Source organism: Hyphococcus sp. D3-15 (genome assembly GCF_055809375.1).
This window is the reverse complement of record NZ_CM147910.1, coordinates 2,796,977-2,910,636: the sequence shown is the minus strand read 5'-3', so window position 1 is coordinate 2,910,636 and position 113,660 is coordinate 2,796,977. Positions and strand designations below refer to the sequence as shown.

The window sequence follows — 113,660 nt, the reverse complement described above, 5'->3', positions numbered from 1 at the left end:
CGCCTCTTAAGGAAGCGCCAAAGAAAATCGGCGTCGGACGCCTGTTCGGCCCCGATCTCGCCCGCACTACGGCGATCCTCACCTTCGCTTATTTCGCCCATATCATGACGTTCTATTTCTACCTGAAATGGATCCCGAAAATTGTGGTGGACCTTGGTTTCGAACCGTCGCTCGCCGGCAGCGTTCTGGTTTGGGCCAATGTGGGCGGCGCCAGCGGCGCAATATTGCTCGGCGTTCTCGCCATGAAGTTCGGCATCCGCGCGCTGGTCATCGGCGCCATGCTGTTTGGCGGTGCGATGGTGACGCTGTTTGGTCAGGCGCCGGCGGACATTGCAAAACTGTCAATGATCGCTTGTGTCGCCGGGTTCTTCACCAATGCGGCGATTGTCGGACTTTACGCCATTTTCGCACACGCCTTCCCGACGGAAGTGCGCGCGGGCGGCACCGGCTTCGTCATCGGGGTTGGCCGCGGCGGCGCGGCGCTGGGGCCGATTATCGCCGGCTTCCTGTTCAAGAGCGGCTATGGCCTTGAACTTGTCGCGGTCTTCATGGCTGCCGGTTCTATCTTCGCAGCGCTGGCGCTCATCTTCCTTGGGCGGATCAAAAACCCCGAGACACAGTCCGCCTGACCGGCGACCGCGCCATGACCATCGACCTTCACATGTGGCCAACAGGAAATGGCTACAAGATCCTCATCATGCTTGAGGAGTGCGGTCTCGATTACGAGATCGCATGGGTCAATATTTTTGAGGGCGATCAGTTCAAGGAGGAGTTTCTAAAAATTTCTCCGAACAACAAAATGCCGGCGATTGTCGATCATGACAGCGCCGACGGCGCGCCGCTTTCGGTCTTCGAATCCGGCGCCATCCTGCAATATCTCGGCCGCAAATCAGGCAAGTTCTATCCGCAGAATGAACGCCGCCGCGTGGAAACCGAGCAATGGCTGTTTTGGCAGGTCGGCGGGCTCGGGCCGATGGCGGGGCAGGCGCATCATTTTGTCCACTACGCCAAAGAGAAAATCCCCTATGCGGTGGAGCGCTTTTCGAAAGAGACTAACCGCCTTTATGGGGTCATGGACAAGCGCCTGGCCGATCGCGAATTCCTCGCCGGTGATTACTCTATCGCGGATATGGCGGCGTTCCCCTGGGTGCGCCGCTATGCCTGGCAAGGAGTGGAACTCGCCGACTATCCCAATGTCAGCCGCTGGTACAAACGAATAGAAGCGCGGGATGCGGTGCAACGCGCTTTCGCAATCGGCGCGGAAATGGCGCCGCCGCTTGACTAGGCGTAGCGCAGCGTTATGGCGCTAGTCGTGAATGCGTCGCAGGAAGTCGATCAGCGTACGGATTTCCTGTTTTGAAAACCGGCGCTTCAGCCAGTCTTCATGTTCATGAACGGCGATCTTTGCTTCCGCCAGTGTTTTGACACCGGTCGGCGTCAGTCTCAGCGTTTGCTTTCGCCCGTCGCTGGTTGACTGGCCGCGGCGCAGCAATCTGCGTCCTTCCAGCCGGTTGATGATCGCCATGACGGTCGCCCGGTCCATGCGCAAGCGCTTGGCGAGATCTGTCTGAGCGATGCCCGGATGGTCATCCACAAGCCACAGGACGGAGACCTGCTTTTGCGTCATGTCCAGATCGGAGAACGTATCCATAAAGTGGCGGTACACCGCCGTATAGGCGAGGCGGATATGAAAGCCGACAATATCGTCGATCTCGCCGATGCCCGGTGCATCGGCTTCCTCATGCGGATCATTTTTTGATTGCACGTTTCTTGTTGTTTGACTGCGTTTTGTCACGCTTATGTCCCTTGGCTCCCTTTAGGCTACCATATACAATTCTTGCTGAGGAGAAAGCCATGGCCCATTTTCCTGATACACCGAGTTTTACAGGTTTCAATACCCCATCGCGAATTGAAGCGGATATCGCTGACCTCGACATAGAAGGCGAGGTTCCGGCCGAGATGCATGGGGCGTTCTATCGGGTCCAGCCTGATCCGCAATTCCCGCCGCGCCTGGGCGATGATATCGCCTTTAACGGCGACGGTATGATCACGCAGTTCCGCTTCCATAATGGCACAGTGAGCTTTCGCCAGCGCTGGGCGCAAACCGATAAATGGAAGCTCGAGAACGAGGCCGGCAAAGGGCTGTTCGGGGCCTACCGCAATCCTTTGTTTGACGATCCATCCGTAAAAGGAGAGATCCGCGGCACCGCAAACACCAATGCTTTCGTCTATGGCGGCAAGCTCTATGCGCTGAAGGAAGATCTGCCGGCGCTGGTGATGGACCCGGTGACGCTTGAAACGGAAGGCTACACCAAGTTCGGCGGCAAGATGACCGGCCAGACGTTTACGGCGCATCCGAAGATCGACCCGAAAACCGGCAATATGATAGCCTTTGGCTATGCCTCAAAAGGCATTTTGACGCTGGACATGACCTATTACGAGGTCAGCCCTGACGGTGAATTGCTGAACGAAATCTGGTTTGAAAATCCGTATTACGCGATGATGCATGATTTCGCGATTACGGAAGATTACGCGCTGTTTCATGTCGTGCCCTCTACCTCGAATTGGGAGCGGCTGGAAAAAGGCATGCCGCATTTCGGCTTTGACACCACGATGCCGGTCTATCTCGGCGTGTTGCCGCGTCGCAAAAGCGCCACCAAGGACGATATTCGCTGGTTCAAGACGGATAATTGCTTCGCGAGCCATGTGATGAACGCCTATCAGGAAGGCGACCGCATTCACTTCGATACGCCGCAGGCGAAGAACAATATGTTCCCGTTCTTCCCGGATGTGCATGGCGCGCCGTTTAATCCGATGGAAGCGTCAAGCTTCCTGACGCGCTGGACGGTGAACATGGCGTCGAACTCCGACGCATTTGAGAGCCAGATGCGGTTGACCGAAATGTTCGGGGAGTTTCCGCGCATTGATGACCGCTATGCGGGGCTCAAATACCGCCATGGCTGGATGCTGGTGGTGGATATGGCCAAGCCTTGCGAGTTAAAGGGCGGCAGCGCCGGCGGTTTCCTGATGAACACGCTGGGCAAGGTCGATCATGAGACCGGCGAGGAACAGAAGTGGTGGTGCGGGCCGGTTTCGACCCTGCAGGAGCCTTGCTTCATTCCGCGTTCGAAGGATGCGCCGGAAGGCGATGGCTGGATCGTGATGGTCTGCAACCGGCTGGAGGAACATCGCAGCGATCTGCTGGTGTTCGATGCGCTGGAGATTGAAAAGGGCCCAATCGCGACGGTGAAAATCCCGGTCCGGCTGCGTTTCGGCCTGCACGGCAATTGGGCCGATGCAGCAGACATCGGCATGGTCGCCTGATCGCGGCGATGATCAAACCGGAACTTGAATTCGTTTATGAGGCTGGCGGCGCGCTAGGCGATCCGATTCCGATTGGGGAAACGGTTGACGGGACGCGCCGCATCATTCCGATCTTCAAGGGGCCGGTAGAGGGCCCGCGAATCAAAGGCGAGTTGCTCGGCAATGCTGCGGACTGGCAATTGACCCGTCCGGACGGCGTGACCGTTGCTGATGCGACCTATGCGATGCAGACCGATGACGGCGTCGTCATCCAGATCCATAATCGCGGTCTGCGCCACGGACCACCCGAAGTGATGAAGCGGCTTGTCGCCGGTGAGGAAGTGGACCCGGCGGAATATTATTTCCGCACAATCCCCGAATTCATCGCGCCCATCGGCAAATATGACTGGCTCAACAAGTCGGTCTTTGTGTGCGCCGGGGCGCGTTATGCGAATGGCATCAAGCTCTGGGTCTGGCGGGTCCTTTAAACCGGCTCGCCTGCAGCGCGCGCCCGCTCCGTCAGCAACGCTTCGTCTTTCGGCATGCGCCAGATGAGCACTGCAATCAGGACGACGATGAGCGGACCGATCCAGTAGAGGTTCAAAATGGCCTCGCCCAGTTTGCCGCCATTCACGTCGCTCATCATGCCGACCGCATAAGGGCCCAGCCCCATGCCGGTGATGGTCATCATCAAGATGTAATAGCTCATCACCATGCCGCGCATGCGCGGAAGAGTGAGGTCCAGCAGGGACGCATAGATTGGCGGCAGCCACATGGTCAGCACCAGCGAATAGACGACGAACCACGCGTAAAACTCGCTCAGCGATTGCGCATTGAAAACGCCGATGGCGAGGAGGGGCGAGCCGACAAGCGCAAACAGCGTCACATACATGCGCCCGCCCTTGATGCGCTGATGCGCCCAGTCTGAAACCGGCCCTGCAATCAGGGGCCCGGCGATTCCGAGGATGGTGATAATCGGGCCGAATTGCGCGCCAATAACCGAGGCGGGTTTGTCGAAATGCTGGATGGCGTAGACCGCCGACCAGGACATGACGCCATAGTTCAAGACCGACTGTAACGCCGCTATGGCGATCACCAGTCCCATGGAGGGCTGTTTGACGATGACTTCGAAGGCGGGCTTGTCGCGCAGGAAAAGCGATTGCATCCAGCAAATGACGATATAGGCGCCGACTCCGGTGATCGCCCATTGCAGCGAATTGCCGGTCAGTTCAAACGATCCCAGTTTGAGGGCGACCGGGTTCACCGGGCGAAGGCCGTTTGTCCAACGGGTGAGAATGAATGCCAGCGCGATGATCGCGGCGCCGGCTGCGATGTTGATGATCCATAGTTTCGCGGGCGCTTTGCGGCGGGCGAATTCGACCCATGCGAGACCTGGCAGAATGCCGAGAAGCGTGTCGAGGCTGGCGCTGAACGGCGCCGGATCGGGCTTGGCGATGACGCCGTCCGCCGCGCCGCGCACAGGCTCGCGCACAAACAGCAGCAATGCGCTCAACACAAAGCCCGGCGCAGCGGCGACCAGAAACGCCGCCTGCCAGCCTCTTAACCCAAGCGGCGCGTCGCCATCCGCATAGGCCGCATCCCATCCATCGGCGACGGCGCCGCCAAGCATCAACGCGCCGCCGACGCCAAGCGCTACAGCGATGGACATGGCGGCGGTGATCGTGCCGCGCTGGCTCTTGGGAAAAATGTCGGAAAGGAGCGACATGCCGGCCGGTTGAGAACTCGCCTCGCCAATGCCGACGCCAAGGCGCGACAGGGCGAGCAGGCCAAAGCCATTCGCAAAGCCGGCAAGGCCGGTCATGATCGACCAGCCGAAAATGGAAATGCTCAGCAATTTTGTGCGCACCCAGCCATCGGCGAGCCGGCCGAGCGGCAGCGAGAATACGGAGTAAAAGAGCCCGAAGACGGCGCCGTAAAGAACGCCCATTTCAGCGTCGCCGATATTCAGGTCCGCTTTGATCTGCGGCGCCAGGATCGCAAGGATCTGCCGGTCGACCAGCGACATTGCCGTGGTCAGCATGACAATCGCCAGCGTTCCCCACGCGGCCCAGCCGCCAAGCTTCACCGTATTGGCGCTGGTTTCCGCGCCGCCGGTCTCATTCGCCGCCATGTCAGTTCCTTACCCGCAAAATATGCTTACAGCTTGAACGCGCGTTCCGCGTTGGTTTGCATCAGTTTCTTTTTCGCTTCCGCCGAGATGTCGAGAAGGTCATGAGTTCTTACTTCGTCAGCGACAAATTGGTATGGGTAGTCCATCGCATACATCACGCGATCTTCGCCCAGCACGTTCTGGCAGAATTTGATCGCAGGCTCCCAGGCCATGCCGCTTGTGGTGATGTAGACATTGGATTTCATATAGTCCGCGATGGACTTCTTCAGCGGCTTCATGCGTTCATATCGTTTCGAGCGCACGCCGGCCTGATGCATGTAGTCGAGCCGATAGAGCCAGTATGGCAATGCTTCGCCCATATGGCCGACAATGATCTGAAGATCGGGATAGCGGTCGAAAATGCCGATGGTGATCAGGCGCAGCAAATGCATGCCTGTTTCAACGCCAAAGCCGAATATAGCGCCGTCTAGTCCAGCCTCCAGCATCGGATCGATCATCGTATCCGGCGGCGTTGACGGATGGATGTAGAGCGGCTGGCCGGTTTCGACGAGCGCTTTGAAAATCGGGTCGAATTTCGGGTCATCGAGATATTCGCCCTGGGTGTGGCTGTTGACCATCACGCCCTTGAAGCCGAGCTTGGCGCCGCGATGAATTTCCTTCGCGCTCCATTCCGGGTCCTGCGGTGCAATGCTGGTCATGCCCACATAGCGGGTCGGGTGGCGCGCAATAGCGGCGGCGAGATAATCATTCGCCCGAGACACGATACCTTTCGCCTCTTCCGTCTCCATCGGCTGCACGCCCGGCGAGGTGAGGGACAGGATGGCGACATCGATGCCGGTTTCGTCCATATGGGCGATCCGCTTGTCGTCGAGGTCTAGCAGGCACTCCATGATATGCGTCGCCCGCTCTGACGGCGAGGTGGCGTAAAACCCCCAAAGCGAAACCATGCCCTTGTCGGCCGTTCCGTCTTTGACCATGCGCAAAAACACATCGATCTGTTCCTGCGTCGCGAAGGCTTCTTCGGTGGCGATGCGCAGATAACCGCGCTCGCCGCCGGTCTTGAGTTCATGAGTCATGCTTAACCTTCGTGAACAGCTTTGGTGACGAGGCAGGCCTCAAGGCCTTCCGGTCCGTCTTCATGTCCGTGTCCGGACCATTTGACGCCGCCGAAGGGCGCATCCGCGCCGCCGATCATCGGGGTGTTGATGCCCAGCATGCCGGTTTCAATCTCGTGAGCGAGACGTTTCTGACGCGCGGAATCCTGCGTCCACGCATAAGCGGCGAGGCCATAAGGCAATCGGTTAGCTTCGGTGATTGCGTCTTCTTCGGAGCGGAAAGAATTGCACAGCGCGACCGGACCGAATGGCTCGGTATTCATGATCTCAGCCTCGAGCGGCACATCGGAAAGCACGCTCGGCGCATAATAAAAGCCCTGATTGCCGATGCGTTCGCCGCCGGTCTGCAGCTTTGCGCCTTTCGACACCGCTTCGCCGATCAGTTTTTCCATGGCGTCCGGGCGGCGCGGATTGGCCATCGGCCCCATCTGCACGCCATCTTCAAGGCCATTTCCGACTTTCAAAGTTTTTGCGCGTTTGGTGAAGCCGGAAACGAAGTCGTCATAGATGTCCTCCTCGACCATGAACCGCGTCGGCGAGACGCAGACCTGTCCGGCGTTGCGGTATTTCTGCGGGACGACCGTGTCGAGCACCTTGTCGAGATCAACATCCTTGAACACCAGCACCGGTCCATGACCGCCGAGCTCCATCGTGGTGCGTTTCATGTCGTCGGCGGCGAGTTTCGCCAGATGTTTGCCGACAACGGTTGAGCCCGTGAAAGACAGTTTACGGATGATCGGCGAGGCCAGAAGATGACGCGAAACTTCATCGGGCACGCCGAATACAGCCTGCGCGACTTCCTTGGGCAAGCCCGCATCGAGCAGCGCCTGCAACACCGCGAGAGCGGATGCGGGCGTTTCTTCCGCCGACTTCATGATGACGGAGCATCCGGCGGCGATGGGCGCGCCAAGCTTGCGGCCCGGATTGCCGATCGGGAAGTTCCATGGCGCGAAAGCGGCGACCGGCCCGACAGGTTCCTTCGTGACTGTTGAGCGCATACCGGCCGGACGCACCAGCGTGCGGCCATAGATGCGCTGGCACTCGCCCGCATAGAAATTGAACAAGCCGACATTCATCATCACTTCGATGCGCGCTTCCGCGAATGGCTTGCCTTCTTCCATCGTTGCGACGCGGGCGATGTCGTCGGCGCGTTCGACCATCAGCCGGGCCGCGCCTTGCAGTACAGAGGCGCGCTCTTGCGGCGTTGAATTGCGCCAGATCTTGAAACCCTTATCCGCTGTCGCCAGCGCGCGGTCGAGATCGGCCGCGTTTGCCAGCGGCAACTCACCGAGCGTTTCTTCGGTGGCGGGGTTCACGACGCGATGGGTCCTGCGGTCGCCCGCCTGAACCCGTTCGCCGTCGATGATCATGTAAAGCTCGGGATAGGCGCTCATGAGGTCTGTTCTTTCTTTTCGCGGTCGATGTCGCCCTGCCAGCGCTCCGGTTTGATTTCCGCGCCCGTGACCGGGTGCTTGTTATGAAACGGAACGACCTTGTGGGTCGGCCAGAGCCAGACATCTTTGTTGATTTCGTCGGGTCCCATCGGATCTTCCGGGTAAGGCGTCGTCATGAAGGGAACATAGTTCGGTCTTGTATGGGCCCAGCCGGTTTCAAAATCTGCATGCCATTGCGGAACATAGTTCAGAATGTGGATGCGCCATACCCCGTCAATTTTCTTATAGGTGTTTTCGTAAAGGCCGCCTTCCCACCATTGACGGGTTTCACCGTAAGATTCGTGCCGTCCGGCCTGCATGGTGCAACGGAATCGGCCCAGCGCGGTGATGCCGTCTTCCTCGATATCGACAACATCCTGGTGTTGCGGGTGGTCGAGCAGGAAGCCGTCAATCGGGCCGTTATTGCCATGCACAAAATTCTTCTGAAAGCGTTCAATGTAAAGCCGCGCTGCGCCAGCCTTGCCTTTGAATATGCCGCCAAAGAAATGCACTTCACAATCTTCGGTGAACAGGTCGACGACCTCGCGGTAGAGGCACTTGTCGATGAAATAGCCATATAGGTGATGCAGTTTGCGTACGGCCTGTTCGTCTTCCGTCCGTGTGAGCCGGTCAGTCAATGCGGCTACCTGGGCTTCAAGTTTTGCGATGCGGTCTGTGTCGGTCACTGTGTCTTCCTGTTGATTTGGCGCGCCTAAGCGGTAATTGCTTTCCGTCAGTGAAATCGGGTCGAATATAGCTAAATCCGAATGACGTTATATGCCTATATGGTAGTCAGGTTACCACCATAGGTGAAGCGCGAGGCGTTGTTCTGGCGCTGAATGAGGAAGCGAAACAGCGACTGCTGCGGAATGAAGCAGGGAGCGGTTTCATGCAGGTTTTAAGGAGCTGATGATGCAGGATTTCGCAGGGCGGACCGCCTTTATCACTGGCGGCGCGAACGGCATCGGGCTCGGGCTCGCGCGCGCGCTGCTGGCTGAAGGCGCCAAGGTCGCCATCGCCGATATCCGTCAGGACGCTATCGATGCAGCGCTCGATATTCTGGATAATCAGCAGGCGATTGGATTGAAGCTGGACGTGGCTTCGCGGGACGCATTTGCGGCGGTCGCGGATGAAGCGGAAGACCGGCTGGGCCCGGTGTCCCTGTTGTTCAACAATGCGGGCATCAATCTTTTCCAGACCATCGACGAGAGTTCCTATGACGATTGGGACTGGGTGCTAGGGGTCAATTTGCAGGGCGTCATCAATGGCGTGCAAACCTTTGTGCCGCGCATGAAAGATCGCGGCAAAGGCGGCTATATCGTCAATACGGCGTCCATGGCGGCGTTTCTCGCCGGGCCGGTGCCAGGCATTTATAACTGTTCGAAATTCGCAGTGCGCGGCCTGTCTGAATCGTTGCGCTATTCGCTGGCGCCGACTGGCATTGGCGTGTCGATCATTTGTCCGGGCCTCGTAAAGAGCCATATTTATGCGAGCGACGAATTGCGCCCCGAAGCGCTCGGCGCGCGCGGCAAGCCGGTCGATGTGGAATTCAATGCGCAGCTTGCAAAAGTGCATGACGCCGGCATGGAGCCGGAAGAGGTCGCCGCGAAGACACTGGAAGCCATTCGCGCCAACAAGTTTTACATCTTTCCGCACCCGGAGTTTCGCGACGAGCTGCGCGAAATCTTCAATGAGATCATTGAAGACTATCCGGTTGGCGAAGCGCCGGCGGAGCGGATGGTTTTCGAGCGCGGGCGGCGGGAAAATTACCGCCGGTTCAGAGCCAGCTCGCGCGGGAAATGAGTATTTCCCGCTAACCCCAGCGATTGATTTCCGGTCCGGGCGCCCAGACTTTTTGCGGCGCGGCGGTCTTTGCTAGCCCAAGCGCGCGTGCGACGGACGGACGTTTTTCCACACGCGTCAGCCACGCTGCGCTCAGCGGCTTGCCTTCAAAGGCTTCCGGCACGATGTCGCGCATGCCGGAAACCCATGCATAGGTCTCCAGGTCGGCGACTGAAAATGCGCCCAGCAGCCAGTCTTTCCCATGGCCTAGCTGTGCCTCGATCTTTTCAACTGCGCCGATGATTTTCGCGCGGGAGTCCTCGAGCTTGTCATCGTCGAACGCGCCGGCCCTGATCTCGGACCAGCGGGTTTTAAGATCGTCACTCTTGATTGGGGCGATCATCGCGTCGAAAACGCCGTCATCCATTGCGGCCAGCGGCCCGGTAAGGGAAGCCTTCACGCCGAGATAGGCGGCGGCGGGCGCTGTGCGTTCGATTGTCTGGCGGCACCAAGTCATCATTTCCCAGCGGGCGAACGGGTCGGTCGGCGCGATAGGCGAATTTTTCGCGGAGTCATTCAGGAAGCAGGCGATGAACACCGAATCCGCCATGGGTTCGCCATCGGCGACAAGCACGGGGCCTTCGCCTTCAATGCTCATATCGACTTCAAGATTGCGCGGCGTGCCGGCGCTGTGGCGCTCGCCTTTTGCAAGGTCAATCGACTTGAGCGTCGCATCCTGTCCGGTTTCGAACAGCGCGGCCAGCACCGTAAGGGAAGGGCCGTTCGGTTCGCCATGATACAATGTCATCGCCATTATGAACGCTCCAGAATTGCTACGCGTTTCACCATATCTGTCTTGCCCATCGCCCAGGTTTCCTTCGTCGCAGGGCGCTCGTAAATCTTGCGCAGCCATTCGAGAATGTGCGGCGTTTTTTCATCGTTTGATAGTTCAGGTTGCGACAGCGGCAAGGCGTAAGCGAGGTTGAAGCCGTTTATGTCGGCGAGTGAATATTCGTCGCTGGCAAGCCATTTGCGTTTCGACAGGGCTTCTTCGAGCAGGCCGATGCCGACCGCAACGCGGCGTTGGGATTCCGCCATTTCCGCTTCGCTGAAGGTTCCGTAAATCGCCTTGCGCCAGGCGACACGGCGCTCGGGCAGGGGAATGCGGTCGATGGCGGCCTTTAGCAGTTCGGGGTCTTTGCCGCGCACCATGGGGCCGACGAAAACACTCCAGCCGATCATCGAGAAGGACGGCGCCAGCCACTGGTCCATGAATTTCATCCACCAGCGCGCGCGCCACTGACCTTTCGGATCCTTGGGCATAAGCGAGGGGCCGGGAAAAGCAGCGTCGACATATTCCATAATCGCGGTTGATTCCGTCAGCACGCGGTCGCCATGGGTCATCGCGGGGATTGTGCCTTGCGGATTGATGGCGAGATATTCGGGTTTGTGCTGATCGAAATTCAACAGGTCCAGATAGTGACTGTTGAAGTCGACGCCTTTCTCCATCAGCGTCAGCATGGGCTTGCCGGAGTTTGCATTCGGCTCCCAATGGTAAAGGGTGACGTCGCTCATAATTCTTCCCTTTGCGCGCGGCGGCTCATTTCGGCGCGGGGGCGTCCCGGCGCTTCGATAGAGCAGTCATAAACGATGGCCATGGGCCGAGATATGTCTTTTAGCGAAGTGAAAGCGGACGTCGCTGCGGCTCGCCATTATGCGGTGTTTCGCAAGGCGTCTGCTATGCGCATCATCCCGCCAATGCTGCGCCGCACATTGACCCGGCGCGCCTTGTCGCAAGCAGGTCCGACTTCGCAAATAGCGCAATTGCAGACGGCGTCTTGGATAGGCTGTCAGCGAAATCAACGCGGGAGATCAGGCATGACAGACCAGGCAGTGGAAGACTGGAACGGCGAAGTCGGAGAGCGGTGGCTTAAATATCTGGATCCGTTTGAGTCGATGATTTCACCGGTCAATGCGGCCCTGATGAAGGCGGCGGCGTTCAAGCCCGGTCAAAGCGTTGTCGAAATCGGCTGCGGCGGCGGCAAAAACGCCGTGGAGATCGCCAAGGCGGTTGCACCTTCCGGCGATTATCTTGGGGTCGATATCGCCGATATCCTCATCGATCATTCCACAAAAAGAGCGGCCGCCGCAGGGGCGCAAAACACATCGTTTTTATGCGCCGATGCGCAGTCCGCCAGTCTGGATGCGCCGCGCGATCGCGCCTTTTCAAGCTTCGGGATCATGTTTTTTGAAGATCCGGACAAGGCTTTTACAAACTTAAAAAAATGGGTGAAGCCCGGCGGCGATTTCGTGTTTTCCTGCTGGGGACCGCCGGACAAGAACCCATGGATCGGGATTGTCGGCGCCATTGCCGGAAAATATGTGGAAATGCCCGAGCGCGATCCGGGCGGGCCCGGTCCGTTCCGCATGGCTGATCCGGAAGCGACAAAAGCGTTGCTCGAAGGCGCCGGTTGGAAAGATGTCGAGTGCACGCTGTGGCGCGGTGAACAATTGCTCGGCGGCGAGGGCGCTACGCCGGAAAGCGCGGCGGATTTCGTTCTGGATGCGCTCGCGATTGGCGAACCGCTGGAGGCGGCCGGACCTGGCGTAAAGGAAAAAGCCCGCGCGGACATTATTGAGGCGGTGAAGCCGTTCCAGAAAAACGGCGCCATTCGTATGGAAGCCGCCTCCTGGATTGTTACGGCGAAAGCCTAGTCTTTCGGCAGGCGGAAAACATGTTCGGCGTTTTCCTGCATCAGCATTTTCTTGTGAGCGAGTGAGATATCCATCCGGTCATAAGCGGCGACTTCGTCCGACGATTGCTGATAGGGATAGTCCATCGCGTAAAGAACGCGATCAGGGCCCATGACCTCCATGCAGAACTTGATCGCCGGCTCCCACGCAACGCCGCTGGTGGTGATCCAGATATTGTTTTTGAAGTAATGGCTCATCGGATGTTTGAGCGTGACCGCCGGTTGCCCCCCGCGCAGGCCGGGCACGCCGTCTGCATTCGACTGCATCCAGTCAAAACGGTAAATATTGAGCGGCATACATTCGCCCATATGGCCGATGACAAGGCGCAATTTCGGATATTTGTCGAAGGCGCCAGACAGGATCAGTCCCATCGTGTGGTTCCACACATCATGGGGAAAGCCGCCAAGTGCGCCGGTCATGCCGCGCGCCACATATACCCTGTCGTCAAAGGGCGCTGTGGGATGAATGTAGAGCGCCGCGTCATTTTCCTCGAGCGCTGCGAGAATCGGATCACTCGCCGGCTCGTCAAGGAAATGCCCGCGAAAATGCGAATTCAGGACGGCGCCATTGAGCTTTAAATCTTTCATGGCGCGTTCGATTTCGCGAGCCGCTTTGTCTGGGGCCTGCGGCTGGAAGGCGGCGAGCGCAGAAAAGCGGTCGGGCCGTTTTACGCAGGCTTCTGCGGCAAGGTCGTTTGCACGGGCGGCGAGGCGGGTTCCCTCATCCGGCTCCAGCACTTGCGGGCCCGGCGCGGTCAGCAGCAGGAGCTGACGGTCAATGCCATATTCATCCATATGCGCGATGCGCAAATCGCCAAGGTCGCAGAGCATTTTCTGCAAGTCAGGCATTTTGGCGAACATGCCGCCCATGCGCAGCGCCGGATCGTCGGGCGCGTTGGGGCTGTTCAGCAGCTTCACCTGTGCTTCGACAAGCTCAGGCAGGGTCCAGGCCTCTTCCGTGGCGATGCGTTTATAGGGCGCATTGCGGTCGATATCGCCCGCCGCCGGGGCGAGGCCGATGCGTTTGCGAACGCCGCGCTCTCCGACCATATGGCCGCGCAAGCCTTTTTCACTGCCGTCCGGCAAAAGCTCGCCGCTCATTTACCTTTTGCTCCGAGCACCGGATGCGCGAAATGCATCGGCATATCCTGACGATAGGGCCATGTCTGGCGCTGTTCCGGCAGTAATTCATCCGGCCCAAGAGGGTTTTCAGGAAAGGTCTTCACTGCGGGCTGAAGATGGGCGACTGTGTGGGCCCAGCCTTTTTCATATTCGGCCTGCCACTGCACAACATAGTCCAGACGCTTGATTTTCCAGACGCCATCCTCGCGGACATAATCATTTTCATAAATGCCGGCTTCGTAGAATTGCTCAGGCAATCCTTCGGGGTGATAGTCGCGGCTTTCGTGATTGCCGCCCATCAACAAGGCGCGAAAGCGCGCCTTCGCCGTCTTGCGGTCATCGGCGACGGTGATGATGTCCTGCATCTGAAAATGATCAAGCAGGAAACCATATTCCGGACCGGGTTTGCCCTTGGTGAAGAAATTCTGAAACCAGGTTTTGTACAGACGCGCGACGCCTTCATGGCCTTTGTAAATGCCCGAGAGGAACAGGGCTTCGCCGTCTTTGGCGAAGAGCTGCACGACTTCGTCATACTGGCAAAAATCCATGTAGTAGCCATAGGCGAAATGGAGTTTGCGGATTTCATTGACGTCGTCCAGCGTATCGACCCGGTGCTGCAATGCAGCGATCGCCGCCTTCATGTCTTCCAGGTCGCTCATCATTTCCTCCTGATTATTGTTCCCGTCTATCAAGTGGATAACCTAAGGTGGGATTCAAACAACCATGAAGGCGCGAAATAGATGCACTGGCAGGGAAAAACGGCATTCATCACCGGCGGCGTTTCGGGCATAGGCTTTGGGATTGCGCGCGCATTTTCCAATGCGGGCATGCGGCTGGCGCTCAGCTACCGCAATGAGGATTATCGCGCGGAAGCAGAGAAATGGTTTGCAGATCAGAGGCGTGAGGCGCCGCTTTTTGTTAAGCTTGACGTCACCGATCGCGCGCGTTTTGCAGAGGCCGCCGAGGAAGTCGAAGCGCATTTCGGCAAGGTGCATGTGCTCGTCAACAATGCGGGCGTCAGCGTGTTCGGGCCGACGGATGAAGCCAGCTATGATGATTATGACTGGATCATGGGTGTTAATTTCGGCGGCAATGTGAACGGGCTTGTCAGCTTCATTCCCAAAATCAAATCCCATGGCGAGGGCGGGCATATCGTTAATGTGGCGAGCCTTGCGGCCTATATTTCGGGGCCGCAGGCAGGCATTTACACTGCAAGCAAATTCGCCGTCCGTGGGCTGACGGAATGTTTGCGCTACAATCTGGCGCCAGACAATATCGGCGTGTCGCTGGTCTGTCCCGGTCTCACCAACACCAATGCATGGGACTGTGCGCTGAAGCGCCCTGATAATTTCAAGCAAAGCGGTTTTGGCGAGGTGGACAAGGCGGAGCTTGAAAAATTTGGCGGCGCCTTTGAGCTTGGCATGGACCCGCTTGAGGTTGGCGAGAAAGTGTTGAAAGGCATGAGCGAAAATCGCGGGCTCATCCTTACTCATCCCGAGCACGGGCCGGATTTTCAGGAAATCTACGAGACGTCGATGGCGGCGCTGCCCGACGAACCGGCGCCGGCAGGCCGGCTTGAAATCGAGCGCCTGCGCCGCGAGGGCAATCGCGCTGCGGCCGCCGGCAAGAAGATCAGCCTTGACGATCTGACTTAGGCGGTCTGCGCGGCGGCGAGTTTTTCGTTCGACACCCACCAGCCATGCACCTGTGGGCGCAACCGATGCGGGATGGCGATTTTTGCAACCGGGCCTTTGTTCACCGCGCCGGCGTTCAACACCCATGCCTCATGCTCGAAATCCTGCTCGCCGGTTTGTCTGTCGACAATCAGAACCAGCCAGCCGGGATGGTCTGCATCGGATGAAGGGATGTGCACCGGTTCGCTGACCGCATGCCCGGGCGGCGGCGCAAGGACATCCATCTCGCGGGTTTCGGGATTGATGCCGATCAGCGCATTGAACATGGCGCCAACGGGACCGCCAAAAACCGGCGGACCTTTCAGTTCCGGGTTCATGCTGAGATACCAGCCGGTATTGTAGGGTCTGCCCTGATCGGCGTCGCGAATGCGGCAGAGATCGCCGGAGGGACCGAGTTGGGTCTCTTCGATCACGTCGCCATCTGGATCGAACGACCAGCGCATCAGCCCGCCTTTGATCTCCCATTGCGGCATATTAATGCCTGACGGGCGGCGAATGAAATCAAAAGCGTTTGTTTCCGTCAGATGCAAGTCGAGGTGGATGCGCCCGGCGGCGTCTTCAAAGCAGTTCATGAAATGAAACGCGGAGACGCCTTTCGGCCCCTTGATCCAGCGCATGTCTTTGACATCGCCATTGCGCGGCATCACGCCAACCCAGCTCTCTCTGTCCTGTTCATGCACCCAATGAACGCCGCCGGCCTTCAATCGCTCAATGTCGCATGTGGTCGGAAAGAGCGGAAAGACCGCGTGGTTTTTCGTAATGACAAAATCATGCATGAGCCCGCAATAGGGGGCGTCAAACCATTGCTCTCTGATGAGCTTGCCATGTTTGTCGGCGATGCAGTAGGCGACCTTTGTCGAGGCCAGCCCGTCCGCCTCATAGCCGAAAAAATACATTTCGCCGGTGTCGGGATCGACCCGGGCATGGGCGGTCATGGTCTCAGATTTTAAATCGCCGCCGAAATCGTAAGAACCGATCGTCTCAAGCGTGATCGGATCTACGCGGTAGGCGTGACCGTCCTCTTTCGCCATTAAAAGCTTGCCGCCATGCCAGATTGGCGTGGTATTGGACACGGTCCGGTCAACGCCCTTTACGGACGAATCATCCGTATAAGGATTGCGATAACGGCCGAAAAGCGCTTTTCCGGCTTTGACTTCAGCCTGGTAGCGGGCGGTCTGCACATAGCGCATGTCGAAAGCGACTGAACCGTCATCCTTGAACCAAAGGCGTGAGACCATGCCGTCGCCGGAAATCGCGGTGTCATCCGCAAAAATCGGCGGAAAGGCCGGGTCCGGCACGGCGCGAAAAAAGGCGCCGCGAATATCGGACGGAATATCGCCCTCAACCTTTAATTCCTGCAGGGAATATTCTTCACCCACCGGCTGGTTCAGGAACATAAAGTCAATCGTATTCGGAAAGTCGCTCAAATCCTGTCTCCCTGCGGCGGGCGCCTAGGCGTACCAGAAGGCGATCGCGCGCATTTCGATGCTGGCGCGCGGTTGTGTGTCAGGCGGGCAAAGCGGATTGTTGAAGGCGCTATGGGGCGTATGGTGCGGCCGTGACGGGTCACTATCATTCGTGACAAACACCAGCGCTTCATCGGGAGTCATCTCGGGGAACCAGACCCAACGGTGACGCGGGGATGCTTTCACCAGCAACGCCGTGAAGGACCAGTCCGGCTGGCCCTTCTGGTCGAAAATAGCATCCGCTTCAATCAGATCCTCCGGCGCCAGGCTGCGCGCATCGCAAATTGCTAGCGGCACGTCTTGCGGCGGCGGTGTCAGCACGCGCCAGATATTATAATGCGCCACGCGTTTCAGTTTCGCACCCTCGGGCGCCGAGGAATGAGTAAATTGCGCCGCAGTTTCATCATTGACGTCGATATGGATGAAGCGCGCCGGACGAGAATTGTTGAGCTTGCCGCTTTCGGTGGATTTTTCACCAAACCGAAGGACGCCCGGCGAGTTGACGACCGCTTTGTCTGCGCCGGTCAGGCTGACGATCAATTCTTCAATTTCGCGCTTGTGAACATCGTGAGACGCAGGGTCGCGAAAATCTTTTACATTGCTGCGGTGCGGCACAAGCGCAAAGCCTTCGCGATCAAGCGATGGAGGCGCTGCGCGGCCGTCAACAAACGTCACGATTTGCGGGTCCAGTTTTAAGACATCGCGCGAAGGATCATTGGCGTGAAACCGCGGCTTCGTCGCCATGGGCGCGGAATAGTTTATCTCGGCCTGAACGGTGTTGCTCATTCCTATAGTTTGACTTTGACCGGCGTGATTGAAAAGGCGCGAATCGCCACCGAGGGGGAGTTTTCACCAGTCGTTGTGATGCGCTTCGCCATGGGTGGCGATTGGCCCTATGTCTCAAAACACAGTCGGGCCGCAACGCTCAGCGCCGGCCCGGTTGCGGGAAGGTCATGCCGAACCGGGAAGGTGAGGTGGAGAATGCTTCACTGAAATGAGTCGTAAAGGACATAAGTCACATGAAAGACGTTAAGGGCAAAACCGCATTTATCACGGGCGGTGCAAGTGGAATTGGCCTGGGGATCGCCAAGGCGTTCTACAATGCCGGATCAAATCTCGTATTGGCGGATGTTCGCGACGACCTTCTTAAAACCGCTTCCGAGTTTTTTAACGATCCGGACCGTGTGCTCTGCATCAATCTCGATGTGACCGACCGCAAAGCCTATGCCGAGGCCGCAGAGGCGGCGGAGAAAAAATTCGGCAAGATTCACATGCTGTTCAACAATGCCGGCATGGGCGTTGGCGGCCCGCTGAAAAATCTCGGCTTTGACGACTGGGACTGGGGGCTGGGCGTAATGATTGGCGGCGTCATCAACGGCATTCAGATCGTGTTGCCCTATATCCGCAAACATGGCGAAGGCGGCCAGATCGTCAATACTGCGTCAAAGGCGGCGTTGGTGCCGGTAACGGCGTTTTCAATCTACGGTACGGCGAAGGCCGCGATGATCGGACTGTCTGAATCCATTCGCGGCGAACTGGCGCCAGACAATATCGGCGTTTCGGCGTTTTGCCCCGGGCCAGTGAAATCCAATATTGGTGAGACGGGCAAGATCCGCCCGGAAAAATTCAAGAAAGACACGGGGCTCATTGAAGCTGAACAACAGCTCGCCGCCCGCCCGATCTCCGATTTGTGGATGAGCGCAGAAGAATGCGGCGACCGCGTTCTGAAAGGGGTTTTGAACGATGACCTCTATATTCTCACCCACCCGGAATTCAAAAAGGGTGCGGAAGAGCATTTCAACGCGATCCTGAAGTCGTTCCCGGATGAGCCGATCAATGAGGAACGCGCAAAAGCAATCGCTTTCCTTTTGCACAATCCGATTTTTGACGAGATCAACCAGGCGTAAAGTGAGGCAGGGCCGGTGTGGCCCTGCCTATCAGTTAAATCCAAGCCTTGCGTCTTCATTGGCGCGCGCAATGATGTAAGCGCGCAAACTTTCCGCGCTCTCAGCGTCAAGCACGCTGGAGAACGACACCATGCCATTTGCGCTTAACGCGCCGCCAAGCACCACTTCGGCGAATTGCGCCTGATCTTGCGCGATCTCCGAGTAGCGCAAATCGGGCAGGACGCCGGCGCTATGGGCGGCGTCGCCATGACAAACGCCGCAATATTTTCCGTAAAGACGCGCGCCTTCTGCGACGGTCTCCGCCGAGGCTTGCAGCGGCGGCGGCGCAAGGTGACGCGCTTCCACGACCGGCTTGGGCGGCAGGCTGGCGGCGCCGTCGAGGGCGAACACCAGCAAGCGGCTGTTGTTTGACGTGGTGCTGCCGACTGCGCCGAGTTCGCCGGGAGCAAGCGCTTCAACGCCTCCCCAGCCTGCGAGAACGGCGACATATTGCTTGCCGCTGAGTTCAAAGGTCACCGGCGCCGCGACGATGCCGGTCTGCACATCGGTGGACCACAATTCCTCGCCGGTGCTTGCATCAAAGGCGGCGAAGTTTCCGCCTTTCGAGCCCTGAAAGACCAGTCCGCCTGCGGTCGTCACCGTGCCGCCATTGCCGGCGCCCGGATAGGGAACGCCCCAGACTTCCTTTTGGGCGACCGGGTCCCAGGCGACAAGGCGCTCGCCAAGCCCCGCTTTCGCGGCGGCTTTCACTTCCGGGATAGGCGGCAGAGCAGCAGCGGCGAAATCGACGCCATTATTAAAGCCGCGCGGCTCCGGCTTGTAGTTGGGGTCCGGAACATAAGGGAAGCCGCCAATATTGACAGGAATGTAAACCAGTCCGGTCTCCGGATTGTAGCTCATGGAATGCCAGCTATGAGCGCCGCCGGGGCCGGGGAGAACGACAAAGGGAACGCCCGTCTTGTCGAACCGCGCGTCGGGATTTTCAATCGGACGCCCAGTTTCAGGATCGATGCCGGTCGCCCAGTTCACCGGTGCGAAATTATTCGCCGAGATGAATTCGCCAGTCGCCGCGTCGAGCACATAGAAGAAACCGTTCTTTGGCGCCTGCATGACGACCTTGCGCGGGGCGCCGTCGATATTCAGCGTTGCGACAACGATTTGCTGCGTGGCGGTAAAGTCCCAGGTCTCGCCCGGCGTCGTCTGGAAGTGCCAGCGATAGTCGCCCGTGTCAGGGTCAAGAGCGACAATCGACGAAAGGAACAAATTGTCGCCGCCGCCGGGGCTGCGGAAAGACTGGTTCCAGGGCGATCCATTGCCGACGCCGATATAGAGAAGGTTCGTATCCGGATCATAGGCCATGGCGTCCCAGACGGTGCCGCCGCCGCCGAGCTTCCACCATTCGCCGTTCCAGGTTTGCGCGGCCATCGCCATGGCGGAATTTTCGTATCCTTTTCCCGGATCGCCGGGAACGGTGTAAAAGCGCCAGACCACGTCTCCGTCTTCGGCGTCGTAAGCGGTCACATAACCGCGCACGCCGAATTCGGCGCCGCCATTGCCGATAATGACCTTGCCGTTGATGACGCGCGGCGCGCCGGTGATGGTGTAAGGCTTGGCGCGGTCGATCGTGACCTTGCTCCAGACTTCCTTGCCGGTCGCTGCATCGAGTGCGACGAGCCGGCCGTCCAGCGTGCCGAGATAGAGCTTCCCGTTCCACGCGGCGAGGCCGCGATTGACGACGTCGCAACAGGCATGCACCGCCCATTCGCCCGGCACTTCCGGATCGTAAGACCACAGCGCTTCACCGGTAAGCGCGTCGAACGCCTTCACCTTTGACCAGGCGGTGGTGATATACATGACCCCGTCAATGACCAGCGGAGTCGCTTCTTGTCCGCGGTCGGTGTCTAGGTCCTGATACCAGGCGAGCTTCAACTCGCTCACATTGCCGGTGTTGATGCGGTTCAGCGGGCTGAAGCGCTGTTCGCTATAGGTGCGCCCGTGGGACATCCACTGACCGGGTTCGCTATCGGCGCCGAGCAGGCGGGCGGCGTTCACATTTGCGTGGCTGGCGGGGGCGGGGGCGGGCGTTTCGGTCGCCGCCGCCTCGGGCGCCGGGGCCTGTTTTTGCGATTCTCCGCAACCCGAGAGCAGCAATGTTATGCTTAACGTCGTGGCGCCAATAGCCAGCGCCGACCGTGAAAACAGTCGTATAAACATCAGGAAATCCTTCCATTATCCCGTGCTTTGGACGCTGATAACGCCCCGTTCCGCTAAAGGAAACGCCACCTAGGCCGAAGAAACCTGCCTTAAGCGGCGTTGTTGCGATGCAGCATGTTGGTGCGGTGCAGCAACGAATTTTGTCGCGCTGGGGCCAAATTTATGTTTGTCTTACATACAAAATTGCCGTGCCGTATAAATTGTGATACGACATAACAATAACAAAAAAGACCATTCGGGAGGAAATTGAAGATGCTGCATCTATCCACTCGGGATTTCGCCGGCGCGTCGAAAGTTACGCGCTGGAACGACATTGTCGCTGAGGTCTTCACACCGCTTGAAACGCGGCCGTTCTGTCCGGAAGAATTTGAAGGCGCAGTGGATAGCGTTCAGCTAGGTGATGTCTTTCTCGCGAAAGTTACAGCGAGCCCCGCTATAGTAACGCGAACTGCGCGGCACGCCGCATCCAGCCGCGAACGCCATTACTTCTTCCATCAACAGCTTGAAGGCGACATGCGCGTCGCACAGGACGGGCGTGAGGCGTTTTTGAAACAGGGCGATATGGTGCTGACCGACAGCGCTCTTCCGTATACGCTCGAATATCAAACGAATGCCTCGACGCTGGTGATGATTACTTCGCCGAACGAAGTGAAGCGTCGCTTGCCGGCGCCTGAGATCGCGCTCGGTCAGTGCATGAGCGGCTCCACCGGACTTTCCGCAACGCTCTCCGGCATGCTCTCCAGCGTTTGGGATCAGGTCAAGAACGGCATGGACACAGAAATCGGCGAGCGAATCGGCAACAACCTGCTCGACATGTTCGCGACGTCGTGCATGGAAACGTTCGGTTCGCGCATCGCAGACTCCGCTGTCGCCTCGGCGCGCCGCAGCCACATTCGCTGCTACATCGAATCAAATCTGAAAGATCCTGAGTTGACCGTCGCATCGATTGCGGCTGCCTTCCGGATTTCTCCGCGTTACCTGCATATGTTGTTCGCGGAAGAAGAAGAGACGATTTCAGGCTTTATTCGCCGCCGCCGTCTTGAGGAGTGCAAGAAGCGTCTTGCTGATCCGATGTGGCGTCACCGCTCGATCACGGAATTGGCTTACGCCTGGGGCTTTAACAACACGACCCATTTCGCGCGTGTGTTCCGCGAACGCTACGGCGTGTCCCCGCGCGAATATCGCAATGCGAGCATGGCCGAGAAGCAGCCGCTGCACTAGCCGCAGAAATCAGCCGTCATTGACGGCGATATCGATCAGTGATGCGCTGGGATTGGCGAAAGCCTTTTCCAGCGCTTCGCGTAATTGCGCTGCATTTTCCACGCGCTCGGCCGGCATGCCAAATCCTTTGGCGAGGCTGACAAAGTCGAGATCCGGCAAGTCTGTGCCGACTGAAGGCGTCTGCCAGCGCCGGGCAATGCCTTTCAGCGCCTCATATCCGCCATTGCTGAGAATGATATAGGTGACCGGGGCGCCTTCCTGCGCCGCCGACCACAGCGCCTGGATCGTGTAGAGCGACGAGCCGTCACCCAAAAGCGCAATGGTGCGCCGGTCCGGTTGCGCCAAGGCCAGGCCGACGGCGGCGCTGCAGGCGAAACCAAGTCCGCCGGATGCGGTGGCGAAAAAACTTCCCGGATGATCGATGCGAATCCGCGATTGCACCTCGCCGCGCGCGCTGGGCGCTTCTTCGGCGATCTGCGCGTCGGGGGGCGCAGCTCCTGAATGATGCTGATCGCGTGCGCCGTTGTCAGCAGATCTCCGGTAGGCGGCGTTGCGGCGGGGCGCGCTGTTCCCGAATATTTCGGGCGCGCCGCTGATTGCTCGGTCAGTTTACGCATCGCCGCCGCCACGTCGCCAATGATCGCCGACCCGCGCGGGGTATAGGAGGCGGTGTTCGGATCATTGGTGATCTGGAGAATGTCTTTATCGAAACCGCCCGCCAGCGGGTGTTCGAAATGATAGGTGAATGCCGGGCCGCCAATTACGATGACAAGATCATGCGCGGCGAGTGACTGTGCGATGCTGGTTTCGTCGGCGCGCAGGAACCCCGCAAATTGCGCATGAGTTTCCGGAAACGAACAGCGCGGCGACATCGGGCAGGTCCAGACCGGGCAGGCGAGTTTCTCGGCGAAGGCGATCGCTTCTGCCCAGCCGCCGCAACGGTCGATCTCTGGCCCGGCGACGATCACCGGATTTGCGCTTTTAGCGATTTTTTCGGCCGCCTCAGCAATCGCCGCCGCGCTTGCTTCGGGTGCGCCATGAAGCGCGAGCGTTGGAATATTTTCGCAAGGCGCCTCCCAGTCATCTACGGGAAGAGAGACGAAGACCGGGCCGCGCGGCGCCGACATGGCGATAGCATAGGCGCGGGCGAGGGCCTTTGGAACATCTTCCGCGCGCGCTGGCTCACACGCCCATTTCACATAAGGCTTGGGCATCAGCGTCGCGTCGCTTGCGCCGAGAAACGGTTCGGCAAGCAACAGGCTGCGCGCCTGTTGTCCGGCGGTTACGATCAGCGGCGTTTGATTTTTATAGGCGGTGACAAGCGAGCCCATGGCGTGCCCCAGGCCCGCAGCGGAATGCAGATTGACAATGGCGGCCTTGCCGCTCGCCTGCGCATAGCCGTCCGCCATTGAAAGCACTGCGGATTCCTGAAGTCCGAGCACATAGCGGAAGTCATCGGGCCAATCGCGATAAAGCGGCAGCTCCGTTGAGCCGGGATTGCCGAACATGACGGTCATGTCGGTCCGGCGCAGAAAATCGATGACGGCGTCTCTTACTGTGTTCATGGGATCAGTCTTCATGCTCTTTGAGGCGAACCGGGAACAGGAACAATGCGCCGACCGCCGCCGTGATTCCGATCACTGTCAAAACCGAACCGGCCTTAAGGCCCGTATCCAACAGGACGCCGCCAAGGATCGGGCCGACAATGCCGCCTGCGCGGCCCATGGCGATGGCGAGGCCGCATCCGGTTACGCGTAGTCTTACGGGGAAGGCCCGGGCGAGAAAGGCGTATAGCCCGACAATGCCGCCCATGATGAATATGCCGAGGATGAACGCAACGATGCGGAACTTGCCCGGATCATCAACGGTTGCGGCGAAAACGGCAAGCATGACGGAGGTGCCGACCATGGCGATGATCGCAAGCCGTTTGAGGCCGAGATAGGGGGCGGCTAACCCCATGGCGATACCTCCCAGAACGCCGCCAAGGCTGGTGATAGCGGAAGCCGCGATGGCGGTGGAGATCGGATAACCCGCATCCGTCATGATCACCGGCAGCCATCCGGTGAAAAAGTAGAACGCCATGATGTGCAGGAAATATGCAGTGATCAGCAAAATGGTGAGAAAGCGCAGATCCTTGCTGAACAATTCGCGCGGGTCTGCGGATTTTGGTTTCATATCCGCCGCATGCGCTTCCTGGACAGATTGATGGTCAAGCCGCTTCAAGGTCGCGTTGATTTTCTTGAGCGCATTCGGTCCGCCGCGCGACGCCAGATAGTCGATGGATTCAGGCAGGCCGAACCAGATGATCGGCAAAAAGGCGAGGGTGATCAGCCCGCCGGCGGTGAAGATTGTCCGCCAGCCGCCGATCTGAACCAGTTCCGCTGACATGAAGCCGCCGAGCAGGCCGCCAAGCGGATAGCCGATTGTCATGGCGCTCACGGCGAAGTCGCGGCGCTTTTCGTTTGAAAATTCCGCCGCCACTGCGGTTAGTGACGGGATCATGCCGCCAATGCCGATGCCGGTGAAGATGCGATAAGCGCTGAGCATGGCGATGGAGTCTGCGGTGGCGGTCAACAACATGCCTACCGCCATGATGGCGAGGCAAATCAGGATTACCGGCCTGCGGCCAATGCGATCCGCAACGGGCGCGAGAAAGATGGAGCCTACGGCCATGCCGATAACGCTTGCCGCGATAACGGCGCCGAGGGCCGAGCGGCTGATCGACCAGTCTTCAGAGATGCCGGGCGCTGCGAAGGTGACCGCCAGCACGTCGAAGCCGTCTATCGCATTCAACAGAACAAGAAGGATGATGATGAAGTACTGATACGCGCCCATGGGCTTGTCGTTCAGCACTTTTGATACGCCAGGATTTCCTGAGCCTGCAGATCCGGCCATTCACCGCCCCTTTGTATTTTTTCGTTGTTCTTGAAGCGTATGTTACGCGGCGCGGCTAGGAGGGCGCAACAATAGCCGTCGCCAGCGCGAAGTTTGTGCCGTTAAAAGCAAATCGGCGGCCCGAAGGCCGCCGATTGCAGAAAGCGTTGTGTTTAGCGCTTAGTTTGTGCTGCGCCATCCGTCCACATCCGCATAGGACGTGCGGGCGACTTCGGAATAAGGGACCGGGCTGACGGTCGCCTTGATCGCCGCTTGCGTGTGCGATTCCACGGTCGGCTTGGTAGTGCCGCCATTTTCTTCGCCCCAGACAAAGGTCACTTCCTTGCCTGGCTCTGCATATTTTGCGTCGAGGATCGCGAGCGTCAGCATGCAGCGTTCGTTTGAGCTGTAGCCGACCCATGTTGAAACGCCAGCGGTGGCGTCGCCGGACATCACCCGGTCAAACGGGTGCATGGAGTAAACCGCGGACGGGAATTCCATGAACTTTGCGCGTTCGCCTTTTTCAAGCTGCGAGCCGATGCACTTCATGACGTCCTGGCTGTCGAGCGCGAGCGTCACTTTCTGACGATGGTCTTGCTTGGCTTTTTCTTCCAGCGCTTCGCGGCCGATAAAGTCGTGGTCGAACTTCACGAAGGCGCCGTAGCTCAGGTCCCATGGCGTGAAGTAGTAATCTTCGATCTTGTCAGACACAAAGCTGCCGCCGATGGACGCATTCGCTTCATAGCTCGATCCCGGCAACCATTCGCGGTAGTCTTTCAAGCTGTCGCCGGAATAGACCGCAGGCAGCGGGGAAGGCACCCAGCCGGACTCCAGCGTGTTCGAAGAGTATGCGCGACCGCCCACAAGGCGAAGGCCGAAATCTTCACCGGCTTTGACCAGCGCCGAATGCACAGCTTGATAATCTTCCCACGGGCCATAGAGCTCAAAGCCCGGCTGGCCGGCCATGCCGTGACGCAACGCGCCGACTTTTTTGCCGGCGATGTCGATTGTCGTCATGTTGAAAAATTTGAGTTCCGGCGGCTTTTTGCCAAGCGCTTTTTCCATCGTCGCCATGGCGTTCGGGCCCTGGACCTGGAAGCGGTATGCTTTGCGGCGGCCGTCCGAGCGCATGGCGGTGCGTTCGTCGAGGTCGACCTTTACATCCCATTTTCCTTTTTCAGCCTGGTACATAATCCAGTTGAGCGTCGGAATGCGGCCGACGAGATTGAATTTGTTTTCAGCAAGGTAAAACAGAATGACGTCGCCAATGACATATCCGTCGGGTGTGCAGGGTACGAATTGTTTTGCTTTGTCGACGGTGAAATTCTTGAAGCTGTTGATGCCGAGATAGTTCAGCATCTTGAATGCATCAGGGCCCTCCACGGCGAGATCGGCCATGTGGTAGGACTGGTTGAAGAGGACGCAGGTTTCCTGCCACGCGCGCTGTTCGTCTCGCCAGTTTGTGTACTCGGGAGGAACGCCAGGATAAGCGTTCGGACCGGCCTGAGAGTTGCGCAGCATTTCAACCGGGTTTCCTGCCTTGTTGATTGCCGCTTCGAGATTTTTCGACGTCATTACGTCACGCTCCTTTTTATGATCTGACGAGATTAGCTTTGTGCGGATGTTATCGTATTTGTCGACCCATCACAGGCTAAGATGCGCGAGAAAAACCCATTGCCAGAGAAAGGTGTTATGGGGGGTAATATGATATGTTACATTAAGTATCTTTGGCGCCCGTCCAAGAGTTGAAGCAGTACAAGGGCGAGCTTGTTTTTATCGCCGTGACGGGCGAAACCCGCAGGAAAGTTTAGGGAGACTATGAATGTCTGATGCGATCGATTTTCACGCCAAAACCACGCCCGACAAAGTGGCGATTCTCGATCTGATTTCCGGTGAATCGATCAGCTATGCGACCGCGAATGAGCGGATAGCAAAACTCGCGGGCATGTTGCGCGAGCGGCTGGGCGACAAGCGCGGCGAGCGCATCATCATGCTTTCTCGCAACAGCGCGTTTATGTTGCTGGTGCATTACGCGTGCGCGCGCGCCGGACATATTTTCGTTCCTTTAAACTGGCGCCTCGCGCCGCCGGAAGTCGAAGTGCTGATCGGCGATGCGGCGCCGGCGGCGGTGTTCTGGCAGCCGGAGTTTGAACCGCTTGCAGCGCCAGCGATCGCCAGCGTTTCGAACGATTGCAGCTTCCGCATTGATGATGACGGCTCTGCGATTTTGTCCGGCGCCGATTCCGCTCCGGTCTATAAAGCCGTGAATTCGGACCTGCAGGCGCCGATAACATTGCTGTACACCTCCGGCACATCCGGGCGCGCCAAGGGCGTCATCATCAATTCGAATACGGCGCTTTATTCAAGCCTGAATTACGGGCTGTCGGCTGAGGTCTCTGAATCCTCCGTCTTTTTGTGCGACATGCCGTTATTTCATGTGGCGGGATTGATGGCCGCCTCGCGCACGCCTTTGTTTTATGGCGGCACAGTGCTGGTTTCTCAGAAATTCGACCCCATCATTACCGTCGATAATCTTCTCAATGAGGACTATGGCGTCACGCATTATTTCTGCGTCACGCAAATGGGCGCGATGATGCGGGCGAATAATCCGCCTGAGAAAATCCGGAAATTGTCGCGCCTTAAGGTCATTCAAACGGGCGGCGCGCCAAACCCGCCGGCGGCGGTGCGGCAATGGGCCGAAGACGGCGTTCGTCAGGTTGACGGTTTCGGCATGACCGAGATCGGGTCGGCCTTCAGCATGCCGCCGCAAGATCTCGAACGGATCAAGGCGAAGGCAGGCTCAGTTGGTTTTCCGGCCTTCTGCATGCGCGCCAAGATTATGGGCGCCGACGGGAGGGAAGCAAAAACCGGTGATGTCGGCGAGCTGTGGGTGATGGGCCCGAATGTGACTCCGGGATATTGGAACAGGCCGGAAGAAACCGAAGCTGCATTTCATGACGGATGGTTCAAGACAGGTGATTCTGCGCGCGTCGATGAAGACGGACATTTCTATATCGTTGATCGCACCAAAGACATGTTCATTTCCGGCGGCGAGAATGTGTTTCCGGTTGAAGTGGAAGCGGCGTTGGCGGAGATGCCTGCAATACTTGATTGCGCCGTCATCGGTGTTCCGGACGAACGTTGGGGCGAAGTCGGCGTCGCCTATATTTTGCTGCAGGGCAAGGGTGAAACGCTATCGGCGGAGGATGTGGTGGCGCATGTGAAATCGCGGCTCGCCACATTCAAAGCGCCGAAGTTTGTTGAATTTGTGAGCGAGCTGCCGCGCACCCCGTCGGGCAAAGTGCAAAAGCACAAATTGAAGGACCAGTGGCTGGCGGCGCGGTCTTAGCGGCTATTTCTCAGCGTCGAGCTGGGCTTGCGCTTCGGCGATGCGGGCGCGGCTTTGTTCATCTTCGGGAGCGTAGAAAACCATGCGCTGCCCAAGGGCGCCTTCGATGGCATAGGATGTGTGCCGCAAGTTCACCCGTCCGATGCCCTTGGCGTCGATGGAATGAGACGCTTCGAAACGGTCCATAATATCCGGGCTCTGCCAATACTCATCGAAAGACGGGCAAAGCTCGCGTGCTTGCGCTATCATTTGGTCAAAATAAGTACGGTCTTTTGCGCGGCTGTAATCCCAGCGCAATCGCGCCGTAAGGCGCCGCGCCATGCTTTGATATTCTTCCTGATCGTTGCGGTAGTCGTCCCCGTTAAGAAGTATCAGGAACAAGTTCCGCTCATTGGCGGGCAGCGCGCCATAGTCGCGCAACACTTTCGTGACCAGCTTATTCCATCCGATGACGGACCAATGCTCGTTCAACACGATTGCCGGCACTGAGATTGTATCGAGCAGGAGGCGCGTGCCTTTGCTGATTTCATTATGCAGGGCGGGGGTCAGGGGCGACGGGCGCCCTTGCGCGAGCTGGAACAGGAATTCGCGTTCCTTCTCATCAAGGCGCAAGACGACGCTCAAGTTTTCCAGCACTTCAGTGGAGGGGCGGATGTCGCGGCCCTGTTCAAACCAAGTGTACCAGGTGAGGCTGATGCCGGCGAGCGTCGCCACTTCTTCGCGCCGAAGGCCGGGAGTTCGCCGTCGGCCGGAGGCTGTGACCCCGAAATCCTCTGGGTTGAGCCGTTGCCGCGCATTTCGCAGAAAACGCGAAATTTCTTTCCGATCTGGTTCCATAACTATGATGGTATCCATAATAGTACTGCCTCGCGCCTGCGCGAGACCGCATCCACTTGCGACTTTAAACGAAATCGGATGAGGCATCGGTTCCGGCTAGGTGGATTTCCACTAGCCGCAAAGTGAGGCGCGCCGCGCCGGGCCGGCCTAATTTACACCCAAATGGTACGTTCGCGGGTGACGCCCGCGCTCAATGGAGAAATTCAGTGACAGACAAGGTGTTCATTACCTGCGCCGTGACGGGGTCATCGCCGCTTCCCGATCATCCGAATTTTCCGGTCACGGCGCGCCAGATCGCCGATCAGGGCCTGGCGGCCGCCGAAGCCGGCGCGTCGATCCTTCACATCCATGTGCGCGACCCGGAAACCGGCGGCATGTCCACAGAGCTTGAGCATTACCGTGAAGTGGCGCGTCTTATTCGCGAGAAAAACAATGAGGTGATTTTCAACATCACCACCGGGCCGGGCTGCACCTGGATGCAGAGCGATGAAGATCCCAAAATGCCGGCCAAGGAAGGCACATTGATGTTCACAGCGGAAAAGCGGCTGGAGCATATTCTCGATCTGAAACCGGAGATGTGCACGCTCGACATTTGCACCATGCAGCTTTGGGGCGGCGTCGCCATCAATCTCGATCCGATGATTACGCGCATGGGCGCGATGATCCAGGATGCCGGCGTGCTGCCGGAAATCGAATGCTTTGAAGCGGGCGATTTTGTTTTCGCCGATGATCTGATGGCGAAAGGCGCCATCCCTAAACATGCGCCTTATTCATTCGTCCTCGGAACAAAATACGGCTTGCCCGCGACGACGGAAGCGATGACCTATGCAAAGAACCAGCTCCCTCGCGATGCGCGCTGGACAGGGTTTGGCGTCAGCCGGCATTCCTACCCAATGGCGGCGCAAGCGATTTTGCTTGGCGGTAATGTGCGTTTCGGCTTTGAAGACACCATATATTTGCGCCGGGGCCGCAAGGCGGACGATAACGCCGAGCTTGTGAAGTGGGGCGTCGACATGATCGAAAAACTCGGTCGCGATGTGGCGAGCCCAGGTGAAACGCGCAAAATGCTCGGTCTTTCAGAGTAAGCGCCGCCAAAACACTACATTTAAAATTTTGAGGAGAAGACTGTGACGGATGTGAAGGGCAAAGTCGCTTTTATCACGGGCGGCGGTTCCGGCGTCGGGCTTGGGCAAGCGGAAGTGTTCGGCAAAGCGGGCTGCAAAGTCGCCATCGCCGATATTCGCGACGACCATCTTGCGGCTGCAGTGAAAAGCCTTGCTGAAAAAGGCGTTGAAGCGATGCCGGTCAAGCTCGACATCACCGACCGGGATGCCTATGCCCGCGCCGCCGATGAAGTCGAGGCGAAGCTCGGTCCGGTTCAACTGCTCTTCAATACGGCGGGCGTTTCCATTTTCGGTCCGCTGCAACAAGCGACCACCGAAGACTGGCAGTGGCAGTTGGACGTCAATCTGTGGGGCGTCATCAACGGCGTTCAGACATTCCTGCCGCGCATGCTGAAGCGCGGCGACGATTGCCACATTATCAACACCGCGTCGATGTCCGCATTCGTCGCGCTGCCCGGCACCGGCATTTATTGTACGGCGAAAATGGCGATCCGCGGGTTTTCGGAATGTCTCGCGATGGACCTGAAAGAAACCAGCGTGAAAATCTCCATGCTGTGCCCCGGCGCCGTTGATTCAAACATTCATGAAGCGGTGAAAACCAGACCGGCCCATCTTCAAAAGACAGGCTATTATGGCGAAGACCCCAATGTCATGGCGCATCTGAAAAAGGTCATCGAAGTCGGCATGAAGCCTGCGCGACTGGCTGAATATGTGCTCAAGGGAGTCAAAAAGGACGATCTCTATATTCTTCCCTATCCGGAGTTTCGCCAGACGCTGGAGGATATTCACGCCAGGGTGATGGCTGCGCTGGCGAAACCGGAAGACGACCCGGAATATGAAAAGCGCGTTTCCCACGGCGTTCCGGGAGGGGCCGACAAATAGCGCGTGGTGGCGGGCTATCACAAAAGCAACTGAAAACCATCTGCATTGAGAATATTGCCGCCGGGATAGGTGCGTTTTTGTGCGTTGGCGTTGCGCTTGTGTTCATTGCCATCGTGCATGACCGCCGCTAGCGTGACTGAAAAATCGAAACCACAACAGGCGAGGGACGTGTGGAACAAACGCAGACACCAAAACGGGGGGCGGCATACCAGATAGTTCTGGTCGGACTGCTCAGCTTGAATTTCGGCATCGTCTTCTTTGACCGTAACGCGCTCAATTTCTTGATGCCGTTTGTGCAGCCGGACCTGAACCTTAACAATACGCATGTGGGCATCTTGGCGGCGGCGCTGTCGCTGACCTGGGCGCTGGCCGGATATTTGGTGAGCGCGGCGTCAGACAAGGCGGGCAACCGGAAAGGGTTCCTGCTTGTCGCAATTGTCGCCTTTTCCCTGTGCTCGGTGCTTTCCGGGCTTGCAACGTCGTTCCTGTTGCTGTTTGGCGCGCGGCTGCTGATGGGCGTCGCCGAAGGACCGATCGCGCCCATTTCGCACGCGCTGGTCGTGCGCGAGGTCGATCCGCGCAATCGCGGCCTTGCAATGGGCATCATGCAGAATTTCGGCTCCAACTTTTTCGGATCCTTCGTGGCGCCCGTGGTGCTAGTCGCGATCGCCGCCGCGTGGGGCTGGCGCAGCGCGTTTTTCCTCGCGGGCGTGCCGGGCATTGTTACGGCCTTGCTGATCTGGAAATTTATCGACGAGCCGCCAGCGGCGAAAAAGGAAGAACGCGAAGCCAATCCGATGACGCTGAAGGAAGCCTTTTCGCACAAGAATATTGTCGTCTGTGCAATCGTTTCTGTGTTGCTGGTCTCCTATCTGGTCATCACCTGGGCCTTCATGCCGCTATATCTGACGCAGGAAAAAGGCGTCGAACCTCAGACCATGGGCTGGCTCATGGGAACGCTCGGCATTTCGGCGACGCTTGGCAGTTTTTTGATCGCCGGTCTTTCCGACCGGATCGGACGAAAACCGGTGCTTGTGGTGGTGCCGTTTCTGGGCGTCCTCTTGCCCTTGGGCGCGATGTTCTTTGACGGGTCGGCCTGGGCGCTTGCGGCGATTTTCTTTGTCGGTTGGGCGCTCAATGGATGCTTTCCCTTGTTCATGGCGACGGTGCCGTCCGAGACAATCAAGTCGGGCCACATTGCAACGGTGCTGGCGCTGGTGATGGCGACGGGCGAGGTTTTCGGCGGCGTGTTGTCGCCTTTCTTTGCCGGGGTGGCTGCTGATAAGTTTGGGCTGTCGGCGCCGCTTTGGATCATTTGCGGTTTCGCCGTCGCGGCTGGACTGGTCGCGATGTTCCTGACCGAGACCGCGCCGATCAAGCGCGCAAAGGCGGAAGCCGCCGCTGCGTGATCAGATTAAAGGAGTAAGGCTATGGCGAAAGTAGACGATGCGACGATGAAGGCGCCGCCATCCGGCGAGTTCAAGATTGTTGACGTGCCCGAGCCATTTAAAGAGCTCATCAAGCGGCGCGGCGTAGAAGGCACCTTTGTCGGCTCTGCGCTGGAAGAGAGCCCGTGGGTTCCGTTCGGAGAAAACGCGGCGATCCGTTATCTCGCTTTCGATGTGCGCAACAACTGGGTCGGCAACATTCTCTGGGTCAAGTCACCGGGCGTTGTCAGCACGCATAAGCATCGCGGGCAGGTGCTGATGGTCTGTCTGGAAGGAAGCTTTCGTTATCTCGAATATGACTGGGTGGCGAAGCCCGGCGCATTCATTCACGAAATGCCCGGCGAAGCGCATACGCTCGTTACCGACGACCCGAATGGCGTCAAGCTCTTTGGCTGGATGCAAGGCGCCAATGAGTTTTATGATGAGAATGGCGTATTGATCGACACGGTCGATGTCTGGTGGTTCCTCGATCACTATGAAAGCTATTGCGAGGAACACGGCATTCCGATCAACAAACAACTTTATATTTAGCGCGGGAAGAGGGAGTCACATTATGAGCAATATTGGATCGCTTTCGAAAACCGCAGCGAATTACAAAATCATCGAAGTGCCGGAAAAGCACAAAAAACGGGTCGACGCACATATCATTCCGGGCGGCTTTGTCGGTCATGAAGAAGTCGACAGTCCCTGGATTCCGTTTGGCGACAATGCCGCAATCCGCCATCTCGCATTTGATGTTCGTCAGAACTGGTATGGCAACATTCTCTGGATCAAGTCGCCGGGCGTCATCGGCACGCATAAGCATCGCGGGCAGGTGATCATGATGTGCCTTGAGGGCAGTGTCCGGTATCTGGAGTATGACTGGATCGCCCATCCGGGCGACTTCATTTCAGAAACACCGGGACAAGCCCATACGCTTGTCACTGAGCATCCGGACGGCGTGAAACTGTTTGGCTGGATGCAAGGCTCAAATGAATTTTACGACGACAAGGGCAATCATGTCGAAACCCTCGACGTGTGGTGGTTCATGAATCACTATGAGACCTATTGCCGTGAAAACGATTTGCCGATCAACGAACAGCTCTACCGCTAGGGCGGGAGCTTGGTCATAGGAAAGCGCCCTGACCGTTAAGGTCAGGGCGCTTTTTTTATTTCTGGTAGCGTTTGGCGTCCAGCTCCTGGCGCGCATCGCGATATTTCATCATCGCCGCATTGCGTTTCGCCTGGCCTTCCTTGTCGCTGTCAATCGGCGGCAGCGCATCAAGCGCCTGTTTGAAGATCATCTCCAGCATCGGCCGCGATTCCGGGTAGGGGATGATGTAGAATTGATCTTTTTCCATCGCATCTTTGACGTGACCTGCGAGTTCTTCAGGTTCCATGCCTTGCGAATAGATGTCGCGCAGCGCATTTAGCTCGTCCTGGTCCACAGCATAGCCGGAATTGGAAAGATGCGCCGGGCGCGTATCAACCGACTCCGCGATGTTGGAGCGTATATTTGCGGGGCACAGAACCGACACGCCAATGCCATAAGGCGTCAGCGCGTCTTTCATGGCCATGGTGATGCCATGCACCGCAAATTTCGATGCGGAATAAATGCCGGCGACGCTCGCCGCCACAAAGCAACCGAGTGAAGCGGTGTTGACGATGTAACCGCCCTTGCCGCGTTCAATCATGCGCGGCACGAAGGTCTGCATGCCGTTGACGACGCCGTTGAAATTAACGTCCATGATCCAGTCATAATCGTCATAGGTGGCTTTTTCCAGCGGACCGAAGATTGAAACGCCGGCGGTGTTGAACAGCAGGTCCACCGGTCCGAAGACTTTTTCCGTTTCGTCCGCCGCGGCGGCATATGCTTTACGGTCTGTGATGTCGAGTTCGATGCCATGGGCTTCGATCCCGCGCGCCTTGAGTTTTTCAAGCGCCTCATCAATCGCCTTGCGGCGTATGTCGGCGATGACGATGCGGCAGCCGGCGTCGCCGAAGACGCATGCTTGTCCGAAGCCGGCGCCGGAGGCGCCGCCGGTGATGAAGGCGGTCTTTCCCGCGAAATCCTTCATTGCTGTTTCCTTGTTTTTTAGTAGCCGACAGTGAAGCGCTTGCCTTGATGTTTCGGCGTTTCGGCCTCATCAATCATGGCGATGGCGTAGTCTTCATAGCTGATATGGCTTTTGCTATCTGCATCCTTGAGCACAACATCGTCGCCGAGGCGGAATTTGCCGGTGCGCTCGCCCGGTCCGATGACGATAGAAGGTGACAGGTAAGTCCAATCATCCGTTCCCGACGCAATAAGTTCGTTTTTCACTTTGCGCGCCGGTTCCGCTTCGATTTTGACTTCGGCGGGAAAGCCCGGCGTGTCGATGAGAGCGGGACCGCCGGGTTCGGCGCTGAGCGACGCCGCGCCGCCGACAATCAGCAATCGCGGCGCATCGGATTTGCGGAATGTCGCCAGCGCCTTGTTGTAGTCGAATCCGTTAAAGCGCAGCGAGAAGATCACCGCATCATGCCCGTTGAGCAGCTTCGCAGTGTCTTCACTGACAATGTCAGCCGCGGCAACGGTCAGGTTTTCATGCGCGGGCAGCGCTTTTTTGTTTCGCGCAAGCGCTGTGACCTGATGACCCCGCGACAGCGCCTCAGCGGTAAGCCTTTGGCCGACATTTCCCGTTGCGCCGACTATTGCGATTTTCATGTGTCCCTCCCATTGGGCTGCAAGATTGGGAAGGGAGCGTAAACACGGAGGCGGGAGCTTCGCCACCGCACGGGAAACAACTGTTTAACCGAGGGGCCGATATCGGGCGCCAGGCGCCGCCCATTCGGCTGTGCGCGAAAAGAAAAACCCTATGCGCATAGAGGCGCAAGCAGACCGTTCCAGAACTGTTGTGGCCGGCCAAACAACTGGCAAAGGAGGGCGGTTCCTTTATACTTTCAGCCACTTGCGGAAAGCCGCTTCGGCGCCGGCATGCGTCTGTGCGCGATCCGGACGGGAGCGGATTTTCTGTCGGTGGCGCCATAACAAGACAAACCGGCAGGGCTGTCACTTAGCCCATGACGGAGATGAAACGTTCGGGAAGGAACATTTTATGGACAGCGCTGTGGCAGCGGGTGAGGCGGAAGAGAATGCGCCGAAAATAAACGAAGCGGATTATCCGCCGCCGGCGCAGGCGTGGTACTGCGTCGCCATTCTCGCGCTTGCGGTCATGGTGAATTTCCTTGATCGCGGAATTCTCAACTTGCTGATCGAGCCGATCAAAGCCGATCTCGGCCTTTCCGACACGCAGATCAGTCTCATTGTCGGCGCCGCCTTCACGATCTTTTACGCCATTTTCGGCTGGCCGGTCGCAGTGTTGGTCGACCGGCTAAGCCGCAAGCACATGATGGCGGCGGGCATTGCTATATTTGGACTGATGACGACGTTATCCGGTCTTGCGTCAAATTTTTGGCATCTCTTCCTTGCGCGCGTCGGTATCGGTGTCGGGGAAACAACGAGCGGACCGTCGGCCTATTCGCTTCTTTCCGATTATTTTCCGCCGCACAAATTGCCGCGCGCAATCGCGGTGATGAATCTTGGCTTCGTCGCCGGCGTCGGTTTTTCCATGATCATTGGCGGCGTCATCATCAGCTTTGTCGGTACGAGCGGCGGCTATGATCTGCCTTTCGGCATGCATCTGCGCGGTTGGCAGGTTGTGCTTATCCTGGTCGGCATACCGGGCTTTATCGTTTCCGGACTGATGTTGACCGTAAAGGAGCCGAAGCGGCGCGGCGTTGTTCAGAAGGAATCGCGTCCAGCGGGGGAGGTTTTCGGTTTCGTTCTGCACCATTGGAAAGTTTACATTCCGCTCTTTGCAGGGCTCGCCCTCCGTTCGGTTCAGATGTTTGGTCTGCAGACCTGGGGTGCGCCGTTTTACGCCCGCACCTATGGCTGGTCGGGTGTGCAATACGCCTATGTAGCAGGCATAAGTTTGATGATCGCAATGCCGATCGGTCTGTTCGTGGGAAGCTGGCTTGCCGAACGCTGGTGGAAGAACAAGATCTGGGACGCCAATATTCGTATTACGGTTCTGTCGACGGCGGTCGCCGTTCCGTTGGCGATTATGCAGCCCTTGATGCCGTCCCCGTGGTTCGCGGCCGGTATTGGTTTCTTTGCCGCGCTGTTTGGCGGCATGGCGGCGCCGGTTGAAAACGCTGCGCTGCAAAGCGTCACACCAAACCATTTGCGCGGCCAGGTGACGTTCATGTTCCTGTTCATCATGAATGTTATCGGCATGATGATGGGACCGCTGATCGTCTCGACGTTTACGGATCTTGTCTTCTCGGAAGAAAATATCCGTTATTCACTGTTCCTGACGGCGCTCATCATGGGGCCGCCGGCGATATTCATTTTTTGGGCGGGCATGAAGCCGTATGGCCGGGCCATGGCGGCCGGGGGCGTGTTGCAGCCGCCGCCAGCGAAATCGTAGTCAGTTAAGTTAGGGAAGCACCAATGTCAGACGATAAAAAACTGAAGAAACTTGAGAAGCGGCTTGAGGCCGTCGAGCATGAACTCGGCGCGCTGCAAGACGTCAATGCAATCCGTAAAGTGCAATATGCCTACGGCTATTTCATCGACAAATCGCAATATAACGAGGTGGCGGATCTGTTCGCCAAGGACGGCGAAGTCTGGTTCCTCGGCGGAATCTATAAAGGCATTGAAGGCGTCAAGCGCCTCTATATTGAACGCTTTCGCAAGCAGTTCACCAACAACCACAATGGTCCGCGCTATGGCTGGCTTCTGGATCATCCGCAATTGCAGATGATCATCGATGTCGCCGATGACCGCAAAACGGCGAAAGTGCGCGGCCGCTCAATGATGCAGGCGGGCACCCATGAAAGCGCCGAGGGCGATCAGCGCCAATGGTGGGAAGGCGGCATCTATGAAAACGAGTATGTCCGTGAAGACGGCGTCTGGAAAATCTCCAGACTGGCCTATTTCCCGCACTGGCACGGCACCTTCGCTGAAGGCTGGGGCAAGACGCCGATCGACTTCATTCCGATGGCGACGGTTTGTTATCCGGAAGATCCTGTCGGTCCCGACGCGCTGATCGATCCTGCGCCGCGGCTTTGGCCCGCGACGGACATCGTGCCGTTCCACTATCCGCACCCGGTTACCGGCAAGCCTGTCGAGATCGACAACAGCCGCGCCCGCGAAGGCTATAAGGACTAAGCATGACCCCGCAGGACCGCCGCGCCATAGAATGGGAATGCACGCGTCTCATTCATCATTACGCCAACCTGACCGATGCGCATCAGTGGCAAGAGATTGTCGCGCTGTACACGGAAGACGGTTTGATGACGCGGCCGACTGCGCCGGACAGCCCGATCACGGGAAAGAAGGCGTTGCTTGACGCATTTCTTTCCCGGCCGGCCCGTGTCAGCCAGCATGTCTGCGCCAATATTGTCGTTACCGTAGAGAGCGAAACGGAAGCCTCCGCCTATAGCGTAATCCTGCTCTTTCCGGGCAAGGAAAGCGATGATGGCGGACTGCCGATCAAAAACCCCGACGGGCCGCTTGTGGGGTACTACAAGGACCGCTTCTCCCTGACAGATGCGGGGTGGCGGTTCAGCGAGCGGCGCGGCGCGCTAACCTTCAGGCCATAAGGATGGCGGCGTTTTTCAAACGGACGCTGCGGATTGAGTGGGGCTGGTGCGACCCGGCGGGGATCGTTTTTGCGCCGCGCTTTATCGATATGTTCAGCGAAAATGCGGTGCAGCTTTTCGAATTTGCAGGGTTGCCCAAAAAACGCGAAATGCGAAAGCAGATGGATGTCGCCGGCTATCCGCTGATCGATTTGCAGGCGCGTTTTCTGCGCCCCGCCGCTTATGGCGATGACGTTACGGTGGAAAGCGATGCGCCGGAGTTCGGGCGCAGCAGCTTCACCATTGCCCATCGCGTTTTGCTGGGGGATGCGGTCTGCGTTGAGGGAACTGAAAAGCGGGTTTGGACCGTTTATGATCAGACAGCGCCTGGCGGCATAAAATCAGCGCCGACGCCGGAGAGTGTGCGGCGACTGTTTGAACGCGCTTGAAGAAGGAAGATTGCGATCATGGACAGCGTTGACGCACAAATTACCTATGTAAAACCCACCTCCCTAATCAACCGGCGCTTTTGGGCACCGGGCGAGGAGGTGAACACTGGCGAATATGAACCCTATCCGGTCGTTATTCGAAATGCGCGCAAGGCGCCGCAACCCTTTACGCTGGATGAACACGGTTTCGCCATCGCCGACTATCCGACGCGGCTCGACGACTTTGAAAACAAGCAGCGCATCGACGAAGTCTATTTCCCCGAGATCAAAAACATCGCCAAGGAAATGACCGGCGCCGACCATGTCGCCGTTATGGGCGGACAGATCCGCTCAAGCGGCCAGACCGGTGCGATCATCCAGCCGCCGGCCGCGGAAGCGCATGTGGATTTCAACGAATTTTCTTCGCAGAAGATTGCGAAGGGCCTCTATGAAAAAACCGCGCCTGACGGGCCGGGATATGACCGGTTTATCCTGTTCAGCCTTTGGCGGGTGTTGAGCGATCCGCCGCAGGATTGGCCATTGGCCCTGTGTGAAGGCAAGAGTGTTGGTGACGGTGATAGTCTGTCGAATGTCAAAGTCGATGTTGACAAAATTCCGCCGCGCGAGGATTGGTTCAAGCCAATAGCCGGCGAAGAGGAAATGATCGCCGCAACAATTTTTTTCCATAGTCCGGCGCATCGCTGGTGGTATTTCCCGGATATGACTAAAGACGAGATCGTCTTCATCAAGTTTTACGATTCGGATCATTCCGGCGCCTGGCGAACCCCGCATACAGCGTTTGACAACTCAGACCGCATTGGCGCGAAGACGCGAAAGAGTTATGAAGTGCGCGGCGTCGCCTATTTTTCCAGTGAACGGAGTTAGTCATGAGCAGAATTGAAACCACCCATGTGGGCAGCCTTCCGCGCGGGCCCGAATTGGTCAAACCGCTCCTGGCGCGCGATCATGGCGAGGAATACGACGTAGAAGAGTTCGATCGCATCGTGCAGGAAGCCATTGACGACGCCGTGGCCAAGCAGGTGGCTGCGGGCGTCAGCGTGGTCAGCGATGGCGAACTCGGCAAGGTTGGCTATTCGACTTACATGACCGAGCGGCTGGAAGGGTTTGGCGGTCATTTCGATCGGAAGCCTGCGCGCGATCTCGCTGCGCATCCCGACCTGGCCAAAAAACTTGCCGCGATCATGGGCTCGCAGGAATTCACCCGCGCCGCATGCATCGCGCCGGTGAAGCTTAAAAATCTCGAGCCTGCGCATGAAGACATTCGCCGCTTCAAACATGCGCTTGAAAAAAACGGCAAAGGCGCGAGAGGGTTTATGAACGCCGCCTCGCCGGGGCTGATCACCGCGTTTCAGCCGAACCAGTATTACCCGACGCATGAAGCCTATCTCGCCGATCTCGCGGCGGCGATGCGGCCGGAATATCAGGCGATCATTGACGCCGGTTTCGATTTGCAGTTCGACTGCCCCGACCTCGCCATGTCGCGCCATACCGGCTATCAGGATGCAAGCGACGACGAATTTCGCAAGATCGCGCAGGCCAATGTGGAAGCGCTGAATGCGGCGACCGAAGGTCTGCCCGCCGACCGCATGCGCATGCATGTTTGCTGGGGCAATTATGAAGGGCCTCATGATTGCGACATCGCGCTGGAAAAGGTCATCGACATTATTTTGATGGCGCGGCCGTCGACCATTCTTTTTGAAGCGGCGAATCCGCGTCATGAGCATGAATGGACGGTATGGCGCGACGCCAAGCTGCCGGACGAGAAAAAACTCGCGCCGGGGCTGATCGACACTTGTTCAAATTATGTGGAGCACCCGCAACTGATCGCGCAGCGTCTGGCGCATTTTGTTTCTATCGTCGGAGAGGACCGCGTCCTTGCGAGCACCGATTGCGGTTTCGGCACCTTCGCCGGCTATGGCAAAATCGATCCGGAAGTGACCTGGAAAAAACTCCGCGCCCTGCGTGAAGGCGCGGATATCGCCGCAGCGGCCTAGTTGCGCGGCATCGATGTTGACGCGATTTCGGGGCCATATTCGTTGATCGTCGTACGGCGCATGTCGCGTTTGTATTTCTGATCTTCAAACGATGTCGCCCGGTGCAAGGTGCAGCGATTATCCCAGATGACGAGATCGCCATCTTCCCATTTATGGGCGTAGATGAAATGCGGCTGGGCGGCGAAGGCGTTGAGTTCATCGATAAGCGCCAGGCCTTCCGCATCGCCCATGCCGACAATGCGCGCCGCGTGAGCGCCGATGGCGAGTGCATTGCGGCCATTGGCGGATTTGCGCACCAGCGCATGTTGCGCCGCCGGCATCGCCTGTTTCATTTCTTCGGTTACGGCTGAAAACCCGCCCCGTTCGCGCGAATGCCAAAGGTTATGTTCCGCGACGAGATTTTCGACTTGTTGTTTTTTCTCATCGGGCAGCGCGTCATACACCGCTCGCGTATCGATAAACTGCGTGTCGCCGCCAACCGGCGGAATGACATGGGCGAGCAGCAGCGACCATTTGGTTGGCAGGCTGTTGAATGAACTGTCGGTGTGAAACAGTTCGTTGCCCTTGCTGTATTTGTGCCGGGTGGAGTCCTTGATGACGATCTCGCCATTGCTGTCGAGGTTGGACGCGTCATAAAGGCCGTGGCCAACGCGCGGCTTGAATCCGGTTTTGATCTTCAAATCAGGCGGCAATTCAAGCGGGCCGAATGACCGGCTGAATGCGATATGCTCCTCATCGCTCGCGGAGGAGCCGCGAATGCAGATGACCGCATATTCGGCCATCAGGTCCTCAACGGTTTTGACGGTCTCTTCATCCGGATTTACGGAAAGATCAATGCCCGTGACGATGGCGCCAAAAAGCGGGTGCGCTTGTTCAACGTTGATAGTCATCTCGTACTCCAGATCAAAGCCAGATCAATGAACGCCTTTGGGGCGCAGGCCGCCGGTCGTCACGCGCTCCATATAGCGATACTTGCCGGGATAATCGGCGATGGCGCTGTGATGGGCCGCCCAATTGTCCCAAACGAGAACTGTTTCATTCTCCCAGCGAACTCGGCCGGTAAACGCCATGGACGCAATATGATTGTGAAGGAACTCAAGAATGAGTTTGCTTTCTTTCTCCGAAAACCCTTTCAGGCGGCGCGTGTAAACGAGATTGAGGAACAGGTGCTTCAGCCCTGTCCGCGGATGCACGCAGACGATCGGATGTTCGACTTCCGCGTCGCCTTCCTCTGTATCCATCTGCTTCATCATCACGCGTTTCTGGTCCGCGCCGGTTCCGAACAAGGCTTTGGCGCTGTTGACCCCGATCAGGGTTTCGCAAAACGCCTGCATCGCCGGCGAGAGCGCTTCATAGGCAAGGTAAAGATTGGAAAAAGCCGTGTCCCCGCCAAAATCCGGCACGTCGATCGCATGCATCACGACCGATGTGGGCGGCGTTTTCATGAAGGTTGAATCATTGTGCAGCCCTTCGCCGACCACTCTGCGCGTGTCGTCCGCCAGGCGCTCGACGATTTGCACGTCAGGATAGCCTTCGACACTGAAAATATGGGGGATTTTCTGCAATGGACCGAGGCGTTGAGCGAAGTCCATGTGGTTTTCGCGCGTGAGGCCGGTCTGCTTGCGCAAATAGATAACAAGGTTTTCGGCGAAGGCGCGTTCCACTTCCCGCCATGTTTCATCGGGTATGGGTTTGGTCAGGTCGACGCCGCAAATTTCTGCGCCGACGGCGCCATTAATAGGTTTGACCTCAATAAGGGAGTAGCCGGCAGAGCGATCAAAATCGCGCCAGCTTTGATGGTTTGTTTTTGTCATGGCTCGCCGTTAATTCCTCCCAAGTCATGATAGTTTTGATTCAAACCATACGCTTTCTCTTGCAATCGATCCAGCTTTACGAAAGGATTTCGCTTCGCTTGAGACCTGCCCAATCGCTTAGAAAAGAAGTCAAAATCAGTCTCGGAGGAAATGATGACGGAGCCAGCGAACGCTGAACCGTTCCGGCCGCTGTACCGCAATTATGTGCTGTTTGTGCTGTTTCTCGGTTATGTCGTGAACGCATTGGACCGCGCGATCCTCGGTACGCTGATGCCAGCGATCAAAGAAGAATTCGCGCTGAGCTACACGCAGCTCGGTCTGTTGGGCGGACTGGCTTTTGCGCTTTTTTACGCGACCTGCGGCATTCCGATCGCGACGCTTGCTGATCGCACGAGCCGCAAATGGATTCTCACGGGTTCCATAGCGTTCTGGAGCGTCATGACAGCGGCGTGCGGTCTGGCGCGCAGCTTTCCGATGTTGCTTGCGGCGCGTGTGGGCACGGCGATTGGCGAAGCCGGGGGCTCGCCGCCGTCGCATTCGCTGATCTCGGATTATTTTTCACTGAAGAAGCGCGGCACAGCGCTTTCGATTTATGCGCTCGGCGTGCCGCTTGGCGGCATGATCGGGCTTTATCTCGGCGGTCACGGCAGCGACTGGTGGGGCTGGCGCACGACTTTTATTGTCGCGGGCATTCCCGGCATTATTGTCGCCTTGTTAATGGCGTTTACGGTGAAGGAGCCGAAGCGCACCACGGCGCCGTCATCCCAGTCGAAGAACCCGTTTCTTGCAGTTAAATATGTTCTGGGCCGTTCGGCGTTTTTGCATATGAGTCTGGCGGCCGCGATGCATGCCCTGGTCTGGTACGGCGCCGCCAGTTTCAACTCGATCTTTCTGGTTGAAAGCCACGGCTTGTCGACAAGCGAGATCGGGAGTTGGCTCGCGCTCTTCTCTCTGATCGGCGCCTTCGGCACATTTTTCGGCGGGTTTTTATCTGACAAGCTTTCTCAGCGTTACGGCGATGAGCGCTTTTACATGTGGGTGCCCGGTATTGCTGTCGTGCTTGGCGTGCCATTTCAGATTGCCGCATATCTGAGCGGGAATATGACCATCGTCTTGGCGTCCTTCGCAACCAGCGCATTTTTTGCGTCGGTGTTTTTTGGTCCTTCCTTCGCCATGGCGCAGGCGCTGGTCAGCCCGAGCAATCGCGCCCTCTCGGCGTCCTTGCTGCTCTTTATACAAACCATGATCGGGCTGGGCATTGGTCCGCTCATCGCCGGCATGCTGTCTGATGCGTTTGTTCCTTCTTTGGGAGACAGCGCCTTGCGCTATGCGCTGGTTGTGCTTGCGCTGTTCAACATCTGGTCCGGCGTGCATTATTATATCGGCTCGCGCACCGTGCGCGCTGACATTGCGGCGGCGAAGGCCGAGTAATCGGGCTTGCCTGGGTGTTGAATAGATGACGAACCGATTGAAAGTCCTGCTGACGCGTCGTTGGCCGAATGCTGTTGAACGCTATCTTGCCGAACGGTTTGATGTGGCGCTCAACGAAGGCGATCAGCCGATGGATGCCGCATCATTGTCATCAGCGTTTGACAAGTATGATGTGATTTGCCCCACGGTTTCTGACCGGATTGACGCTGGCGTGATCGGCGCGGCGGGGCGGCGGACGAAGCTGCTCGCCAATTTTGGCGTCGGCTTCGACCATATCGACATTGCAGCCTGCAAAGCCGCGGGGGTTGAGGTCGCAAATACGCCGGGCGTGCTGACCGATGCAACCGCGGATCTCGCCATGACGCTAATGCTCATGGCTGCGCGGCGGGCAGGCGAAGGCGAGCGTGAACTGCGCGCCGGCCAATGGGCTGGTTGGCGGCCGACCCACCTGTTGGGCCGTTCGGTGACCGGGAAGACCCTTGGCCTTGTCGGTTTCGGACGGATCGCGCAAGCGATGGCGCACCGTGCCTATCACGGCTTCGGCATGCGCATTGTTTATTTCTCGCGCAGCGCCGCGTCGGCAGGTGTTGAGCGCGCCCTTGAAGCCAAACGCGTCGAGACCTTGGAAGATTTGTTAGCGCAGAGCGATGTCGTTTCGCTTCATGTTCCCGGCGGCGGCGAAACGCAAAATTTAATTGGCGCGCAGGAATTTTCGCGAATGAAGTCCGGTGCGATTTTGGTCAACACTGCGCGCGGCGGCGTGATCGATCACGAGGCCCTTGCTGCAGCACTGGCGTCCGGGGCGCTTGGCGCAGCCGCACTCGATGTTTATCCGGAAGAACCGAAGGTTCCCGAGGCGTTGTTGGCGCTTGAGAATGTGGTGTTGCTCCCGCATCTGGGGAGCGCAACCGAAGAAACCCGCAATGCGATGGGCATGCGCGCCGCCGCCAATGTCGAGGCGTTCGCTTCCGGCGCGCCATTGCCTGATCCCGTTGCCTGACAAGATGGGTGCGCGATCCGACGCCTCAATCGAAACGCTTATTGCAGGCGAGAAGCTGCCGGCATCTTACCATGTCCTTGTTGATCGCGCCTGGCGCCCGCTTGCGCGCCAGATCGCTGACTGGCGGCGCGCTGCAGGCCGGGCGATTATTGTCGGCGTGAATGGCGGGCAGGGGAGCGGTAAGACAACCCTGTGCAAGTTTCTCGAGCAAGCGCTCCTTCCGGAAGTGGGGTTGCGCGCTGTCACGGTTTCGCTGGACGATTTTTACCTTCCGAAGGCGGATCGCATCGCGCTTGGCGAAAAAATTCACCCCTTGCTCGCGACGCGCGGCGTGCCGGGAACGCATGATGTCCCGGCGATGATGCGCGCGCTTGCGACGCTAAGCAGCGGCGAGGAGGCACGCCTTCCCGTTTTTGACAAGGCGGTCGATGATTGCGCGCCACCTGACGCCTGGCGGGAAGTGGAAGGGGGCGCGGACGTTATTTTGTTTGAAGGCTGGTGTGTTGGAGCGGTTGCGCAAAGCGCGAAGGAACTAGCGGCCCCGATAAATACGCTTGAACGTGAGGAAGATGAAAACGGCGTGTGGCGCCAATATGTCAATGACCGGCTCGGGGCAGACTACGGTGCGCTCTTTGCGCTGATCGATCATCTGGTCACGCTGCGCGCGCCGAACATGGATTCAATTATCGCCAACCGGCGCGAGCAGGAGCGCAAGTTGCGAGAGGCGCGTCCTGATGGCGCCGGCATCATGAGCGATGCGGAAGTCTCACGATTTGTGCAGCATTATGAGCGCCTGACCCGGCATATGCTCGCCGAGATGCCTGACCGGGCAGAGGCGGTATTCGACCTGGAGGAGCTTCGGGCGCTTCAGGGCGCTTGATTGCGCCTCTCCGCCATTTTGCGGAATGATCGCATTCATTCGGGCCGGAGATAACCGCGAATATGCTCGCCTTTCGGGCGCAGATATCGCCGCCGCTCTGCCTTTGTTTCCCCTGTGGAAAACTCATGGCGCAAGAGCGTCTTATGGCGGCATTGTTTTTCAGGGAGAAGCAAGAAACCTTGCGCCGATGTAGTATGGTCAGGGCAACCCGGAACCGGATCGCCAACACCTGATATTTGATCAAGAGGAACATGATGAAAACGAGAGCCGCCATCGCCGTCGAACCGAATAAGCCGCTGGTTATCGAGGAGGTCGATCTTGAAGGCCCGAAGGCTGGCGAGGTCCTGGTCGAGATCATGGCGACCGGCATCTGCCATACCGACGCCTATACGCTTGAGGGCAAGGACTCCGAAGGCATATTCCCGTCCATTCTCGGTCATGAAGGCGCGGGGATCGTGCGCGAAGTCGGGCCGGGCGTCACCAGCGTCGAGCCGGGCGATCATGTGATCCCGCTTTACACCGCCGAATGCCGCCAGTGCAAAACCTGCCTGTCCAAGAAGTCCAATCTGTGTACGTCGGTTCGCGCGACGCAGGGCAAAGGCGTGATGCCGGACGGCACCAGCCGTTTCTCCTGGAAGGGCAAAACGCTTTACCACTATATGGGTTGCTCGACCTTTTCGAATTTCACTGTGTTGCCGGAAGTCTCCGTCGCGAAAATCCGCAAGGACGCGCCGTTCGATAAAGCCTGTTACATCGGCTGCGGCGTCACCACCGGTGTCGGCGCGGTCGTCTGGACCGCCGGCGTGGAGCCGGGCGCCAATGTGGCTGTGTTCGGCCTTGGCGGCATCGGCCTCAATGTGATTCAGGGCGCCAAGCTGGTCGGCGCAGACAAGATCATCGGCGTTGACATCAATCCGGCGCGTGAAGGCATCGCCCGCGAATTCGGCATGACTGATTTCGTCAATGCAAAAGAAGTCGGCGCCGGCAATGTGGTCGATGCGGTTGTCGGGCTGACCGATGGCGGCGCAGACTACACGTTTGATTGCACCGGCAATACGGATGTCATGCGCCAGGCGCTTGAATGCTGTCATCGCGGCTGGGGGCAATCGATCATCATTGGCGTTGCGGAAGCGGGCAAGGAAATCTCCACGCGTCCATTCCAGTTGGTCACCGGCCGGGTCTGGAAAGGCACCGCTTTTGGCGGCGCGCGCGGGCGCACCGATACGCCGAAGATCGTTGACTGGTATATGGATAAGAAGATCGAAATCGACCCGCTGATCACGCACACCATGCCGCTCGAAGACATTAATAAGGGTTTCGACCTGATGCATGAAGGCAAGTCGATCCGCTCTGTCGTGATCTTCTGATACCTAACTGAGCTATCGTTCTCGCCGCCCGGCTGCTGGCGGCGAGGGCGCGTGAACAGCAGCCGACGCTTACGGGCCGCCGCGCCCGAAGCCATCCGGAGCAATGACTATGGCGATGTTTACTCATGTGGTGCTCGGCACCAACGATCTCGAAAAAGCGACGGCGTTTTACGACGCGGCGCTTGGCGCGCTTGGCTATAAAAATATGGGGCCGATGGGCGACCACGGCATGCTGTATGGCCAGGACAGCCCGGAATTTGTCGTCACCAAGCCCGCTGACGGCAAACCCGCTTGTCACGCCAATGGCGGCACGATTGGTTTCGCGGCGCCCAGCCGCAAAGCTGTCCATGCTTTCCACGAAGCAGGCTTGAAAGCCGGCGGCACCTGCGAAGGCGAGCCGGGGCCGCGCGCCTTTGCGCCGACGGCGTATGCGTCTTATCTGCGCGATCCGGACGGCAATAAAATCTGCACCTATTGTTTCGCGGCTGAATAGCGCCGGTTGAAAATTGATCCGCGCGGCTTCGTCTGGCCGCGCGGTTTTTTGTCTGAAAGGGAATGTCATGGAACAAAAGTCGTCGGTGAAATCTTTTGGCGGGACGCAGCGCGTCTTTCGTCACGCTTCCAAATCCCTTTCCTGCGACATGAATTTTGCGGTCTACACCCCGCCGGGGAAGGGGCCGTTTCCTGTGCTGTATTGGCTGTCGGGCCTCACCTGCACGGAAGAAAACTTCATCACCAAGGCGGGCGCGCAGCGTGTCGCTTCAGAGCTTGGGATTGTCATCGTCGCGCCGGATACATCGCCGCGCGGCGAAGGCGTGCCTGATGATCCTGAAGGCGCGTATGATTTCGGTCTCGGCGCCGGCTTTTACGTGAACGCGACTGAGGCGCCGTGGTCAAAGCACTATAAAATGTATGACTACATCACGCAGGAATTGCCGGCGCTGATCGAAAAGGAATTTCCGGTTGACGCTTCGCGCGCTGGGATTTTTGGCCACTCCATGGGCGGGCATGGCGCGATAACCATCCATCTAAAAAATCCGGACAAATTCAAAACCTGTTCCGCCTTCTCGCCAATCGTCGCGCCTACGCAGGTTCCGTGGGGCAAGAAAGCGCTTTCAAATTATCTCGGCGCAGACGAAGCGACGTGGACGGAATATGATGCGACAAAGCTCGTGACCGCGCGGCCAAGCGAGGCGGATATCCTGATCGATCAGGGCGTCGCGGACAATTTCCTGCAGGAGCAGTTGAAGCCCGAAATCTTCACAAAGGCGGCGGGCGCGGCAGGTCAGAAATGTCTGCTGCGGATGCAGGAAGGCTATGACCATTCCTATTATTTTATCGCCAGCTTCATCGAGGATCATTTGCGCTGGCATGCCGATCGATTTTAGGCGCGAGAAACATATAAACATATAAAGAAATGTGAGTGGTAGTCTTAATACCCCTTGCGTTCAGGCGCGATCTGCGTTGAAACCAGCCCCAGCAGGACAGTTCCGGGGCGGCGAGGTTTCATCGCGCCGCGACCTCGGCGGCTCTTGCGATCATCGATCTAAGTCCTTGATTTTAAATTAGGTTTGAAGGAATTCATCTATATGTCGAAACCGCCATTCCGCGCAGATCACGTTGGCAGCTTTTTGCGGCCCAAGGAGCTCATTGACGCTCGCGCCAAATTTCGTGACGGCGATATTTCCGCAGCCGAACTGCGGGCGGTCGAAGATGAGGCGATCAAGGGCATCGCCAAATTTCAGGAAGATCTGGGCCTGAAAGGCATCACGGACGGAGAATTCCGCCGCCGTTACTTCCATGTGGATTTTCTGACCCAGCTGGACGGCGTCGTGGAAGAAGGCGGGCTTGCGAAGAAATTCCAGAGCGCCAAGGGCGAGCTCGATTTCGCTCCCCCGGCCATGAAAATCAAATCCAAAATCCGCCATGCGCGGCCGATCGAGCTTGAGAATTTTAAATTCCTGAAATCGGTGACCAGTCAAACACCGAAAGTCACGATCCCGTCGCCGACCATGTTGCATTTCCGCGGCGGTCGCAACGCAGTCGACAAAGACGCCTATCCGGATATGGACGAGTTCTATGCGGATGTGGCTGAGGCGTACCGGCAGGAAATCGACGCGCTGGCTGCAGCGGGCTGCACCTATCTGCAAGTTGACGATACGAACCTTGCCTATCTGTGCGACCCGCAACAACGCAGCGCAGCGAAAGAGCGCGGTGAAGACCCTGACGCCCTGCCGCGCCAATATGCGCAGTGGATCAATGAAAGCATTAAGAACCGGCCGGAAAGCATGACGGTCTGCATTCATTTGTGCCGCGGCAACTTCAAGAGCTCCTGGGCGGCGGAAGGCGGCTATGAGCCGGTCGCCGAAGTGCTGTTCAACGAACTGAACATTGACGGTTATTTCCTCGAATATGATGATGACCGTTCGGGCGATTTCCGGCCGCTGCGTTTTGTGCCCAAAGGCAAGACGGTTGTGCTGGGTCTGGTCAGCTCCAAACTTGGCGAGCTTGAGACAAAAGATGACGTCAAACGCCGTATTCATCAGGCGGCGGAATATATGGATCTCGACCAGATGGCGCTGTCGCCGCAATGCGGTTTCTCTTCGACCGAGCATGGCAATGACATCATGGTCGAGCAGCAGGCGGCGAAGATGCGCTTTGTCATCGATGTCGCCCGCGATGTCTGGGGCGACTTCTAAACAGCGATCAGGCGGGCGTTTCGACAAAGAGACGCCCGCGCTCGGTGACTAGCACCGCGAAAACTGCTGCGAAGCCGAAGGCAGAAAACGCCGTGACGACCGGAATGGCGGTGCCGTCATAAAGACGCGCCGCGATGCCGCCAATCAGCGCGGCGCCGGTCATCGTGGCGAAGCCATACACCGCGGATGCGGTTCCAGCCATCTTACCCATGGGCTCCATAACGATGGCGCTGAAATTGGCGTTGATCAGCCCCATGGCGAAGAAGGCCGGGATCAGGAACATCAGATAGCCCGAAAGCGCGCCGCCGCCAGTCAGAGACAAATAGATCGCGTTGGCGGCGTTGATCAGGGCAAAGGCGATGACGGCGATATGCGAAAGGCGGCGCGTGCCGAAGTGGCGAACCAGCCGCGCATTTAACATCGCCGCAATGCCGACAGCAATTGCGACGCTGCCCAGCGCGATCGGAAATTTTGCGCCGAGCCCATAGGTTTCAACATAGATCTGCTGCGCCGAGGTGATGTAAGCCATCAAACACCCGGTGACGCAGGTGGAGCCGAACGTGTAGCCGACCGCGACGCGGTGCGAGACGAAGAAGCCCAGCATGCGGGCGATGGCGCCAAGTTGAAGCGGTTGACGATTTTCCGGCGTTAGCGTTTCGGGAAGCCGCCACAAAACCCAGGCGAGCTGGATCGCGCCATAGGCGAACAAAACCACAAAAACATAGCGCCATGGCGCGATAAACAAGATGAGCTGACCGATCCCCGGCGCAAGAATCGGGGAGATCATGCCGACGGTCATCGCCGCGGACATGATGCTGGCCATTTCGTGCCCTTTGAACAAATCGCGCACCAGCGCCATCGCGACGACCCGGCCGGCGGCGGCGGCGACCCCTTGCAGCGCGCGCCCTGCGATGAATAGCGAGTAGGAGGTTGCTACCACGCAAAGCAATGTCGATGCGAGAAACCCGACCATCGCCCAGATAAACACGGCGCGCCTGCCAAAACGGTCAGCCAGCGGACCATAAAAGAGTTGCGAGACGCCGCTGCCCAACAAGAACACCACAACAACAAGCTGGCGGTCATTTTCGTTTGTCAGATTGAAATCAGCGCTGATATCGCCAAGCGCGGCGAGCATCATATCAATGGTGAGCGCTGTCAGCGCCATCACCGAGGCGGTGAGGCCGATCAATTCAATTTTTGAGAGCGGCGCACGGTCGCGCGAGTGAGAGTCTTCCATACGCGCCATGCTGTTTCCGGGAATTGAGGGGCAAGCGCGCGGCCCGCCCGATTGCCTAATGCGCTGGTGCGGCCTGCGGCGTATAGCCAAGCACCGATTTCATTTCGAGGAACTCGTCAAACGCATGCTCGCCGAACTCGCGTCCATTGCCTGACCGCTTGTACCCGCCAAAGGGAACCGAAAAGTCCATCTGCGAATTGTTGATGTTGATGTAGCCGGCGCGGATTTTTGACGCGACCTTGCGGGCGTGTTCGATGTCGCCGCTCTGCACATATCCGGCGAGACCATATTCCGTGTCATTGGCGATGTTGATCGCTTCATCTTCCGTGTCATAGCCGATGATGACGAGCACCGGCCCGAAGATTTCCTCGCGCGCAATCGTCATGTCATTAGTGACATCTGCAAAAATGGTCGGCTTCACATAAAATCCGGTTTCAAGTCCGTCAGGCTTGCCGGGCCCGCCGGTGATGACGGTCGCACCCTCCGCGACGCCTTTTTCGATGAGACCCTGGATCTTGTTCCACTGAGATTCTGAAACCACCGGTCCCATTTTCGCTGTTGCAGGATCGCCGGGCGCCCATTCGGCTGCGGCCTTTTTGGCGATCTCGACAACTTCCTTCATGCGCGATTTCGGCGCGATCATTCGCGTCGGCGCAAGGCATGACTGCCCGGAATTCATCATGATGGTCGCAATGGAGCCGCCAATCGCCGGACCGAGATCTGCGTCTTCAAGAATGATGTTTGGCGATTTGCCGCCCAGTTCCTGATGGACGCGTTTTACCGACGGCGCGGCCGCTTTCGCGACTTCGACGCCGGCGCGGGTCGAGCCAGTGAAGGAAACCATGTCGATATCCCGGTGCGACGCGATCGCCGCGCCCACAGACGGTCCATCGCCATTGACGAGGTTGTAAACGCCTGCGGGAAGTCCGGCTTCGTCGAGCACTTGCGCGAACAGATAAGCGGAGAAGGGGGCGATTTCCGACGGCTTGTGCACAACGGTGCAGCCGGTGAGAATCGCCGGCGCAAATTTCGCGGCGAGCTGGTTCATCGGCCAGTTCCAGGGCGTGATGAAACCGCAAACGCCGATAGGCTCTTTCATGATGCGGCTGCCGCCGCGGTCTTCCGCGTATTTGAAGTCTTTCATCGCGCCAATGGCGGTCATCAGATGGCCGACCACGGACATCGCCTGCGGGCCGCCGGCGAGCCATGCGGGCGCGCCCATTTCCTCGGTGATCGCCGCGCCTATATCGGCGGCGCGCTTTTTGTAAACGTCGACGATTTTCAGCATCATCGCGATGCGTTCATTAACGCTGGTTTGGCTCCAGCTATCGAAGGCGCTGCGTGCGGCTTTTACGGCGGCGTCTACATCGCCGGCGCCGCCAAGGCTGATCTTTCCGGCGGATTTCTCCGTAGCGGGATTAATAACGTCAAGTGTCTTTGCGTCTTTCGGCTCAACCCAGGCGCCGCCAATATAGAAGCTGGTGTAGTTGCGCATGTAGATGTCTCTCCTGACGATGTCGGCGCGTAATTACGCGGCGCAAAGAACAATCGGAGATCGTAGGGCGTCTCCTGCTACATTTACAAAGGACATAGCAGCGGATTTGATCGCCACTGGCAGGGAAGGGGCTCGCTGCCATACCAGAACCAGCGGTAATCGCTTTTATCCGGCTGGTTTTACGAATGAATTCACGCTGCGGTGAATTCTTCCGTATCGATTTCAGGCTGAATGCCTGCGGGATAACGCGGCCCGGAAACCGTATTCTGATTGATCAGCGTTTCGACGCGGGACATCACTTCGGCGCCAAGACTGACGTCGCTTGCGCCCATATTTTCTTCCAGATGCGAAACCGACGTGGTGCCCGGTATGGCGTGAATATGCGGCGCCTTGTGCAGCGTCCAGGCCAGCGCTAACTGCGCCGGCGTGCAATCCGCCTCTTTCGCAATCAGTCGAAACTCTTTGAGCAGCGCGGCGTTTTTTGAAAAATGCGGCTCCTGGAAGCGCGGCATTGCGCGTCGGATGTCTTTGTCCGCAAAATTTTCCGGATCGAGATCAGCGCTGGTGAGGAAGCCGCGCGCCACCGGTGAAAACGCCACAAAGGCGGCGCCGAGTTCGGCGCAAGCGTCGATGACTGCGATCTCTGCATTGCGCGACCAGAGGGAATATTCCGACTGCACTGCGGCGACCGGATGAACCTGATGTGCTTTGCGCAAGGTTTTCGCCGACACTTCGGAAAGGCCGAGCGCGCCGATTTTCCCGGCTTCGACCATGCGAGCCATTTCACCAACGCTGTCTTCTATAGGCACATTATTGATCTTGTCGAAGCGATGGAGGAAATAGAGATCGATCCTGTCGGTTTGAAGCCTGCGAAGGGAATCGTCGATCGTTTTACGAAGGGTTTCCGGCCGGCCGTCGATGACCCGCTTGCCGTCTACCCCTTGCATGCCGCATTTGCTGACCAGGAAGATATCGTCGCGAAACGCCTTCAGCGCAGGGCCGACCAGTTCTTCATTGCTGCCGAAGCCGTAAAGCGCCGCGGTGTCGAAATGCTCGACGCCAAGATCGATCGCTTTGTGCAACAGCTTTACGCCATCCTCCGGCGAAGGAGGATGACCATAAGCGTGGCTCAGATTCATGCAGCCGAGACCGATCGGATTGACGGCGCGTCCTGCTAGGCGGCGTTTCGTGACAGTCACAATAGGTGCCTCTGGGTTTGTCGGATTAGCCTTGTGCTTTCAGTTTTTCCTCAAGGTCATAAAGCGTCTTGTAGCATGGCAAGACTTTGCCGACGGAGGAATTCGGCTCGCGGCCTTCCTTGATTGCAGAGAAAAACTCGCGGTCCTGCAATTCGATGCCGTTCATGGAGACGGCGACCTTGGAAACGTCGATGGGCTCTTCCTTGCCATTCACCAGATCGTCGTAACGGGCGATATAGGTGCCGTTGTCGCAAATATAGCGGAAGAAGGTGCCGAACGGTCCGTCATTATTGAAGGACAAGGAGAGCGTCAGAATTTTTCCACCCTCAGTTTTTAGCTGGATCGACATATCCATGGCGATGCCAAGTTCGGGATGTAGCGGCCCCTGGATCGCATTGGCGATGACGACCTTTTCGCCGGTCATATATTGAAAAATATCGACCGTATGGGCGGCGTGATGCCAGAGGAGGTGGTCCGTCCATGAACGCGGCTCGCCTTTGGCGTTGGTGTTCGTCCGGCGGAAAAAATAAGTCTCCACATCCATTTGCTGGATCGACATGTCGCCGGCGTCGATTTTGTTTTTCACCCATTGATGCGACGGGTTGAACCGGCGGGTATGGCCGACCATGCACACAAGACCGGTTTCCTGCTGCTTTTTCATGACCGCTTCGGCGTCGGCCCAGGAATCGGCGAGCGGAATTTCCACCTGCACATGCTTGCCGGCGTCCATGCACGCAATCGCCTGCTCGGCATGCATCTGGGTTGGCGTGCACAAAATAACCGCTTCGACGCCGGGCTGCGCAAGCGCTTCGGCGAGGTCGGTGGTCACATGCGGGATTCCATAATCGTCCGCGACTTTCTGCGTAGGCTCCAGCCTGCGCCCCACAACAGAGACGACGTCGACGCCGTCAATATTTTTGATGCCGTCGAGATGTTTGAGGCCGAATGCGCCAGCGCCGGCGAGAGCAACTTTCATTCTTTCGGTCCTTTCTTTGGGTTCGTTTATTCTACGGGTTCGAGAACGATATGACCAAGCGCGGTATTGGACGCCGCGACATGGTAATGGCGGTGCAGTTCTCGGGCTTTTTCACCGAGCGCGCCGCGCATAATCAGCCACATGACAAGTTCGATGCCTTCCGAGCCGGCTTCGCGCAGATACTCGATATGCGGCATGGTGCGCAGGCGTTCGGGATTGGCGGTCAAATCGTCGAGGAAGCGCTTGTCCCATTCAGCGTTGATGAGACCTGCGCGCATGCCCTGCAACTGGTGGCTCATGCCGCCTGTGCCCCAGACCTGTACATTCAGGTCTTCCGGAAAGCTTTCAACGGCGTCGCAGAATCGCCTTGCCGAGATTGTAGCAGCGATTGCCGGTTGGGGGCGGATAGGTGACCACATTGACGGCCAGCGGCACGACCTTGCAAGGCCAATCTTCCGGCTGTCCAAACATCAACGACAGGGGCACGGTCAGTCCGTGATCCACATCCATCTTGTTGATGATGGTCATGTCGAACTCATCAAGGATACAGCTTTGCGCAATATGCCAGGCGAGGTCCGCATGGTTTTTCACTACCGGCACCGGGCGCGGCCCCCAGCCTTCGTCGGCGGGTTGAAACTCATCCGCGCAGCCAATCGCGAAAGTCGGGATGAGGTTCATGTCGAAGGCGCTGGCGTGATCATTGTAAACGAGGATCACGACATCGGGTTTGTTTTCGGGCTTCAGGATCCATTCCTTGGTCCAGTCGAAACCGGCGAAGGCTGGCTTCCAATAGTCTTCGTCAGTTTTGCCGAGATCGACTGCGGCGCCAATCGCTGGAACGTGGCTGGAACTGATGCCTGCTGTAATACGGGCCATGTACTAGTTGCCTTTCTTTTTCGAACGCTGCCCTTCGGGCGAGCGCCCGCCTGCCAGCATCATGTCGCGATATTCTTCGACGCCCATGCCGGTCATGGTGGAGACTGCCTGTAGGTAAGATTTCCCGTCAGTCGAAAAGACTTTTGCGAGAAAATAAATATTGCCGCCGAGATCGAGCAGCTTGTCGTAGTCGCGAGCGAGCAACGCGTCTTTTTGTTCTTGCGTCATCGGCCATTCATCGAGATAGGCCTTTTCGTCGGCGAGCCACTTGTCGCGGTTTTCCTTTTTCATCAGGCTCATGGCGAACTGGTTCACCCAATAGCCTTTGCGCGCGCGCGCCGTCGTATAGACGCGGGTGCCCGGTATGTCGTCGAATTCGGCCAGATATTCGTGGATGTTCTGTTTCATTATTCACTCTCCTCCGGCCAGTAGAGCCGCATGGGATTATCTACGAGCAGTTTACGTTGAAGCGCTTCGGTTGGTGCGATGCGCGGGATCATATCGACCAGCCAGGCATCGTCCGGCATGTGGTTGTTGAGATTGGGATGCGGCCAGTCGGTGCCCCAAAGCACGCGATCGGGAAAGCGCTCCACAACCCGTCCTGCGAATGGAACGAAGTCGTCATAGGCCGGCGGGCCGGATTTCGACAGGCGTTCGGGGCAGGTGACTTTCGACCAGATATGCGGGTTTTCTTCCATCAGCTTCTGGAAGAGTGAAAATTCCGGCCCGTCGACATCCTTGGTCAGATCCGGCCGGCCCATATGGTCGACAACCACCGTAGTCGAAATATCCGAAATGAAATCGTAAAGTTCGGGCAGCTCCGGCGCCTCGAAATAGATGACGATGTGCCAGCCAAATTTATTGATGCGTTCGACCAGCTTCGCGAGCACGGCGGGCGGCAGCGGATCGACAAGCCGCTTCACGAAATTAAAGCGTACGCCCTTTATGCCATTGGCGTTGAGATGCTCCAGCTCTTCATCGGTGACGGACGGTTTGACCGAGGCGATGCCTTTGGCTTTTCCGCCGGAGCTCATCACCGCATCGACGGTCGCGCGGTTGTCGGCGCCATGGCAGGTCGCCTGCACCAGCACATTGCGTGAAAATCCGAGATGATCACGCAGGGCGTAAAGCTGATGCTTTGACGCGTCGCAAGGGGTGTATTTGCGTTCCGGCGCAAAGGGGAACTCATGACCCGGCCCGAAGACATGGCAATGGGCGTCGACCGCGCCCGGCGGCGGCGTGAATTTCGGTTTGGAAGGCCCCTGAAACCAGTCGAGCCAGCCGGGCGTCTTTTCAAATTTTTCTGCCGCGCTCATGAGGGCGTTACTTGCCTTTGGCTTTGAGGTGTTTGTCGAGAAGTGGATATACCCGCCGGGCGTTGCCTTCGTAGATGTTGTAGAGATCGTCTTTCGACAGGCCCAGATTGTCTACATAGCGTTTGGTGTCGTCGAAATATTGTCCGGTTTGCGGATCAATACCGCGCACGGCGCCGACCATTTCCGAGCCAAACAGGATGTTCTCTTTCTCAATCACCTCGAACAGCAAATCGATGCCCGGCTGATGATAGACGCAAGTGTCGAAATAGACGTTCTTCATCACATGCGTGTCGAGCGGAGGTTGTTTCAACATATCGGCGAGGCCGCGATAGCGCCCCCAGTGATATGGCACTGCGCCGCCGCCATGAGGAATGATCAGTTTCAGGTCCGGAAAGTCCTTGAACAGATCGCCTTGAATGAACTGCATGAAGGCGTTGGTGTCGGCGGCGATATAGTAAGATCCGGTGGCGTGGAAAGTCGGATTGCATGACCCGGAAACATGGATCATCGCAGGAACTTCAAGCTCCACCATTTTTTCGTAAATGGGATACCAGTATTTGTCGGTGAGCGGCGGTGCGTTCCAGTGGCCGCCAGACGGATCTGGATTGAGGTTGCAGCCGATAAAGCCAAGCTCGTTCACGCAGCGCTCAAGCTCTGTGATGGAATTGTTGAGATCGCCGCCGGGAATTTGCGGCAGCATGCACACGCCGATGAAATTATCGGGATAAAGCTGCGTCACCCGGTGGATCATATTGTTGCAGGCGATGGACCATTCGAGCGCGGTTTCCGCATCGCCCACATGGGGCTCCATGGCGGAGGCGCGCGGGCTGAAGATCGTCATATCGCCGCCGCGTTCCAGCAACAGGCGCAACTGGTTCGCTTCGATGCCTTCAGCGATTTCGTCATCGCTCATTTGCGGCTGCAAGGGCTTCGGCAGCGACGGGTCTTTCAGGCGCGCTTTCTGCGCCGCGCGAAAATCCGTATGCGCCTTTGGAACAATGGTCTGGTGGCCGTGACAATCAATAATCATCTGACAATGATCCTCATAGTTTTCGCTCCGGGCCGGCGCCCTTTAAAATCGCATCCAGCATGTGGGGGAGGCCATCCTCGCCCAAGGCATAGGCGAAGGCGGCGGAAAGGTCTTGCCGCTCTGCGCAGGCCGAACTCATCAGGGGTGAAAGTCCAGCTTCTTCAACGGTTTTTGCGACTTCGCGCATTTCTTCAGCGCGCCTTTTGCCATGCTCCAACGCGCGCGAAATCATATAGCCGGACAGCACGTTCCAGTCGGGGCCGGGAAATAGATCGTTGAGCGACGTGATAACCGTATCTTCCACGCCGTAATGGCGCGCGGAGAGCAGGGATTCCGTCAGCAGCGCCTCAACGCCTTTGACCACGACGCTGCGGCACATTTTGGCGGCGGACGCTTTGCCATACTCATCGGAGAAAACCTTTGCGCCGGCGAAACCGAGATCATGGGCGAGCGGTAAAAACGCGGCCGCATGGGGGCCGCCGAACAGCATGGGGCAGGCGATGCGCTTCGGCCCGATTGGCGACATCACCGCCGCTTCCACATATTTTCCGCCCGCACCATTGATGATTTCGGCGGCTTTCGATTTGGCGCCAGGCGAGGCGGAATTAAGGTCGAGATAAACCGCGCCGGGCTTCAAACCATCCGCAACGCTTTCCGCCGCATTCAATGTTTGCGCCGCCGTCACCGCGGAAATCACCAGATCCGCGCCCGCAGCGCCGTCCATCGCGCTAACCGCCTTGCGGACAGAGCCGGCGGCCTTTGATGGGCCCGACGCAGCGTCGGCGAACAAGATATCCCATGCAGACAGCGCAACATTTTTCGGCGCCAGATCGACGGCGAGAGTCTGCCCGACTTCGCCAAAGCCGATCAGGCATATGTTGAGCGCGTCACTCATTTTCCGGTCCAAACAGCGGAGGGGATGTAGACTTCGCCGCGCATCAATTTGCGCGCAGTGCGCAACAATGCGGATCGCTTGACGCTTACCTCACCGTCCTTCACCTCGACATCCATATCGACCGTGAAGAAGCCCGTTGGGTGTTCGATTTCCAGTCGTTGTTCGCCGCCGCCTGCGCTTGCTTTCGCAACACCCTCGGCGACCGAGCCCGGCAACACGCAAGCAGTGGCGACGGAAACAGCGCCCAGCACGCCAATCGCTTCATGCACCCGGTGCGGGATGAAGCTGCGCGTATTTACAACGCCGCCTGCAAGCGGGGCGGAGATCAGCGTCATTTTCGGCACGGTTTTCTTCGCGACATCGCCGAGATTCATTTTCGGGCCAATGGCGAGGCGGATCGCTTCGATGCGCTTTTTGAGGTCTTCATTGGCCTCAAGTTCGGCGGGGCTTTCCGCGCCAGTGAGGCCGAAATCGGCGGCGCGCATCACAACGACGGGCATGCCATTGTCGATACAGGTCAGCTCAACGCCGTCCACTTCGTCAATCACATTGCCGGTGGGAAGAAGCGCGCCGCAGCTTGATCCGGCGACGTCGAGAAAATCGATGGGGATTGCAGCGGCCGTTCCCGGCACGCCGTCAATGCGCGCATCGCCTTCATACTCCACTTGTCCGCCTGGTGTCGGCACATGCGCGACGGCGAGGGCGCCGGTATTGACCATGTGAATGCGCACCGGCGTCACGCCGTCTTTGGCTTTGACGAAACCGTTTTCAATCGCCCATGGGCCGACGCCGGCGAGAATGTTGCCGCAATTCTGACTGGTTGAGACTTCCGCTTTGTCGACGACCACTTGCAGAAACAGATAGTCGACATCTGCGCCGTCTTTTGTCGGCGCCGACATCACCGCGACTTTGCTGGTCAGCGGATGCGCCCCGCCAACGCCGTCGATCTGGCGCAGGTCCGGCGAACCCATGGCGGCGAGCAGCACCTTGTCCCGCGCAGCGTCGTCCGCAGGCAGGCTTTTAATGTCGAAATACAGCCCCTTTGACGTGCCCCCGCGCATCAAGGTGGAGGGGATCGCCGTCATCATGATTTCAGATAGTCCTTTTGATCCACATATTTCAGGCCTTTTTCCGCAAGACGCTCGCGCATTTTATATATGTCCAGGCCAAGCTCGCCAGCGGCGAGGCGCTTGCGTTTTGACTCTTCGTTCGCTTCGCGCTCCTGCGATTTCTTGAGCACGTCGGCGGCTTCTTTCTGGGCGACGACCACTGCGCCATCATCATCGGCAATGACAAGATCGCCGGGATTGATATGTGCGCCGGCGCAGACGACCGGAATGTTCACGCTGCCAAGCGTTTCCTTGATCGTGCCCTGGCTGAACACGAATTTCGACCAGACCGGAAAGCCCATTTCCGTCAGGTCTTTGGTGTCGCGCACGCCGGCGTCGATGATCAGACCTTTGACGCCGCGCGCGATCAGCGAAGTGGCGAGCAAGTCGCCGAAATATCCGGCGTCGGAAAAAGATGTCGTGGAAAGCACGAGCACGTCGCCGGGCTGGCATTGCTCGACTGCGACATGGATCATCCAGTTGTCGCAAGGCGGCGCGGAAATCGTCACCGCCGGGCCGGCCACATAGGCGCCTTTGTAAATCGGGCTGATTTTCGGCGCGAGGAGGCCTTTGCGGCCCTGTGCCTCGTGCACGGTGGCGACACCGTAGCGGCCCTCGTTGAAGGCGTCGACAATCGCCCTGTCCGTGCGTTTGATGTTGGTGACGACGACGCCCATGGCGATCTCCCGATATGAAGCCTGCAGCAGTGAAATGCGCCTGGTGGGGCGAAAAGGCCAATTGAATTTCCCGCCGTACTATAAGAAAATGCTAATAGGTACTATGGGTAATAGAGGCCATGTCCGACGCTCCCAACATCTGGCGCCTGAAGATCTTCGCCGTAACGATCGAGGCGCGTTCGGTTTCCCTCGCCGCCGAGCGATTGGGGCTGACTCAGCCCGCCGCCAGCCAGGCGCTGAAAGCTCTGGAGAAATGGGCGGGCGAGGCATTATTATATAGAAAAAACAATAAAATACTGGCGACTCCTGCGGGTGAAAAACTGCTGCCGAGGGCGCGTGCGGCGCTGGCTCTGCTGGAGGAGGGGCTCGGCGAGGCGTCGGGCCGCGAGGGCGCGCCGCCCAGCCTGCTCCGGGCGATGTCAGCGCGCCGCCTGGAAACCCTGATCAGCATCATTCGATATGGCGGTTTTGCTAATGCTGCAAAAGCGGAAGGCTATGCGGCGCCCACGGTTCATCGGTCGGCGAAGGATATGGAGCGGGCGCTGGGCACGCCCTTGTTCGAGACCACCAGCCACGGGGTGCGGCCGACCCGCCGGGCTGAGGCGCTGGCGCTCAAGGCCGGGCTGGCTTTTGCGGAAATGCGCCAGGGGCTGGCTGAAATGCGTGCGCTTTCGGGCCGGGAGGCCGGGGCCAGCGTGATCGGCGCAATGCCGCTTGCCCGCTCGCATTTGGCGCCGGCGGCGGCGGCGGCGTTTTCTGCGAAACACCCCTATCACCACATTTCGATTCTTGATGGCGCTTATGAAGATTTGCTGATCGGTTTGCAGCGCGGCGAAACTGATTTCCTGATCGGCGCCGTGCGCGAAAACCTGTTGGTGAAGGACATTGTCGAAGAACCGCTTTTTGAAGACCCTTTATCCATTGTCATGCGCGCCGGACATCCCACATTAACGGGCGAAGACAACGTCTCTGCGCTTTCGCGTTTTCCGTGGATCGCGCCGCGAGCGATGTCGCCCTTGCGCCGCCATTTTGACGAGTTGTTCGCCTTCCTGGGGCAGCCGGTTCCGGAAGATATTATTGAATGTAACTCTTTAAGTGCGGCCCGAGTTCTGCTTTTAAACAGCGACCGGATGATGCTGCTTTCCGACCTGCAAATTCGATATGAAAAAACCGCAGGCTTGCTGGCGTCGATGCCGCATCCGGCGGGACGGGTAACGCGGCTGATAGGATTAACAATGCGCCGCAATTGGCGTCCCACAATGGCGCAGGCGGCGCTTGTTGACGCGGTAAGGGCGCAGGCGGGCCTTTAGGCTTCGCAAAAGCGCCATCCTGCCTACCGGATTTCATAAGGGAATCTGGAGGAATATATGTTACGACTCAATCTTGTAGCTACAGAACCGGGCCCAAAAACGTGACGCTAGCCAATATCATCGAACCCTTTGTCGGCCGCACCGGCGGTCTCATCACTGCGCTTCATGCAGTGCAAAAAGCGCACGGGTTTCTGCCTGCGGAAACTGAGGCCGTCGCGGCGGATGTTTTCAACCTTTCGCGCGCCGAGGTGAAAGGCGTCATCAGTTTTTACCATGACTTCAAACGTGAGCCGCAAGGCAAGACCGTTGTGCGTGTTTGTGCGGCCGAAGCCTGTCAGGCGGTTGGCGGGCGCGAACTGGTCGCCGATCTTGAAAAGAAACTCGCGGTGAAGATGGGCGAGACCAGCGCGTCGAAAGATCTGACGCTGGAACCTGTCTATTGTCTCGGGCTTTGTTCCTGCGCGCCGGCGGCGATGGTCGGCGACAAACTTTTAGCGTGGGTGGATTCAGGCAAGGTCATCAACGCGATTGAGAAGTCGAAAAAGGAGCATGCGTAAATGTCAGTGCTCAAACTTTTTCTGCCGCTTGATTCCGCCGCAGTCGCGCTTGGCGCGGACGAACTCGCCGACGCGTTGAAGACGGAAGCGGCGAAACGCAAAATCGACCTGACGCTGGTTCGCACAGGATCGCGCGGCATGCACTGGCTGGAGCCGTTGCTGGAAGTTGAAAAGAATGGCGTGCGCATCGGCTATGGTTCTGCGCAGGAAAGCGATGCGGGTTCGCTGCTGGATGCGATCGCTGGCGACGGCGCCCATGAAAAATCTATCGGCGCCGTTGAAGAATTTCCCTTTATCAAAAATCAGACGCGGCTGATCTTCGGCCGCTGCGGTGTTGTCGATCCGGTTTCCGCCGAGGACTATCTGGCCCAGGGCGGCTATGCCGGGCTCGACAAGGCGCTGAAAATGGACAGCGCCGCGCAATGCGAGGAAGTGATGACGTCAGGCCTGCGCGGTCGCGGCGGCGCGGGTTTCCCCGCGGGCATCAAATGGAAGACCGTCGCCGGCGCGCAAGCGGATCAGAAATACATTGTCGTCAATGCCGATGAAGGCGACAGCGGCACCTTCGCCGACCGGATGATCATGGAGGGCGATCCCTTCACCCTGATCGAGGGCATGACCATTGCCGGCGTCGCGGTGGGCGCCACGGAAGGCTATATATACCTGCGTTCGGAATATCCGGTCGCTGCGCGAGTGTTGAACGAAGCGCTCGCCAATGCACGCAAGGCCGGACTGCTCGGCCCCAATGTGCGCGGCTCGGGCAAGGCTTTCGACATTGAAGTCTTTATGGGCGCGGGCGCCTATATTTGCGGTGAAGAAACATCGCTGCTCAACAGCCTTGAGGGCAAGCGCGGCGAAGTGCGCGCGAAGCCGCCACTGCCGGCGCTTGAAGGTCTCTTCGGCAAGCCGACGCTGGTGCACAATGTCATTTCGCTTTGTTCGGTTCCGGCGATCTTTGAAAAAGGGGCCGCCTTTTATCGCGATTACGGCATGGGCAAGTCGACCGGCACCATGCCGTTCCAGATCGCGGGCAATGTAAAACAGGGCGGTCTTTACGAGACGGCATTCGGCGTTTCCTTGCGTGAATTGGTGGAAGAGATCGGCGGCGGTTCACTAAGCGGTCGGCCAATTCGCGCAGTGCAGATTGGCGGACCGCTCGGCGCCTATTTGCCGCCGCGCCTGTTCGATCTCAAAATGGACTACGAGACGATGCTGGCCAATGGCGCAGGCGTCGGCCATGGCGGCCTGGTGGTCTATGATGACAGCGTGAACCTGCTTGAACAGGCGCGTTACGCCTTTGAATTTTGCGTCGAAGAATCCTGCGGCAAGTGCACGCCATGCCGGGTGGGTTCGGTCCGCGGCGTTGAAACCGTCGACAAGATCAAGGCCGGCGATGAGCGCGACAAGAACCTGACGGTTCTCGACGACCTTTGCGAGTTGATGGTTGACGGTTCGCTTTGCGCGATGGGCGGCATGACGCCGATCCCGGTGCAGAGCGCGATAAAACATTTCCCGGAAGATTTCGGGGTTAAACCCGCCCTCGCGGCGGCGGAGTAATACGCCGCGAAGGCGGCAGATAGGGAGAAGGCGATTATGGCCCTCTTAGTAGAAAAAGATTACGGCACCCCGAAACCGAAGCACAAAGACGGCGTCGGTAAAAAAGTCACCGTCGAGATTGACGGCTTCAATGTCGAGGTCGAGGAGGGCGCCAGCGTCATGCGCGCCGCTGCAGAGATTGGCATTTCCGTGCCGAAGCTTTGCGCCACCGACATGGTGAAGTCCTTCGGTTCCTGCCGTCTCTGTCTGGTCGAGATTGACGGCGTCAAAGGCACGCCCGCTTCCTGTACGACGCCGGTGCGCGAGGGGATGAAGATCCACACGCAAACCGACCGGTTGGCGAAACTGCGCCGCGGCGTCATGGAACTCTACATCTCGGACCACCCGCTGGACTGCCTGACCTGTTCTGACAATGGCGACTGCGAATTGCAGGATATGGCCGGCGCTGTCGGCCTGCGCGAAGTGCGTTACGGCCATGATGGTGAAAACCACACGGCGTTGGAAAAAGACGTTTCCAATCCGTATTTCGAATATGACGCCTCTAAATGCATTGTCTGTTCGCGCTGCGTGCGCGCTTGCGACGAAGTGCAAGGAACGCTGGCGCTGACGATTGAGGGACGCGGCTTCGACTCGCGCGTCTCTGTTGGCGGTTCAAACTTCTTTGATTCCGAGTGCGTTTCCTGCGGCGCCTGCGTACAGGCTTGCCCGACCGCGACACTGCAAGAAAAAACCGTGGTTGATCATGGCGTGCCGGATCGCACCGTCCTGACCACCTGCGCCTATTGCGGCGTCGGCTGTTCTTTCAAGGCGGAATTGAAGGGCGATCAGGTTATCCGCATGACGCCGCACAAGGACGGCAAGGCCAATCACGGTCATTCTTGCGTCAAGGGCCGTTTCGCCTGGGGCTACGCCACGCATAATGACCGGATCACCAGCCCGATGATCCGCGACAAGATCACCGATCCCTGGCGCGAAGTGAGCTGGGAAGAAGCGGTGAATTTCGCCGCTATGCGGTTGAAAGCGACGCAGGAAAAATACGGCCGCAAATCAATCGGCGCGATTTCTTCTTCGCGTTGCACGATTGAAGAAGTCTGGGCGGTCGTGAAAATGGTCCGCACCGCCTTCGGCAACAACAATATCGACACTTGCGCGCGGGTTTGTCATTCGCCGACCGGTTATGGCCTGAACCAGACCTTCGGGACGTCAGCGGGGACGCAGGATTTCGACAGTGTTGAAGAATCCGATGTGGTGTTGATCATCGGCGCCAATCCGACCGACGCGCATCCGGTGTTCGCTTCGCAGATGAAGCGCCGACTGCGCGAAGGCGCCAAGCTGATCATCATGGATCCGCGCGCGATTGATCTTGTCAAAACACCGCATATTGAAGCGGCGCATCATTTGCCGCTGCAGCCGGGAACCAATGTCGCCATGGTCAATGCTTTCGCGCATGTGGCGGCGACGGAAGGCCTGATCGATGAAGCCTTCATCAAGGAACGCTGCGATCTGGAATCGTTCCGCGAATGGCTCGACTTCGTAAAGGGCAAGGAAAATTCACCGGAGGAAGTTTCCAAAATCTCATGTGTGCCCGCCGAAGACATTCGCGCAGCAGCGCGGCTCTATGCGACGGGCGGCAATGCGGCGATCTATTACGGCCTCGGCGTGACGGAACACAGCCAGGGCTCGACCATGGTCATGGGCATGGCCAACCTCGCCATGGCGACCGGCAATATCGGCCGGCGCGGCGTCGGCGTGAACCCGCTGCGCGGTCAGAACAATGTGCAGGGCTCATGCGATATGGGTTCGTTCCCGCATGAATTCTCCGCCTATCGTTCGGTCACCAATGATGCGGCGCGCGAGCTTTTCTCAAAGGCATGGGGCCGCGAACAGGACGCCGAGCCTGGCTACCGCATCCCGAATATGTTCGATGAAGCGATCGCCGGAAACTACAAGGGGCTTTACGTTCAAGGCGAAGACATCGCCCAGTCCGACCCCAACACGCATCATGTCGAGGCTGCGTTAAAAGCTATGGATTGCATTATCGTGCAGGATCTTTTCCTGAACGAAACGGCGCGCTTCGCCCATGTCTTCTTCCCGGGCACGTCCTTCCTGGAGAAGGACGGCTGCTTCATCAACGCAGAGCGGCGCATCAACCGCGTTCGCCCGGCCATGCGGTCGCAAACCGGCATCGAAGAATGGGAAGCGACGCAAATGCTGACCAACGCGCTCGGCTATGCGGAGATGAACTATCAGAACGCTTCGGAGATCATGGACGAGATCGCCGAGCTGACGCCGACTTTCGCGCATGTCTCCCATGAAATGCTGGATGAGCGCGGCAGCGTGCAATGGCCCTGCAACGATGATGCGCCGGACGGCACGCCGATCATGCATGTGGACGGGTTTGTGCGCGGCAAAGGTCTCTTCGTGGTGACGGAATATGTTCCGACAACGGAGAAAACCAACCGGAAATTCCCGCTCATTCTGACCACGGGCCGCATCCTGTCGCAGTATAATGTGGGCGCGCAAACGCGGCGCACGCATAATAGCGACTGGCACGAAGAAGATGTGCTGGAAATCCATCCGTCCGATGCGCAGACCCGCGGCGTGCAGGATGGGCACTGGGTTTCGATCCGCAGCCGCATGGGCGAGATCACGCTGAAGGCGCTGATCTCCGACCGCATGGCGCCGGGCGTCGTCTATACGACCTTCCACCACCCGGAAACGGGCGCCAATGTGGTCACCACCGAAAACTCCGACTGGGCGACGAGCTGTCCGGAATATAAAGTGACCGCCGTTGAGGTCGCGCCGGCCAATCACAAATCCCAGTGGCAGGAGACCTATGAGGCGACGACGCCGGATCTGCGCCGAATTCTGGAGCGCGGCGTCGTAGAACCTGCGGAGTAGGATGACGGTTTTTCGCACGCTTGGGGAAGCGCCGCCGCGCGAGCGCGAGGCGGCGGTTTCCGGCGGTGACGCAAAACAATGGCGAGTGCCGGAAGAAACGCCGGTCGCCTTTGTCTACAATCGACGCAACTATGCGGTGATGCTGGCGACGCCTTCCGACATGGAAGACTTCTCTGTCGGCTTTTCGCTGACCGAGCGTGTGGTCGATTCAATAGATGAAATAGCGTCCGTCGATATTCATCAGAGCGAACGCGGCATCGAACTGCATCTTTCCATCGCGCCGGAAAAACTGGAGCGCCTCGATCTGCGGCAACAACGGCGCAATCTGGTGGGCCGCGCCGGATGCGGCATTTGCGGGCTGGAAAACGCCGAGATGTTTTTCGAAACCCTGCCGCGCGTCGATGAAACCCCGGCAGAGATCGCGCCTGCGTCTCTTGTCTGTGCGCTCGGCGAATTGCGCGGGCGCCAGCCGCTGAACCAGCTAACCAAAACCGTGCATGGCGCCGCCTGGGCGTCGCTTGACGGCGCCATCATAACTGCGCGCGAAGATGTCGGGCGACACAATGCGCTCGACAAATTGCTGGGCGCGCTCGCCCGGGAGAAGGCTGATCTGGCGGCGGGGTTTGTATTGATGTCGAGCCGCTGTTCCTATGAGATTATTGAAAAATGCGCCCGCCTGGGCGTCGGTGCCGTGGCCAGCGTTTCGGGCCCGACCGCCTTCGCGATTGCGAAAGCCCGCGAAGCAAATATTTCGCTTTACTGCCGAGATGGAAACGGTTTTGTTCGCGCGGCCCCATAAATGTATGTTATACATACAATCAAAAGCAGGGAGGGCCGGATAACCCGGCTTTAAAAAGCATGACACAAGACAATTTGCCCGCCCCGGGCGCGCCGGATATCGAAATCGCGCGCGCCGCCAAAATGGACCCCATTCTGCCGCTGGCCGAAAAGCGCCTCGGCGTGCCGCCGGAAGCGCTGGTGCCGCACGGGCATTTCAAAGCCAAGGTCTCGCTCGACTACATCAACTCCCTGAAGAGCAAAAAAGACGGCAAGCTCGTGCTGGTCACGGCGATCACGCCGACCCCGGCGGGCGAGGGCAAAACCACGACCAGCGTCGGTCTCACCGATGGCTTGAATGTCGTCGGCGTCAACGCAATGGTCTGTCTGCGCGAGCCATCGCTCGGGCCTTGCTTCGGCATGAAGGGCGGCGCCGCCGGCGGCGGTCGCGCGCAAGTCATTCCGATGGAAGACATCAACCTTCATTTCAACGGCGACTTCCATGCGATCACATCTGCGCATTCTTTGCTGGCGGCGTTGATCGACAATCACATTTACTGGGGCAACGAACAGAATATTGACCCGCGCCGCGTCAGCCTGCGCCGTGTTGTCGATATGAATGACCGCGCCTTGCGCAACATCGTTATCGGCCTTGGCGGTCCGCCTAATGGCGTGCCGCGCGAAAATGGCTTCGACATCACGGTCGCCTCCGAGATCATGGCGATCCTCTGCCTCGCAAACGACATCGCCGATTTGCAGAAACGCCTTGGCGACATGATCATTGGCCGCCGCTACGACAAGACAGCGGTGACGGCGCGCGATGTGGGCGCTGACGGCGCCATGGCAGTGCTGTTGAAAGATGCGCTGCAGCCCAACCTGGTGCAGACAATCGAACATAACCCTGCCTTCATCCATGGCGGTCCGTTTGCGAATATCGCTCATGGCTGCAACTCGGTGATGGCGACAAAGACGGCGCTCAAGCTTGCCGATGTGGTGGTGACGGAAGCCGGTTTCGGCGCTGACCTCGGCGCGGAGAAATTCCTCGACATCAAATGCCGCCAGTCAGGCCTGTGGCCGGATGCCGTGGTGCTGGTCGCCACGGTGCGCGCGCTTAAAATGCAGGGCGGCGTTGCGAAAGGCGATCTCAGCGCGCCGAATGCGGGCGCGGTTGAGAAAGGCTCGGTCAATCTTCGCCGTCACATCACCAATCTGAAAAAATACGGCCTCAACCCGGTCGTGGCGATCAACCACTTCATTCACGACACCGACGAAGAAGTCGCCGTGATTAAAAAACTGGGCGAAGAGCTCGGCGTGACCGTCTCGCTGTCCAAACATTGGGCTGAAGGCGGCAAGGGCGCGGTTGACCTGGCCAATGCGGTCAAAGCCGAGCTCGACAAGGGCGCGGGCGAGGGCAAGCTGCTCTACCCGAATGATGCGCCGCTGGCGACGAAGATCGAGACCGTGGCGAAAGAGATCTATGGCGCTTCCGGGATCATGCTGTCCAAGGCCGCGCAAACCAGCCTCAAGGAGTTTGAGGCGCTCGGCTTCGGTCACGTTCCTGTGTGCATCGCCAAGACGCAATACAGCTTCTCGACCGACCCGACCAATCTCGGCGCCCCGTCCGACCACACGCTGGAAGTGCGCGAAGCGCGGCTTTCCGCCGGCGCGGGCTTTGTTGTCGCGGTCTGCGGCGACATCATGACCATGCCGGGCTTGCCGAAAAAGCCGGCGGCGCTTGAGATCGGCCTCGACAAGAACGGCCAGATCGTTGGGCTTGCCTAAACGAGTCCTGCATCGCAGGGTTTAGCGATGCAGGACATATACGACCCTTCCTATGTAAAAGGCGTGTTCGACCGCTGTTCAGGGCGCTATATCGCGTTCAGCTACGCCTGTTCTCTTGGCTTTACCGAACGCTGGCGGCGGCAATGCGTCGAAGCCTTGCCGCCTTCAGCAAGTTCTTGCACAAAAGGTTATGACCTGATGGCGGGAACCGGCGAAGTCTGGCCGCATCTGCTGCGTGCAAACAAGAACATCGAAGCGATCACTGCGGTTGATATTTCTTCGGGCATGCACAAGCGCGCCGTGAAGCGGCTTCACGTCATGCGTTCTGAGATGATCGAGTTTGTCGAGGATGATGTCCTTGAGAGCGCGCTGCCGGACGAAAGCGCGGATTTCGTGATTTCCACATTTGGGCTCAAGACCTTCAACCTTGAGCAGCAGGAGAGGCTTGCCGCGCTCACGGCGCGTGTCCTGAAACCGGGAGGCGTTTACTCCTTTATCGAAGCGTCAGATCCAAAAGGATGGGCGCTGCGCCCGCTCTACCTTTTTCACCTCAAAGGCGTGCTTCCGCTTGTGGAGAAGACTTTCTTACAAGGCGCGCAGGATTTCTCCATGATCGGTGCGTATTGTATGCGTTTTGGCGATATTGCGCCGTTTGCCAGCCGATTGAAGCTGGAGGGTTTGTCAGCCGAGGTTCGGAAATACTTTTTCGGCTGCGCCACCGGCGTTTCGGGTCGAAAGCCGGATAACCCCTAACATGTTCTTGAACGCCGGGCCTGAAGCCCAAATTGCTGCAAGACCGATAATTGTGTAAGATCATAAACCTATGTCGCTGAAAACATTGACTGACACATTCGGCCGCCAGATCACCTATCTCCGTCTTTCGGTGACGGACCGGTGCGATCTGCGCTGCACCTATTGCATGGCGGAGGAAATGACATTCCTCCCCAAGCGCGATGTGTTGAGTCTCGAAGAACTCGAACGGCTTGCGGGCGCCTTCATCGATCGCGGCGTTAAAAAAATCCGCATCACCGGCGGCGAGCCGCTGGTGCGCCGGGACATCATGACCTTGATGGCGCGGCTCGAGCGCCGTCTCGAAAAGGGCGATTTCGACGAGCTGACGCTGACCACTAACGGCACGCAGCTTGTTCATCATGCGGATGTTCTGAAATCGCTTGGCGTCGACCGCATCAACGTGTCGCTCGACACGCTGGACGATGCGAAGTTCGAAACGCTGACCCGTCGCGACCGGCTTAGTCAGGTGCTGCGCGGCCTCGATGCAGCGCAGAATGCCGGGCTGAAGGTCAAGATCAACACCGTGGCGCTTAAAGGCGTCAATGAGGATGAAATCCCGGCGATGATCGAATGGGCCCATGGCCGCGGCATGGAGATGACGCTGATCGAAGTGATGCCGCTTGGCGAAATCGAAGAGGACCGCGTCGATCAATATCTGCCGCTGACGGTGGTGCGGGACGCGCTGGACGCGCGCTGGACGCTGACGCCCATTGAAAAGAAAACCGGCGGACCGGCGCGTTACGTCAAGGTTGAAGAAACCGGCGGCGTGCTCGGGCTGATCACACCGCTCACCAACAATTTCTGCGCCGGGTGCAACCGCGTGCGCGTCACTTGCACCGGCGAGATTTATATGTGCCTCGGTCATGGCGACAAGATTGATCTGCGCGCGGCGATGCGCGGCGACAATCCCGATGCGGCGCTGAACGATGCGCTCGACCGGGCGATGATGAAAAAGCCGGAACGCCACGCCTTCGACATAAAAGATCGCGGCGCTGCGCCGGCCGTTGCGCGGCATATGTCTGTCACGGGAGGCTGAGATGGCGCGGATTTTGTTTTTCGGCAAGCTGGGTGACGCGGCCGGCGGTCGCTCGCGCGACATGGCGCTTGGCGCGAACACGCGGACGGTCAACGACCTCGTTTCGGTGCTGGGCGCGGCGGACGCGCCGCTTGGCGCAATGCTCAATGAAAAATCCGTGCGCGTCATCATCAATGAGCTGGTCGCCGGCCGTGACGCGGTGATTGGCGATGAAGACGAGATCGCCTTCCTGCCGCCGGTGAGCGGCGGCTGATCATGATCTGCGCCTTATGATCCGTGTTTGCACAACGCCATTCGATCCGGGGGCGGAGCTTTCCGCTTTTGAGCGCAAGGCGGCGGATGCGGGCGCGGTGGTGAGCTTCCTTGGCAAGGTGCGCGGCGCGGCGGATGGCGAAAATGTTTCGGGACTGTATCTGGAGCACTATCCGGGCGTCACCGAGCAGTCCATTGAAGAGATTGAGACCACGGCGAAATCGCGCTGGTCGATTGACGCTGCGCTGATCCTTCACCGGGTCGGGCGCCTCGCGCCGGGCGAGCCGATCGTTCTTGTCTGCGTGGCGAGCAAGCACCGCCGCGAAGCCTTTGAAGCGGCGGATTTTCTCATGGATTACCTCAAGACCGAGGCGATATTCTGGAAAAAGGAAACACGCGCGGACAGCGAAGCATGGATTGAACCCCGCGAAGGTGACTATAAAGACGCCGCCCGCTGGCGAGCGACGGGGCGAAAGGAAAACTAGTGCAGGGCATTAACGAGGAATTGGAATTCAAGCCGGTGCGCGTCGCCATTTTGACGGTTACCGACACGCGCACCCGCGCCACGGACACCTCCGGCGATGTGCTGGCGGGGCGGGTCGAGGCGGCGGGGCATGTTCTTGCTGCGCGCGATCTGGTGCGCGACGACATTGAGGCGATCCGCAAGGTTGTGAATGCCTGGATCGAAGACCCGCAAGTCGATGTGGTCATCTCCACCGGCGGCACCGGGCTCACCGGCCGTGACGTGACGGTGGAAGCGCTTCGTCCGCTTTTTGAAAAAGAGATCGAAGGCTTTTCGGTGATCTTTCATCAGGTGAGTTTTCAAAGCGTCGGTCTCTCCACCTTGCAGTCGCGCGCCTGCGGAGGCGTTGCGAAGGGCACCTTCATTTTCTGCTTGCCGGGCTCAAACGGCGCGGTGAAGGACGGCTGGGACAAGGTGATTTCCTACCAGCTCGATTCCCGCCACAAGCCCTGCAATCTCGTTGAACTCATGCCGCGACTATTGGAAAAGTAAGTGTCGAAGGATCTCACCCATTTTGACGAAGCCGGTCGCCCGCGCATGGTCGATGTTTCTGCAAAGTCAGAAACCGAACGGCGCGCCGTGGCGCAGGGCCGCGTGGCGTTCGCGCCGGAGAGCTACAAGACGGTGCGTTCGGGCGGCGTTAAAAAGGGTGATGTCGCATCGGTCGCCGAACTGGCGGGCATTATGGGCGCAAAGCGCACCAGCGACCTTATCCCGCTCTGTCATCCGCTGCCGATCACTGGCGTCAAGCTGCACATTGAAGCTGATGATGCGGCCTGCGCTTTTGTTGTGACGGCCGAGGTGAAAACCACGGGCAAGACCGGCGTTGAAATGGAAGCGCTGACCGCCGTGATGACCGCATGCCTGACGATCTATGACATGGCGAAAGCGGTCGACAAATCCATGGTGATTGAGGATGTGAAGCTGGTCGAGAAATCCGGCGGCAAATCCGGCGACTTCAAGCGCGGTGAATAGACCATGCTAAGCGTGGAAGAAGCCATCGCCGCGGTTCTTGACGGCGCGGAGCCGCTGGGTGCTGAACAGGTCGGGTTGGCCGATCTTCCCGGACGCATCGCAACGCAGGACGTTTTGGCGCGGATGACGCAGCCGCCCTTCGCCGCTTCGGCGATGGATGGTTATGCGGTGCGTTTTGCAGATATGCGCCCCGGGGCGATGTTGAGACTTATCGGCGAAGCGCCGGCGGGCGCGCCCTTTAACGGCGCCCTGGGGCAGGGCGAGGCGGTGCGGGTTTTCACCGGCGCGGTCGTGCCCGAAGGCGCAGACCATGTGATCATTCAGGAAGACGTGTCGCGCGACGGCGATGCGATTACGATTAATGAACCGCAGGAACGCCCGCGCAATATTCGCGCCGCCGGGATCGACTTCAAGCAAGGCGATATGCTGGCGCAGGCCGGAACGCGATTGCATGAAATACATGGCGCGATTTTCGCCGCCGCCAATATCGCCGAGATTTCTGTATATCGCCGCCCGCGCGTCGCCGTGTTTTCCAATGGCGACGAGTTAATGGAGCCCGGTGCAGACTTGAAGCCCGGCCATATCATCAATTCAAACCATTACGCATTATGCGCGTTGATCGACCGTTGGGGCGGCGAAGCGACCTATCTCGGCTGCGCATCCGATGACGAAGCCGCCATTCGCGACTGTTTCAAACGCGGCGCGGCGGCGGATATTATTGTGCCCATCGGCGGCGCATCGGTTGGCGATTATGATTATGTAAAATCCGCTTTCGCCAAAGAAGGCGGCGAAGAGCGGTTTTCGAAAGTCGCCGTTCGTCCGGGCAAGCCAACATGGTGCGGGCGGTTGGGCAATGCGCGCATTGTCGGCCTGCCGGGTAATCCGGCATCGGCGATTGTCACCGCCGCCTTGTTCGTGCAGCCGCTGGTGCGCCGCCTTTCGGGTGAGCAATGGGCGGCGCCATTCGCCACTGCGACGCTGACCGCGCCGCTGGACGGCAATGGCGGGCGGGAAGCCTATTTGCGCAGCATCGTAAAGGACGGGCGGATTGCACCGGCGCCCAATCAGGACAGTTCATTGCTCTTTCCCTTTGGCGAGGCGAATGCGTTGATCCGCCGGAAGGCGCAGGCCCCGGCGGCGCAGCCCGGCGAGGTGGTTGAGTTCGTATGGTTACGCTGACTTTCATCGCCGGCAACGGCGCCGCCGATAAAACACCTTCAGGCGAGGGCGCAAAGGCATGATTTTCCGGCCCTTTCCGCAGCGGAGATCAGGCAATGCAGCAAGCGCCTGACGGAACGCGCATCGGCGTCATCCTCGCCGGCGGCGGCGGGCGGCGCATGGGCGGCGCAGACAAGGGTGCGTTAATGCTCGCCGGCAAGCCCTTGGCGGCGCGGGTTGTTGAACGCCTGGTGCCGCAAGTCGATCATCTTCTGATTTCCGGCGCGCATGATTATGGATCGGGCCTTGTCGTTCTCGCAGACCGCAAGGATGGCCCGGTTGGCCCTGCGGCGGGACTTTGGTCGGCGCTTCACTGGATCGAAGAACATGCGCCGAAAGCGGAAGGCTTCGTGACCGCGCCGGTTGATGGGCCGTTTACGCCCGCCGATCTTTTTGAGCATTTGTCGCGCGGCGATGGTTCCGCCATCGCCAGCGACGGTGAAAACCTGCATCCGACTTTCGGCTATTGGCGATGTGATGCGCTGAGCGCCGCTATTGAAGGCGCGCCGGCAGGATACGGCTTTCCCCTAAAAGAGCTCGCGGAGAAAGTCAGCGCCAGCCACATCCTGTTTGGGGAGGCGAACGCTTTTCTCAATGTGAACACGCCGGAAGACCTGGCGGCTGCCGAGAAAATCCTGCGCAGTTAAAGAAACCGCGCCACCACATCCTTGTAGGATCGCGAGAGTTTCAACTCGGCGCCATTGTCGAGCAAGAGGAAATACTCGCCATTTGAATGGGGGTGGAGTTCCTTGACGCGGTCAATATTCACAATCGCGGATCGGTGAATACGCTGAAAGCGCACCGGGTCGAGCCGTGTCTGCAACGCCTTCATGGTTTCGCGAATGATATGGGTTTTTCCGCCCGCATGGATGCACATATAGTCGCCCGCCGCGTCGATCCATTCGATCTCCGGGGCGTCGAGCACGACAACTTTTGAGCCGTCCTTGAAAGACAAACGCTCCGAATAGCGCTGTTTTTCGCTCCATGCCGGGTCGGCGATCAGTTCCTTGATGCGGTCGCGATCATCATCGGAAAGCGATGCCAGCATTTCGATCAGTTTGGATTCGCGGCTCGCGGCGGCCTTGTTCTTCATGACCTCGCGGGCGCGATGGATCGCGTCGCTCAAGCGCTCTTCCTCCACGGGTTTGACGATGTAATCGAGCGCATTCGCTTCGAAAGCATCGATGGCGTATTTGTCATAGGCGGTGACGAAGATGAATAACGGCGCCGGCGCGCCGATCATGGCGCGCACCACGCCAAAGCCGTCGAGCCCCGGCATCTGGATGTCGAGAAAAACGAGATCCGGCGAATGGGCCTTGATGTCTTTGACCGCTTCACGCCCATTGGCGCACTCGCCGATGACCTCCACTTCAGGAAAAGCCTGAAGCCGGAGTTTAAGCCCGCGCAAGGCAAGCGGTTCATCATCGACTAGGATGACGCGAATTTTTTCGTCTGTCATTGAGTGATATTTCCCCGTGTTTCGTATGGTAATCTAAGCGCGACGCATAAGCCCTGCGGTTCTACATGGCGTAACCGGAATTCGCCGCGGTCCTGATAGAGATAGGAAAGCCGGTCGCGCATATTGACGAGACCGACGCCGGTTTTCACATCGCGCAGCAAGGCTGACGGATCCTCCGGCGCGTTCGGCCCATTGTCGCAAACGCTCATGCAGAGCGTGTTGCCCTCGCGCTTTGCGGCGATGCGGATTTCGCCGCCGCCTTCCATCTGCGCGATGGCGTATTTGATGGCGTTTTCGATAGCCGGTTGCAGGATCAGCGAAGGCACATAGGCGCCCGCCACATCATCATCGATATCGAAGGTGACGCTTAATCGGTCTGCAAAGCGGGTTTTCTCAATCGCGAGATAAAGCTCAAGGGCGCGGACTTCTTCGGCCAGCGTGGTCTTTTGCAATGGGTCGCTGTCGAGCGAGTAGCGCAGAAACGCAGACAATTGCGTCAACATGGAATTGGCTTGCTTGCCGTCCTGCTCAAGCACCAGCGTTGAAATCGCATTCAGCGTATTGAACAGGAAATGCGGGTTGAGCTGGTAGCGCAGCATTTTCAGTTGCGCCTGATCTGCAAGCCGGGCGGACAAAAGGGTGCGTTCCATTTCGTTGCGCAGCTTCAGGTAATAATTGATGCCGAAATAAAATCCGGCCCATGAGCCAAGCAGGAACAGGTTCACCGGCAGGTCGGGCACGATCAGCAACAGATAATTGGTCGTGCCGAGGCTTGCGCCGCGCAAATCCATCCAGGCATTGCCGAACAGAATGCCAAAGGTCTGCGCTTTCATTGCTGACATGGCGACGGCCATAAAGATGGTCGAGGTGAGCACCATGAACAGCAGCAGCACCGGCCCTTGGCGGCGGGCGAAGCGATAGATCGGCCGCGCAAGAATGCTGGTAGTGAGAAATCCGATCAGCGAGGAGGCGACGGAGTAAAGCAAGGAGTCGGTTGAACGCCCGGCGACGAAGGTTGAAACGCTGAGAATGTGGAGCGCAAAAAAGCCGAGCCATCCTGCGATCTGCAGGATCCAGAACATCCGCGCCTTGTCGGCGAAGATCCAGTTCATCCAGGCGCGGCTGCGCCCTTGGCTTGAGATGAATGGTCCCGCGCCGCCGGCGGAAACTTCAAGAGTGCTCATATTTACGGTCTCGGCTTTGTTCATTGAAAATGACCCGTAACGGCGCCGGGGCAAGGGCGCTGCGGTGAACCGCTCTTTACATGCGATGAATGTCGCAGCCCGGCGGAAAATCCAGCAAATAGTAGCCCTATTCGCCGAGAGACAACAATCTGACGTCGCCGCCAGCAGCGGTTGTATTGATGGTTAACGCCCGTTCAACGGCGAAACGCCACGGGGCGTCCCGGCTTGAAAGCAGCGCAAGGATTGGCCCCTGGCGTGTTGCGAGCACAGATTCGATGGCGGCGCGAGCGGCCGGACCGCTGTCGCAGACGACGAGGCGGATGCGCCGGTCGCGCAGCAGCGCGTGAGATGCGTGCGGCCCGGCCATGCTGACGACGCCTTTCGGCGCGCCGGCGGCTTCCAGCGCATCAGCGAGCCTGCTCGCGATTTCGCCTTCCGGGGCGATTACCGTGTTGCCCGCCGCGAGAGAGAGAAGCATCTGACGCAAATCGCCGCCGCCGCCGAGGCAAAGCGCTATCCCCCGGCTTTTCAGCTTTAGCGTGTTGGACTCGCCGGTGGGCCCCGGAAGCTCCGTATTCGTCGTAAATTCAGCGAGCGCGGCGGTGATGTCGCTTTTTAGTTTTGCATCAATCCCGCCAAGTGCGCGCATGGCCGCGTCGAGGAACGGAGCGCGGTCGATGGCGCTCCAGACTCGATAGGCATGAGATGCGGATTCGATAGCGGCTTTTTCCAGCGAGGTTTTTTCGCTGTCCATGATCGGCGCCGCCGCGTCGCCCTCTGGGCGCTCACGCTGGACAAGGGCGGAAAGGTAATGCGGTCCGCCGGCTTTCGGGCCCGTGCCGGAAAGGCCTTCGCCGCCAAAGGGCTGCACGCCGACAACCGCGCCGATCTGATTGCGGTTGACATAGACATTGCCGATGCGCGCGCGCCGCGCCACACGCTCCATGGTTTCGTCTATGCGGGTGTGAACGCCCATAGTCAGGCCATAGCCGAGCGCATTGATGTCATCGACCAGCGCATCGAGCTTGTCGGCGCTGAACCGCAAGACATGCAGCACGGGACCGAAGACCTCGCGCTTGATGTCTGACAGCTTGCGGATCTCGAAGGCGGCGGGGCGGATGAAGGTTCCGCTTACCTCCTGGGCGATCGCAGGGGCAGTGGCGATCAGCGTCTCTTCGATTTTCAGCTTTTCAATATAGTCCTGAATGGATTTCCGGGCTTCGGCGTCGATCACCGGACCCACATCGGTGAACAATTCTGCGGGATCGCCGACAGCCAGTTCCGCCATGGCGCCGCTGAGCATTTCATTGAACCGGTCGGCGATATCTTCCTGCACGCAGACGACGCGGCAGGCAGAGCAGCGCTGACCGGCGCTCTGGAACGCCGATGCGACGGTGTCTTTCACGGCTTGTTCCAACAAGGCCGTGGAATCGATGATCATGGCGTTGATGCCGCCGGTCTCCGCGATTAGCGCCGCATCATGCTTGCCCGCGTCGAGCAGGCTTTGTCGGATGATCTTTGCGACTTCGGTCGAACCGGTGAAGACGACGCCATTCACTTTCGGATGCGCGACCAGCGGCGCTCCGATTGTTGGGCCATCACCGGGTAGATAGTGCAGCGCGCCTGCGGGCGCGCCCGCTTCATGCAGCAGCTTCACCGCCTCGAAGGCGATCAGCGGCGTTTGCTCTGCGGGCTTGGCGATGACGCAATTGCCTGCGGCGAGACCGGCGCTCACTTGCCCCAGGAAAATCGCCAAAGGGAAATTCCATGGGCTAATGCAGGCGATGACGCCGAGCGGCGCGCCGCTCAGTTCTTCGGCGCGGTCCGCGTAATAGCGCAGGAAATCCACCGCCTCGCGCAGTTCGGCGATGGCGTCGGGCCAGGTCTTGCCCGCTTCATAGACGGCGAGGGTGAAGAAGTGCCCGGCGCGTTTTTCCAGCAGGTCCGCGCTCTTGCGCAAAATCGCGGCGCGGCTGGCGGCGGGTGTTCCCGCCCATTCGTCAGCAAAGGCGGCCGCCACCGCGCAGGCGGCGTCAACATCCGCTGCGGCTGCGGTTTCCACATTGCCCACCGGATCATTGGTGAAGGCCGGATTGATGACGGGATGGCGCGCGCCGGCGATCAAGTCGCCATTGATGATGGGCTGCGCTGTCACTGGCGAGAGCTTGCTGCGGATAGCCGGCGACATATGCGCGGCGGTCGGCGGATGCGTTTCGTCCCAGCCCTTGGCGGAGAGGCGTTCGCCCTTGAGGCAGTCGCGCGGCGCCGGGATGTGCGGGTTGGGGTAAGAAGTCAGGGCCGCAATTTCCTCAAGCGGATCGGCGACCACGTCATCCACGGACAAATCCGGATCAATTAACTGGTTGACGAAAGACGAGTTGGCGCCGTTCTCGAGCAAGCGCCGCACCAGATAGGGCAGCAATTCCTTGTGCCCGCCGACGGGCGCGTAGATGCGCGACCTGGCGCCGGTTTCAACCAGATTGTCATGCAGCGCTTCGCCCATGCCATGCAGGCGCTGCAATTCATAATCCTTGTGATCGCCCGCCATCGCTTGAACCATGGCGGCGGAGAGCGCGTTATGCGTGGCGAATTGCGGGAAGAAGACATCGATATTGTCGAACAGCTTGCGGGCGCAGGCGAGATAGCTCACATCGGTGAGCGCCTTGCGAGTGAACACCGGATAGCTTTCCAGCCCCATGACTTGCGCGCGTTTGATTTCGCCGTCCCAGTAAGCGCCTTTGACGAGGCGGACCATGATCCGGCGACCGGTTTCCCGCGACAATGCCGCCAGCCAGTCGAGCACGGGAAGCGCCCGGCGCTGATAGGCCTGGACGACCACGCCGAAACCATCCCAGCCGGTCAGCGCCGGATCGCGCATCAACTGCTCGATGATGTCGAGGGACAGATCGAGGCGGTTGGCTTCTTCCGCGTCGATATTGAATCCCATATTGGCGGCTTTCGCCAACATGGCGAGTTCACAAACCCGGCCGCCAAGTTCAGCGAGCACGCGCGCCTTCTTGCCATATTCATAGCGCGGATGCAGCGCCGACAGCTTCACTGAAATTCCCGGATTCGCCGGGGCGTATTCGTGGCGCGAATGTTTCGCTATGGCGATGATCGCGTTTTTATAGTCGTCGAAAAATTTCTGCGCGTCTTTTTCCGTATGCGCGGCCTCGCCGAGCATGTCGTAGGAAAAGACATAGCCCTTGTCTTCATATTTACGGGCGCGTTTTTGTGCGGCGGCGATGGTTTCGCCAAGTACGAAATGCTCGCCCATAATGCGCATCGCCTGCGCGACAGAAGCCCGGATCACCGGTTCGCCGAGACGATCAAGGGCGTCCTTTGTCGCTTTCGCCATCCGCCGCAGCGGATCCTTCGGCTCCTCATCATCGAGCCACGCAGCGGTGAGCATCAGCGCCCGGGTCGAGAAATTGACCAGCGGGAAGGGGCTCTTGCCCTTATGCGCGCCCCAGTCGCCCGCTTCGAGCTTGTCTTCGATCAAGGCGTCCGCCGTCGCCGCGTCCGGCGTCCTGAGCAGCGCCTCAGCAAGGCGCATCAACGTCACCCCTTCGGCGGTGGAAAGGCCATATTCCTGTAAAAATTTATCAATCAGCCCGGACCGCTCGGCGCTCGCCCGCGCGGCGCGTACGAATTCGGCCGCCCGCGCCTGCGCCTGGTCACGAGTCGCCTCGTCCATGCCCACAATGCTCACAAGTTCAGGAATGAGCGTGTTTTCAGGGGCCAGATATTGATCACGAATGCGCGCCCGTAGCGGCGCCAGCGAGGCATTTTGGGGCATGGTGCTATCCGTATTGGTGCAGTGCGCCCGCCTTACCGCAAGCCGCGAGGCAAGGGAATGCAAGGACGGGCCGAATCCGCGCTGCAACGCGCCATTGCAACCGCCTTCAGCGGGTTCTAACTACTTGACGGAGCCCGCCGCCGAGGCGCGGGCGAGAGATTCAGGCTGTGAAGACCGGACGGTCGAAAGGATGCTCCCCATGACGGAAGCTTATATTTATGACGCAGTGCGCACGCCGCGCGGCAAAGGCAAGTCGGACGGCTCCCTGCATGAGGTGACGCCGGTCGAACTGGCGACGCAAATGCTGGCGGCCCTGCGCGACCGCAACGAGATGGATGCGGGCGAAGTTGAAGATGTGGCGTTCGGTTGCGTCTCGCCAGTGGGCGAGCAGGGCGCGGTGGTCACCCGGACCGCGATTTTGAACGCCGGCTATCCGGACACGACCTCCGGCATTCAGGTCAATCGCTTCTGCGCCTCCGGTCTTGAAGCGATCAACATTGCGGCGGCGAAAGTGAAAGCCGGCGAAGCCGATCTCACCATTGGCGGCGGCGTTGAATCGATGTCGCGCGTGCCCATGGGCTCCGATGGCGGCGCCTGGCCGACCGACCCGGCGACGGCGTTCAAAACCTATTTCGTGCCGCAAGGCGTTTCCGCCGATCTCATCGCCACCAAATACGGATTGTCCCGCGACGATGTGGACGCCTATGCCGTGGAGAGCCAGAAGCGCGCCTCGAAAAGCTGGAGCGAAAAGCGCTTCGCCAAATCCATCGTGCCGGTGAAAGACGTGATCGGCGAAGTGCTGCTTGATCATGACGAGACGATCCGCGCCGAAACCAATATGCAATCGCTGGGCGCGCTCAACCCGTCTTTCACCATGCTCGGTGAAAATTTCGGTTTCGATGCGGTGGCGCTGCAGAAATACGCCGAATATGAAAAGATCAATCACGTCCATCATGCGGGCAACTCCTCCGGCATCGTCGATGGCGCTGCGGCGGTGCTGATCGGCAATGAAGAGGCTGGCAAAAAAATCGGCCTGAAGCCGCGCGCGCGCATTCGCGCCATGGCGTCAATCGGGTCAGAACCGACCATCATGCTCACCGGCCCGGAATTCGCCGCGCAAAAGGCGCTCAAGCGCGCCGGCATGACCAAAGACGATATTGATTTGTGGGAGCTGAATGAAGCTTTCGCCTCCGTCGTGCTGCGCTTCATGCAGGCGCTCGACATTGATCATTCGGACATCAATGTGAATGGCGGCGCCATCGCCATGGGCCATCCGCTGGGCGCGACCGGCGCGATGATTATGGGCACCATGGTCGATGAACTTGAGCGCTCCGGCAAGTCGACGGCGCTCGTCACGCTGTGCATCGGCGCGGGCATGGGCACCGCGACGATCATTGAGCGCGTTTAATTTCACATTTTGAGACGGGTACGGAACAATGACATATAAAGCAATGAAAGTGGACGTGGACAGCGACGGCATTGCGCTGGTCACGATCGACCTGCCGGGCAAGTCGATGAATGTCTGGGATGCGGACCTGATGGCGGATTTCGCCAAATGGGTCGACGCATTCATCGCCGATGACAAGGTCAAGGGCGCGGTGATTACCTCGGGCAAGGCCTCCGGCTTCCTCGCGGGCGCGGACCTCAACATGCTCGGTTCTGGCGGCATGGGCGCAGGCGCTTCGAAAAAGGATCAGTTCGAATCGACCTTCGCCCTCAATCAGGTGTTCCGCAAACTCGAAACCGGCGGCCAGACAGCCAAGGCATTGGCCAGCGGACAGGCTTTTGCGAAACCGGTTGCCGCGGCCGTCAACGGTCTGGCGCTTGGCGGCGGGCTGGAGATTGTGCTCGCTTGTCATCACCGCGTCGTCGCCGACAATCCGAAAATTCAGCTAGGCGTGCCTGAAGTTCAGGTTGGCCTGCTTCCCGGCGCCGGCGGCACGCAGCGCTTGCCGCGTCTCGCCGGTCTGCAAAACGCCGCCATGCTGGCGACGCAAGGCAAGCCGATCGATCCCGCGACCGCCAAGGCGCAAGGCATCATTCAGGAAATCGCCCCCGCCGACGAGATCGTGGCCAAAGCGAAAGAATGGGTGAAAGCGAATCCGAAAGTCACGCAGCCATGGGACAAGAAGGGTTTCAAATTTCCTGGCGGCGGCGGCGCGATGGACCCGCGCGCGGTGCAGTTCTTCATGGCGGCGAACGCCATGGGCCAGCGCGAGACCAACCACAATTACCCGGCCATTCAGTACATTCTTTCCTGCATGTATGAAGGCTCAATCGTGCCGATGGATACGGCCATTCGCATTGAGTCCAAATATTTCCTCAAGCTTTTGTCGAGCCCGCAAACCCGCAACATGATCCGCACGCTGTTCATCAACAAACAGGCGGCGGAAAAAGGCGAGCAGCGTCCGAAAGACGTGCCGCCGACTGTGCTGAAAAAGGTCGGCGTCCTTGGCGCGGGCATGATGGGCGCGGGCATCGCCTATGTGACCGCAAAGGGCGGTGCGGAAGTCGTCCTGCTCGACCGCGATATTGATTATGCGACCAAGGGCAAAGGCTATTCGGAAAAGATCGTCGAAAAAGGCGTGTCGCGCGGCAAGGTGACGAAGGAAAAAGGCGCCGAGCTATTGGCCCGCATCACGCCGACCACCGATTACAACGACCTCAAAGATGTCGATATGATCATCGAGGCGGTTTTTGAAGACCCGGATGTGAAACGCGATGTCATCAAGCAAACCGAAGCGGTTATCGGCAAGGATGTGATCTTTGCATCCAACACGTCGACCTTGCCGATCACCGGGCTCGCCAAAAATTCCGAACGCCCGGACCAGTTTATCGGCATTCACTTCTTCTCGCCGGTCGATAAGATGCCGCTGGTTGAGATCATCCCCGGCGACAAATCCGGCGACAAGGCGCTTGCCGCTGCGCTGGATTATGTTCGCATGATCAAGAAAACGCCGATTGTGGTGAAAGATACGCGCGGGTTCTACACCAACCGCGTGGTGCCGCCTTATCTCAACGAGGCGATGCTGATGGTTGCCGAAGGCGTCAAACCGGCGCTGATCGAGAATGCTGCGAAGTCGCTCGGCATGCCGGTCGGCCCGCTGGCGCTTACCGACGAAACATCGCTGGAGCTTGGTCTCCGGATCATGAACTCCACCAAGAAAGAGCTCGGCAAAGATTACAAACCGACGGGCGTCGAGGATTTGCTGGTGAAGATGGTTGAAGATCTAGGCCGCAAGGGCCGCAAATCCGGCGGCGGCTTCTACGAATATCCCGAAGGCGGCAAAAAGCACCTTTGGCAGGGCTTGTCGGAATATTTCCCGGTGGCGAAAGAGCAGCCGAGCCTTGAAGAGGCGAAAGAGCGCATTCTTTACGCGCAGCTCATTCCCGCTGCGCAATGTTTTGCGGAAGGCATCGTTCATGATCCGCAGTCGGCGGATCTGGGCGCGATTTTCGGCTGGGGTTTTGCGCCCTGGACCGGCGGGCCCATGAGCCATATCGACACGATCGGCGTCGATGCTTTTGTCCGCAAGGCGGAAAGCCTCGCGCAAAAATACGGCGCCCGGTTCAACCCTCCGGAGAAATTCCGCGACATGGCGAAGTCTGGCGGTACGCTTTACGGCAAGGCCGCCTGAGTTGACGACGCAGATTGTTAATCTGATCGTCTGAGACAACTAGATAGGAAGAACGCCGCCCCTGCTGGGTGGCGTTTTTCTTATTCGCCATTGCCTGTGTCCGGCAGCATGGGCAGAACAGGCTGGACTTTAGCGGCGCATAAATCGCCAGGGTGAATGCTATGGCTGTAACCACGACTGTAACCACAAGGGCGCTGCGCGGTGATTGTGCACATTGTGCGTCCATGTGTTGCGTGGCGCTCGCATTCGATCGTTCGCCCAGTTTCGCCGTGAACAAGCCCGCCGGTGCGCCATGCGAAAATCTGGACGCGACGGGGCGATGCACCATTCATGAAAACCTCGACCAGCGCGGCTATAAAGGCTGCGTCGCCTATGACTGCCTCGGCGCCGGTCAGCGCATCACACAGGACATTTTCGGCGGCCGCCACTGGCTGGAGGATCGACGCTTGCTCGAGCCAATGTCGCGGGCCTTCGCTGTGATGCGGCGCATTCACGGCATGCTGGAATTGCTGGCCGCAGCAGAGGCTTTGCCGCTGGATACGGGCGAGCGGGCGCGATTGGCCGGTCTGGCGGAGAAACTGGAGCCGCGTCAGGGCTGGTCCGAGGCTTCCCTCAAAGCTGCGCCGATCAGCCAGATCGGGGCTGAGGTTAATGCGTTTCTGCAATCGCTGAGGCGCCACGCCGGCGCGCGGTGAAGTCGCCCGAAATGGCGCGGTCAGAGGCTCCGGCCCGCAAGCGCGCTAAACTTTCGTCGAAATATGCTGAGTCCGTCTCGCGGAGCTTGCCGCAGTGCAAAAGCGTTGCTAGGAACCCGCCTAATCCGAATTTCCACATAACAGTTGAGGACGAACCCCATGGCGCTCGAACGCACCTTCTCGATCATCAAGCCGGACGCCACGCGCCGGAACATCACCGGCAAAGTCATCGCCAAGCTGGAAGAGGGCGGCCTGCGCGTCGTCGCCTCCAAACGCATCCGCATGAGCAAGGCGCAGGCCGAAGGGTTTTACGGCGTCCACAAAGACCGCCCGTTCTTTGGCGAACTGGTTGAATTCATGATGTCCGAACCGGTCGTCGTGCAGGTGCTCGAAGGCGAAAACGCAATTGCTCGCAACCGCGAAATCATGGGCGCGACCAACCCGGCGGAAGCAGCGCCCGGCACGATCCGCGCGGAATTCGCTGAGTCCATCGGCGAAAACTCCGTCCACGGTTCTGACGGCCCGGATACTGCGGCCCAGGAAATCGAGTTCTTCTTTTCGAAAGACGAACTGGTCGGCTAATCCGCCAATCGGCTGAGATTTGTGATGCGGCGCGCTCTTAAGGGGCGCGCCGTTTTGCGTATGTGCGCGGCGCACCTATATTGACCTCCATCAACGTGCCCGGAAAGTCTGCGCGTAATATCGGCCATGCAACCAAGGAGAACATGCGGTGAAGAGCAAAGATATCAAAATAGAACAGCATGGCGGCCTCGGCGTGTTCTGGTGCATTGGCTGGCTGTTCTCCATCGGCTTTTTGAAACTGGGATTTTGGAAGGGGCTACTGGCGCTGATCGTATGGCCGTATTTTCTGGGCGTGCATTTCGAACAGGCGCATGTCGCCGCCGCATCCCAGCCGGCGCTTGAGCAGTCAGAAATCCAGCGGGATTGATGCGTCCATGACCGGCAACCTCCTTCTCGACTCCTTGATTTCCCTTGCGGCGATTGCGCTGATGGTGGGGCTTGCCTGGGCGTTTTTTCGCGCGCCGGCGGCGCCGGTGTCGCAACAGGCGGCGGCGGACCGGCTGGCCTTTGACGAGCCCGATTTCCGGCCCGTGCGCTGGCTGTTGGACGCCAAGGGCCGGGCGGCGCTGGCCGAAGGGGCGAGCGGCGAAATTGCGCTGGTCTCGCGCCTTGGCGTCGATCTGGTGACCCGGCGCTTTCCGGCGGCGGCGCTGAAGGCGGCGGAGGAGGCGGGCGCGTTGGTGATCCGCCCCAGCGATCCCGGCTCGCGCAAGCTCGTCATCGAAGCTGACGGCGCTGCTGAATGGGCTCGCAAACTGGGCGCCGACGGGTCAAAATAGTCCCATGGAGTTTCCGGATATCATTGGCTACGCGGTTCCCGCGTTTCTGGTTCTGGTGATCATAGAGATCATCGCTGCGCGCCTGACGGGGCGCGGGCGTTATGAAGCGCGCGATTCCGCCGCCAGCCTGCTCATGGGGTTCGGCAGCCAGATCGCGCCGCTATTCGGTGGGCTGTTCGTCATCGGCGTCGTGTTTGTCGCCGCATATGAGCTGACGCCATTCAAAATTCCGAACACCTGGTGGGCGGTGCTGCTCTGCCTGACGCTGGATGATCTGCGCTATTACTGGTGGCACCGGATCAGTCATGAGCGTCGCTGGTTCTGGGCGAGCCATGTGATCCATCACTCTTCTCAGCATTACAATCTGACGACGGCGCTGCGCCAGACATGGACGGGCAATATACTGGGTTCGATCCTGTTCAAGACGCCGCTTGTCTTTATGGGCTTTCATCCGGCGATGGTCGCGTTTGTCGGCGCCATCAGCCTGCTTTATCAGTTCTGGATACACACCGAACTGATCAATCGCATGGGTCCGTTTGAATGGATCTTCAACACGCCGAGCCATCACCGCGTGCATCATGCGACCAATCCGAAATATCTCGACGCAAATTATGCGGGCATTCTCATCATCTGGGATCGGATGTTCGGCACATTCACGCCGGAAGATGATGCGGAAAAACCCCGTTACGGCATCATCAAAAATCTCGGCACGTTCAATCCTTTGGTGATTTCCTATCATGAGTGGATCGGCATCGCGAAGGACGTCATCAAAGCGAAGTCGCCGAAGGAAGTGCTTGGATATACGTTCGGTCCGCCGGGCTGGTCGCCGGACGGGTCGCGCCTGACCTCGGCGATGATCAAGGAGCGGTGGGCGCGTATGCAGGGGGAAACGCCGGAAGCCGCGAGCACGCCGACGCCTGTGGCGCAGCCTGCGGAATAGCATCTGGCCGTCAGCGCCCGCTTTGGTTGCATTCTCCGCGATTTCGCCGCATTCGCCCCAATCCCGCCAAAGAGCGAGGGATTCCGCCCGCATAAATCCTTAATTTCCCCGAAAATCGGCCCTGCTCGCCCGCCAATCTAGTCTGGCGAGAGAGAAGGAGGGGCCAATGCCCGCAGCAATCATCACCAACACGATCACCGCCGCCGCCGCGACCGCTTTCGTCGCCGCCGCGTCTCTGGTCGGATTTAATGCTGGTCCCGCCTATGAGGATGGCGCGCTGAAGAGCCTGTCTCAGCCCGAAGCCTCGCTTTTCGCAAAGAGCGTGTTCAACCGCGCCGACCGCGATGATGACGGCGCGTTGAACGTGGATGAGTTCGCCGCGCTGACGATTGTCACGGCCGAGCTCGCGAACCTCAACGGATTTATCGCTGTCGAAAAAGACGGCGTGCTTGAAACGATCGCGCTGCCGGTCAAGGCCGCCGGCGCGCTTGGCGACACTGAGCAAACGCGCATCGACGCAGTCGCGCGTCACATGTTCTACGCCTTTTCCGGTTCAGACGGCAAAATGCAGCAGGGGGAGTATTTAGGTTTGCAGGATGCGATTTTCGCATCGGCGGACCTCAATGCGAATGGTTCGCTTAATCGCGCCGAACTGTCGCTTTTTGCACAGCGTCAGGCCTTCATTAGCCCCGAAGCCTGACGCACTCCGGCGGCCGCTGTTAGTCTTAGCCCTAGATTGACAGCGGCCAACCGGCAGCCTGTTTCATCGTCGACAACACAAAATTCGAAGACGAGATCCTTGACGCCGGGAAGGCGTGCAAGTTTTTTCAGCGCCACATCAGCAAAGCCGTTCATGTCGCGGGCGACCACTTGCAGGATGTAATCGCCGCCGCCGGAAATCGCGGAGCAGGACACCACTTCGTCAATCAGATTCACCTGGCGCTCAAAAGCGGCGAGGTGATCTTCCGCATGGGAATCGAGTTTTACAAACACATAGGCGAAGACGTTGAGGCCCGCCGCGGCGCGGTTCACATTGGCGGAATAGCCTTCAATGACGCCCTGCGCCTCGAGTTGTTTCACCCGGCGGTGGGCGGCGGATACGGACAGGCCCACCTGCTCGGCGATCTCGGCATTGGTCAGCCGGCCGTCGCGCTGGAGCAGGTCGAGGATCTTCTTGTCGGTTTCATCAATCATGAAAAAATTTCCCGTATTTTTGTGATTATACGGGAATATTTGTCAAAAATCCCTCACTTTCCGCCCTCTCTGGCAAGAAAATCCAGTCAAAACGCGTATTTTTACGCCTATGAATGATTCACATGCGCCTGAGGCTTCAGCCCCGAAAAATCCCTTCGCCGCGAACACCAGCCATGCGCTGCGCGGAGACTATGAACATATGAGCGCCGACTACACGGTCGAGCAGCCTTATGAGCGCTATAGCGATGCGGATCAGGCGCGCTGGCGCTTTCTCTATGACCGCCAGAAAAAGCTCCTGCCTGGCTATGCGGCGGCTGAATATATTGAAGGTCTCGGCGCGCTGAACGCCGGCGACGCCATCCCCAGAATCGAAGACGCCAACAAGGTATTGGGTGACGCGACCGGCTGGCGGTTGATCGCAGTGCCGGGACTGATTCCAGATGATGTGTTTTTCGACCATCTCGCCAATCGCCGCTTTCCGGTGTCCTGGTGGATGCGCGGCGAACACGAACTCGATTATCTTGTGGAGCCGGATTTCTTTCACGACTTTTTCGGCCATGTGCCGTTGCTGTCCAATCCGGTGTTTGCGGAATATATGCGCAAATACGGACTTGGCGGCCCCAAGGCGATTGAGCATGGCGCGCAGAAAATGCTCGCGCGGCTCTACTGGTACATTGTGGAGTTCGGCCTGATCAACACGAAAGACGGCTTGCGCGCATTTGGCGCCGGCATGCTGTCGTCAAAGGACGAAACGATTTTCTCGGTGGAAAGCCCGGCCCCCAATCGCATCGCATTCGATCTGGAGCGCGTGTTGAACACCGCCTATATGGTCGATGATTTCCAGAAGACCTATTTCGTCATCGACAGTTTCGAACAGCTTTTTGAAATCAGCGATTGTGACTTCACGCCGTTTTACGAGCGCGGCGCCGGCAAGGAGCCGATTGATCCGGCGAAGATATTGCCCACGGACAAGGTGATCACGCGCGGGACGCAAAGCCGCTAGCGCGGGCGTTACCGGCCCTTCCAGCGATAGACGCGGCCGCCGCCCTTTTTGCGGCCCGTATCCTCAACGCCGGGCAACTTGCCGGCGCGCACGGCTTCGAGGAAATTCCTGCCGAAGCGCACCTTGTCGCCAATCCATAGATCGTCCCAGCCGGGCCCGTAGATTTCCGGGTAATGGAATTCTCCCGGCGCGCGCTTTGCGATCCGCTTATGCAGGCGGGAAAGCTCCTTCTCATCCATTACGCCGCCAATCCATGCTTCTTGATGATGCCGCGGATCTGGTCATAGGTGAGGGAGAGCGCATCGGCGGCGCGTTTCTGGCTGCCGCCATTTTTTTCCAGTGCGTCGGCGACAATGGTTTTTTCCAGCTCGTTGAGATAATCGCGCAGATCATAAGCGCCGTGATCGGGCGGTGGGTGATTTACGGTCAATGGCGCGCTATGGCGGGTTTCCTTCGGCGCTTTGCTGGCGTCGAATTTTCCGAAGGCTCGTTCAAACGGATCGATGATGATGTTCGAGATGAGGCCCGTCGCATCGCCTTCGCCCCAGTGAACGGTTGCGCGCTCCGCCGCATTCTTCAGTTCACGGACATTGCCGGGCCAGTCATGGGAATTCAGCGCGACCGTCGCCTCCGGTGAAAAGCCGGGAAATTTCAACGCAAGTTCTGCGGCGGCGTGCGAGGCGAAATGCGCCGCGAGAAGCGCGATATCGCCTTCGCGTTCACGCAAGGGCGGGGCGGTGACCACATCGAAAGCAAGCCGGTCGAGGAGGTCTGCGCGAAACTTTCCCTCATGCACGAGGCGGCGAAGATCGGTGTTCGCGGCGGCAAGGATGCGCACATCGGCGGTTTGCGTCGCATCGCCGCCGAGGCGTTCATATTCGCCATATTCGATGACGCGCAGCAGCTTGCCCTGCACTTCCAGCGATGCGGAGGAGATTTCATCGAGGAAAAGCGTGCCGCCTTCGGCCCGTTCAAAGCGGCCCTTTTGGCGGCGCGTCGCGCCGGCGAAGGAGCCCGCTTCATGGCCGAACAGCTCGCTGTCGAGCAGGGATTCGGTCATGGCGGCGCAATTGACCTTTACAAACGGGCCTTCCCAGCGGGTCGACAGGAAGTGGATGCGCGCCGCGAGCAGCTCCTTTCCGGAGCCGCGCTCGCCCATCACCAGGACCGGGCGGTCGACCATCGCGATGCGCGAGGCGTGATCGAGCGCATCAAGGAAGGTTTTTGACTGACCAATAAGGTCTGGGGGGCTCTGGGGATCTGCCATAGGTGAAAAATACCACAGGAAAACGGTAATTAAAGCCTAAAAAACGGCAAAATACACCACATATTGGGGCGTGAAAATCACTGTAAAAATCAAAAAGCAATAAAAACAATGGATTACAAATTTTCCTGCGAAAGGGCTTGGGAATGACGTACTGAATCCGTGACGGGGTTCACCAACAACCCAAACCGCTGAGGAGATGCGAAATGAGCCGATACAGATATGAAGACCGTGATTGGGACCAGCGCATGCACAGCGCATTTCGCGGTCGCGCCGGGTTCGCCTGGGGCGCGTTCTTCATTGGCTTCATCCTCGGCGGCATCATCTTTTAGGAGTTCGACCCATGGGCGTTTTTTCAAGACTAAGCGACATCGTAAATTCCAACCTCAACGCCATGCTCGACAAGGCTGAGGACCCGGAAAAGGTCGTCCGGCTGATCATCCAGGAGATGGAAGACACGCTGGTCGAGGTCCGCTCCAATGCGGCGCGGGCGCTGGCCGACAGCAAGGAAGTCCTGCGCAAGAAGGGCGAATTCGCCCGCCGCGCCGGCGAATGGGAAGCAAAGGCGGAACTCGCGCTCGGCAAGGGCCGCGAAGATCTCGCCCGCGGCGCCGTCTCCGCCAAGCGCAAAGCCGAAGAAATGATCGGCCTGCTCGACAAGGAGCTCAAAGCAATCGACGAGACGGTCGGCAAGACAAATGACGATCTGGCCCGTCTGCAGGCGAAGCTGAAAGAAGCGCGCGCCAAGCAGCGTTCCCTCGAAATTCGCCGTAATGCGGCCTCCGACAGCGTTCGGGTCAGCCGCCAGGTCAATGACGGCCGCATCGAAGAAGCGCTCGCCAAATTCGACCGTTATGAGCGCCGGATCGATGAATTGGAGGCTGAGGCCGAGAGCTGGTCGATGGGTCGTCCGCGTACGCTGGAAGACGAATTCGCCGAGCTTGAGGCGGAAGATGCGGTCAATGCCGAGCTCGAAGCCTTGAAAATGCGCGTTGCAAACCGCACTTCCAGTGGCGGGCAACGTTAAAAGAGGGCGAAAGGGGCTAATCTCATGGATGAAGCGTTCATGACCATCGCGATCGTGGCGATCATCTTTGTCGCCTGTCCTGCAGTGTTTTTGCACTATCAGGCAGAGCTGAGAAAGACGAAGTCGATCTCCACAGATGATGAGCGGCTGGTGGACGATCTCTGGAAGACAGCACAGCGCCTTGAGCGTCGTGTCGAGGCGCTGGAGACAATTCTGGACAAGGAAGCGCCGGAATGGCGCAAGGACTATCCGGAGCGGCCCCATGCCTGAGCATCATCATCACCATCATCACTGGCGCGATCGCGAAGGCTACGCCTATCGCGCTGGCCAGCCGGGACCAGGGCCGAATTTCCACCGTCTACGGAGGGATACGCGGCGCGGCAAGATTGCCGGCGTGTGCGCCGGGCTGGCGGACTATTTCGGCTGGAGCCTGAAATGGACACGCATTTCTCTGGTGCTGCTTACATTATTAACGAGCGGCATGCCGATTATACCGTATATTTTAGCTGCGGTTTTGATCAAGCCAGATAGCGGTCCGGTCGAGGTTCGCGATCGCGAGGAAGAGCGCTTCTGGCGTACTTTCTCAACCCGCCCGAAAGCGACCTTCTCGGAGTTGAAGCATCGCTTTCGCGCATTGGACGCGCGGCTTGCCGATCTAGAGCGGGCGGTTACGTCCGACGAATATGGATTGAGAAAAGCGTTCCGCGATCTGGAACGCGACGCCTGACTTAAAATACTGCGTTGAGAGACGAGGGGATGCCCGTTTGTCGCGGGCGGATACGGGAGACGTGCGCTGTTTCGCGCACGCCAAGGAGAGAGAAATGACTGCGTTAATCATGCTTGTAAAAGGCTTGATGCTGATCGCGCTGGCCTTTGTCGCTTTCACGGCATTGGCGGTGGCGCTGGGGTTCGAGCCCGCGCCGGCGGACGAATTCGCCAAATGCGACGCGTCGCCAGTGCCGGTCTGCTTGTTCACGATTATCTAGCCCCTGGCGGGCGATGCTTGCTGTTATCGCCTGCGACGACTAAGCTTTGCGCCTACATCAGAGCCCGATGAGGCTCCAGCGAGGACGCAAAGTGATGAGAGAAAGCAAGCGCAGCGGGGGCGCTGGCGGTGAAGATGTTGTTGGCGCCGGAGACGGGGAGCATCGCGCAGATCGCGCAGAAGGACATCGCGCAGATGCGCAACGTGCAAATGACCGGCAGCCAAAGCGCGCAAAACCCAAAACAACTTCCGACGTAAAGAAGCCGCCCAGCAACAAGCAAGGCGGCGACAAGCAGGGCAAAAGCAAATCCGGCGCGCGCAAGGGCGGCCGCCGCCGCCCGATCCGGCTCGCGGCGCTGGATCTTGGCACCAATAATTGCCGTTTGTTGATCGCCGCGCCGCGCGGCAATGATTACCGGATTATCGACGCATTCTCGCGCATCGTGCGGTTGGGGGAGGGGTTGTCGCAATCCGGCGTGCTCTCTGACGCCGCCATGGAGCGAACCATCAGCGCCCTGACAATTTGCGCCGAAAAGATCAAGCGGCGCGGCGTCACGCATTTGCGCTGCATCGCGACGCAGGCCTGTCGCGGCGCGCAAAACGGCGCGAATTTTCTGGAACAGGTGACGACGCAAACCGGCCTGCAATTCGATATCATCACAACCGAAGAAGAAGCCCGCCTCGCGGTGGCCGGATGCGCAGAGCTCTTCGACAAGGACGCCGCCGCCGGGCTGGTCTTCGACATTGGCGGCGGCTCGACAGAGCTTTCCTGGGTGCGCCGCAATGGCGATGGGAGCGCGGTTGAGGTCGCCGCCTGGACGTCGCTGCCATTCGGCGTGGTCTCCATCGCAGAAAAATGGGGCGGGCGGGAGATGAGCGCGCAGACCTATGCGGCGATTGTCGAGGATGTGCGCGCGGAAATTTCGCGGGTCGGCGATCCGGGCGGGATGAAGGAGATTTTCGCCGCAGACCGGGCGCATCTGCTCGGCACCTCCGGCACGGTCACTTCCATTGCCGGGGTGCATTTGAAACTGCCGCGCTATCGCCGCGACAAGGTCGACGGGATATGGCTCAGCATCGATGAGGCCCGGCAGGTGACGGAAAAACTCCGTAGCCTGACATTTGAACAGCGCGCGGAGGAGCCATGCATTGGCGAGGAGCGCGCAGACCTTGTGGTCAGCGGCTGCGCGATTCTGGAGGCCTTGCATCTTGAATGGCCGGCGACCCGCATCCGCGTCGCCGATCGCGGCTTGCGCGAAGGCATTCTCGCCGATCTCGCGCGCAAGGCGCGCAACAACAGGAAATGGTGAAAATCGGGTCTTACCCGGGAATATGGACGAATTTTCCTTCAGGAATAGGCAGGCCCCGCCAAGCGTGAATTTGGTAAGGTGAGGCAACAAACTAACCAGGGAAGCATCTATGAAAATCGCGCCGCAAAATCTCACAAAAGAGCTCCAGCGGGTATTTGACCTGCAAAGCGAGAACCAGTGGAACACCAAGGCTTCCACCGCTGAAGAGCGCAAGGCGAAGCTCGCCAAACTGAAACAGGCTGTCGCCGCCCATGGCGACGATATCGTCGCCGCCGTTCAATCGGACACGCGCAAGCCGGAAGCTGAAATCCGCGTCACCGAAGTCGGCGGCGTGATGGGCAATATTCAGATGAATATCGACAGTCTTGAAGACTGGATGAAGCCGCAATTGATCCAGCCGTCAGCCAATCCCGATGACAAGGCGAAAATCGTGCATGAAGCGCGCGGCGTATGTCTCATTCTCGGTCCGTGGAACTTTCCTCTGGGGCTGACGTTCGGTCCGCTCGCCGCGGCGATCGCCGCCGGCAATTGCTGCATGGTGAAGCTGACGGACCTTTGCCCGGCCACCGCTGAAATCGCCGGAAAAATCATCCGCTCGGTTTTCGATGAGAATGAAGTGGCGTTGTTCGAGGGCGATGTAGCCGTCGCGGAAGCTTTGCTGGACCTGCCGTTCAACCACATTTTCTTCACCGGCTCGCCGCGCGTCGGCAAGCTGGTCATGGCGGCGGCGGCCAAAAACCTTTCCAGCATAACGCTGGAGCTTGGCGGGAAGTCGCCGGTCATCGTCGATGAGAGCGCCGATCTCGACAAGGTGGCGGCGGATCTCGCCCAGGCCAAACAGTTCAATGGCGGCCAGGCCTGCATCTGCCCCGACTATGTCTTTGTCAAAAAGGACCGGCAAGACGCCCTCGTTAAAGGGTTTGCGGAGCGGGTGAAGGCTAATCTTTATGCGAATGGAAAGCTCCAGAAGGAAAATATCGCCCAGATCGTCAACAAGCGAAATTTTGACCGTGTCAAAGGCCTGTTCGATGACGCCGTGGCGAAGGGCGCGACCGTCGCAGCGGGCGGCGAACTGGATGAGGGCGATCTGACAGTTCACCCGACCATGCTGACCAATGTCACGCCGCAAATGAAAATCATGCAGGAAGAGATTTTCGCGCCCGTGATTCCGGTGATGAATTACGACAATGTTGATGAAGTGATCTCGTATATTGCTTCACGCGATAAACCGCTGGCGCTTTATATCTACAGCAAGGATCAGGACACGGTGGACAAGGTGCTGGACCGGACATCCTCCGGCGGCGTCACCGTCAATGGCGTGTTCTCGCATTATCTGGAAAGTCAGTTGCCCTTTGGCGGCGTGAATACCAGCGGCGTCGGCAGCTATCACGGGATCTTCGGGTTCAAGGCGTTTTCTCACCAGCGCGCAGTCTACATGCATCCCGCGTAAGCACAGCGCCGGGTGTCGCCTGACGCCGGTGCAACTCATCCTGCGCTAAGGGCATTCGAAAAATCTGCGCGTCGCGACAAGCCGCCAGGCGGCATTGTGGCGACGCGTTTTTCGCATAGGCCGCATATTGGCGATCGCCGTAGCGCTAAGAACGTCATTTCAAACGAATGAAAAAATTGGGTGCGGGGAGAGGATTTGAACCTCTGACCTTCAGGTTATGAGCCTGACGAGCTACCGGGCTGCTCCACCCCGCGCCAACTTTGCAAGATCGGTTCCGAAACGGTTGATCTGGCGATCCCGCTGCATTTACTCGGGCGCATCCGGCGCGCCCTGCTAGCGGGAGAGCGGGGTATAGCGAAGCGCGGCGAACCCCGCAAGGCCCGGAAGGCGAATAATTCCAACGTCTGGCGGCTTGCGGATGAGTTTTCGAAGAAGGCTGATGAAATGGGCGTCAGCCGGCGTGATTGGCGGCGGTCTCGCCTAAACGTCGATAATGTCGACGCTGCCTTGTTTCAGCTTCAGGGCGATCTCGCCGCGTTTCAGGCGCAGGGCCGCCTCGCCGAAAATCTCACGGCGCCAGCCTGTCAGCGCCTGGACGTCGGCCTCATCGTCAAAGGCGATGGCTTCAAGGTCGGCGCTTGAGGCAATCAGTTTCGGCGCCACATGAAACGCTTCGCATTGGCGCTTCAGCAGCACCTTCAACAGTTCGACCACATCGGCGGGCGCTCTTTCGCGCTCCTGCTTGTCGATGCTCGGCAGCATGTCGCGCGGCAGTTCCACGCCCTGTTTGATCGCGTCGATAATCGCCGAGCCGGCGCGCGAGCGTTCGAAACCGGAAGGAATGGAGCGGGCGCGCGACAGCGCTTTGGTGTCTTTCGGCTGCAGGCGCGCAAGTTCGAAAATCGATTCGTCTTTCAGGACGCGGCTGCGCGGCACGTCTTTCGATTGCGCTTCGCTTTCGCGCCATTCTGCGAGTTTGATGATGGCGCCGATCTCTTTCGCGCGCACGCCTTTCAGCTTCAGCCGCTTCCAGGCTTTGTCGGGCTGCACATAATAGAGGCCGCCATCGGTGAGCGCCTCCATTTCCTCTTCGACCCAATGCTTGCGCTCGCGCTTTTCCAGCGTCTGGGTGAGCAGCGGATAGGCGTCGCGCAAATGCGTCACATCGGAAAGCGCATAAGAAAGCTGCGCATCGGTCAGCGGCCGGCGGGACCAGTCGGTAAAACGCGATCCCTTGTCGATCTTCGCTTTCAGCAGAGTGCGCATCAGCGGCTCATAGCCGATCTGATCGCCGAAGCCGCAAGCCATGGCGGCGATCTGGGTGTCAAAGAGCGGCGTCGGCACGTCGCCGAGCAGTTTGTAGAAAATTTCAAGATCCTGCCGCGCCGCGTGAAACACTTTCACGACTTTCTTGTCGGCGAGCATTTCCAGGAAGGGCGACAGATCGAGACCATCGGCGAGGGGGTCGATGATCGCCTCATGGTCTGCGGCCGCCGCCTGGATCAGGCAGAGGATCGGCCAATAGGTCTTTTCGCGCATGAATTCCGTATCGACCGCCACATAGGGCTGTTCACGCAGCCCCTTGGTAAACTGGGCCAATTCGTCGGTGGTCGAGATGACTTGCATGCAGCGGGCTTCTATCGGGGCAGGATGGTTGAGACAAGCGGTGTGCGGCGCCGCAAAAAACCGCGCCCCCATTGGGGGCGCGGATATAGGCGTAGCCTGTGGAAAACTTCCCGAATAGATAGGCCGTCCGGGAGCCGGATTAAAGGGCTAAAAGCCCTAAAGTCCGCACAGGGAGGTCATGGATTGAGCGGAAAGCGCCACCGGACCTGATTTCAGCTCGCCGCAGACAGCGGCCTGATGAGCTGCTTCCAGCCGTCCGGTGCCGATCGCGGCCAAGGTCGCCCCGAACATCTTTTCGAGGGTCGATTTCTCGATTTCCGGCGGGGACACCAGCTTCCAGTCGTCGCCCTCTGCGCCGATTTCACCGGCGATATAGGCGAGGGTCTCCTGATAGGTCTTGGTGCCGTCAATATAGCCATGCTGCTGGGCGATATCGTTGCCGAACACCATCGCGCCATATTCGCCGACCAGCGCCTCACGCTTAAGCGGCCGGTTGGATGTCACATGGTCCAGGAACTTGTCGTAAAATTCCTTCGCCGTGGCCTCGAGCAGGGATTTCTCGCGCTCGGTCATAGGACGGAACGGGTTGCCGAGATCCTTGCCCTCGCTCGCGGCGATGACGGTTGATTTGATGCCGCCGCGGGTGGTGATGCCGGTCCCGAACAGGCCGCCATCGATCGCTACGGGATCATCGAAATACAGGAAATTGCCGAAGATCACGCCGACACTGCCGATCAGGCTGCCTTCATCGGCGAAAATCTTGTCTGCGGCCGCTGTGGACCAGACGCCGCCAGAGGCGGAGAGGGTGTCCACATGGGCGATGATTGGTTTGCCAGAAGCTTTGACCGCCAGAACGCCGTCATGGATCGCTTCGCTGCCGACGATGGAGCCGCCGGGCGTGGTGACAAACAGCATCACCGCTTTCACTTTGTCATTCTTGGCGGCGTCGAGAAGCTGTTGCTTCACTTCATAGCCATAGGTCACGGCCTGAATGGATGAGAAAAAGTTCGATCCCTCATCAGCTGGCGGGTGGGTCAGGATCGGGCCTTTGATATCCACGCGCAGGATCGCATTTTCACTGTCTTTTTCGCCATAGACGGTTTTTGAAACCGGGGTTTTCACAGCGGTCTTGCCGCTGGCGCCCGCGCCTGCGCCGGCGACAACGCCGACCCCGCAGGAAAACAGTCCGATAACCAGAATGCCGCCAACGATCATTTTCACGACCATGCGGAACAGGTCAGGTAGTAAAGGTGGTCTTTCAGCCATATCGCCCTCCAATGCTGCAACAGTATTAACTATATGGGGTCTTAGGGCCACCATTCGAGATGTAAAGGGACTTTGACACCCCGCGCCGCCAATTTGCGTCGCCAAAGTGGGCGGGGAATGTGGGGCGGGGCGCGGCTCGCCATGGCCTTGACATTACGGGGCGTAGTCGCCACTCCGGCGCGACCGATTTACTTGAGGAATTCCATGCACGCCTATCGTAGCCACACCTGTGGAAAATTGCGCAAATCCGAGGTTGGACAGACTGTTCGCCTTTCCGGTTGGGTCCATCGCAAGCGCGATCACGGCGGATTGCTGTTCATCGATCTGCGCGATCATTATGGCTTGACGCAGCTTGTGGTTGAGCCGGAGGCGCCGTTCTTCGCCGAGATCGAACGAGTGCGTCAGGAAAGCGTGATCCGGATCGACGGCCGCGTGGTCGCCCGCGACGGCGATGCGGTGAATCCGAACCTGCCGACCGGCGAGATCGAAGTCCGGATCGATGCGTTTGAATTGATGTCCGCAGCGGAAGAATTGCCGCTGCCGGTGTTTGGCGAGCCGGACTATCCCGAAGACATCCGCATGCGTCATCGCTATCTCGATTTGCGCCGCGAGACTTTGCACCGGAACATTATGGTCCGCGCGCAGATTATTCGCGAAATTCGCAACGGCATGGAAAAAGCCGGCTTCACCGATTTCCAGACGCCGATCCTGACAGCCTCCAGCCCGGAGGGCGCGCGCGACTTCCTCGTGCCGTCGCGTCTGCATCCCGGAAAATTCTACGCGTTGCCGCAGGCGCCGCAGATCTTCAAGCAATTGATCATGGTCTCGGGCTTTGATCGTTATTATCAGATTGCGCCATGCTTCCGCGATGAAGATGCGCGCGCCGACCGGTCCGCCGGTGAATTCTATCAGCTCGACCTTGAGATGAGCTTTGTCGAGCGCGCCGACGTGTTCGATGCGGTGGGTCCGGTGATGGAACAGACCTTTAAGGCGTTTGCCGGTGATCGCGCCGTGACGTCATATCCGTTCCCGCTGATCCCTTATGACGTTTCGATGCTGAAATACGGCACCGACAAGCCGGACCTTCGTTGTCCGCTCGAAATGCAGGTGGTCTCCGATCATTTCCGCGGCTCGGGCTTCAAGATTTTCGCCTCGATCCTCGACGCGGATCCGCGCCACGAAATCCGCGCCATCCCGGCGCCGGGCGGCGGGTCGCGCGCCTTCTGCGACCGGATGAATTCCTTCGCCCAGAAGGAAGGCCTGCCGGGCATGGGCTACATGATCTTCGACGAAAACGAAGTGAAAGGCCCGCTGGCGAAAAATATCGGGCCGGAGCGTTCAGAAGCGGTGCGCGCGCAACTGGGCCTCAAGGCCGGCGACGCCGCCTTCTTCCTCGCGGGCAAGCCGGAAGAATTTCAGGCCGTCGCCGCGAAGGCGCGAGTCGCGATTGGCGAGGAATTGAACCTTTCCAAAAAGGACAGCTTCGAGCTGGCCTGGATCGTCGACTTCCCGATGTATGAATGGGACGAAGAAAACAAAAAGGTCGAGTTCGGTCACAACCCGTTCTCCATGCCGCAAGGCGGCCTCGAGGCGCTCGAAGCGGCGCATACGGATGAAGAGAAGCTGAAGATCAAAGCCTATCAGTATGATCTTGTCTGCAACGGCTATGAACTCGGCTCCGGCGCGATCCGGAACCACCGTCCCGACATCATGTACAAGGCCTTCGACATCGCCGGCTACGGCAACGATGTGGTCGAGGACAAATTCGGCGGCATGCTCAACGCATTCAAATATGGTGCGCCCCCGCATGGCGGCTGCGCCATGGGTATTGAGCGCATCGTCATGCTGCTATGCGATCAATTGAATATCCGCGAAGTGACCATGTTCCCGATGACGCAGCAGGCCGAAGATCTGTTGCTGGATGCGCCGGCGGAAGCCTCCGCCGCGCAGCTCAAGGATGTTCACATCCGTGTCGTCATGCCGATCACGGAGAAGAAAGACTAATAGTTTTCACGTAAGCCAGCAGGGATGCGTAATGATTACGATCACAAGCGATTTCGACAGCGGCAATATCAACTGCATCGACGCTGCAGATGCGTCGAATATCCAGCTTGAGATCAATCCTGACGGCAAGGCGGATTTCTTTCAGTGGTTTTTCTACAAGGTTGAGGGCGCCGAGCGCGCGTCGCTGACCATGCGGCTCAAAAACGCTCATGGCGCATCCTATGCGGGCGGCTGGAACGGCTATCGCGCCGTCGCCTCCTATGATCAGGAAGAATGGTTCCGGGTGGAGACGTCTTATGACGGACGCGAACTGGTCATTCGCCATCAGCCCGAACAGGACACGGTTTACTACGCCTTTTTCGCGCCTTACCCGACCAGCCGTTACCGCACCTATATTGAGAGCGTTAAAGCGGCGCCGGAGCTTTCGCATCAGGTCATCGGCAAAACGCTGGATGGTCAGGAGATCGACTATTTCCGCGCCGGAACGGGACCTCGCCAATTCTGGGTGATTGCGCGCCAGCATCCCGGCGAGACCATGGGCTCGTGGTGGATGGAAGGTTTCCTTGAGGCCGTGACCGACGAAAACAACGCCGCGGCCAAAACGCTTCTGGAAAAGACGACGCTCCATATCATTCCCTGCATGAATCTCGACGGGTCGAAACGCGGCCATCTGCGCACCAATGCTGCGGGCAAGGATTTGAACCGCGCCTGGCGCAATGCGAGCATGGAGGAAAGCCCGGAAGTGTTTCTCGTGCGCGAAGCCATGCGCGACAGCGGCGTCGATTTCTTTCTCGACGTACATGGCGACGAAAACATTCCCAATAACTTCCTAATGAGCGCTCAGGGCGTTCCGTCATGGGATGCCCGTCACGAAAAACTGTTCAACGGTTTTTCAGCGCGCATGCTCGAAGTCTCCAAGGACTTCCAGACCGAGCAGGGATATCCGATACCCGCGCCCGGCAAAGCCAATCTCGATATCGCCAATTCCTATGTCGGCGAAACCTGGAATTGCCTGTCGATGACTCTCGAAATGCCGTTCAAGGATGCGAATGTGAATCCGGACCCGGTCTATGGCTGGTCTCCGGCGCGCTGCCGCCAATTTGCGCGCGAGCATTTGACCGTAATGGCTGAATTCGTGGATATCGTTCGCTAGGCAGGGCGAAACAGCGCGGTTTTACCGCGCGTACAAGTCTCGCGAAGGCCGGGCAAATCCGCTAGAAAGGCCCCGCAGTCAGCGGCAGACACTATGACCCCCGAAATCGGCCATTTTGCGCTCATCCTCGCCTTCGCAATCGCAGCAGCGCAATCCATCGCGCTTTTCGCCGGCGCGCGCGGTGATGACGCCGGCTTTGCGGTGTTTGGCAGGCGCGCGGCGATTGTCGTCTTCGCGCTGGTGGTGATCGCCTTTGCGAGCTTGATGCACGCATTTGCGATTTCCGATTTCTCGGTCGTCAATGTGTTCGAGAACTCCCATTCGGCAAAACCGTTCATCTACAAACTCACCGGCACATGGGGCAATCACGAGGGGTCGATGCTGCTCTGGGTGTTGATCCTCACTTTGTTCAGTGCTGTGCTGGCGGCGCAGGGCAAAGCGGCGCCGCGCGATCTGCATTTGCTGACGCTTGGCGTGCAGGCGCTGATCATCACGGCGTTTCTTGCGTTTATTCTGTTCACGTCCAATCCGTTTCTGCGCCTTTTCCCGGCGCCGCTGGATGGAACGGGGCTCAATCCGTTGTTGCAGGATCCCGGTCTCGCGATCCATCCGCCATTTCTTTATCTCGGCTATGTCGGGTTTTCGATTCCGTTTTCCTTTGCGGTCGCGGCGCTGATCCGCGGCAAGGCGGATACGGTCTGGGCGCGGCTGGTCCGCCCCTGGGCGCTGATCGCCTGGGTGTTCCTGACCATCGGCATCACGCTTGGCAGCTGGTGGGCGTATTACGAGCTTGGCTGGGGCGGCTGGTGGGCGTGGGACCCGGTGGAGAACGCTTCCTTCATGCCATGGCTGGCGGGCACGGCGCTTATTCACTCCATTCGCGTGGTTGAGCGCCGCGACGCCATGAAAGGCTGGGCGGTCTTGCTCGCCATCACCGCGTTTTCGCTCAGTTTGGTTGGCACCTTCCTGGTGCGCTCCGGCGTGCTGACATCGGTGCACGCCTTCGCCGTCGACCCGGCGCGCGGCGTCTTCATTCTCGCAATCCTCGTGGCGGCGATTGGCGGCTCGCTTTCGGTCTTTGCATTGCGCGCCAATTCCCTGAGCGCGACCGGCGCTTTTGCCCCGGTCAGCCGTGAAGGCGCGCTGGTGGTCAATAATGTGTTGTTGCTGGTCGCCTGCGCCGTGGTCTTTGTCGGCACGTTTTATCCGCTCTTTATCGATGTCTTGTCCGGTGAAAAAATCTCCGTTGGCGCGCCTTACTTCAATATGGTGTTTTCCAAGATCGCCGGGATCACGATGGTGCTTGCCGCCGTGGGCGGATTGCTCGCCTGGAAGAAGGGCGATTTGCCCGCCAGCCTGAAACGGCTCGTTCCGGCCGGCGCCGCCGCTATCGTCGCGGCTCTTCTGGTGCTGTTTCTCGCCGACCGCGCGCGGGTTACCGGCGCCGTCGCCTTTGCGCTTGTGGTCTGGCTCGCGGGCGGCGCCGCCATCGACATCGCATCGCGCATCAAACTGTTTCGTGCGCCCGCCGGCGATAGCTGGGGACGCGCCAAAGGCCTTCCCGGCGCCGCATGGGGCGCCGCCATCGCCCATGCGGGGCTTGCGCTGTTTGCGCTCGGCGCCGTCGGCCTCAGCCTTTGGAAATCGGAAACTGTCGTGTTGATGGCCGAAGGCGACACAGCGGAAGTCGCCGGTTACGCGGTCACCCTGCAATCGGTGGAGCGCATCGCCGGGCCGAATTACGATGCGGAACGCGCGGTGTTTCTCGCCAAAAAAGGCGGCGACAGTTTTACGCTCTCCGGTGAACGGCGCTACTATCCGATCCGCACCATGGAAACCACGGAAGCGGCGATCCGCAGTCACGGACCGGGCGATCTTTATATTTCCTTTGGCGAGAACCAGACCGGCAATGGCTGGCCGGTGCGGCTGTTCTTCAATCCGTTTGTCGGATGTTTATGGTGGGGCGCCGCCGTCACCGCTTTTGGCGGGTTCGTCGCGTTTGGCGATCGCGGGCGCAAGCCGGCGAAATTGCGCAAGCCGCAGGCAAAACCCGTCATGCCCGACAATCCGCCGGAGGCGGCCCCCGCATGAGACGCATCGTTTTCCTTTTTCCGATTGTGGTGTTCGCGATTATCGGTGCGTTTTTCGCCTATGGGCTGACGCGCGATCCGTCGAACATTCCGTCGCAGTTAATCGACCGTCCGCTTCCGGCTTTTGACCTTCCCGCCATTCAAGGCATGTCGGAAGGGATGTCTACGGACGATATTAAAGGCGAAGTGGCGCTGGTGAATGTCTTCGCCTCATGGTGCATCAGTTGCCATGTGGAGCATCCGGTGCTGATGCAGCTGTCTAAGGCCGGCGCGGTGCCGATCTATGGCCTCAACTGGAAAGACAAGCCCGGCGACGGCAAGGCCTGGCTCGACCGTTACGGCAATCCCTATCTGCGTATCGGCGACGACGCCCAGGGCCGCGTTGCGATTGACCTCGGCGTCACCGGCGCGCCCGAAACCTTTGTCATCGACAAGGAAGGGCGGGTGCGGTTCAAGGTCATCGGACCGATCACCGAGCAATATTGGGTTGAAACGCTTGAACCCCTGATCGAAAAGTTGCGCCGCTCATGAGATTGGTCGCTTTTCTCGCAGCATTGCTTTTGGCGGGCGCGGCGTTCGCCGCTGAACCCGATGAGTTGCTGGCCGATCCGGCGCTGGAGGCGCGCGCGGAAAAAATCGATGCGCAATTGCGCTGCGTCGTTTGTCAAAGTCAGTCGATTGCGGAATCGAACGCGCCTCTGGCGAAGGATTTGCGCATTCTGGTGCGCGAGCGCATCGCCATGGGCGAGAGCGACAAGGCGGTGATCGACTATGTGGTTGAACGCTATGGCGACTATGTGTTGCTGAAACCGCCGGTGCAGGGGAACACGCTTTTTCTTTGGGGATTTCCCATGCTGGCTTTGTTGATGGGCGGCGCTGGCGCCTTTTTCTTTTGCGCGGGACCAGAATGCCAGCCGTGTCGACCGCGCCTTTATCCGACGATGACGAAGAAGAGTTGAAGCGCATATTGGAAGAGCGCGGCTGATGCTTTGGATCGTCTTTCTCGTGCTCGTCGCGCTTGTCTTGTTCGCATTGGTCGAGCCGTTTTTCCGCGCCCCCAAGCGCGCCGATCATCTTGATGAGCAGGATTATCTGGCGGCGCAGCTGACTGACATAGAGCGTGATCTTGCTGCTGGCCTGATCAGCAAGGAAGAAGCCGCCATCGCCGACACCGAAGCCCGGCGCCGCTTATTGGCGGCGCATCGCGCAGCGGAAAAGACGGCGCCGGCGCCCGCCAGCCCGATGGCGCGCCAGCTCACCACCATGTTGGTGGCCGCCGCGCCCGCCGTCGCTTTCGCGCTCTATCTGGCGCTCGGCAATCCGGCGCAGAAGCAGACCGACGAAGGGCTTTCCATCGCCGCGAGGCAACCGGCGTCAAGCGCCAGCGCCAGGCCGCTGGCGGAATCGGTCGCGACGCTTGAGGCGCGGCTGAAAGACAATCCGGACAGTCTCGATGACTGGGTGATGCTGGCGGAAAGCTACGCCAATCTGAACCGGTTCGCCGAAGCGGCGACGGCCTTTGCGCGCGCGCGCGAGCTGGCGCCGAACGAAGCGCATCTGCATGCGGCGGAGGGCGAATCCATCGCCATGGCGGCGGGCGGCATTGTGAACGCGGCTTCGCGCGAGGCGTTTGCGCGGGCATTGGCGATTGACGGGAGTGAGCCGCGGGCGCGGTTTTATCTCGCCATCGGCGCATATCAGGAAGGCCGCCGCGAGGAAGCGCTTGAGGCGTTGATCGCGATTGAAAAGGAAGCCCCGCCAGACGCCGGTTGGCTGCCCGTGGTGCGTTCACAGATTGAAACAATCTCGACGGAACTGGGCCGGCCGGTCGCCGCTGCGCAGACAAACACCGATGCGCTTGAAGCGGAGATTGCGGCGGGCGATGCGCCTTATGAGCGATGGATTGAACTGATTAACGCCTATGCACAAGCGGGCGATATGGACAAGGCGAAAGACGCGGCCGCCCGCGCCAAGGCGCGTTACGCCGGCGCGCCTTTTGTGTTGCAGGCGATTGCAAAAGCCGAGGCGTCGCTGGCGACCGGCGAGACTGCGCCGCGCGGACCGACGGCCGATCAGATGCAGGCGGCGCAGGATATGACGCCGGCGGAGCGCGCGATGATGATCGAGGGCATGGTGTCCGGTCTCGCCGCACGGCTGGAAGAAACACCGGACGATCTTGAAGGCTGGACCATGTTGGCGCGGTCTTACGGCGTGATGGGCGAGTTTCAAAAAAGCGCTGACGCCTTTGCGCGCGCCAGCGCCCTGGCGCCCGACGACATCAATTTGCGCCTCGGTCGCGCGGAAGCATTGTTGAACGGATTGAACGCCGCGGGCGAGCCGATAGGCGGGGAAGCGGAAGCGGCGGTCGCGGATATCGCGCAGCGCGCGCCGGACCATCCTTTCGCGCTTTACTTTCAGGGACTGGCGGCAAGCCAGCGCGGCGACAAAGCGGCGGCGCGCGAATTTTGGACGCAACTGAAACAGGGCATGCCCGCAGATGCGCCTGAAACCGCGCAGATCCAGCAGATGATTGACGCGCTATAAGGCGCTTCTGTCGCCGGTCAGATATCGATCCCGGCCATGAAGTCCGCCGAGGGCGTGCGCGACGACATGTCGATGCGGACATTTCCGTCCAGCCGTTCCTCCGCGATCTTGCCGATTTTCGCTCGCAAAGCGGGATGGCGTTTGACGAAATCCGCAAAATCGCGCCGCTTTAAGGCCAGCAAGGTTGAAAAGCCCAGCGCCTCAACATCCGCATTGCGCGGCTGGTCGGTGATCAGCGCCAGTTCGCCGAAGAAATCTCCCGTGCCGAGTGTTACGTCCTTGTCCTTCAAAATGACGCGCACGGCGCCGTCAGCGATGAAAAACATTTCCTCGCCAATGTCGCCGCTGGTGATGATGCGGTCGCCGGGAATGAAGAACCTCGTCTTCAAAAGGCGCGCCAGGCGCTTTTGCTGTTTTGCATCCAGCTCGTCGAAGAAAGGCGCCTTGGCGACAAGCTCCGCCGTGTTGAACTTCAGTCGCAAGGGCGGCAACCGGGCCTCCCGCGCGCCGGCGCTCTCCAACCCCTTGACCAGATCGCCGTGTATTTCCGGTCCGATGATCGACTGATCAAGCAACCGGTCATAGGCGCTTTCTTCGAGCCGTTGACCGGCGAGCGCAAGGTCGCGCCGGTGCAGGGCGGTTGCGTAATCGGGATATTGTTTGGCGAGCGCCTCTGCGTTTTGCGAAACAATGGAAAAGCGTTCTTCGAAAAATTGCCGGAAGCGCGCCCGCGCATTGACCGGCAACAGCGCTTCGATTTCCGTGACGCCGGTTTCATTTTGCTCGCGCAGAACCTGCCGGATGAATTCCAGCACGCCGAGACGGCGCGCGAGCAGCCCCGCAAGCGGGCGCGTGACGCCGAAATTGCGTTGGGCGCTGAGGGCGTTGCGAAAGCGCCGGCGATAGGCGACGCCTTTCAGCGCCGCTTCGCGCCAGTTAAAGGGCTCTGCTTTCACCGCTTCGATAATGTCGTCGAGGCGCGCCAGCGCTTCCTGCAATTGCGCGCTTGTGGTGAACCCCTCGCCAAAGCGGGTGAGATACATCTGCCGTTCCTGCGCCAGCGCCATGGCGAGGCCGGTGCGCACCCAGTCGTCGGGAGAAAGTTCGCCCCCGGCGCTTCGGCTTTGCGCTTTGCTCGCCGCGTCGCCAAACCGCTGCAAGGCTGCGGCGCGCTCGCCCGGCTCGATTTCGTGAAATGCAGCGAAGCGGTCGAGATCCGCGGAAACGCTTTGCAAGGCGCTGGCGACAGAACGATCACGCAAGGCCTGATCCGCCGGCGATAATTTATCGAGGCCGAACACCCGCATCAGCGCATGAATGGTCGTCGCCTGAATGAGCAGGGTGAACAACACATAGCTGGTGACAAGGACCGCGATGAAGGCTCGTCCATCCTGCGGAATTTCCTGGGTTTCCATGACGATCAGCGCAAGCGCCAGTGAAACGGCGCCGCGCAACCCGCCCCAGAACATGATGGTCTTGTAGCCGCCGCTGACTTTTTGCCTGGCGCTGAACCGGTCGAGCAGTGGCAGCAGCACATAAAGAATGAAAGCGCGCGCCGCCGTCGCTGCGACAATCACCAGCAAGATGTCGTCCAGATAATCGAGCACATGGGGGCCCAGCATGCGCGGCACGGCGAGGCCGACCAGCATGAAGATCAGCGAGGTCGCCCAGAAGCCGAGCTGATGCCAGGCATGCTCCACCTCTACAAAGACTTGCGGCGGAATTTGCCTGCGCCCGACGGAGCCGATGGTGAGGCCGGCGGCGACGACCGCCATCACGCCGGAGACATGGAGAAAATGCTCGGCGACCACAAAAGCCACAAAGGGCAGGGTGACGGTGAAAGTCAGTATGATCATCGTATCGCGCCGGAATGCGCGCATCAGCCAGACCGCGGGCCGGGCGATGACCACGCCGACCGCGACGCCGCCGAGAAACACGATGAGAAATTGCAGCGCGCTGGCCGCAATATTGGGGGATGCGCCCTGCGCCAGCATGGCGATGAAGATCGAGGAGATGACGATGGCCGTTGCGTCATTGAACAGGCTTTCGCCTTCCACCAGCACGGTCAATCGCTTCGGCGCATTCAAATCCTTGAACAAGGCGATGACGGCGACCGGATCGGTGGCGGAAACAATCGCGCCGAGGAGGAGGCACACGACCAGCGCCATGCCGGAAAGCGCCCAGACCGACAGACCTACAATCGCCGTGGATATGGCGACGCCGACAATTGCAAGAAACAGGATCGAACGCATATCCTCCATCAGTTTGCGCAGATCGAGCGACATGGCGCTTTCAAAGACCAGCGCGGGCAGGAAAAGGAACAAGATGACATCGGAGGTGATGCGCAAGCCGCCAACCGCCTGCACCATCTGCATCCATACCGAGCCGCCGCCGTGACTGTCATGGGGGTCATGGGCCGTTTCGCCGGCGCCAAGATATTGCGCCACAAAGCCGAGCGTGATGCCGACAACCGCCAGCAATACCGTGTAAGGAATATTGCTGCGCCGTGCGACCGGCAACAGCAGCACCGCAACCGTCAACATGGCTGCAAGTCCAAAGACCACGCCCCACATGGTCGCACCCCGCTATGTAAACGCCGCCAATTCGCCCCGGCGGCAAACACGTTGCTGGACATGCCAGCGCCGCGCCCCAAAAATCAGTCTAGCCTATCTTCCGCCGCGTTTCACACTTGTTTCCGATTGTGCGCCGCGGGATCTTTCGTCGACTTCATCGCTGACGAAATAGGGTTCGCCATTTTCCTTCAGGAACAAGCGCTCCATTTCGGGCCGGGTGAAGGGCCGCGAGCCGTAACGGCCGAACACCGCCATCTGGTGGCCGGTTTCATCGACGGCGCGGTCGCGATCGATGCCTTTGGAGAGGGCGAGCGCCGGTTTCGGGGTTTTCGCCCAAGCGATTATTTCCGGCTTCGGCGCCGGGGAGAAGCCGTAAAAATTCGGCTGCGAGGATGGGCTGGTCAGTTGCAGCACTTTCATCCCGTTCTTCCCATCCGCCACATAAGCAAACAGCGAGGCGTTGGTGGTCGCGACGATCACATCGCGAGCGTCGTTGAGCGCGCCGCCTCCGGTGAATTTCTGGTAGAGCGCCGGGGCTTCCGGGTTTTTGATGTCGATGATGGCGAGGCCTTCGCCCTTCGCCGCCACATAGGCGTAGGTTCTCGCGAGGTAAAGTTTTTGCGCATCGGCCAGCGCAACACTAGCGCCTTCGATGCGTTTCGGCGTTGCAAGGGTCGTGACGTCGAAAACTTTCAGCCCTTGCGCGTCCGTCACGAAGAGATAGCGGAATTGCAGCACGCTGGCGCGCATATCTGTGACCGGGATGACGGTTTCGGTTTTCGGGTTGAGCGGATCATCGAGATTGACCACCACAAGACCGGCGTCGGCGGCGATATAGGCGTAATGACCGCCCAGCGTGATATGGCGCGCGCCATTCAAGACGCCGTTTTCGTTCCAGGTGACGGCGCGTTTGAAGAAGTTGTTGCGCGGCTCCCCATCGGCCAGCGTATCGACGTCAACGAGGATCAAGCCTTCTTCCGCGTCGGTGATGATCGCATAGTGATAAATCGGGTGGAAGGCCTGCTCATTGTTCATCTTGCGCAAGTCTTCGGTGTTGCGCGCGGGATTGATTGGCTGGTTGGTGGCGAGCGCCATGCAGGTCGCGTTTTTAGAGCCCACATGAGTGTCGTGCCCGAGCGGCGAGAAGGGCGCTGTCAGGATGCGTTCCGACAGGCCCTTATTGGCGATTGACGCCACGTCATAGGCGCGGAAGCCGCCCTTGCCCTCGGCGGCGAACAGATATTCCCCGCGCAATTGCAGGCAATTGACCGCGCCGCCGGCGTCTTGTGTGACATTGGCGATTTCTTCCAGCGCGCCGGTCTCGCCAGAGAGACCCTCGCCGAATGTTTCGCCGCGCGTCCAGTTCACCAGTTCGCGGCCATTCCGCTCCACATGAGCGTTATAATAATCCGGATACGCATATTTATGCAGGTAAGACCCAAACACCGCCTGGGGCTCGTCCCATTCGGTGACCCGCACAGCTTCGATGGCGCCATCAAGGCCGGTATAGGCGTGCATGCCAACAAAGTTCACGAAATTGGTGCCGAGCAACATTAACTGCGCCATGATGGCGTTATTGTCATTGTCGGCGGAGAGGTGACAATCTGTGCAGGTCTTTGTTTCGGTCTTGCGCACCGTATGGGGGAAATGCGGCGCGAAGGCCTGGCTTGAGAAACCGGCGGCGGAAATCGGCGGCTGCTGCACATAGATGCGCTCGCGATTGACATTGGTCGAAGACAGCACCAGCGCCGAGGAAGATCGCACTGGCGCGACGGTGTTGTTCTTGGTGTCCTGATGCTTGCCGAGCTGGAACATCTGATCGCGCGCCACTTGCGGGTTGTAGGTCGCGTAGTTGCGCGTCGCGCCGCCTTCATATTTATGCGACTCCGCCTGCCAGTTCGCCTCGATCGGCAAATGGCAACCGCCGCAGGAGGTGGTCCAGGAGAGATGGCAGGTATAGCACTCCATCTCATCATCATTATGAGCGAGGTTCGCCTTGTCGGATTTGACGCCCCAATTGAGCGCGCCGTCCTCGCCCAGCGATATGGTTTTCGCCCGAGCGGATTTGGCGTTGTAATTGGCCGAACCCGGCGTCACCGAGTCTTTCACCAGCGAGACTTCCCATTCAAGATCGGGATCGATGATGGATCGCTGCACCAGCACATTGCGGCCGCGTTTTTTCATCCATTCAAAGCGGTTGCGCCCGTCGGGGTTTTTCAACACGGCGAGATCGCGTCCATAGGGGCCTGCGGCAGGGCCGGTGGTTTTCAAGCTTGGATAGTCGCTCGCGGTTCCGTGGCAATCCTGACAGCGTATTTCGACTGCGCTGGCGACTTCGCCATGGATGTAGCCGGTGCCATGGCTGTCCTGCGCATAGTGACAGTCGGCGCATTGCATGCCGACTTCGGCGTGGATCGACATCATGTGCACCGATTTGCCGGGATTAGTCCCGGCCTCGACAAACTTTCCTTCATCGCCCTTGCGCCATTTTTCCGGATCGTCATTGGCGACGATGTTTCCGTCAGCGTCGAGGAGATTGCCTTCGCGGTCGCGCTTCAAAATCGCGCGGAAGTTCCAGCCATGGCCGTGATAGTCAGCGAATTGCGTATCCTTGAGCTCGGCATTGAGGTCGTAGACATCGCGAAGGAAATCAAGATCCGCCCATTTGCCGCGCGGCGCGGCGCCTTCCGGATTGCGGTCGAGCACATGGCGCACTTCTTCGCTGGTCGGATATTTCTGATCCTCCGGCCACATGAAGGGCGCGTCGGATTCATAGTCCCACATGGTGTAGCCGAGATAGCTATTCAAAAACATGTTCGGCTGGTGCATGTGACAAATCATGCACTGGGATGTCGGGATGGCGCGGGTGAACGAATGTTGCAGCGGATGGCCCGGCTCGTTTTTCGGGATGGTCGGGTCTTTCGTAATCGTCTCGCCGTCGCGTCCATATTGCGCATAGGTCAGCGCATGGCGCGGCTCGCGGTCATTGGCGTAGACCACATGGCACGAGGCGCAGCCCGATGAGCGGTAGTCGCCCGGATTGTCATTTGTGCCGAGGAACCAGGTGAACGGATCATTGAGGCGCGTCTTGTGGATGTTGAGCACGGGAATGGCGACGCGCAGGCCGGTGCCCGGTCCGCGGTTTGACTGGCGGATATCCGGGCGGCCCGGCTCTTCAAGGCGCTGCAACTGGCCGGCGGGGTTGGGCAAGCCGACTTCAGCGAATTGCGTCAGGATGTTGCGGCCGCCGCGTTCGAAGACGCGGAAAATATCTGCAGGCGGAATGACTTGCCAGGTTGGCAGCGGCGCCAGGAAGGGAAGGGCGCCGCGAAGCTGCGCCGCTTCCGATGGCGTGGTCGGACAGCCCATTGTTTTTTCATAGGGCGGTTGATCGTCAACCGGTTCGCCGGGTGAGCAGATGACGGCGGCTTCGCCGTCGCGCGTATAGGATTCGCCGAGCACATATTTTTTGAAAGGCAAGATGCCGTTATTATACGCCGCGCCGCCCCACAACATGGCGCCGGTCGCCATCATCGAGCGTTCGGAAGCCAGAATTTCGCGCATATGGCAATTGCCGCAGGATTCCCGAGCGACGCGGTAGTCGGAAGGATTCACAAAGCGGATGAACTCCGGTGATTCCTTGTTGAGCAACGCAAAGGAATGCTTTGGGTTCGCGGAATGGGGAAAGTGCCAGCTTTCCGGATATTTGGGCAGGACATGGGCGCGGTTTCGCGCGTCGTCATAAGCGTCCGTATGGTTCGTTAGCCCGGTGGCGAAGACATTGGCGTTGCCGCCGTGACAGTCGGCGCAGCCAAGTCGCAAATCAGCGGCCGGATTGTGCATGGTCGGCGCGTCGGTGGCGCTGTGACAGGTCAGGCAACCCGCGCTTTTTGCATCGGCCTGTTCCTGCGTCTGATAAACCGGGGCGTGCGGCGCGGTGACCAGCGAGTAATCGCGCTCCACCGGTTTTTCTTCGTCGGCGGCGAATGCGGCGCCGGAGGCGATTGCAACGGCGAAAGCGAGCGCGATTCTCCTCCCCCATTTATGGGGGAGGTGTCCGGACGTATCGCGTAAGCGATGCGGACGGGCGGAGGGGGTTAGGTTGGTTATACCCCCATCCCCCGCTTCGCGGGTACTTCCCCGCAAGCGGGGGAAGAGGAAGAGGAAATGTCCCGCAACCAAGCCATCAGTATGTCAGCACCGCATTGAAGAGGACCGAATAATAAAGGTCGCGGTCTTCGTTGTTGTCATAGAGTCCGCGAAAGCCGTCGCCGGGCTCGAGCGCCGCGCCGGAAAGCCGGAAGACGACATTCTGGATGAAGTTCGGGCGGTAAATAATTGCGGTCGAGTAATCCCAGCCGATCGATTTGCCGATATCGCCTTGCACCCGCAGCGCTTCGATGGATTCGGTTTTGTGGAACCACAAGCGGTTCAGGTTCACCGAGATGCGCAATTCCGGCAACACGTCAAAATCCGCGCCCGCCCCGGCGAGAATGATGCCGGGATTGGTGAAGTTGGATTGGCCTTGCTCTTTTGACGAGCGCAAATCCGGCAAGACGCCATTGCGCCCATTCAGGCCGATGACCCGCCCGCCGCCGATGAAGGGCACGCCCTGGCGCACCCAATAAGAAGTGTCGGCGCCGGCGAATTGCGGGTTTTCAAAGATCGCGTCGAAGCCGGTTTCCTTATTGTCGTAAGGATCGCCA

Annotated in this window: 105 protein-coding genes, 1 tRNA gene and 2 pseudogenes (2 of these 108 running past the window's edge); 64 read left to right on the top strand and 44 right to left on the bottom strand. The window is 58.9% G+C overall.

The features are described from left to right. Together AC0L8G_RS14430 and AC0L8G_RS14425 are read left to right on the top strand one after the other, a co-directional pair. On the top strand, positions 1-629 hold the final stretch of the coding sequence (locus AC0L8G_RS14430) for an MFS transporter (RefSeq protein WP_473384876.1). 691 nt of this gene lie to the left of the window's left edge; the window shows 629 of its 1,320 coding nt (coding positions 692-1,320); its start codon lies off the left edge, out of view; its stop codon occupies positions 627-629. Between the two features lie 14 nt (positions 630-643). Continuing rightward, entirely contained in the window at positions 644-1,285 is a 642-nt protein-coding gene (locus tag AC0L8G_RS14425) for a glutathione binding-like protein (RefSeq protein ID WP_473384875.1), read from the top strand. A 21-nt stretch (positions 1,286-1,306) separates the two neighbouring features. On the opposite strand, the gene AC0L8G_RS14420 is transcribed toward AC0L8G_RS14425, so the two are convergent. Next, a complete protein-coding gene (locus AC0L8G_RS14420; protein WP_473384874.1) occupies positions 1,307-1,765 on the bottom strand; it encodes a MarR family winged helix-turn-helix transcriptional regulator in 459 nt (152 codons plus the stop codon). 89 nt (positions 1,766-1,854) lie between these two features. On the opposite strand from AC0L8G_RS14420, the gene AC0L8G_RS14415 reads away from it, so the two are divergent. Both AC0L8G_RS14415 and AC0L8G_RS14410 read left to right on the top strand, forming a co-directional pair. After that, entirely contained in the window at positions 1,855-3,324 is a 1,470-nt protein-coding gene (locus AC0L8G_RS14415; RefSeq protein ID WP_473384873.1) for a carotenoid oxygenase family protein, read from the top strand. A gap of 8 nt (positions 3,325-3,332) precedes the next feature. Beyond that, positions 3,333-3,791, top strand: coding sequence for a DUF3237 domain-containing protein (locus AC0L8G_RS14410; RefSeq protein ID WP_473384872.1), 459 nt, complete (start codon positions 3,333-3,335; stop codon positions 3,789-3,791). Here the strand turns inward: AC0L8G_RS14410 and AC0L8G_RS14405 are convergent. The 4 genes from AC0L8G_RS14405 to AC0L8G_RS14390 are packed head-to-tail and all read right to left on the bottom strand — an operon-like array spanning position 3,788 to position 8,668. After that, positions 3,788-5,434, bottom strand: a complete 1,647-nt coding sequence (locus tag AC0L8G_RS14405) for an MFS transporter (protein WP_473384871.1) — start codon at positions 5,432-5,434, stop codon at positions 3,788-3,790. The two genes, AC0L8G_RS14410 and AC0L8G_RS14405, sit on opposite strands and share 4 nt — an antisense overlap. Before the next feature lie 26 nt (positions 5,435-5,460). Beyond that, entirely contained in the window at positions 5,461-6,510 is a 1,050-nt protein-coding gene (locus AC0L8G_RS14400; RefSeq protein WP_473384870.1) for an amidohydrolase family protein, read from the bottom strand. A gap of 2 nt (positions 6,511-6,512) precedes the next feature. Continuing rightward, complete coding sequence (locus AC0L8G_RS14395) at positions 6,513-7,943, bottom strand: NAD-dependent succinate-semialdehyde dehydrogenase (protein WP_473384869.1); 1,431 nt, start codon at positions 7,941-7,943, stop codon at positions 6,513-6,515. Next, complete coding sequence (locus AC0L8G_RS14390; protein ID WP_473384868.1) at positions 7,940-8,668, bottom strand: nuclear transport factor 2 family protein; 729 nt, start codon at positions 8,666-8,668, stop codon at positions 7,940-7,942. The genes AC0L8G_RS14395 and AC0L8G_RS14390 overlap by 4 nt, the downstream gene beginning before the upstream one ends. A 223-nt stretch (positions 8,669-8,891) precedes the next feature. On the opposite strand from AC0L8G_RS14390, the gene AC0L8G_RS14385 reads away from it, so the two are divergent. Further along, positions 8,892-9,785 carry an SDR family NAD(P)-dependent oxidoreductase gene (locus AC0L8G_RS14385; RefSeq protein WP_473384867.1) on the top strand — a complete coding sequence of 298 codons (894 nt, stop codon included), beginning with the start codon at positions 8,892-8,894 and terminating at the stop codon, positions 9,783-9,785. A 10-nt stretch (positions 9,786-9,795) separates the two neighbouring features. On the opposite strand, the gene AC0L8G_RS14380 is transcribed toward AC0L8G_RS14385, so the two are convergent. Together AC0L8G_RS14380 and AC0L8G_RS14375 are read right to left on the bottom strand one after the other, a co-directional pair. Further along, a complete protein-coding gene (locus AC0L8G_RS14380; protein WP_473384866.1) occupies positions 9,796-10,578 on the bottom strand; it encodes a glutathione S-transferase family protein in 783 nt (260 codons plus the stop codon). Beyond that, complete coding sequence (locus AC0L8G_RS14375; protein WP_473384865.1) at positions 10,578-11,339, bottom strand: glutathione S-transferase family protein; 762 nt, start codon at positions 11,337-11,339, stop codon at positions 10,578-10,580. The genes AC0L8G_RS14380 and AC0L8G_RS14375 overlap by 1 nt, the downstream gene beginning before the upstream one ends. Positions 11,340-11,642: 303 nt before the next feature. Here AC0L8G_RS14375 and AC0L8G_RS14370 point away from each other — a divergent pair, with 303 nt between their 5' ends. Continuing rightward, positions 11,643-12,479, top strand: coding sequence for a class I SAM-dependent methyltransferase (locus AC0L8G_RS14370; RefSeq protein WP_473384864.1), 837 nt, complete (start codon positions 11,643-11,645; stop codon positions 12,477-12,479). On the opposite strand, the gene AC0L8G_RS14365 is transcribed toward AC0L8G_RS14370, so the two are convergent. Together AC0L8G_RS14365 and AC0L8G_RS14360 are read right to left on the bottom strand one after the other, a co-directional pair. Continuing rightward, positions 12,476-13,618 (bottom strand): amidohydrolase family protein, encoded by a 1,143-nt coding sequence (locus AC0L8G_RS14365; protein ID WP_473384863.1) that lies wholly within the window; start codon positions 13,616-13,618, stop codon positions 12,476-12,478. The genes AC0L8G_RS14370 and AC0L8G_RS14365 overlap by 4 nt on opposite strands. Beyond that, positions 13,615-14,301 carry a nuclear transport factor 2 family protein gene (locus AC0L8G_RS14360; protein ID WP_473384862.1) on the bottom strand — a complete coding sequence of 229 codons (687 nt, stop codon included), beginning with the start codon at positions 14,299-14,301 and terminating at the stop codon, positions 13,615-13,617. Before AC0L8G_RS14360 ends, AC0L8G_RS14365 begins: the two co-directional genes overlap by 4 nt. Before the next feature lie 78 nt (positions 14,302-14,379). On the opposite strand from AC0L8G_RS14360, the gene AC0L8G_RS14355 reads away from it, so the two are divergent. Beyond that, positions 14,380-15,294, top strand: a complete 915-nt coding sequence (locus tag AC0L8G_RS14355; RefSeq protein ID WP_473384861.1) for an SDR family oxidoreductase — start codon at positions 14,380-14,382, stop codon at positions 15,292-15,294. Here AC0L8G_RS14355 and AC0L8G_RS14350 read toward each other — a convergent pair. Both AC0L8G_RS14350 and AC0L8G_RS14345 read right to left on the bottom strand, forming a co-directional pair. Next, on the bottom strand, positions 15,291-16,760 hold the full coding sequence (locus tag AC0L8G_RS14350; RefSeq protein ID WP_473384860.1) for a carotenoid oxygenase family protein: 1,470 nt from the start codon (positions 16,758-16,760) through the stop codon (positions 15,291-15,293). The genes AC0L8G_RS14355 and AC0L8G_RS14350 overlap by 4 nt on opposite strands. Before the next feature lie 24 nt (positions 16,761-16,784). Beyond that, positions 16,785-17,585, bottom strand: coding sequence for a CmcJ/NvfI family oxidoreductase (locus tag AC0L8G_RS14345; RefSeq protein WP_473384859.1), 801 nt, complete (start codon positions 17,583-17,585; stop codon positions 16,785-16,787). A 233-nt stretch (positions 17,586-17,818) separates the two neighbouring features. Between AC0L8G_RS14345 and AC0L8G_RS14340 the strand changes: the two genes are divergently transcribed. Next, positions 17,819-18,706 (top strand): SDR family NAD(P)-dependent oxidoreductase, encoded by an 888-nt coding sequence (locus tag AC0L8G_RS14340; RefSeq protein ID WP_473384858.1) that lies wholly within the window; start codon positions 17,819-17,821, stop codon positions 18,704-18,706. 30 nt (positions 18,707-18,736) lie between these two features. Here the strand turns inward: AC0L8G_RS14340 and AC0L8G_RS14335 are convergent, their stop codons facing one another. Further along, the gene (locus AC0L8G_RS14335) at positions 18,737-20,920 is read right to left on the bottom strand and encodes a PQQ-dependent dehydrogenase, methanol/ethanol family (protein WP_473384857.1); all 2,184 of its coding nucleotides are present in this window, start codon (positions 20,918-20,920) and stop codon (positions 18,737-18,739) included. A 252-nt stretch (positions 20,921-21,172) separates the two neighbouring features. Here AC0L8G_RS14335 and AC0L8G_RS14330 point away from each other — a divergent pair, with 252 nt between their 5' ends. Beyond that, positions 21,173-22,141, top strand: a complete 969-nt coding sequence (locus AC0L8G_RS14330) for a helix-turn-helix domain-containing protein (RefSeq protein WP_473384856.1) — start codon at positions 21,173-21,175, stop codon at positions 22,139-22,141. 9 nt (positions 22,142-22,150) lie between these two features. On the opposite strand, the pseudogene mdlC reads toward AC0L8G_RS14330, so the two are convergent. From mdlC to desA, 3 genes and pseudogenes are all read right to left on the bottom strand, one after another. Continuing rightward, positions 22,151-23,721, bottom strand: a pseudogene (mdlC, locus tag AC0L8G_RS14325) (benzoylformate decarboxylase). Next, positions 23,711-25,036: an MFS transporter gene (locus AC0L8G_RS14320; RefSeq protein WP_473384855.1), complete on the bottom strand. Its 1,326-nt coding sequence runs from the start codon at positions 25,034-25,036 to the stop codon at positions 23,711-23,713. The pseudogene mdlC and the gene AC0L8G_RS14320 overlap by 11 nt, the downstream one beginning before the upstream one ends. Before the next feature lie 159 nt (positions 25,037-25,195). Further along, complete coding sequence (gene desA, locus AC0L8G_RS14315) at positions 25,196-26,590, bottom strand: syringate O-demethylase (RefSeq protein ID WP_473384854.1); 1,395 nt, start codon at positions 26,588-26,590, stop codon at positions 25,196-25,198. A 247-nt stretch (positions 26,591-26,837) separates the two neighbouring features. On the opposite strand from desA, the gene AC0L8G_RS14310 reads away from it, so the two are divergent. Beyond that, a complete protein-coding gene (locus AC0L8G_RS14310) occupies positions 26,838-28,364 on the top strand; it encodes an AMP-binding protein (protein ID WP_473384853.1) in 1,527 nt (508 codons plus the stop codon). Positions 28,365-28,367: 3 nt separating this feature from the next. Here the strand turns inward: AC0L8G_RS14310 and AC0L8G_RS14305 are convergent, their stop codons facing one another. Beyond that, entirely contained in the window at positions 28,368-29,201 is an 834-nt protein-coding gene (locus AC0L8G_RS14305) for a helix-turn-helix transcriptional regulator (RefSeq protein WP_473384852.1), read from the bottom strand. A 206-nt stretch (positions 29,202-29,407) separates the two neighbouring features. Here AC0L8G_RS14305 and AC0L8G_RS14300 point away from each other — a divergent pair, with 206 nt between their 5' ends. Then, on the top strand, positions 29,408-30,286 hold the full coding sequence (locus tag AC0L8G_RS14300) for a beta-keto acid cleavage family enzyme (RefSeq protein WP_473384851.1): 879 nt from the start codon (positions 29,408-29,410) through the stop codon (positions 30,284-30,286). 42 nt (positions 30,287-30,328) lie between these two features. After that, positions 30,329-31,207, top strand: coding sequence for an SDR family oxidoreductase (locus AC0L8G_RS14295; protein WP_473384850.1), 879 nt, complete (start codon positions 30,329-30,331; stop codon positions 31,205-31,207). Positions 31,208-31,224: 17 nt separating this feature from the next. On the opposite strand, the gene AC0L8G_RS14290 is transcribed toward AC0L8G_RS14295, so the two are convergent. Then, positions 31,225-31,533, bottom strand: a complete 309-nt coding sequence (locus tag AC0L8G_RS14290) for a hypothetical protein (RefSeq protein WP_473388947.1) — start codon at positions 31,531-31,533, stop codon at positions 31,225-31,227. On the opposite strand from AC0L8G_RS14290, the gene AC0L8G_RS14285 reads away from it, so the two are divergent. The 3 genes from AC0L8G_RS14285 to AC0L8G_RS14275 are packed head-to-tail and all read left to right on the top strand — an operon-like array spanning position 31,444 to position 33,748. Further along, positions 31,444-32,616 (top strand): MFS transporter, encoded by a 1,173-nt coding sequence (locus tag AC0L8G_RS14285; RefSeq protein WP_473388877.1) that lies wholly within the window; start codon positions 31,444-31,446, stop codon positions 32,614-32,616. The genes AC0L8G_RS14290 and AC0L8G_RS14285 overlap by 90 nt on opposite strands. A 21-nt stretch (positions 32,617-32,637) precedes the next feature. After that, positions 32,638-33,186 carry a 2,4'-dihydroxyacetophenone dioxygenase family protein gene (locus AC0L8G_RS14280; RefSeq protein WP_473384849.1) on the top strand — a complete coding sequence of 183 codons (549 nt, stop codon included), beginning with the start codon at positions 32,638-32,640 and terminating at the stop codon, positions 33,184-33,186. Positions 33,187-33,208: 22 nt separating this feature from the next. Further along, complete coding sequence (locus AC0L8G_RS14275) at positions 33,209-33,748, top strand: 2,4'-dihydroxyacetophenone dioxygenase family protein (protein ID WP_473384848.1); 540 nt, start codon at positions 33,209-33,211, stop codon at positions 33,746-33,748. 55 nt (positions 33,749-33,803) lie between these two features. Here the strand turns inward: AC0L8G_RS14275 and AC0L8G_RS14270 are convergent, their stop codons facing one another. Together AC0L8G_RS14270 and AC0L8G_RS14265 are read right to left on the bottom strand one after the other, a co-directional pair. After that, on the bottom strand, positions 33,804-34,712 hold the full coding sequence (locus AC0L8G_RS14270) for an SDR family NAD(P)-dependent oxidoreductase (RefSeq protein ID WP_473384847.1): 909 nt from the start codon (positions 34,710-34,712) through the stop codon (positions 33,804-33,806). 17 nt (positions 34,713-34,729) lie between these two features. Further along, entirely contained in the window at positions 34,730-35,341 is a 612-nt protein-coding gene (locus tag AC0L8G_RS14265) for an NAD(P)-dependent oxidoreductase (RefSeq protein WP_473384846.1), read from the bottom strand. Between the two features lie 391 nt (positions 35,342-35,732). Here AC0L8G_RS14265 and AC0L8G_RS14260 point away from each other — a divergent pair, with 391 nt between their 5' ends. From AC0L8G_RS14260 to AC0L8G_RS14235, 6 genes are read left to right on the top strand one after another with little or no spacing between them, the layout of a single operon-like run. Next, positions 35,733-37,109 carry an MFS transporter gene (locus AC0L8G_RS14260; protein ID WP_473384845.1) on the top strand — a complete coding sequence of 459 codons (1,377 nt, stop codon included), beginning with the start codon at positions 35,733-35,735 and terminating at the stop codon, positions 37,107-37,109. 23 nt (positions 37,110-37,132) lie between these two features. Beyond that, entirely contained in the window at positions 37,133-37,852 is a 720-nt protein-coding gene (locus AC0L8G_RS14255) for a nuclear transport factor 2 family protein (protein ID WP_473384844.1), read from the top strand. Positions 37,853-37,854: 2 nt separating this feature from the next. Next, positions 37,855-38,286 (top strand): nuclear transport factor 2 family protein, encoded by a 432-nt coding sequence (locus AC0L8G_RS14250; RefSeq protein WP_473384843.1) that lies wholly within the window; start codon positions 37,855-37,857, stop codon positions 38,284-38,286. 2 nt (positions 38,287-38,288) lie between these two features. Beyond that, positions 38,289-38,714, top strand: a complete 426-nt coding sequence (locus AC0L8G_RS14245) for an acyl-CoA thioesterase (RefSeq protein WP_473384842.1) — start codon at positions 38,289-38,291, stop codon at positions 38,712-38,714. An 18-nt stretch (positions 38,715-38,732) separates the two neighbouring features. After that, entirely contained in the window at positions 38,733-39,578 is an 846-nt protein-coding gene (locus AC0L8G_RS14240; RefSeq protein ID WP_473384841.1) for a CmcJ/NvfI family oxidoreductase, read from the top strand. 2 nt (positions 39,579-39,580) lie between these two features. Further along, positions 39,581-40,708, top strand: coding sequence for a cobalamin-independent methionine synthase II family protein (locus tag AC0L8G_RS14235; protein ID WP_473384840.1), 1,128 nt, complete (start codon positions 39,581-39,583; stop codon positions 40,706-40,708). Here the strand turns inward: AC0L8G_RS14235 and AC0L8G_RS14230 are convergent. After that, positions 40,705-41,598, bottom strand: coding sequence for a TauD/TfdA dioxygenase family protein (locus tag AC0L8G_RS14230; protein WP_473384839.1), 894 nt, complete (start codon positions 41,596-41,598; stop codon positions 40,705-40,707). The genes AC0L8G_RS14235 and AC0L8G_RS14230 overlap by 4 nt on opposite strands. Before the next feature lie 24 nt (positions 41,599-41,622). Further along, a complete protein-coding gene (locus AC0L8G_RS14225; RefSeq protein ID WP_473384838.1) occupies positions 41,623-42,522 on the bottom strand; it encodes a TauD/TfdA dioxygenase family protein in 900 nt (299 codons plus the stop codon). A 153-nt stretch (positions 42,523-42,675) separates the two neighbouring features. On the opposite strand from AC0L8G_RS14225, the gene AC0L8G_RS14220 reads away from it, so the two are divergent. From AC0L8G_RS14220 to AC0L8G_RS14190, 7 genes are all read left to right on the top strand, one after another. Then, a complete protein-coding gene (locus AC0L8G_RS14220; RefSeq protein WP_473384837.1) occupies positions 42,676-43,953 on the top strand; it encodes a spinster family MFS transporter in 1,278 nt (425 codons plus the stop codon). Positions 43,954-43,978: 25 nt separating this feature from the next. Beyond that, positions 43,979-44,953: a 2-hydroxyacid dehydrogenase gene (locus tag AC0L8G_RS14215; protein WP_473384836.1), complete on the top strand. Its 975-nt coding sequence runs from the start codon at positions 43,979-43,981 to the stop codon at positions 44,951-44,953. Beyond that, entirely contained in the window at positions 44,904-45,833 is a 930-nt protein-coding gene (locus tag AC0L8G_RS14210; RefSeq protein ID WP_473384835.1) for a kinase, read from the top strand. Before AC0L8G_RS14215 ends, AC0L8G_RS14210 begins: the two co-directional genes overlap by 50 nt. Before the next feature lie 254 nt (positions 45,834-46,087). After that, complete coding sequence (locus AC0L8G_RS14205) at positions 46,088-47,200, top strand: S-(hydroxymethyl)glutathione dehydrogenase/class III alcohol dehydrogenase (RefSeq protein ID WP_473388876.1); 1,113 nt, start codon at positions 46,088-46,090, stop codon at positions 47,198-47,200. Between the two features lie 109 nt (positions 47,201-47,309). Further along, the gene (locus AC0L8G_RS14200) at positions 47,310-47,693 is read left to right on the top strand and encodes a VOC family protein (RefSeq protein WP_473384834.1); all 384 of its coding nucleotides are present in this window, start codon (positions 47,310-47,312) and stop codon (positions 47,691-47,693) included. 67 nt (positions 47,694-47,760) lie between these two features. Next, positions 47,761-48,588, top strand: a complete 828-nt coding sequence (gene fghA / locus AC0L8G_RS14195; RefSeq protein ID WP_473384833.1) for an S-formylglutathione hydrolase — start codon at positions 47,761-47,763, stop codon at positions 48,586-48,588. A 201-nt stretch (positions 48,589-48,789) separates the two neighbouring features. After that, positions 48,790-49,899, top strand: coding sequence for a 5-methyltetrahydropteroyltriglutamate--homocysteine S-methyltransferase (locus AC0L8G_RS14190; protein ID WP_473384832.1), 1,110 nt, complete (start codon positions 48,790-48,792; stop codon positions 49,897-49,899). 7 nt (positions 49,900-49,906) lie between these two features. Here AC0L8G_RS14190 and AC0L8G_RS14185 read toward each other — a convergent pair whose 3' ends face one another. The 11 genes and pseudogenes from AC0L8G_RS14185 to AC0L8G_RS14135 all read right to left on the bottom strand — a co-directional run bounded on the left by AC0L8G_RS14185 (position 49,907) and on the right by AC0L8G_RS14135 (position 60,709). Beyond that, entirely contained in the window at positions 49,907-51,145 is a 1,239-nt protein-coding gene (locus tag AC0L8G_RS14185) for a multidrug effflux MFS transporter (protein WP_473384831.1), read from the bottom strand. A 46-nt stretch (positions 51,146-51,191) separates the two neighbouring features. Next, a complete protein-coding gene (locus tag AC0L8G_RS14180; RefSeq protein WP_473384830.1) occupies positions 51,192-52,631 on the bottom strand; it encodes an aldehyde dehydrogenase family protein in 1,440 nt (479 codons plus the stop codon). A gap of 191 nt (positions 52,632-52,822) precedes the next feature. Next, positions 52,823-53,770 (bottom strand): aldo/keto reductase, encoded by a 948-nt coding sequence (locus AC0L8G_RS14175; RefSeq protein ID WP_473388874.1) that lies wholly within the window; start codon positions 53,768-53,770, stop codon positions 52,823-52,825. Positions 53,771-53,855: 85 nt separating this feature from the next. After that, on the bottom strand, positions 53,856-54,806 hold the full coding sequence (locus AC0L8G_RS14170) for a Gfo/Idh/MocA family oxidoreductase (protein WP_473384829.1): 951 nt from the start codon (positions 54,804-54,806) through the stop codon (positions 53,856-53,858). Positions 54,807-54,832: 26 nt separating this feature from the next. Then, positions 54,833-55,682, bottom strand: a pseudogene (locus AC0L8G_RS14165) (class III extradiol dioxygenase subunit beta). A 3-nt stretch (positions 55,683-55,685) separates the two neighbouring features. Then, positions 55,686-56,090 (bottom strand): protocatechuate 4,5-dioxygenase subunit alpha, encoded by a 405-nt coding sequence (ligA, locus tag AC0L8G_RS14160; RefSeq protein ID WP_473384828.1) that lies wholly within the window; start codon positions 56,088-56,090, stop codon positions 55,686-55,688. Then, positions 56,090-56,998, bottom strand: a complete 909-nt coding sequence (locus AC0L8G_RS14155) for an amidohydrolase family protein (protein ID WP_473384827.1) — start codon at positions 56,996-56,998, stop codon at positions 56,090-56,092. Before AC0L8G_RS14155 ends, ligA begins: the two co-directional genes overlap by 1 nt. Positions 56,999-57,005: 7 nt before the next feature. After that, the gene (locus tag AC0L8G_RS14150) at positions 57,006-58,028 is read right to left on the bottom strand and encodes an amidohydrolase family protein (protein WP_473384826.1); all 1,023 of its coding nucleotides are present in this window, start codon (positions 58,026-58,028) and stop codon (positions 57,006-57,008) included. Between the two features lie 13 nt (positions 58,029-58,041). Continuing rightward, positions 58,042-58,923: an NAD(P)-dependent oxidoreductase gene (locus AC0L8G_RS14145; RefSeq protein WP_473384825.1), complete on the bottom strand. Its 882-nt coding sequence runs from the start codon at positions 58,921-58,923 to the stop codon at positions 58,042-58,044. Beyond that, positions 58,920-60,011, bottom strand: coding sequence for a 4-oxalomesaconate tautomerase (locus AC0L8G_RS14140; RefSeq protein ID WP_473384824.1), 1,092 nt, complete (start codon positions 60,009-60,011; stop codon positions 58,920-58,922). The genes AC0L8G_RS14145 and AC0L8G_RS14140 overlap by 4 nt, the downstream gene beginning before the upstream one ends. After that, positions 60,008-60,709 (bottom strand): 4-carboxy-4-hydroxy-2-oxoadipate aldolase/oxaloacetate decarboxylase, encoded by a 702-nt coding sequence (locus tag AC0L8G_RS14135; RefSeq protein ID WP_473384823.1) that lies wholly within the window; start codon positions 60,707-60,709, stop codon positions 60,008-60,010. Before AC0L8G_RS14135 ends, AC0L8G_RS14140 begins: the two co-directional genes overlap by 4 nt. A gap of 119 nt (positions 60,710-60,828) precedes the next feature. Between AC0L8G_RS14135 and AC0L8G_RS14130 the strand changes: the two genes are divergently transcribed. From AC0L8G_RS14130 to mobA, 14 genes are all read left to right on the top strand, one after another. After that, the gene (locus tag AC0L8G_RS14130) at positions 60,829-62,019 is read left to right on the top strand and encodes a LysR family transcriptional regulator (protein WP_473384822.1); all 1,191 of its coding nucleotides are present in this window, start codon (positions 60,829-60,831) and stop codon (positions 62,017-62,019) included. 101 nt (positions 62,020-62,120) lie between these two features. Further along, on the top strand, positions 62,121-62,576 hold the full coding sequence (locus AC0L8G_RS14125; protein WP_473384821.1) for an NADH-quinone oxidoreductase subunit NuoE family protein: 456 nt from the start codon (positions 62,121-62,123) through the stop codon (positions 62,574-62,576). Next, positions 62,577-64,133 (top strand): formate dehydrogenase beta subunit, encoded by a 1,557-nt coding sequence (locus AC0L8G_RS14120; protein WP_473384820.1) that lies wholly within the window; start codon positions 62,577-62,579, stop codon positions 64,131-64,133. Positions 64,134-64,169: 36 nt separating this feature from the next. Further along, on the top strand, positions 64,170-67,034 hold the full coding sequence (gene fdhF, locus AC0L8G_RS14115; protein WP_473384819.1) for a formate dehydrogenase subunit alpha: 2,865 nt from the start codon (positions 64,170-64,172) through the stop codon (positions 67,032-67,034). A gap of 1 nt (position 67,035) precedes the next feature. Next, a complete protein-coding gene (gene fdhD, locus AC0L8G_RS14110) occupies positions 67,036-67,833 on the top strand; it encodes a formate dehydrogenase accessory sulfurtransferase FdhD (protein ID WP_473384818.1) in 798 nt (265 codons plus the stop codon). Positions 67,834-67,892: 59 nt separating this feature from the next. Next, complete coding sequence (locus tag AC0L8G_RS14105; protein WP_473384817.1) at positions 67,893-69,593, top strand: formate--tetrahydrofolate ligase; 1,701 nt, start codon at positions 67,893-67,895, stop codon at positions 69,591-69,593. A 27-nt stretch (positions 69,594-69,620) separates the two neighbouring features. Continuing rightward, a complete protein-coding gene (locus AC0L8G_RS14100; protein WP_473384816.1) occupies positions 69,621-70,346 on the top strand; it encodes a class I SAM-dependent methyltransferase in 726 nt (241 codons plus the stop codon). Between the two features lie 70 nt (positions 70,347-70,416). Further along, positions 70,417-71,421 (top strand): GTP 3',8-cyclase MoaA, encoded by a 1,005-nt coding sequence (gene moaA, locus AC0L8G_RS14095; RefSeq protein WP_473384815.1) that lies wholly within the window; start codon positions 70,417-70,419, stop codon positions 71,419-71,421. A 1-nt stretch (position 71,422) separates the two neighbouring features. Next, a complete protein-coding gene (locus AC0L8G_RS14090) occupies positions 71,423-71,674 on the top strand; it encodes a MoaD/ThiS family protein (RefSeq protein WP_473384814.1) in 252 nt (83 codons plus the stop codon). Positions 71,675-71,690: 16 nt separating this feature from the next. Continuing rightward, on the top strand, positions 71,691-72,158 hold the full coding sequence (locus tag AC0L8G_RS14085; protein ID WP_473384813.1) for a molybdenum cofactor biosynthesis protein MoaE: 468 nt from the start codon (positions 71,691-71,693) through the stop codon (positions 72,156-72,158). Further along, the gene (moaB, locus tag AC0L8G_RS14080) at positions 72,158-72,688 is read left to right on the top strand and encodes a molybdenum cofactor biosynthesis protein B (RefSeq protein WP_473384812.1); all 531 of its coding nucleotides are present in this window, start codon (positions 72,158-72,160) and stop codon (positions 72,686-72,688) included. Before AC0L8G_RS14085 ends, moaB begins: the two co-directional genes overlap by 1 nt. 45 nt (positions 72,689-72,733) lie before the next feature. Further along, positions 72,734-73,171 carry a cyclic pyranopterin monophosphate synthase MoaC gene (gene moaC, locus AC0L8G_RS14075; RefSeq protein ID WP_473388873.1) on the top strand — a complete coding sequence of 146 codons (438 nt, stop codon included), beginning with the start codon at positions 72,734-72,736 and terminating at the stop codon, positions 73,169-73,171. A gap of 3 nt (positions 73,172-73,174) precedes the next feature. Continuing rightward, a complete protein-coding gene (locus AC0L8G_RS14070) occupies positions 73,175-74,350 on the top strand; it encodes a molybdopterin molybdotransferase MoeA (protein WP_473384811.1) in 1,176 nt (391 codons plus the stop codon). Between the two features lie 95 nt (positions 74,351-74,445). Next, on the top strand, positions 74,446-75,036 hold the full coding sequence (gene mobA / locus AC0L8G_RS14065) for a molybdenum cofactor guanylyltransferase (protein ID WP_473384810.1): 591 nt from the start codon (positions 74,446-74,448) through the stop codon (positions 75,034-75,036). On the opposite strand, the gene AC0L8G_RS14060 is transcribed toward mobA, so the two are convergent. From AC0L8G_RS14060 to putA, 3 genes are all read right to left on the bottom strand, one after another. Beyond that, entirely contained in the window at positions 75,033-75,848 is an 816-nt protein-coding gene (locus AC0L8G_RS14060) for a LytR/AlgR family response regulator transcription factor (RefSeq protein WP_473384809.1), read from the bottom strand. The genes mobA and AC0L8G_RS14060 overlap by 4 nt on opposite strands. Further along, positions 75,845-77,032 (bottom strand): sensor histidine kinase, encoded by a 1,188-nt coding sequence (locus AC0L8G_RS14055; protein WP_473384808.1) that lies wholly within the window; start codon positions 77,030-77,032, stop codon positions 75,845-75,847. The genes AC0L8G_RS14060 and AC0L8G_RS14055 overlap by 4 nt, the downstream gene beginning before the upstream one ends. A 127-nt stretch (positions 77,033-77,159) precedes the next feature. Beyond that, on the bottom strand, positions 77,160-80,831 hold the full coding sequence (gene putA, locus AC0L8G_RS14050) for a bifunctional proline dehydrogenase/L-glutamate gamma-semialdehyde dehydrogenase PutA (RefSeq protein WP_473384807.1): 3,672 nt from the start codon (positions 80,829-80,831) through the stop codon (positions 77,160-77,162). Between the two features lie 199 nt (positions 80,832-81,030). On the opposite strand from putA, the gene AC0L8G_RS14045 reads away from it, so the two are divergent. The 8 genes from AC0L8G_RS14045 (at position 81,031) to AC0L8G_RS14010 (ending at position 88,165) form a co-directional block, all read left to right on the top strand. Beyond that, a complete protein-coding gene (locus tag AC0L8G_RS14045; RefSeq protein ID WP_473384806.1) occupies positions 81,031-82,239 on the top strand; it encodes an acetyl-CoA C-acetyltransferase in 1,209 nt (402 codons plus the stop codon). A 28-nt stretch (positions 82,240-82,267) separates the two neighbouring features. Next, on the top strand, positions 82,268-84,469 hold the full coding sequence (locus AC0L8G_RS14040) for a 3-hydroxyacyl-CoA dehydrogenase NAD-binding domain-containing protein (protein ID WP_473384805.1): 2,202 nt from the start codon (positions 82,268-82,270) through the stop codon (positions 84,467-84,469). A 233-nt stretch (positions 84,470-84,702) separates the two neighbouring features. Next, positions 84,703-85,164, top strand: coding sequence for a hypothetical protein (locus AC0L8G_RS14035; RefSeq protein WP_473384804.1), 462 nt, complete (start codon positions 84,703-84,705; stop codon positions 85,162-85,164). A gap of 159 nt (positions 85,165-85,323) precedes the next feature. Beyond that, positions 85,324-85,746: a nucleoside-diphosphate kinase gene (gene ndk, locus AC0L8G_RS14030; protein ID WP_473384803.1), complete on the top strand. Its 423-nt coding sequence runs from the start codon at positions 85,324-85,326 to the stop codon at positions 85,744-85,746. 148 nt (positions 85,747-85,894) lie between these two features. After that, positions 85,895-86,113 (top strand): hypothetical protein, encoded by a 219-nt coding sequence (locus AC0L8G_RS14025; RefSeq protein WP_473384802.1) that lies wholly within the window; start codon positions 85,895-85,897, stop codon positions 86,111-86,113. 7 nt (positions 86,114-86,120) lie between these two features. After that, a complete protein-coding gene (locus tag AC0L8G_RS14020) occupies positions 86,121-86,525 on the top strand; it encodes a hypothetical protein (protein ID WP_473384801.1) in 405 nt (134 codons plus the stop codon). Positions 86,526-86,529: 4 nt separating this feature from the next. Then, positions 86,530-87,465, top strand: coding sequence for a sterol desaturase family protein (locus AC0L8G_RS14015; RefSeq protein ID WP_473384800.1), 936 nt, complete (start codon positions 86,530-86,532; stop codon positions 87,463-87,465). A 166-nt stretch (positions 87,466-87,631) separates the two neighbouring features. After that, positions 87,632-88,165, top strand: a complete 534-nt coding sequence (locus AC0L8G_RS14010) for a hypothetical protein (RefSeq protein WP_473384799.1) — start codon at positions 87,632-87,634, stop codon at positions 88,163-88,165. Here the strand turns inward: AC0L8G_RS14010 and AC0L8G_RS14005 are convergent. Next, entirely contained in the window at positions 88,138-88,659 is a 522-nt protein-coding gene (locus AC0L8G_RS14005; protein WP_473384798.1) for an Lrp/AsnC family transcriptional regulator, read from the bottom strand. The genes AC0L8G_RS14010 and AC0L8G_RS14005 overlap by 28 nt on opposite strands. Before the next feature lie 109 nt (positions 88,660-88,768). On the opposite strand from AC0L8G_RS14005, the gene phhA reads away from it, so the two are divergent. After that, on the top strand, positions 88,769-89,662 hold the full coding sequence (gene phhA / locus AC0L8G_RS14000; RefSeq protein ID WP_473384797.1) for a phenylalanine 4-monooxygenase: 894 nt from the start codon (positions 88,769-88,771) through the stop codon (positions 89,660-89,662). Between the two features lie 8 nt (positions 89,663-89,670). Here phhA and AC0L8G_RS13995 read toward each other — a convergent pair whose 3' ends face one another. Together AC0L8G_RS13995 and pspF are read right to left on the bottom strand one after the other, a co-directional pair. Continuing rightward, positions 89,671-89,901, bottom strand: coding sequence for a DUF1413 domain-containing protein (locus AC0L8G_RS13995; RefSeq protein ID WP_473384796.1), 231 nt, complete (start codon positions 89,899-89,901; stop codon positions 89,671-89,673). Further along, a complete protein-coding gene (gene pspF, locus AC0L8G_RS13990) occupies positions 89,901-90,929 on the bottom strand; it encodes a phage shock protein operon transcriptional activator (RefSeq protein ID WP_473384795.1) in 1,029 nt (342 codons plus the stop codon). The genes AC0L8G_RS13995 and pspF overlap by 1 nt, the downstream gene beginning before the upstream one ends. A gap of 203 nt (positions 90,930-91,132) precedes the next feature. Here pspF and AC0L8G_RS13985 point away from each other — a divergent pair, with 203 nt between their 5' ends. From AC0L8G_RS13985 to AC0L8G_RS13955, 7 genes are all read left to right on the top strand, one after another. Continuing rightward, on the top strand, positions 91,133-91,258 hold the full coding sequence (locus AC0L8G_RS13985) for a hypothetical protein (protein WP_473384794.1): 126 nt from the start codon (positions 91,133-91,135) through the stop codon (positions 91,256-91,258). Positions 91,259-91,269: 11 nt separating this feature from the next. Further along, positions 91,270-91,953: a phage shock protein PspA gene (pspA, locus tag AC0L8G_RS13980; protein WP_473384793.1), complete on the top strand. Its 684-nt coding sequence runs from the start codon at positions 91,270-91,272 to the stop codon at positions 91,951-91,953. 24 nt (positions 91,954-91,977) lie between these two features. Beyond that, a complete protein-coding gene (pspB, locus tag AC0L8G_RS13975) occupies positions 91,978-92,223 on the top strand; it encodes an envelope stress response membrane protein PspB (protein WP_473384792.1) in 246 nt (81 codons plus the stop codon). Continuing rightward, complete coding sequence (pspC, locus tag AC0L8G_RS13970; RefSeq protein WP_473384791.1) at positions 92,216-92,680, top strand: envelope stress response membrane protein PspC; 465 nt, start codon at positions 92,216-92,218, stop codon at positions 92,678-92,680. The genes pspB and pspC overlap by 8 nt, the downstream gene beginning before the upstream one ends. 94 nt (positions 92,681-92,774) lie before the next feature. Next, on the top strand, positions 92,775-92,939 hold the full coding sequence (locus AC0L8G_RS13965) for a hypothetical protein (RefSeq protein ID WP_473384790.1): 165 nt from the start codon (positions 92,775-92,777) through the stop codon (positions 92,937-92,939). Positions 92,940-93,033: 94 nt separating this feature from the next. Next, positions 93,034-94,248, top strand: coding sequence for a Ppx/GppA phosphatase family protein (locus tag AC0L8G_RS13960; RefSeq protein ID WP_473384789.1), 1,215 nt, complete (start codon positions 93,034-93,036; stop codon positions 94,246-94,248). 109 nt (positions 94,249-94,357) lie between these two features. Beyond that, entirely contained in the window at positions 94,358-95,698 is a 1,341-nt protein-coding gene (locus AC0L8G_RS13955) for an aldehyde dehydrogenase family protein (RefSeq protein WP_473384788.1), read from the top strand. A 177-nt stretch (positions 95,699-95,875) separates the two neighbouring features. Here the strand turns inward: AC0L8G_RS13955 and AC0L8G_RS13950 are convergent. The 3 genes from AC0L8G_RS13950 to AC0L8G_RS13940 all read right to left on the bottom strand — a co-directional run bounded on the left by AC0L8G_RS13950 (position 95,876) and on the right by AC0L8G_RS13940 (position 98,590). After that, a tRNA-Met gene (locus tag AC0L8G_RS13950) sits at positions 95,876-95,952 on the bottom strand. A 226-nt stretch (positions 95,953-96,178) separates the two neighbouring features. Further along, positions 96,179-97,324 (bottom strand): ribonuclease D, encoded by a 1,146-nt coding sequence (rnd, locus tag AC0L8G_RS13945; protein WP_473384787.1) that lies wholly within the window; start codon positions 97,322-97,324, stop codon positions 96,179-96,181. 156 nt (positions 97,325-97,480) lie between these two features. Beyond that, the gene (locus tag AC0L8G_RS13940; protein WP_473384786.1) at positions 97,481-98,590 is read right to left on the bottom strand and encodes a S49 family peptidase; all 1,110 of its coding nucleotides are present in this window, start codon (positions 98,588-98,590) and stop codon (positions 97,481-97,483) included. Between the two features lie 204 nt (positions 98,591-98,794). On the opposite strand from AC0L8G_RS13940, the gene aspS reads away from it, so the two are divergent. From aspS to ccmI, 6 genes are all read left to right on the top strand, one after another. Then, complete coding sequence (aspS, locus tag AC0L8G_RS13935; protein ID WP_473384785.1) at positions 98,795-100,594, top strand: aspartate--tRNA ligase; 1,800 nt, start codon at positions 98,795-98,797, stop codon at positions 100,592-100,594. Positions 100,595-100,625: 31 nt separating this feature from the next. Continuing rightward, entirely contained in the window at positions 100,626-101,747 is a 1,122-nt protein-coding gene (locus AC0L8G_RS13930) for a M14 family metallopeptidase (RefSeq protein WP_473384784.1), read from the top strand. Between the two features lie 93 nt (positions 101,748-101,840). Further along, entirely contained in the window at positions 101,841-103,838 is a 1,998-nt protein-coding gene (locus tag AC0L8G_RS13925; RefSeq protein ID WP_473384783.1) for a heme lyase CcmF/NrfE family subunit, read from the top strand. Further along, positions 103,835-104,368, top strand: coding sequence for a DsbE family thiol:disulfide interchange protein (locus tag AC0L8G_RS13920; RefSeq protein ID WP_473384782.1), 534 nt, complete (start codon positions 103,835-103,837; stop codon positions 104,366-104,368). Before AC0L8G_RS13925 ends, AC0L8G_RS13920 begins: the two co-directional genes overlap by 4 nt. Continuing rightward, positions 104,365-104,796, top strand: coding sequence for a cytochrome c-type biogenesis protein (locus tag AC0L8G_RS13915; protein WP_473384781.1), 432 nt, complete (start codon positions 104,365-104,367; stop codon positions 104,794-104,796). Before AC0L8G_RS13920 ends, AC0L8G_RS13915 begins: the two co-directional genes overlap by 4 nt. A 25-nt stretch (positions 104,797-104,821) precedes the next feature. After that, positions 104,822-106,381: a c-type cytochrome biogenesis protein CcmI gene (gene ccmI, locus AC0L8G_RS13910; protein ID WP_473384780.1), complete on the top strand. Its 1,560-nt coding sequence runs from the start codon at positions 104,822-104,824 to the stop codon at positions 106,379-106,381. Positions 106,382-106,398: 17 nt separating this feature from the next. Here ccmI and AC0L8G_RS13905 read toward each other — a convergent pair whose 3' ends face one another. From AC0L8G_RS13905 to AC0L8G_RS13895, 3 genes are all read right to left on the bottom strand, one after another. Beyond that, positions 106,399-108,954 carry a cation:proton antiporter gene (locus AC0L8G_RS13905; RefSeq protein WP_473384779.1) on the bottom strand — a complete coding sequence of 852 codons (2,556 nt, stop codon included), beginning with the start codon at positions 108,952-108,954 and terminating at the stop codon, positions 106,399-106,401. 93 nt (positions 108,955-109,047) lie between these two features. Continuing rightward, positions 109,048-112,983, bottom strand: a complete 3,936-nt coding sequence (locus tag AC0L8G_RS13900; RefSeq protein ID WP_473388872.1) for an LVIVD repeat-containing protein — start codon at positions 112,981-112,983, stop codon at positions 109,048-109,050. 157 nt (positions 112,984-113,140) lie between these two features. Further along, positions 113,141-113,660: the 3' portion of a hypothetical protein gene (locus AC0L8G_RS13895; protein ID WP_473384778.1), read on the bottom strand. It continues 1,358 nt past the right edge of the window; only the last 520 of its 1,878 coding nucleotides appear in the window; its start codon lies off the right edge, out of view; it ends in the stop codon at positions 113,141-113,143.

Coding starts and splice junctions, on each gene's coding strand:
- AC0L8G_RS14175 (WP_473388874.1), bottom strand. CDS start 53,770: ATGAATCTGAGCCACGCTTATGGTCATCCTCCTTCGCCGGAGGATGGC.
- desA (WP_473384854.1), bottom strand. CDS start 26,590: ATGACGTCGAAAAATCTCGAAGCGGCAATCAACAAGGCAGGAAACCCG.
- AC0L8G_RS14205 (WP_473388876.1), top strand. CDS start 46,088: ATGAAAACGAGAGCCGCCATCGCCGTCGAACCGAATAAGCCGCTGGTT.
- AC0L8G_RS14305 (WP_473384852.1), bottom strand. CDS start 29,201: ATGGAACCAGATCGGAAAGAAATTTCGCGTTTTCTGCGAAATGCGCGG.
- AC0L8G_RS14200 (WP_473384834.1), top strand. CDS start 47,310: ATGGCGATGTTTACTCATGTGGTGCTCGGCACCAACGATCTCGAAAAA.
- AC0L8G_RS13955 (WP_473384788.1), top strand. CDS start 94,358: ATGAAAATCGCGCCGCAAAATCTCACAAAAGAGCTCCAGCGGGTATTT.
- AC0L8G_RS14365 (WP_473384863.1), bottom strand. CDS start 13,618: ATGAGCGGCGAGCTTTTGCCGGACGGCAGTGAAAAAGGCTTGCGCGGC.
- AC0L8G_RS14085 (WP_473384813.1), top strand. CDS start 71,691: ATGATCCGTGTTTGCACAACGCCATTCGATCCGGGGGCGGAGCTTTCC.
- AC0L8G_RS14140 (WP_473384824.1), bottom strand. CDS start 60,011: ATGATGACGGCGATCCCCTCCACCTTGATGCGCGGGGGCACGTCAAAG.
- AC0L8G_RS14275 (WP_473384848.1), top strand. CDS start 33,209: ATGAGCAATATTGGATCGCTTTCGAAAACCGCAGCGAATTACAAAATC.
- phhA (WP_473384797.1), top strand. CDS start 88,769: ATGAATGATTCACATGCGCCTGAGGCTTCAGCCCCGAAAAATCCCTTC.
- AC0L8G_RS13940 (WP_473384786.1), bottom strand. CDS start 98,590: ATGGCTGAAAGACCACCTTTACTACCTGACCTGTTCCGCATGGTCGTG.
- AC0L8G_RS14155 (WP_473384827.1), bottom strand. CDS start 56,998: ATGAGCGCGGCAGAAAAATTTGAAAAGACGCCCGGCTGGCTCGACTGG.
- AC0L8G_RS14105 (WP_473384817.1), top strand. CDS start 67,893: ATGACACAAGACAATTTGCCCGCCCCGGGCGCGCCGGATATCGAAATC.
- AC0L8G_RS14180 (WP_473384830.1), bottom strand. CDS start 52,631: ATGCGCAACTACACCAGCTTCTATATTGGCGGCGCCTGGGTTGAGCCG.
- AC0L8G_RS14045 (WP_473384806.1), top strand. CDS start 81,031: ATGACGGAAGCTTATATTTATGACGCAGTGCGCACGCCGCGCGGCAAA.
- AC0L8G_RS14010 (WP_473384799.1), top strand. CDS start 87,632: ATGCCCGCAGCAATCATCACCAACACGATCACCGCCGCCGCCGCGACC.
- AC0L8G_RS14345 (WP_473384859.1), bottom strand. CDS start 17,585: ATGAGCAACACCGTTCAGGCCGAGATAAACTATTCCGCGCCCATGGCG.
- AC0L8G_RS14340 (WP_473384858.1), top strand. CDS start 17,819: ATGAAAGACGTTAAGGGCAAAACCGCATTTATCACGGGCGGTGCAAGT.
- AC0L8G_RS14040 (WP_473384805.1), top strand. CDS start 82,268: ATGACATATAAAGCAATGAAAGTGGACGTGGACAGCGACGGCATTGCG.
- AC0L8G_RS14410 (WP_473384872.1), top strand. CDS start 3,333: ATGATCAAACCGGAACTTGAATTCGTTTATGAGGCTGGCGGCGCGCTA.
- mobA (WP_473384810.1), top strand. CDS start 74,446: ATGCAGCAAGCGCCTGACGGAACGCGCATCGGCGTCATCCTCGCCGGC.
- AC0L8G_RS14335 (WP_473384857.1), bottom strand. CDS start 20,920: ATGTTTATACGACTGTTTTCACGGTCGGCGCTGGCTATTGGCGCCACG.
- moaC (WP_473388873.1), top strand. CDS start 72,734: ATGGTCGATGTTTCTGCAAAGTCAGAAACCGAACGGCGCGCCGTGGCG.
- AC0L8G_RS14360 (WP_473384862.1), bottom strand. CDS start 14,301: ATGATGAGCGACCTGGAAGACATGAAGGCGGCGATCGCTGCATTGCAG.
- AC0L8G_RS14375 (WP_473384865.1), bottom strand. CDS start 11,339: ATGAGCGACGTCACCCTTTACCATTGGGAGCCGAATGCAAACTCCGGC.
- AC0L8G_RS14015 (WP_473384800.1), top strand. CDS start 86,530: ATGGAGTTTCCGGATATCATTGGCTACGCGGTTCCCGCGTTTCTGGTT.
- AC0L8G_RS14005 (WP_473384798.1), bottom strand. CDS start 88,659: ATGATTGATGAAACCGACAAGAAGATCCTCGACCTGCTCCAGCGCGAC.
- AC0L8G_RS14185 (WP_473384831.1), bottom strand. CDS start 51,145: ATGGCGCGTATGGAAGACTCTCACTCGCGCGACCGTGCGCCGCTCTCA.
- AC0L8G_RS14240 (WP_473384841.1), top strand. CDS start 38,733: ATGGACAGCGTTGACGCACAAATTACCTATGTAAAACCCACCTCCCTA.
- AC0L8G_RS14060 (WP_473384809.1), bottom strand. CDS start 75,848: ATGACAGACGAAAAAATTCGCGTCATCCTAGTCGATGATGAACCGCTT.
- AC0L8G_RS14330 (WP_473384856.1), top strand. CDS start 21,173: ATGCTGCATCTATCCACTCGGGATTTCGCCGGCGCGTCGAAAGTTACG.
- AC0L8G_RS14120 (WP_473384820.1), top strand. CDS start 62,577: ATGTCAGTGCTCAAACTTTTTCTGCCGCTTGATTCCGCCGCAGTCGCG.
- AC0L8G_RS14170 (WP_473384829.1), bottom strand. CDS start 54,806: ATGAAAGTTGCTCTCGCCGGCGCTGGCGCATTCGGCCTCAAACATCTC.
- AC0L8G_RS14280 (WP_473384849.1), top strand. CDS start 32,638: ATGGCGAAAGTAGACGATGCGACGATGAAGGCGCCGCCATCCGGCGAG.
- AC0L8G_RS14215 (WP_473384836.1), top strand. CDS start 43,979: ATGACGAACCGATTGAAAGTCCTGCTGACGCGTCGTTGGCCGAATGCT.
- pspC (WP_473384791.1), top strand. CDS start 92,216: ATGCCTGAGCATCATCATCACCATCATCACTGGCGCGATCGCGAAGGC.
- fdhF (WP_473384819.1), top strand. CDS start 64,170: ATGGCCCTCTTAGTAGAAAAAGATTACGGCACCCCGAAACCGAAGCAC.
- AC0L8G_RS13915 (WP_473384781.1), top strand. CDS start 104,365: ATGAGATTGGTCGCTTTTCTCGCAGCATTGCTTTTGGCGGGCGCGGCG.
- AC0L8G_RS13985 (WP_473384794.1), top strand. CDS start 91,133: ATGAGCCGATACAGATATGAAGACCGTGATTGGGACCAGCGCATGCAC.
- AC0L8G_RS14235 (WP_473384840.1), top strand. CDS start 39,581: ATGAGCAGAATTGAAACCACCCATGTGGGCAGCCTTCCGCGCGGGCCC.
- AC0L8G_RS14400 (WP_473384870.1), bottom strand. CDS start 6,510: ATGACTCATGAACTCAAGACCGGCGGCGAGCGCGGTTATCTGCGCATC.
- pspB (WP_473384792.1), top strand. CDS start 91,978: ATGGATGAAGCGTTCATGACCATCGCGATCGTGGCGATCATCTTTGTC.
- AC0L8G_RS14220 (WP_473384837.1), top strand. CDS start 42,676: ATGACGGAGCCAGCGAACGCTGAACCGTTCCGGCCGCTGTACCGCAAT.
- AC0L8G_RS14055 (WP_473384808.1), bottom strand. CDS start 77,032: ATGAGCACTCTTGAAGTTTCCGCCGGCGGCGCGGGACCATTCATCTCA.
- AC0L8G_RS14145 (WP_473384825.1), bottom strand. CDS start 58,923: ATGAGTGACGCGCTCAACATATGCCTGATCGGCTTTGGCGAAGTCGGG.
- AC0L8G_RS13965 (WP_473384790.1), top strand. CDS start 92,775: ATGACTGCGTTAATCATGCTTGTAAAAGGCTTGATGCTGATCGCGCTG.
- AC0L8G_RS13930 (WP_473384784.1), top strand. CDS start 100,626: ATGATTACGATCACAAGCGATTTCGACAGCGGCAATATCAACTGCATC.
- AC0L8G_RS14260 (WP_473384845.1), top strand. CDS start 35,733: ATGGACAGCGCTGTGGCAGCGGGTGAGGCGGAAGAGAATGCGCCGAAA.
- AC0L8G_RS13905 (WP_473384779.1), bottom strand. CDS start 108,954: ATGTGGGGCGTGGTCTTTGGACTTGCAGCCATGTTGACGGTTGCGGTG.
- AC0L8G_RS14150 (WP_473384826.1), bottom strand. CDS start 58,028: ATGATTATTGATTGTCACGGCCACCAGACCATTGTTCCAAAGGCGCAT.
- AC0L8G_RS14395 (WP_473384869.1), bottom strand. CDS start 7,943: ATGAGCGCCTATCCCGAGCTTTACATGATCATCGACGGCGAACGGGTT.
- AC0L8G_RS14070 (WP_473384811.1), top strand. CDS start 73,175: ATGCTAAGCGTGGAAGAAGCCATCGCCGCGGTTCTTGACGGCGCGGAG.
- AC0L8G_RS14290 (WP_473388947.1), bottom strand. CDS start 31,533: ATGCGTATTGTTAAGGTTCAGGTCCGGCTGCACAAACGGCATCAAGAA.
- AC0L8G_RS14310 (WP_473384853.1), top strand. CDS start 26,838: ATGTCTGATGCGATCGATTTTCACGCCAAAACCACGCCCGACAAAGTG.
- AC0L8G_RS14130 (WP_473384822.1), top strand. CDS start 60,829: ATGTCCGACGCTCCCAACATCTGGCGCCTGAAGATCTTCGCCGTAACG.
- AC0L8G_RS13925 (WP_473384783.1), top strand. CDS start 101,841: ATGACCCCCGAAATCGGCCATTTTGCGCTCATCCTCGCCTTCGCAATC.
- AC0L8G_RS14265 (WP_473384846.1), bottom strand. CDS start 35,341: ATGAAAATCGCAATAGTCGGCGCAACGGGAAATGTCGGCCAAAGGCTT.
- AC0L8G_RS13995 (WP_473384796.1), bottom strand. CDS start 89,901: ATGGATGAGAAGGAGCTTTCCCGCCTGCATAAGCGGATCGCAAAGCGC.
- AC0L8G_RS14320 (WP_473384855.1), bottom strand. CDS start 25,036: ATGGCCGGATCTGCAGGCTCAGGAAATCCTGGCGTATCAAAAGTGCTG.
- moaA (WP_473384815.1), top strand. CDS start 70,417: ATGTCGCTGAAAACATTGACTGACACATTCGGCCGCCAGATCACCTAT.
- AC0L8G_RS14250 (WP_473384843.1), top strand. CDS start 37,855: ATGACCCCGCAGGACCGCCGCGCCATAGAATGGGAATGCACGCGTCTC.
- AC0L8G_RS13960 (WP_473384789.1), top strand. CDS start 93,034: ATGAGAGAAAGCAAGCGCAGCGGGGGCGCTGGCGGTGAAGATGTTGTT.
- rnd (WP_473384787.1), bottom strand. CDS start 97,324: ATGCAAGTCATCTCGACCACCGACGAATTGGCCCAGTTTACCAAGGGG.
- fghA (WP_473384833.1), top strand. CDS start 47,761: ATGGAACAAAAGTCGTCGGTGAAATCTTTTGGCGGGACGCAGCGCGTC.
- AC0L8G_RS14415 (WP_473384873.1), top strand. CDS start 1,855: ATGGCCCATTTTCCTGATACACCGAGTTTTACAGGTTTCAATACCCCA.
- AC0L8G_RS14355 (WP_473384861.1), top strand. CDS start 14,380: ATGCACTGGCAGGGAAAAACGGCATTCATCACCGGCGGCGTTTCGGGC.
- AC0L8G_RS14405 (WP_473384871.1), bottom strand. CDS start 5,434: ATGGCGGCGAATGAGACCGGCGGCGCGGAAACCAGCGCCAATACGGTG.
- AC0L8G_RS14020 (WP_473384801.1), top strand. CDS start 86,121: ATGACCGGCAACCTCCTTCTCGACTCCTTGATTTCCCTTGCGGCGATT.
- AC0L8G_RS13920 (WP_473384782.1), top strand. CDS start 103,835: ATGAGACGCATCGTTTTCCTTTTTCCGATTGTGGTGTTCGCGATTATC.
- AC0L8G_RS14190 (WP_473384832.1), top strand. CDS start 48,790: ATGTCGAAACCGCCATTCCGCGCAGATCACGTTGGCAGCTTTTTGCGG.
- AC0L8G_RS14090 (WP_473384814.1), top strand. CDS start 71,423: ATGGCGCGGATTTTGTTTTTCGGCAAGCTGGGTGACGCGGCCGGCGGT.
- AC0L8G_RS14380 (WP_473384866.1), bottom strand. CDS start 10,578: ATGGCGATGACATTGTATCATGGCGAACCGAACGGCCCTTCCCTTACG.
- AC0L8G_RS14135 (WP_473384823.1), bottom strand. CDS start 60,709: ATGGGCGTCGTCGTCACCAACATCAAACGCACGGACAGGGCGATTGTC.
- fdhD (WP_473384818.1), top strand. CDS start 67,036: ATGACGGTTTTTCGCACGCTTGGGGAAGCGCCGCCGCGCGAGCGCGAG.
- AC0L8G_RS14425 (WP_473384875.1), top strand. CDS start 644: ATGACCATCGACCTTCACATGTGGCCAACAGGAAATGGCTACAAGATC.
- AC0L8G_RS14245 (WP_473384842.1), top strand. CDS start 38,289: ATGGCGGCGTTTTTCAAACGGACGCTGCGGATTGAGTGGGGCTGGTGC.
- AC0L8G_RS14225 (WP_473384838.1), bottom strand. CDS start 42,522: ATGACAAAAACAAACCATCAAAGCTGGCGCGATTTTGATCGCTCTGCC.
- AC0L8G_RS14100 (WP_473384816.1), top strand. CDS start 69,621: ATGCAGGACATATACGACCCTTCCTATGTAAAAGGCGTGTTCGACCGC.
- AC0L8G_RS14255 (WP_473384844.1), top strand. CDS start 37,133: ATGTCAGACGATAAAAAACTGAAGAAACTTGAGAAGCGGCTTGAGGCC.
- AC0L8G_RS14385 (WP_473384867.1), top strand. CDS start 8,892: ATGATGCAGGATTTCGCAGGGCGGACCGCCTTTATCACTGGCGGCGCG.
- AC0L8G_RS14270 (WP_473384847.1), bottom strand. CDS start 34,712: ATGAAGGATTTCGCGGGAAAGACCGCCTTCATCACCGGCGGCGCCTCC.
- ccmI (WP_473384780.1), top strand. CDS start 104,822: ATGCTTTGGATCGTCTTTCTCGTGCTCGTCGCGCTTGTCTTGTTCGCA.
- AC0L8G_RS14370 (WP_473384864.1), top strand. CDS start 11,643: ATGACAGACCAGGCAGTGGAAGACTGGAACGGCGAAGTCGGAGAGCGG.
- pspF (WP_473384795.1), bottom strand. CDS start 90,929: ATGGCAGATCCCCAGAGCCCCCCAGACCTTATTGGTCAGTCAAAAACC.
- ligA (WP_473384828.1), bottom strand. CDS start 56,090: ATGAAACAGAACATCCACGAATATCTGGCCGAATTCGACGACATACCG.
- AC0L8G_RS14230 (WP_473384839.1), bottom strand. CDS start 41,598: ATGACTATCAACGTTGAACAAGCGCACCCGCTTTTTGGCGCCATCGTC.
- ndk (WP_473384803.1), top strand. CDS start 85,324: ATGGCGCTCGAACGCACCTTCTCGATCATCAAGCCGGACGCCACGCGC.
- AC0L8G_RS14210 (WP_473384835.1), top strand. CDS start 44,904: ATGTCGAGGCGTTCGCTTCCGGCGCGCCATTGCCTGATCCCGTTGCCT.
- putA (WP_473384807.1), bottom strand. CDS start 80,831: ATGCCCCAAAATGCCTCGCTGGCGCCGCTACGGGCGCGCATTCGTGAT.
- aspS (WP_473384785.1), top strand. CDS start 98,795: ATGCACGCCTATCGTAGCCACACCTGTGGAAAATTGCGCAAATCCGAG.
- pspA (WP_473384793.1), top strand. CDS start 91,270: ATGGGCGTTTTTTCAAGACTAAGCGACATCGTAAATTCCAACCTCAAC.